The 110,655-nt window shown below is 69.4% G+C and carries 107 protein-coding genes and 1 pseudogene (2 of these 108 cut by a window edge); 57 read left to right on the top strand and 51 right to left on the bottom strand.

The annotated features are described in order from the left end of the window. On the bottom strand, window positions 1-45 hold the start of the coding sequence (locus ACUN0C_RS11050) for a DUF2380 domain-containing protein (RefSeq protein ID WP_445466406.1). 504 nt of this gene lie to the left of the window's left edge; 45 of the gene's 549 nt are visible here — the first part of the coding sequence; it begins with the start codon at window positions 43-45; its stop codon lies off the left edge, out of view. Between the two features lie 171 nt (window positions 46-216). Then, complete coding sequence (locus tag ACUN0C_RS11045) at window positions 217-684, bottom strand: DsrE family protein (RefSeq protein ID WP_445466405.1); 468 nt, start codon at window positions 682-684, stop codon at window positions 217-219. A 740-nt stretch (window positions 685-1,424) separates the two neighbouring features. Here ACUN0C_RS11045 and ACUN0C_RS11040 point away from each other — a divergent pair. Both ACUN0C_RS11040 and ACUN0C_RS11035 read left to right on the top strand, forming a co-directional pair. After that, window positions 1,425-1,616: a hypothetical protein gene (locus tag ACUN0C_RS11040; RefSeq protein WP_445466404.1), complete on the top strand. Its 192-nt coding sequence runs from the start codon at window positions 1,425-1,427 to the stop codon at window positions 1,614-1,616. After that, a complete protein-coding gene (locus ACUN0C_RS11035; RefSeq protein ID WP_445466403.1) occupies window positions 1,603-2,853 on the top strand; it encodes a DNA-packaging protein in 1,251 nt (416 codons plus the stop codon). Before ACUN0C_RS11040 ends, ACUN0C_RS11035 begins: the two co-directional genes overlap by 14 nt. Window positions 2,854-2,872: 19 nt before the next feature. Here ACUN0C_RS11035 and ACUN0C_RS11030 read toward each other — a convergent pair whose 3' ends face one another. Then, a complete protein-coding gene (locus ACUN0C_RS11030; RefSeq protein WP_445466402.1) occupies window positions 2,873-3,106 on the bottom strand; it encodes a hypothetical protein in 234 nt (77 codons plus the stop codon). An 83-nt stretch (window positions 3,107-3,189) separates the two neighbouring features. Next, window positions 3,190-3,393, bottom strand: coding sequence for a YgaP-like transmembrane domain (locus tag ACUN0C_RS11025; protein ID WP_445466401.1), 204 nt, complete (start codon window positions 3,391-3,393; stop codon window positions 3,190-3,192). A 262-nt stretch (window positions 3,394-3,655) separates the two neighbouring features. Between ACUN0C_RS11025 and ACUN0C_RS11020 the strand changes: the two genes are divergently transcribed. The 11 genes from ACUN0C_RS11020 (at window position 3,656) to ACUN0C_RS10970 (ending at window position 9,579) form a co-directional block, all read left to right on the top strand. Then, the gene (locus ACUN0C_RS11020) at window positions 3,656-4,849 is read left to right on the top strand and encodes a phage portal protein (RefSeq protein ID WP_445466400.1); all 1,194 of its coding nucleotides are present in this window, start codon (window positions 3,656-3,658) and stop codon (window positions 4,847-4,849) included. Between the two features lie 66 nt (window positions 4,850-4,915). Beyond that, the gene (locus ACUN0C_RS11015) at window positions 4,916-5,104 is read left to right on the top strand and encodes a hypothetical protein (RefSeq protein WP_445466399.1); all 189 of its coding nucleotides are present in this window, start codon (window positions 4,916-4,918) and stop codon (window positions 5,102-5,104) included. 17 nt (window positions 5,105-5,121) lie between these two features. After that, window positions 5,122-5,265: a hypothetical protein gene (locus ACUN0C_RS11010; RefSeq protein WP_445466398.1), complete on the top strand. Its 144-nt coding sequence runs from the start codon at window positions 5,122-5,124 to the stop codon at window positions 5,263-5,265. After that, entirely contained in the window at window positions 5,265-5,807 is a 543-nt protein-coding gene (locus ACUN0C_RS11005; RefSeq protein WP_445466397.1) for an HK97 family phage prohead protease, read from the top strand. The genes ACUN0C_RS11010 and ACUN0C_RS11005 overlap by 1 nt, the downstream gene beginning before the upstream one ends. 121 nt (window positions 5,808-5,928) lie before the next feature. Further along, window positions 5,929-7,188 (top strand): phage major capsid protein, encoded by a 1,260-nt coding sequence (locus ACUN0C_RS11000; RefSeq protein ID WP_445466396.1) that lies wholly within the window; start codon window positions 5,929-5,931, stop codon window positions 7,186-7,188. An 85-nt stretch (window positions 7,189-7,273) separates the two neighbouring features. Then, window positions 7,274-7,831: a head-tail connector protein gene (locus ACUN0C_RS10995; RefSeq protein WP_445466395.1), complete on the top strand. Its 558-nt coding sequence runs from the start codon at window positions 7,274-7,276 to the stop codon at window positions 7,829-7,831. Next, on the top strand, window positions 7,828-8,169 hold the full coding sequence (locus ACUN0C_RS10990) for a phage head closure protein (protein ID WP_445466394.1): 342 nt from the start codon (window positions 7,828-7,830) through the stop codon (window positions 8,167-8,169). The genes ACUN0C_RS10995 and ACUN0C_RS10990 overlap by 4 nt, the downstream gene beginning before the upstream one ends. Continuing rightward, on the top strand, window positions 8,166-8,579 hold the full coding sequence (locus tag ACUN0C_RS10985; protein ID WP_445466393.1) for a DUF3168 domain-containing protein: 414 nt from the start codon (window positions 8,166-8,168) through the stop codon (window positions 8,577-8,579). Before ACUN0C_RS10990 ends, ACUN0C_RS10985 begins: the two co-directional genes overlap by 4 nt. 12 nt (window positions 8,580-8,591) lie before the next feature. Beyond that, the gene (locus ACUN0C_RS10980) at window positions 8,592-9,005 is read left to right on the top strand and encodes a phage major tail protein, TP901-1 family (protein WP_445466392.1); all 414 of its coding nucleotides are present in this window, start codon (window positions 8,592-8,594) and stop codon (window positions 9,003-9,005) included. After that, window positions 9,005-9,379 carry a gene transfer agent family protein gene (locus ACUN0C_RS10975; protein WP_445466391.1) on the top strand — a complete coding sequence of 125 codons (375 nt, stop codon included), beginning with the start codon at window positions 9,005-9,007 and terminating at the stop codon, window positions 9,377-9,379. Before ACUN0C_RS10980 ends, ACUN0C_RS10975 begins: the two co-directional genes overlap by 1 nt. Continuing rightward, on the top strand, window positions 9,376-9,579 hold the full coding sequence (locus ACUN0C_RS10970) for a rcc01693 family protein (RefSeq protein WP_445466390.1): 204 nt from the start codon (window positions 9,376-9,378) through the stop codon (window positions 9,577-9,579). Before ACUN0C_RS10975 ends, ACUN0C_RS10970 begins: the two co-directional genes overlap by 4 nt. A gap of 39 nt (window positions 9,580-9,618) precedes the next feature. Here the strand turns inward: ACUN0C_RS10970 and ACUN0C_RS10965 are convergent, their stop codons facing one another. Then, window positions 9,619-10,008 (bottom strand): DUF1236 domain-containing protein, encoded by a 390-nt coding sequence (locus tag ACUN0C_RS10965; RefSeq protein ID WP_445466533.1) that lies wholly within the window; start codon window positions 10,006-10,008, stop codon window positions 9,619-9,621. A gap of 155 nt (window positions 10,009-10,163) precedes the next feature. Here ACUN0C_RS10965 and ACUN0C_RS10960 point away from each other — a divergent pair, with 155 nt between their 5' ends. From ACUN0C_RS10960 to ACUN0C_RS10880, 17 genes are all read left to right on the top strand, one after another. Then, on the top strand, window positions 10,164-10,742 hold the full coding sequence (locus tag ACUN0C_RS10960) for a phage tail tape measure protein (protein ID WP_445466389.1): 579 nt from the start codon (window positions 10,164-10,166) through the stop codon (window positions 10,740-10,742). Window position 10,743: 1 nt separating this feature from the next. Beyond that, window positions 10,744-11,382, top strand: a complete 639-nt coding sequence (locus tag ACUN0C_RS10955) for a phage distal tail protein, Rcc01695 family (protein ID WP_445466388.1) — start codon at window positions 10,744-10,746, stop codon at window positions 11,380-11,382. After that, window positions 11,379-12,239 (top strand): DUF2163 domain-containing protein, encoded by an 861-nt coding sequence (locus ACUN0C_RS10950; protein WP_445466387.1) that lies wholly within the window; start codon window positions 11,379-11,381, stop codon window positions 12,237-12,239. Before ACUN0C_RS10955 ends, ACUN0C_RS10950 begins: the two co-directional genes overlap by 4 nt. A 3-nt stretch (window positions 12,240-12,242) precedes the next feature. Further along, a complete protein-coding gene (locus tag ACUN0C_RS10945) occupies window positions 12,243-12,674 on the top strand; it encodes a DUF6950 family protein (protein ID WP_445466386.1) in 432 nt (143 codons plus the stop codon). Further along, complete coding sequence (locus ACUN0C_RS10940) at window positions 12,674-16,570, top strand: baseplate multidomain protein megatron (RefSeq protein WP_445466385.1); 3,897 nt, start codon at window positions 12,674-12,676, stop codon at window positions 16,568-16,570. Before ACUN0C_RS10945 ends, ACUN0C_RS10940 begins: the two co-directional genes overlap by 1 nt. Next, the gene (locus ACUN0C_RS10935; protein ID WP_445466384.1) at window positions 16,563-18,086 is read left to right on the top strand and encodes a DUF2793 domain-containing protein; all 1,524 of its coding nucleotides are present in this window, start codon (window positions 16,563-16,565) and stop codon (window positions 18,084-18,086) included. The genes ACUN0C_RS10940 and ACUN0C_RS10935 overlap by 8 nt, the downstream gene beginning before the upstream one ends. Before the next feature lie 5 nt (window positions 18,087-18,091). Beyond that, on the top strand, window positions 18,092-18,283 hold the full coding sequence (locus tag ACUN0C_RS10930; RefSeq protein ID WP_445466383.1) for a hypothetical protein: 192 nt from the start codon (window positions 18,092-18,094) through the stop codon (window positions 18,281-18,283). A 71-nt stretch (window positions 18,284-18,354) separates the two neighbouring features. Next, window positions 18,355-19,044: an NlpC/P60 family protein gene (locus ACUN0C_RS10925; RefSeq protein WP_445466382.1), complete on the top strand. Its 690-nt coding sequence runs from the start codon at window positions 18,355-18,357 to the stop codon at window positions 19,042-19,044. A gap of 1 nt (window position 19,045) precedes the next feature. Next, entirely contained in the window at window positions 19,046-19,246 is a 201-nt protein-coding gene (locus tag ACUN0C_RS10920; protein ID WP_445466381.1) for a hypothetical protein, read from the top strand. 123 nt (window positions 19,247-19,369) lie between these two features. After that, window positions 19,370-19,822, top strand: a complete 453-nt coding sequence (locus ACUN0C_RS10915; protein ID WP_445466380.1) for a PepSY domain-containing protein — start codon at window positions 19,370-19,372, stop codon at window positions 19,820-19,822. Window positions 19,823-19,843: 21 nt separating this feature from the next. Continuing rightward, window positions 19,844-20,509 (top strand): response regulator transcription factor, encoded by a 666-nt coding sequence (locus tag ACUN0C_RS10910; protein ID WP_445466379.1) that lies wholly within the window; start codon window positions 19,844-19,846, stop codon window positions 20,507-20,509. After that, window positions 20,499-21,869, top strand: coding sequence for an ATP-binding protein (locus ACUN0C_RS10905; RefSeq protein WP_445466378.1), 1,371 nt, complete (start codon window positions 20,499-20,501; stop codon window positions 21,867-21,869). The genes ACUN0C_RS10910 and ACUN0C_RS10905 overlap by 11 nt, the downstream gene beginning before the upstream one ends. A 97-nt stretch (window positions 21,870-21,966) precedes the next feature. Beyond that, window positions 21,967-22,443 (top strand): RT0821/Lpp0805 family surface protein, encoded by a 477-nt coding sequence (locus ACUN0C_RS10900; protein WP_445466377.1) that lies wholly within the window; start codon window positions 21,967-21,969, stop codon window positions 22,441-22,443. 111 nt (window positions 22,444-22,554) lie between these two features. Continuing rightward, on the top strand, window positions 22,555-23,706 hold the full coding sequence (gene ccmI, locus ACUN0C_RS10895) for a c-type cytochrome biogenesis protein CcmI (protein ID WP_445466376.1): 1,152 nt from the start codon (window positions 22,555-22,557) through the stop codon (window positions 23,704-23,706). Further along, a complete protein-coding gene (gene ccmE, locus ACUN0C_RS10890; RefSeq protein ID WP_445466375.1) occupies window positions 23,703-24,149 on the top strand; it encodes a cytochrome c maturation protein CcmE in 447 nt (148 codons plus the stop codon). Before ccmI ends, ccmE begins: the two co-directional genes overlap by 4 nt. Continuing rightward, window positions 24,146-26,140, top strand: a complete 1,995-nt coding sequence (locus ACUN0C_RS10885; RefSeq protein ID WP_445466374.1) for a heme lyase CcmF/NrfE family subunit — start codon at window positions 24,146-24,148, stop codon at window positions 26,138-26,140. The genes ccmE and ACUN0C_RS10885 overlap by 4 nt, the downstream gene beginning before the upstream one ends. Further along, window positions 26,137-26,598, top strand: coding sequence for a cytochrome c-type biogenesis protein (locus ACUN0C_RS10880; protein ID WP_445466373.1), 462 nt, complete (start codon window positions 26,137-26,139; stop codon window positions 26,596-26,598). The genes ACUN0C_RS10885 and ACUN0C_RS10880 overlap by 4 nt, the downstream gene beginning before the upstream one ends. A 143-nt stretch (window positions 26,599-26,741) precedes the next feature. Here ACUN0C_RS10880 and ACUN0C_RS10875 read toward each other — a convergent pair whose 3' ends face one another. The 10 genes from ACUN0C_RS10875 to ACUN0C_RS10830 form a co-directional block, all read right to left on the bottom strand. Next, window positions 26,742-28,187, bottom strand: coding sequence for a PRC-barrel domain-containing protein (locus ACUN0C_RS10875; RefSeq protein WP_445466372.1), 1,446 nt, complete (start codon window positions 28,185-28,187; stop codon window positions 26,742-26,744). Window positions 28,188-28,353: 166 nt separating this feature from the next. Next, window positions 28,354-28,866: a DUF421 domain-containing protein gene (locus ACUN0C_RS10870; protein ID WP_445466371.1), complete on the bottom strand. Its 513-nt coding sequence runs from the start codon at window positions 28,864-28,866 to the stop codon at window positions 28,354-28,356. Between the two features lie 197 nt (window positions 28,867-29,063). Then, a complete protein-coding gene (nadE, locus tag ACUN0C_RS10865; RefSeq protein ID WP_445466532.1) occupies window positions 29,064-30,095 on the bottom strand; it encodes an NAD(+) synthase in 1,032 nt (343 codons plus the stop codon). Window positions 30,096-30,100: 5 nt separating this feature from the next. Then, the gene (locus tag ACUN0C_RS10860; protein ID WP_445466370.1) at window positions 30,101-31,666 is read right to left on the bottom strand and encodes a class I adenylate-forming enzyme family protein; all 1,566 of its coding nucleotides are present in this window, start codon (window positions 31,664-31,666) and stop codon (window positions 30,101-30,103) included. Window positions 31,667-31,696: 30 nt separating this feature from the next. Beyond that, entirely contained in the window at window positions 31,697-31,963 is a 267-nt protein-coding gene (locus tag ACUN0C_RS10855; protein ID WP_445466369.1) for an acyl carrier protein, read from the bottom strand. A gap of 26 nt (window positions 31,964-31,989) precedes the next feature. Continuing rightward, the gene (gene asnB, locus ACUN0C_RS10850) at window positions 31,990-33,957 is read right to left on the bottom strand and encodes an asparagine synthase (glutamine-hydrolyzing) (protein WP_445466368.1); all 1,968 of its coding nucleotides are present in this window, start codon (window positions 33,955-33,957) and stop codon (window positions 31,990-31,992) included. Between the two features lie 130 nt (window positions 33,958-34,087). Continuing rightward, complete coding sequence (locus tag ACUN0C_RS10845) at window positions 34,088-35,188, bottom strand: hypothetical protein (protein WP_445466367.1); 1,101 nt, start codon at window positions 35,186-35,188, stop codon at window positions 34,088-34,090. Window positions 35,189-35,390: 202 nt separating this feature from the next. Continuing rightward, on the bottom strand, window positions 35,391-36,386 hold the full coding sequence (locus tag ACUN0C_RS10840; protein ID WP_445466366.1) for a D-2-hydroxyacid dehydrogenase family protein: 996 nt from the start codon (window positions 36,384-36,386) through the stop codon (window positions 35,391-35,393). After that, window positions 36,379-37,503, bottom strand: a complete 1,125-nt coding sequence (locus ACUN0C_RS10835; RefSeq protein ID WP_445466365.1) for an isocitrate/isopropylmalate dehydrogenase family protein — start codon at window positions 37,501-37,503, stop codon at window positions 36,379-36,381. The genes ACUN0C_RS10840 and ACUN0C_RS10835 overlap by 8 nt, the downstream gene beginning before the upstream one ends. A gap of 164 nt (window positions 37,504-37,667) precedes the next feature. Next, the gene (locus ACUN0C_RS10830) at window positions 37,668-38,498 is read right to left on the bottom strand and encodes a universal stress protein (protein WP_445466364.1); all 831 of its coding nucleotides are present in this window, start codon (window positions 38,496-38,498) and stop codon (window positions 37,668-37,670) included. 192 nt (window positions 38,499-38,690) lie between these two features. Between ACUN0C_RS10830 and ACUN0C_RS10825 the strand changes: the two genes are divergently transcribed. Further along, entirely contained in the window at window positions 38,691-40,094 is a 1,404-nt protein-coding gene (locus tag ACUN0C_RS10825; RefSeq protein ID WP_445466363.1) for an MFS transporter, read from the top strand. A 21-nt stretch (window positions 40,095-40,115) separates the two neighbouring features. Beyond that, a complete protein-coding gene (locus ACUN0C_RS10820; RefSeq protein WP_445466362.1) occupies window positions 40,116-40,700 on the top strand; it encodes a carboxymuconolactone decarboxylase family protein in 585 nt (194 codons plus the stop codon). 27 nt (window positions 40,701-40,727) lie between these two features. Here ACUN0C_RS10820 and ACUN0C_RS10815 read toward each other — a convergent pair whose 3' ends face one another. Both ACUN0C_RS10815 and ACUN0C_RS10810 read right to left on the bottom strand, forming a co-directional pair. Continuing rightward, on the bottom strand, window positions 40,728-41,393 hold the full coding sequence (locus ACUN0C_RS10815; RefSeq protein WP_445466361.1) for a 3-oxoacid CoA-transferase subunit B: 666 nt from the start codon (window positions 41,391-41,393) through the stop codon (window positions 40,728-40,730). Further along, window positions 41,383-42,078 carry a 3-oxoacid CoA-transferase subunit A gene (locus ACUN0C_RS10810; protein ID WP_445466531.1) on the bottom strand — a complete coding sequence of 232 codons (696 nt, stop codon included), beginning with the start codon at window positions 42,076-42,078 and terminating at the stop codon, window positions 41,383-41,385. The genes ACUN0C_RS10815 and ACUN0C_RS10810 overlap by 11 nt, the downstream gene beginning before the upstream one ends. 217 nt (window positions 42,079-42,295) lie before the next feature. On the opposite strand from ACUN0C_RS10810, the gene ACUN0C_RS10805 reads away from it, so the two are divergent. Beyond that, window positions 42,296-43,582 (top strand): cytochrome P450, encoded by a 1,287-nt coding sequence (locus ACUN0C_RS10805; protein ID WP_445466360.1) that lies wholly within the window; start codon window positions 42,296-42,298, stop codon window positions 43,580-43,582. Here ACUN0C_RS10805 and ACUN0C_RS10800 read toward each other — a convergent pair. From ACUN0C_RS10800 to ACUN0C_RS10785, 4 genes are all read right to left on the bottom strand, one after another. After that, window positions 43,552-44,433, bottom strand: coding sequence for an ABC transporter ATP-binding protein (locus tag ACUN0C_RS10800; RefSeq protein WP_445466359.1), 882 nt, complete (start codon window positions 44,431-44,433; stop codon window positions 43,552-43,554). The two genes, ACUN0C_RS10805 and ACUN0C_RS10800, sit on opposite strands and share 31 nt — an antisense overlap. After that, entirely contained in the window at window positions 44,430-45,452 is a 1,023-nt protein-coding gene (locus ACUN0C_RS10795; protein WP_445466358.1) for an ABC transporter substrate-binding protein, read from the bottom strand. The genes ACUN0C_RS10800 and ACUN0C_RS10795 overlap by 4 nt, the downstream gene beginning before the upstream one ends. A gap of 78 nt (window positions 45,453-45,530) precedes the next feature. Then, entirely contained in the window at window positions 45,531-46,271 is a 741-nt protein-coding gene (locus ACUN0C_RS10790; protein ID WP_445466357.1) for an ABC transporter permease, read from the bottom strand. Between the two features lie 150 nt (window positions 46,272-46,421). Beyond that, complete coding sequence (locus tag ACUN0C_RS10785; RefSeq protein WP_445466356.1) at window positions 46,422-48,053, bottom strand: alpha-D-glucose phosphate-specific phosphoglucomutase; 1,632 nt, start codon at window positions 48,051-48,053, stop codon at window positions 46,422-46,424. 322 nt (window positions 48,054-48,375) lie between these two features. Here ACUN0C_RS10785 and ACUN0C_RS10780 point away from each other — a divergent pair, with 322 nt between their 5' ends. Both ACUN0C_RS10780 and ACUN0C_RS10775 read left to right on the top strand, forming a co-directional pair. Beyond that, a complete protein-coding gene (locus tag ACUN0C_RS10780) occupies window positions 48,376-51,693 on the top strand; it encodes a type ISP restriction/modification enzyme (RefSeq protein WP_445466355.1) in 3,318 nt (1,105 codons plus the stop codon). 80 nt (window positions 51,694-51,773) lie between these two features. After that, window positions 51,774-52,067, top strand: a complete 294-nt coding sequence (locus ACUN0C_RS10775; RefSeq protein WP_445466354.1) for a hypothetical protein — start codon at window positions 51,774-51,776, stop codon at window positions 52,065-52,067. 72 nt (window positions 52,068-52,139) lie between these two features. On the opposite strand, the gene typA is transcribed toward ACUN0C_RS10775, so the two are convergent. Beyond that, window positions 52,140-53,966 carry a translational GTPase TypA gene (gene typA / locus ACUN0C_RS10770; RefSeq protein ID WP_445466353.1) on the bottom strand — a complete coding sequence of 609 codons (1,827 nt, stop codon included), beginning with the start codon at window positions 53,964-53,966 and terminating at the stop codon, window positions 52,140-52,142. 130 nt (window positions 53,967-54,096) lie between these two features. Continuing rightward, the gene (locus ACUN0C_RS10765) at window positions 54,097-55,218 is read right to left on the bottom strand and encodes a site-2 protease family protein (RefSeq protein WP_445466352.1); all 1,122 of its coding nucleotides are present in this window, start codon (window positions 55,216-55,218) and stop codon (window positions 54,097-54,099) included. Window positions 55,219-55,498: 280 nt separating this feature from the next. Between ACUN0C_RS10765 and ACUN0C_RS10760 the strand changes: the two genes are divergently transcribed. Next, entirely contained in the window at window positions 55,499-55,954 is a 456-nt protein-coding gene (locus ACUN0C_RS10760; protein WP_445466351.1) for a MarR family winged helix-turn-helix transcriptional regulator, read from the top strand. Next, complete coding sequence (locus tag ACUN0C_RS10755) at window positions 55,951-57,195, top strand: multidrug effflux MFS transporter (RefSeq protein WP_445466350.1); 1,245 nt, start codon at window positions 55,951-55,953, stop codon at window positions 57,193-57,195. The genes ACUN0C_RS10760 and ACUN0C_RS10755 overlap by 4 nt, the downstream gene beginning before the upstream one ends. 5 nt (window positions 57,196-57,200) lie before the next feature. Here ACUN0C_RS10755 and ACUN0C_RS10750 read toward each other — a convergent pair whose 3' ends face one another. Beyond that, window positions 57,201-58,025, bottom strand: coding sequence for a helix-turn-helix domain-containing protein (locus ACUN0C_RS10750; RefSeq protein WP_445466349.1), 825 nt, complete (start codon window positions 58,023-58,025; stop codon window positions 57,201-57,203). Window positions 58,026-58,150: 125 nt separating this feature from the next. On the opposite strand from ACUN0C_RS10750, the gene ACUN0C_RS10745 reads away from it, so the two are divergent. Both ACUN0C_RS10745 and ACUN0C_RS10740 read left to right on the top strand, forming a co-directional pair. Then, complete coding sequence (locus ACUN0C_RS10745; protein ID WP_445466348.1) at window positions 58,151-58,561, top strand: hypothetical protein; 411 nt, start codon at window positions 58,151-58,153, stop codon at window positions 58,559-58,561. Between the two features lie 7 nt (window positions 58,562-58,568). Further along, window positions 58,569-58,871 (top strand): annotated as a pseudogene (locus ACUN0C_RS10740) (DUF1330 domain-containing protein); the annotation flags it as partial. Window positions 58,872-58,982: 111 nt separating this feature from the next. On the opposite strand, the gene ACUN0C_RS10735 reads toward ACUN0C_RS10740, so the two are convergent. The 3 genes from ACUN0C_RS10735 to ACUN0C_RS10725 form a co-directional block, all read right to left on the bottom strand. After that, complete coding sequence (locus ACUN0C_RS10735) at window positions 58,983-60,554, bottom strand: alkaline phosphatase D family protein (RefSeq protein WP_445466347.1); 1,572 nt, start codon at window positions 60,552-60,554, stop codon at window positions 58,983-58,985. A gap of 120 nt (window positions 60,555-60,674) precedes the next feature. After that, window positions 60,675-61,241 (bottom strand): hypothetical protein, encoded by a 567-nt coding sequence (locus ACUN0C_RS10730; protein ID WP_445466346.1) that lies wholly within the window; start codon window positions 61,239-61,241, stop codon window positions 60,675-60,677. Between the two features lie 55 nt (window positions 61,242-61,296). Then, on the bottom strand, window positions 61,297-63,015 hold the full coding sequence (locus tag ACUN0C_RS10725; RefSeq protein ID WP_445466530.1) for a SulP family inorganic anion transporter: 1,719 nt from the start codon (window positions 63,013-63,015) through the stop codon (window positions 61,297-61,299). A gap of 232 nt (window positions 63,016-63,247) precedes the next feature. On the opposite strand from ACUN0C_RS10725, the gene ACUN0C_RS10720 reads away from it, so the two are divergent. Continuing rightward, window positions 63,248-64,681 carry an esterase/lipase family protein gene (locus tag ACUN0C_RS10720; protein WP_445466345.1) on the top strand — a complete coding sequence of 478 codons (1,434 nt, stop codon included), beginning with the start codon at window positions 63,248-63,250 and terminating at the stop codon, window positions 64,679-64,681. A gap of 46 nt (window positions 64,682-64,727) precedes the next feature. On the opposite strand, the gene ACUN0C_RS10715 is transcribed toward ACUN0C_RS10720, so the two are convergent. After that, on the bottom strand, window positions 64,728-65,762 hold the full coding sequence (locus ACUN0C_RS10715; protein WP_445466344.1) for a GlxA family transcriptional regulator: 1,035 nt from the start codon (window positions 65,760-65,762) through the stop codon (window positions 64,728-64,730). A 153-nt stretch (window positions 65,763-65,915) separates the two neighbouring features. On the opposite strand from ACUN0C_RS10715, the gene ACUN0C_RS10710 reads away from it, so the two are divergent. The 4 genes from ACUN0C_RS10710 to ACUN0C_RS10695 are packed head-to-tail and all read left to right on the top strand — an operon-like array spanning window position 65,916 to window position 71,224. After that, window positions 65,916-67,166, top strand: coding sequence for a sarcosine oxidase subunit beta family protein (locus tag ACUN0C_RS10710; protein WP_445466343.1), 1,251 nt, complete (start codon window positions 65,916-65,918; stop codon window positions 67,164-67,166). A 31-nt stretch (window positions 67,167-67,197) separates the two neighbouring features. Next, a complete protein-coding gene (locus ACUN0C_RS10705) occupies window positions 67,198-67,569 on the top strand; it encodes a sarcosine oxidase subunit delta (protein WP_445466342.1) in 372 nt (123 codons plus the stop codon). Next, entirely contained in the window at window positions 67,566-70,589 is a 3,024-nt protein-coding gene (locus ACUN0C_RS10700; RefSeq protein ID WP_445466341.1) for a sarcosine oxidase subunit alpha family protein, read from the top strand. Before ACUN0C_RS10705 ends, ACUN0C_RS10700 begins: the two co-directional genes overlap by 4 nt. Beyond that, a complete protein-coding gene (locus ACUN0C_RS10695) occupies window positions 70,586-71,224 on the top strand; it encodes a sarcosine oxidase subunit gamma (RefSeq protein WP_445466340.1) in 639 nt (212 codons plus the stop codon). Before ACUN0C_RS10700 ends, ACUN0C_RS10695 begins: the two co-directional genes overlap by 4 nt. A gap of 10 nt (window positions 71,225-71,234) precedes the next feature. On the opposite strand, the gene ACUN0C_RS10690 is transcribed toward ACUN0C_RS10695, so the two are convergent. From ACUN0C_RS10690 to ACUN0C_RS10665, 6 genes are all read right to left on the bottom strand, one after another. Continuing rightward, window positions 71,235-73,292, bottom strand: coding sequence for an ASKHA domain-containing protein (locus tag ACUN0C_RS10690; protein ID WP_445466339.1), 2,058 nt, complete (start codon window positions 73,290-73,292; stop codon window positions 71,235-71,237). 75 nt (window positions 73,293-73,367) lie between these two features. Then, window positions 73,368-73,826, bottom strand: coding sequence for an endonuclease domain-containing protein (locus ACUN0C_RS10685; protein WP_445466338.1), 459 nt, complete (start codon window positions 73,824-73,826; stop codon window positions 73,368-73,370). Window positions 73,827-73,933: 107 nt separating this feature from the next. Continuing rightward, window positions 73,934-74,902: a methyltetrahydrofolate cobalamin methyltransferase gene (locus ACUN0C_RS10680; protein ID WP_445466337.1), complete on the bottom strand. Its 969-nt coding sequence runs from the start codon at window positions 74,900-74,902 to the stop codon at window positions 73,934-73,936. Window positions 74,903-74,994: 92 nt separating this feature from the next. Then, a complete protein-coding gene (locus tag ACUN0C_RS10675; RefSeq protein ID WP_445466336.1) occupies window positions 74,995-76,053 on the bottom strand; it encodes a methylenetetrahydrofolate reductase in 1,059 nt (352 codons plus the stop codon). Continuing rightward, window positions 76,050-76,631, bottom strand: a complete 582-nt coding sequence (locus ACUN0C_RS10670) for a methylenetetrahydrofolate reductase C-terminal domain-containing protein (protein WP_445466335.1) — start codon at window positions 76,629-76,631, stop codon at window positions 76,050-76,052. The genes ACUN0C_RS10675 and ACUN0C_RS10670 overlap by 4 nt, the downstream gene beginning before the upstream one ends. Then, window positions 76,576-76,878: a virulence factor gene (locus tag ACUN0C_RS10665; protein WP_445466334.1), complete on the bottom strand. Its 303-nt coding sequence runs from the start codon at window positions 76,876-76,878 to the stop codon at window positions 76,576-76,578. The genes ACUN0C_RS10670 and ACUN0C_RS10665 overlap by 56 nt, the downstream gene beginning before the upstream one ends. A gap of 80 nt (window positions 76,879-76,958) precedes the next feature. On the opposite strand from ACUN0C_RS10665, the gene ACUN0C_RS10660 reads away from it, so the two are divergent. Genes ACUN0C_RS10660 through ACUN0C_RS10650 form a run of 3 tightly spaced genes read left to right on the top strand, consistent with a single transcriptional unit; the run spans window position 76,959 to window position 79,980 of the window. Further along, on the top strand, window positions 76,959-78,500 hold the full coding sequence (locus ACUN0C_RS10660) for a sensor histidine kinase (RefSeq protein WP_445466333.1): 1,542 nt from the start codon (window positions 76,959-76,961) through the stop codon (window positions 78,498-78,500). Further along, on the top strand, window positions 78,500-78,943 hold the full coding sequence (locus ACUN0C_RS10655; RefSeq protein WP_445466332.1) for a response regulator: 444 nt from the start codon (window positions 78,500-78,502) through the stop codon (window positions 78,941-78,943). Before ACUN0C_RS10660 ends, ACUN0C_RS10655 begins: the two co-directional genes overlap by 1 nt. Next, entirely contained in the window at window positions 78,943-79,980 is a 1,038-nt protein-coding gene (locus tag ACUN0C_RS10650) for a response regulator (RefSeq protein ID WP_445466331.1), read from the top strand. Before ACUN0C_RS10655 ends, ACUN0C_RS10650 begins: the two co-directional genes overlap by 1 nt. A gap of 63 nt (window positions 79,981-80,043) precedes the next feature. Here the strand turns inward: ACUN0C_RS10650 and ACUN0C_RS10645 are convergent, their stop codons facing one another. Both ACUN0C_RS10645 and ACUN0C_RS10640 read right to left on the bottom strand, forming a co-directional pair. Beyond that, window positions 80,044-81,285 carry an acyl-CoA dehydrogenase family protein gene (locus ACUN0C_RS10645; protein ID WP_445466330.1) on the bottom strand — a complete coding sequence of 414 codons (1,242 nt, stop codon included), beginning with the start codon at window positions 81,283-81,285 and terminating at the stop codon, window positions 80,044-80,046. An 82-nt stretch (window positions 81,286-81,367) separates the two neighbouring features. Next, complete coding sequence (locus ACUN0C_RS10640; RefSeq protein ID WP_445466329.1) at window positions 81,368-81,982, bottom strand: DUF1638 domain-containing protein; 615 nt, start codon at window positions 81,980-81,982, stop codon at window positions 81,368-81,370. Window positions 81,983-82,053: 71 nt separating this feature from the next. Here ACUN0C_RS10640 and ACUN0C_RS10635 point away from each other — a divergent pair, with 71 nt between their 5' ends. Then, complete coding sequence (locus tag ACUN0C_RS10635; protein WP_445466328.1) at window positions 82,054-82,197, top strand: EncA/B family entericidin; 144 nt, start codon at window positions 82,054-82,056, stop codon at window positions 82,195-82,197. A gap of 52 nt (window positions 82,198-82,249) precedes the next feature. On the opposite strand, the gene ACUN0C_RS10630 is transcribed toward ACUN0C_RS10635, so the two are convergent. After that, window positions 82,250-82,948, bottom strand: a complete 699-nt coding sequence (locus tag ACUN0C_RS10630) for a corrinoid protein (protein ID WP_445466327.1) — start codon at window positions 82,946-82,948, stop codon at window positions 82,250-82,252. A gap of 220 nt (window positions 82,949-83,168) precedes the next feature. Here ACUN0C_RS10630 and ACUN0C_RS10625 point away from each other — a divergent pair, with 220 nt between their 5' ends. From ACUN0C_RS10625 to ACUN0C_RS10615, 3 genes are all read left to right on the top strand, one after another. Continuing rightward, complete coding sequence (locus ACUN0C_RS10625; protein WP_445466326.1) at window positions 83,169-84,707, top strand: trimethylamine methyltransferase family protein; 1,539 nt, start codon at window positions 83,169-83,171, stop codon at window positions 84,705-84,707. Window positions 84,708-84,873: 166 nt separating this feature from the next. After that, window positions 84,874-86,463 carry a catalase gene (locus ACUN0C_RS10620; protein WP_445466325.1) on the top strand — a complete coding sequence of 530 codons (1,590 nt, stop codon included), beginning with the start codon at window positions 84,874-84,876 and terminating at the stop codon, window positions 86,461-86,463. Window positions 86,464-86,608: 145 nt separating this feature from the next. Beyond that, window positions 86,609-88,798 (top strand): ATP-binding protein, encoded by a 2,190-nt coding sequence (locus tag ACUN0C_RS10615; RefSeq protein ID WP_445466324.1) that lies wholly within the window; start codon window positions 86,609-86,611, stop codon window positions 88,796-88,798. Here ACUN0C_RS10615 and ACUN0C_RS10610 read toward each other — a convergent pair. Then, entirely contained in the window at window positions 88,787-90,895 is a 2,109-nt protein-coding gene (locus ACUN0C_RS10610; RefSeq protein ID WP_445466323.1) for a CHASE domain-containing protein, read from the bottom strand. The two genes, ACUN0C_RS10615 and ACUN0C_RS10610, sit on opposite strands and share 12 nt — an antisense overlap. Before the next feature lie 57 nt (window positions 90,896-90,952). After that, on the bottom strand, window positions 90,953-91,945 hold the full coding sequence (gene bmt, locus ACUN0C_RS10605) for a betaine--homocysteine S-methyltransferase (protein ID WP_445466322.1): 993 nt from the start codon (window positions 91,943-91,945) through the stop codon (window positions 90,953-90,955). Between the two features lie 265 nt (window positions 91,946-92,210). Between bmt and ACUN0C_RS10600 the strand changes: the two genes are divergently transcribed. From ACUN0C_RS10600 to ACUN0C_RS10585, 4 genes are all read left to right on the top strand, one after another. Next, the gene (locus ACUN0C_RS10600) at window positions 92,211-92,360 is read left to right on the top strand and encodes a hypothetical protein (RefSeq protein WP_445466321.1); all 150 of its coding nucleotides are present in this window, start codon (window positions 92,211-92,213) and stop codon (window positions 92,358-92,360) included. Between the two features lie 122 nt (window positions 92,361-92,482). Beyond that, window positions 92,483-93,631, top strand: a complete 1,149-nt coding sequence (locus ACUN0C_RS10595) for a PepSY-associated TM helix domain-containing protein (RefSeq protein WP_445466320.1) — start codon at window positions 92,483-92,485, stop codon at window positions 93,629-93,631. Window positions 93,632-93,872: 241 nt separating this feature from the next. Next, on the top strand, window positions 93,873-96,140 hold the full coding sequence (locus ACUN0C_RS10590) for a TonB-dependent receptor (RefSeq protein ID WP_445466319.1): 2,268 nt from the start codon (window positions 93,873-93,875) through the stop codon (window positions 96,138-96,140). Between the two features lie 65 nt (window positions 96,141-96,205). After that, a complete protein-coding gene (locus tag ACUN0C_RS10585) occupies window positions 96,206-96,889 on the top strand; it encodes a Fe2+-dependent dioxygenase (protein ID WP_445466318.1) in 684 nt (227 codons plus the stop codon). A 26-nt stretch (window positions 96,890-96,915) separates the two neighbouring features. Here ACUN0C_RS10585 and ACUN0C_RS10580 read toward each other — a convergent pair whose 3' ends face one another. From ACUN0C_RS10580 to ACUN0C_RS10530, 11 genes are all read right to left on the bottom strand, one after another. Next, window positions 96,916-98,130: an acyl-CoA dehydrogenase gene (locus tag ACUN0C_RS10580; RefSeq protein WP_445466317.1), complete on the bottom strand. Its 1,215-nt coding sequence runs from the start codon at window positions 98,128-98,130 to the stop codon at window positions 96,916-96,918. A 68-nt stretch (window positions 98,131-98,198) separates the two neighbouring features. Next, complete coding sequence (locus ACUN0C_RS10575; protein ID WP_445466529.1) at window positions 98,199-98,900, bottom strand: ABC transporter ATP-binding protein; 702 nt, start codon at window positions 98,898-98,900, stop codon at window positions 98,199-98,201. Between the two features lie 8 nt (window positions 98,901-98,908). Then, window positions 98,909-99,658 (bottom strand): ABC transporter ATP-binding protein, encoded by a 750-nt coding sequence (locus tag ACUN0C_RS10570; RefSeq protein WP_445466316.1) that lies wholly within the window; start codon window positions 99,656-99,658, stop codon window positions 98,909-98,911. Further along, window positions 99,651-100,664, bottom strand: a complete 1,014-nt coding sequence (locus ACUN0C_RS10565; protein ID WP_445466315.1) for a branched-chain amino acid ABC transporter permease — start codon at window positions 100,662-100,664, stop codon at window positions 99,651-99,653. Before ACUN0C_RS10565 ends, ACUN0C_RS10570 begins: the two co-directional genes overlap by 8 nt. Next, window positions 100,661-101,584 (bottom strand): branched-chain amino acid ABC transporter permease, encoded by a 924-nt coding sequence (locus ACUN0C_RS10560; protein WP_445466314.1) that lies wholly within the window; start codon window positions 101,582-101,584, stop codon window positions 100,661-100,663. The genes ACUN0C_RS10565 and ACUN0C_RS10560 overlap by 4 nt, the downstream gene beginning before the upstream one ends. 98 nt (window positions 101,585-101,682) lie before the next feature. Continuing rightward, on the bottom strand, window positions 101,683-102,855 hold the full coding sequence (locus tag ACUN0C_RS10555) for an ABC transporter substrate-binding protein (protein WP_445466313.1): 1,173 nt from the start codon (window positions 102,853-102,855) through the stop codon (window positions 101,683-101,685). Between the two features lie 157 nt (window positions 102,856-103,012). After that, entirely contained in the window at window positions 103,013-103,258 is a 246-nt protein-coding gene (locus ACUN0C_RS10550) for a hypothetical protein (RefSeq protein ID WP_445466312.1), read from the bottom strand. Beyond that, window positions 103,255-103,989 carry a Crp/Fnr family transcriptional regulator gene (locus tag ACUN0C_RS10545; protein WP_445466311.1) on the bottom strand — a complete coding sequence of 245 codons (735 nt, stop codon included), beginning with the start codon at window positions 103,987-103,989 and terminating at the stop codon, window positions 103,255-103,257. The genes ACUN0C_RS10550 and ACUN0C_RS10545 overlap by 4 nt, the downstream gene beginning before the upstream one ends. A gap of 557 nt (window positions 103,990-104,546) precedes the next feature. Beyond that, the gene (locus ACUN0C_RS10540) at window positions 104,547-104,888 is read right to left on the bottom strand and encodes a hypothetical protein (RefSeq protein WP_445466310.1); all 342 of its coding nucleotides are present in this window, start codon (window positions 104,886-104,888) and stop codon (window positions 104,547-104,549) included. A 164-nt stretch (window positions 104,889-105,052) separates the two neighbouring features. Continuing rightward, window positions 105,053-105,445, bottom strand: coding sequence for a hypothetical protein (locus tag ACUN0C_RS10535; RefSeq protein WP_445466309.1), 393 nt, complete (start codon window positions 105,443-105,445; stop codon window positions 105,053-105,055). Window positions 105,446-105,560: 115 nt separating this feature from the next. Continuing rightward, window positions 105,561-105,770 carry a cold-shock protein gene (locus ACUN0C_RS10530; protein WP_445466308.1) on the bottom strand — a complete coding sequence of 70 codons (210 nt, stop codon included), beginning with the start codon at window positions 105,768-105,770 and terminating at the stop codon, window positions 105,561-105,563. Between the two features lie 364 nt (window positions 105,771-106,134). Here ACUN0C_RS10530 and ppc point away from each other — a divergent pair, with 364 nt between their 5' ends. Next, a complete protein-coding gene (ppc, locus tag ACUN0C_RS10525; protein ID WP_445466307.1) occupies window positions 106,135-108,909 on the top strand; it encodes a phosphoenolpyruvate carboxylase in 2,775 nt (924 codons plus the stop codon). A gap of 145 nt (window positions 108,910-109,054) precedes the next feature. Next, on the top strand, window positions 109,055-109,969 hold the full coding sequence (locus ACUN0C_RS10520; protein ID WP_445466306.1) for a DUF2865 domain-containing protein: 915 nt from the start codon (window positions 109,055-109,057) through the stop codon (window positions 109,967-109,969). 3 nt (window positions 109,970-109,972) lie between these two features. Here the strand turns inward: ACUN0C_RS10520 and ACUN0C_RS10515 are convergent, their stop codons facing one another. Further along, a protein-coding gene (locus tag ACUN0C_RS10515; RefSeq protein WP_445466305.1) for a 3-keto-5-aminohexanoate cleavage protein crosses the window boundary here: on the bottom strand, window positions 109,973-110,655 show its 3' portion. It continues 157 nt past the right edge of the window; the window shows 683 of its 840 coding nt (coding positions 158-840); its start codon lies beyond the right edge, outside the window — the gene reads right to left on this strand; the stop codon is at window positions 109,973-109,975.

The raw sequence follows: 110,655 nt of genomic DNA, 5'->3' as shown, positions 1-110,655 counted from the left end.
CATGATCGAGGCGGTGCGCGCATTCTTGCCGACGGTCGAAGCCATGATCTCCCCCCCAAAGGCGGAGACCATCGCGCGGCGGAGCGCCCTCGTCCAGAAAAAGGCGACCCGGCCTCCGCAAGAAGACCCGCCGGGGGTGCACCCCCGGCCCAATTCAGGCAGCGCCGGGGGGCCGCGCGCGCTTCCGCTTCAGCCGGCGACCCGGAGCCATGCCGGTCACGGCTTTATGTAGGTGTAGCCCATCTGCTGCAGGCGGGAGAGCTCGGCCACGCCGCTCGGGACGATGTCCTGCTCGAACACCTCGAAGAGATCCTTCTCGTAGCTGATGTTGCGGCCCTTCAGCGTGTTGTTGCAGACGACGAACTGCACCTTCTGGGTCTTCAGGCTGGTGACGTCCATCTGCAGCTTCTCGTTGCCGACGGCGTCCTTGACGAGGTCGACGCCATTGCCGTGCATGACGACCTTGACCTCGATGTTGTCGCTGCCGACGGCGTCGATGTGGTTCTGGATGTTGCGCAAGGCGGCCCGGTAGGCCTTGTCCTCTTCGCCCCCGGGCCCATTCACGTGATAGACAACCTTCTGCTTGGCGTAGCGCTCGCCGGCCGAGGCATCCGTGGAACCGGCGATGCCGGCGGCAAGCCCTGCGCTCGCCACGAGCAGGCAGACTGCGAAGAACCCCTTCATCGTATTCTTCCTCCTGATCTTCATGAGCAGGCCCGTCGCGACCGCGTCGGCATCGGAGCGGCCGGCGGACCTGCGACGAAAGGCTACATCACCTTCTCATATTCGAATAGATCGATCTGTGGATGGCTGGATAGGTCAGGGAGAATGCCAGGTGCCTGGTCGGACGGTACCGGACGAAGGCCGATGCCGGCGAGCCGGACCGTGGGCGCGGAGCCTCGCGGCCGAACGACATCCCGGGCTTAGGAAAAAAATCATATTCCTGTTGACCGGCGTACGCTGTTCTAATAGGGTTCAGGCATGGTCGGACGATTGGGTCCGGCGCTTCCCCAGACAATGAATCGCATGTCGGCTGCCGACGGGCCCGGGCCTTGGTGCAGGCTCGTGCCGCGTCCCGTTCCGGAATTTTCGTGCGCCTGCCGCTTCGGGCATGGGGCAGACCGGAAGGCGGCCGGCGTTTCTGCGCCTCTTCATCATTCCTTCGAAGTGCCCGGGCCTGTCCACAGCATCAGCGCCGCACCGCGTCGGGCGCGCCGTCCTGGATCGCCGGGTCGAGCCCGGCGATGACGACAGAGAGTGCGGCGGGGCCGAGCGAGCCTGGAGCGGGAGAGCGCGGCGGAGCGGGAGAGCGCGGCGGAGCGGGAGTGTGTGCCAGAAAGCGGAACGGCCGATCCGGGAGCGCGCGCCGGCGACGGGGGGCGGCGGATGCCGGTCGCGACGAAGGGATGGAGCGGCGGATGCGGATGAAACGGCTTGCGGCGAAGAGCCGGACGGGCGGCGGCACGAGCGCGTCCGTCCGGCCCGGAGGAGAGGCGGAAGAGGGAAACCGGGATGCCGACATCGCCTGGCTGCGGCGGGAGCTCAAGGCGAGGCGCGACCGGCTCGCCCGCGAGGCCGCCGGAGCCGGACGACCTGGAAAGGATGGGCTTCGCTGAACTGCTCGCGGCGCTGCCCGGCTGGCCGGACGGCGCGCGGCCGGACCAGCGGCCGCCGGCCGGCGACTGGACGACCTGGCTGATGCTCGGCGGGCGCGGGGCGGGCAAGACGCGCGCCGGCGCCGAATGGGTGCGCGGGCTCGCGCTCGGCCTGCCCTTCGCGGGGCCGCGCGCCGAACGGATCGCGCTCGTCGGCGAAACGCTCGCAGACGTGCGCGACGTCATGATCGAGGGGCCGTCGGGCCTGCTCGACCGGCACATGCCGACGGAGCGGCCGTCCTGGACGGCCTCGAAGCGCCGGCTCGAATGGCCGAACGGCGCGATGGCGCTCGCCTTCTCGTCCGAGGACCCGGAGAGCCTGCGCGGGCCGCAATTCGACGCCGCCTGGTGCGACGAGCTCGCCAAATGGGCCTATCCGGAGGCGACTTTCGACATGCTGCAGTTCGGGCTCCGGCTCGGACGCCGCCCGCGCCAGATGGTGACGACCACGCCGCGGCCGATCGCGCTCCTGAAGCGGCTCCTCGCCGAGGGGGCCACGGCGGTGACGCGGGCGCGCACCGAGGACAATGCCGACAATCTCGCGGCCGCGTTCATGGAGAAGGTCGTGAGCCGCTATGCCGGCACGCGGCTCGGCCGGCAGGAGCTCGACGGCGAGCTCGTGGAGGATCGCGAAGGCGCGCTCTGGACGAGGGCGCTGCTGGAGGCGGCGCGGGTGAAGGCGGCGCCGGGGCTGGTCCGCGTGGTGGTGGCGGTCGACCCGCCAGCCTCGAGCCGCGCCGGGGCGGACGCCTGCGGCATCGTCGCCGCCGGGCGCGGCGAGGACGGGCTCGCCTACGTGCTCGCGGACCTCTCGGCGGCGGGGCTCTCGCCGGCTGGCTGGGCGCGCCGCGCCGTCGAGCTCTACCATCGGCTCGACGCCGACCGGATCGTCGCCGAAGTGAACCAGGGCGGCGAGATGGTGGCGGCCGTGATCCGCCAGGCGGACGAGAGCGTGCCGGTCGAGCAGGTGCGCGCGACGCGCGGCAAGTGGCTGCGCGCCGAGCCGGTCGCCGCCCTCTACGAGGCGGGGCGGGCGCGCCATGTCGGCGCATTCCCGGCGCTCGAGGACGAGATGTGCGACTTCGCCGGCGGCGGGCTCTCGACGGGACGCTCGCCCGACCGCCTGGACGCGCTGGTCTGGGCGCTGACGGCGCTCATGCTTGCGCCGGGCGGCGAGGCGCGCGTGCGGACGCTGTGAGCGGTCCGAGGCGGGGCGCTCAAGGCCCGCGCGGCGCCTTCACGTAGGCGGCGGCCGCCATCAGGCGCTTGGCCTCCTTGACCGCGGCCTCGCGGATTTCGAGCTCGTTAGCCTCGTCGTCGGGGTCGAAGGGAATGCGGCGGGCGACGAGCTGGTACTTCGCCTCGCCGCGCGTGCCGAGGATGGTCACGGTGGCGTGCTTGGAGACGAACTCCACGCTGACGCTCTGCACTTCGAAGGAATCGTCGGTCATGTCGGCTCCGGCCGCGCTGCGGATCTGCCGCGCGGTTGGTGAGGGAGCGTCGAGAACCCGGACGGGCCGTGCCGGGTTCCGCCTCAGGCGAAGCCGGGCCGGCTCGGCAGGCCGAGGCGCTTCAGCGCCATGACCACCGGGCACATGCCAGTGAAGGATGCCTGGATGAGATGGACGGACAGCAGCCCGGCGAGCCAGAGCCAGGCGAGGTTCACATAGACGGCGAGAAGGACGCTTGCGAGCACCAGAACGCCGACGGTGAGGAGGATTCCCCGCTCCACGGTCATTTCACGACTCCTTCCAGGAGACGTCTGCATTCTCGCGCCGCCCGGCCCCTGCACGGCGAGGCGCGTGCGGATGCGCAAAAAAAAAAGGACCGCGCGGCGTGCCGGCGGCCCGAAGTCTAGGGAGGAAACGCCCCGTGGGGCGCGAGTGGGGAATAGGTCGTCAGCCGAGCCCCGGCAAGGCGCTGGGCGCAAGGGTGCCATGCGCCCGGCGCGGGGCTTGCGAAAACCTTTCTCGCGGACGGGGCGAGAGCCAGGAGGGACGATGCTGGGCTGGATCGGAAAGCGCCGGAAATCGAGGCGGCCGGAGCAATCCCGGCCGGCGCCGGCGGAAACCAAGGCCTCGCGCACGGCGCCGCTCGTGGCGCTTCACGGCGCCGGGCGGCCGGTCTGGACGGCGCGACATTACGGCGCGCTGGCGCGGGCCGGCTACATGCACAACGCCATCGTCTACCGCGCCGTCCGCATGGTGGCGGAGGCGGCCGCGTCGCTCCCCTGGCTCGTCTACGAGGCGGGCGCGGAACGGAGCGAGCATCCGCTGCTGTCGCTGCTTTCCCGGCCTAACCCCGCGGAGAGCGGGCCGGCGCTGATGGAGCGGGTCCATTCGCACCTGCTCCTTTCGGGAAACGCCTACCTCGAAGCGGTGAGCGTCGACGGCGCAGTGCGCGAACTCCACGCGCTCCGACCCGACCGCATGGCGGTGGTGCCGGACCGCGACGGCTGGCCCGCCGCCTACGATTACGCGGCGAACGGGCGGACCGTGCGCTTCGAGCAGGAGGCGGGCGGGGGCGTGCCGCCGATCCTGCACATCGCCCAGTTCCACCCGCTCGACGACCATTACGGCTTCGCCGCGATCGAGGCGGCACAGGCGGCGATCGACCTGCACAACCAGGCGGGCGCCTGGAACAAGGCGCTGCTGGACAATGCGGCGCGGCCCTCCGGCGCCCTCGTCTACGAGGCGAAGGACGGCGGCAACCTCTCCGAGGCGCAGTTCGAGCGGCTGAAGGTAGAGCTCGAGACGAGCTTCCAGGGCGCGGCCAATGCCGGCAGGCCGCTGCTGCTGGAGGGCGGGCTCGCGTGGCAGGCGATGAGCCATTCGCCGCACGAGATGGACTACCTCGAGGCGAAGAACAGCGCCGCACGGGAGATCGCGCTCGCCTTCGGCGTGCCGCCGATGCTGCTCGGCATTCCCGGCGACAACACCTATTCGAACTACCGCGAGGCGAACCTCGCCTTCTGGCGCCAGACGGTGCTGCCGCTCGCCGGGCGCACCGCGCAGGCGCTCGGCGCATGGCTCGCGCCGGCCTTCGGCGGCGACCTGCGCCTCTGGTACGACGTCGACGAGGTCGACGCGCTCGCCGCCGAGCGCGAGGCGGTCTGGCGGCGGGTGCGCGGGGCGGACTTCCTGACCGAGGACGAGAAGCGGGCGGCCGTGGGTTACGGGCCGCGGGACGGGTGAACGCCCAGCCGAGCGGCCGGAGCCGGACCTCCCGGCGCCCCGAGAATTCTTCACGGGAGGGCCGCGATGCCCGACGTCACCAGCCAGTTCGCCGAACGGGGAGATCTCGCGCATCTCGCGCTCTTCCTGTGGGCGTCGACGGCGTCGGGGCTGCTCGTCTGGACGCTGCGCGAGCTCGCCCTCTCCAACAAGCGCTTCAACGACTTCGTCAACGAGATCGCGCGGCTGAACCAGCTCTTCCGCGACCATTCCTGACAATCCGGAGGCCTCACATGACCAGGTTCCTGCCGTTCGGCGGGCGCGCCCGCGCGGACCATCGTGCCGTGTTCGCCGAATTCGCGATGCAGATCATGGGCGTGCTGCTGGAGCGGCGGATGGGGCGGCGGACCGCGCCGCGCTTCCGCGTGGTGCGCTGATGGGCGCGCTCGGAGCGTTCGAGGCGGTCCGGCGCGAGACGAAATTCGCGCCGGCCGACCTCACGACCGTCGACGCCGACGGCACCTTCTCCGGCTATGCCAGCCTGTTCGGCGCCGCCGACCTCGCCCGCGACGTCGTGGTGCCCGGCGCCTTCGCCGCATCGCTCAGGAAGCGCGGCGTCCGCGGCATCCGCATGCTCTTCCAGCACGACCCGGCGCTGCCGATCGGGGTCTGGTCGACGGTCCGGGAGGACCGGCGCGGGCTCTTCGTGGAGGGCAGGCTGACGCCCGAGGTGGCCAAGGCCCGGGAGGTGCTGGCGCTGATGCGCGCCGGCGCCATCGACGGGCTGTCGATCGGCTTCCGCACGGTGCGCGGCCGGACCGACGCCCGCTCGGGCGTGCGCCGGCTCCACGAAATCGACCTCTGGGAGATCTCTGTCGTGACCTTTCCGATGCTGCCGGACGCGCGGGTGACGAGCGTCAAGACGGACAGCGGCCTGGCGGCGCGGCTGCGCGCGGCGGCCCGGGCGATCCGGCGATAGCCGCCGGGACAAGCACGCAAAACGAGCCGCCCGGCAGGACCGGGCAGGGACCGCCGGCCACGGCGCGCGAGCGGGCGGCCGGAGGGACATTCGCGCGCACACCGAAGAGCAGGAGAACGGGATGACGGACGGACTGGAGACTGCGCCCGAGCGGAAATCGGCCGGCGAGGGAGCAGGCGGGCCCGAGACGGCGCGCGCTTTCGAGGAGTTCATGAACGCCTTCGAGGCGTTCCGCGAGGCGAACGACGCGCGGCTGGAGGCGCTCGAGCGGCGCTCGGCCGACATGCTCGCCGAGGAGAAGGTGGATCGCATCAGCCGCGCCCTCGACGAGCAGAAGCGGGCGCTCGACCGGCTGACGCTGAAGAGCCGGCGGCCCGAACTCGGCCTGGAGGGCCGTGCGCCCGAGATCTCGGAGCACAAGACGGCGTTCGAGGCCTATGTCCGGCACGGCGAGGCCTCGGGCCTGAAGCGGATCGAGACGAAGGCGATGTCGGCCGGCTCCGATCCCGACGGCGGCTATCTCGTGCCGGACGAGACGGAGCGGGAGATCGGAAGGCGGCTCGCGGTGCTCTCCCCGATCCGCAGCATCGCGGCGGTGCGGCAGGTGTCGTCCGGGGTCTACCGCAAGCCCTTCGCCGTCAGCGGGCCGGCCGTCGGCTGGGTGGGGGAGACGGCGGCGCGGCCTCAGACCGCCTCGCCGACCCTCGTCGAGCTGCAGTACCCGGTGATGGAGCTCTATGCCATGCCGGCGGCGACCGCCTCGCTCCTCGACGATGCGGCGGTCGACCTCGACCAGTGGATCGCAGGCGAGGTGGAGGCTGCCTTCGCCGAGCAGGAGAGCGCGGCCTTCGTCGCCGGCGACGGCGACAGCAAGCCGCGCGGCTTCCTCGACTACACGATGGTCGCGGAGAGCGCCTGGGCGTGGGACAAGATCGGCTACCTGGCGACCGGCGCCTCCGGCGCGTTCGCGGCGGAAGATGCCTCCGACGTCCTCATCGACGCGATCTACGCGCTGAAGGCCGGCTACCGGCAGAATGCGCACTGGGTGATGAACCGACGCACGCAGGCCGCGATCCGCAAGCTCAAGGACGCCGACGGCAACTATCTGTGGCAGCCGCCGGCGAACGCCGCCGGCCGGGCGACGATCATGAACTTCCCCGTCGCGGAGGCCGAGGACATGCCCGACATTGCGGCGAACGCCTTCGCCATCGCCTTCGGCGACTTCGCGCGGGGCTACCTGATCGTCGACCGGATCGGCGTCCGCGTCCTGCGCGATCCCTACAGCCAGAAGCCGTACGTGCTCTTCTACACGACCAAGCGCGTCGGCGGCGGCGTGCAGGATTTCGACGCGATCAAGCTCGTCAGGTTCGGCACGGCCTGACCCCCCGCTCCTCCCAAGGGGCCGTGCCGACGGCTCCGCCGCGAGCGCCCTGCTTGCGGCGGAGCCACTTCCTTCGAGGGACATCATGCGACGCGAATACCTTGCCGGCCCGGCAGTCGAGCCCGTGCTCCTCGCCGAGGCCAAGGCGCATCTGCGGCTCGACACAGACGACGAGGACGAGCTCGTCGGCGCGCTCATCGTGGCGGCGCGCGTGGCGGTCGAGACCGAGATGCGGGCGGTCACGGTCGCACAGGACTGGCGGATCGGGATCGAGGACTGGCGAACCGGCTATGCCGTGGCGATCCCTGTGCTGCCGCTCCTCGCGGTGACGGAGATCCGCGCGATCGACACGGGGACCGTGAGCGTGATCCCGGCGGAGGACTATCTGGTTCACCCCGCGGAAGGCGCCGTGCGGCTCCTTCGCGAGCAGCATCCGCCCCCCAAGGGCTGGGAGATCGACTTCACCGCCGGATGGGGGACGTCCGGCGTGGACGTGCCCCAGCCGATCCGGCTAGCGATCCGAATGCTGGTCGCGCACTGGTACGAGAACCGCTCGCCGGCGATGTCGAGTGATCGTCCGCTCGAGGGGCCCGCCGGCTGGCGGGCGCTGATCGCTCCCTACCGGCGGATGCGGCTGTGGTGACGCCAAGCGCGCCGCCGGCCGGGCGGCTGAGGCACCGGCTCGCACTGGAGAAGGCGGATAGGGTACCGGACGGGGCCGGCGGGACGACGCTCGCCTGGTCGGAGACGGCTCGCTTCTTCGCGGAAGTGGCGCCGCTCCGGGCGGAGGAGCGCGCGGAAGGCGAAGGCCTTTCGGACCGGGTCACGCACAAGGTGACCGTCAGGCATCGCGCGGACGTTGCGGCGGGCGACCGGCTGCGCCTCGGCGCGCGCACGCTCGTCATCCGCAGCGTGCATGATCCTCACGAGGACAGGCGGTTCCTGGTCTGCATGGCAACCGAGGAAGGGAGCGCGTCATGAGCGGCTCTCCGGTGCTCGCGCTGCAGAAGGCCGTGTTCGAGGCGCTGTCGGGCGATGCCTCCCTCGGCGCCCTGCTCGGCGGGCCGCGCATTCACGACGCGGTGCCCCGCAACCCGGCCGCGCCTTACGTCCATCTCGGCGAGACGGTCTGGCGCGACTGGTCGACGGCGACGGAAGGCGGCGCGGAGATCCGGCTCGCCGTCACGGCGGTGACGAAGGGCGAGGGACGGTCGGAGGCCCTCGCCATTGCGGAGCGGGTGCGCGTGCTTCTGCACGAGGCGCCGCTCGCGCCCGCCGGGCACCGGCTCGTCAATCTCCGGCATCTGGCGACGACGACCCGCACGAGCCGAGACCGGGCCGAGCGGCGTGCCGAGCTGACATTCAGGGCCGTGATGGAGCCCGCAAGCTGAACGAGGTGAGACATGGGTGCGCAGAGGGGGAAGGATCTCCTGCTGAAGCTCGATTTCGACCAGAACGGCGCCTTCGAGACGGTGGCGGGGCTGCGGACGCGGCGGCTCGCGTTCAACGCGGAGACGGTCGACGTCACGAACGCCGACAGCGCGGGGCGCTGGCGCGAGCTGCTCGAAGGGGCCGGCGTGCGGCGCGCGGCGCTGACCGGCTCCGGCATCTTCAAGGATGCCGGCTCGGACGCGAGCGTGCGCGAGCTGTTCTTCGAAGGCGGCGTCAGGACCTGGCAGGTGGTGGTGCCCGATTTCGGGACCGTGAGCGGCCCGTTCCAGGTGAGCGCGCTCGAATATGCCGGCGAGCACGACGGCGAGGTGACGTTCGAGATCGCGCTGGAATCGGCCGGCGCACTCAGCTTCGCGGCGGCGTGATGGCGAACCTGCACAGGGGCGAGGTCGATGCCGTCCTCGACGGTCGGCGGCGGACCCTCTGCCTGACGCTCGGCGCGCTGGCCGAGCTGGAGGCGAGTTTCGGCGCGGACGACCTGGTGGCGCTCGCGCGCCGGTTCGACGGCGGCAGGCTGTCGGCGCGCGACCTCATCCGCGTGGTGGGCGCCGGGCTGCGCGGCGCCGGAGAGGCGATCGGCGACGACGAGGTGGCGGCGATGCGCGCGGAGGGCGGCGCTGCCGGCTTTGCGGCGCTCGCGGCGGAGCTGATCAGGGCGACGTTCGGAGGGAATGGCGGCGGGAGCGGCGGCGGGGCCGGCGACGGGGAGGGGGAGGCGCCGGACGAGGCCCGCCCTTGATTGCCGCAGCGGGCCGGCCGGCGCCGTTCCCCTGGCGGGAAGCGATGGCTGCCGGCTTCGGCGTGCTGCGGCTCTCCCCGGACGCCTTCTGGGCGATGACACCGCGCGAACTGGCGGCGGTGCTCGCGCCCCTTCAGACGAAAAACGCGCCGATCGGCCGCGGCGATTTCGCCCGGCTGATGGCGCGCTATCCGGACTGACGGAGCCGCCGGGGAAGCTCCCCGGCGGCTCGTCCGACCTTACTGGACGACGTAGACGATCTTGCGGCTGCCCGGGTCAACCAGCACGCGCTGGTTGTTCACGACCGCGTAGTGGTACTCGTAGTTCGGGACCGGCTGCAGGACGACCTGCTGCGGCAGCGGCTCGCCGACCGCAACCGTGCCCTGGATCTCGACCGCGGGAGCGTCGTGCTGGACGACGTACTGGCGGACTTCCTCGGGCGGCGGATCGATCGCCGTCCCGATGGCAGCGCCGGCGACGCCGCCGATCACCGCACCGACAGGGCCGCCCAGGACCGCACCGGTCGCCGCACCACCGGCGACGCCGGCGGCAGTGCCTTCCTGCGCAAATGCCGACGGCGACGCGAGAAGCGCGGTCGCAGCGGCAGCAATCAGAATCTTGCGCATCATGTTCTCCATTTCATTGCCCTCTCCCGGCAACGAACGCCCCTTCCCGGCAACGGTTCCGAACGAATGCTCCCGTCCGCAAGCCCCGCCGGCATCACGGTTTCCCGTCGCGGCGCGCATTTGGGAGACCGCTCCTTTCACGCATTCAGGAGAGTTCGATGGCCGATCTCAGCGCCGCCGACGGCGGCTTCGACACGGCGGAAATGGCGGACGCGCTGCGGGACCTGGAAGGACTTGCCGACGGCTTCGGCCGGGCGATGACGACCGCCTTCCGCCGATCGGCGCTGGAAGGCAAGCGGCTCGAGGACGTCCTGAAGGGGCTGGCGCTCGGGCTCTCCACGCGCGCGCTCAACCAGGCGCTGGCGCCGATCGGGAACGGCATCGCGGCTGCGGTCCAGAGCGCGTTCGGCGGGCTGCTCGGGGCGGGCTTCGCGCAGGGCGGGGTGATCGCCTCCGGCAGGGTCCGGGCGTTCGCGCAGGGCGGGGTGGTCGCCGCGCCGACTTATTTTCCGATGCGCTCCGGCGTCGGGCTGATGGGGGAGGCGGGAGCGGAGGCGATCCTGCCGCTCGCGCGCGGCACGGACGGCCGGCTCGGCGTGCGTGCCGGCACCGCGGGCGGCGGCGTGAGCGTGACATTCAACGTGACCACGCGCGACGCCGAGAGCTTCCGGAACGCGGAAGCCGAACTGACGGCGCTGCTGGCGCGGGCGGTGGCGCGCGGCCAGAGGGGGATCTGAGATGGCCTTCCACGAGGTGCTGTTCCCGATCGCGATCGGCTTCGGCGCGACCGGCGGGCCGGAGCGCCGGACGGACATCGTCCAGCTCGCCTCCGGTCACGAGCAGCGCAACGCGCGCTGGGCCGATTCGCGGCGGCGCTACAATGCCGGGACCGGCGTGCGCTCGCTCCCCGATCTCCACGCGCTCATCGCCTTCTTCGAGGAGCGGCGCGGGCGGTTTCACGGGTTCCGATGGCGCGACCGGGCCGACCGGAGTTCGGCCGTTCCGCCGGCCGCCGTGACGCCGGCGGACCAGACGCTCGGGGCCGGCGACGGCACCACGGCCGCATTCCAGCTCGTCAAGGGCTACGGGATCGGCTTCTCGCCATACCGGCGGCCGATCGCCAAGCCGGTCGCGGGCAGCGTTCGGGTGGCGGTCGCAGGCGTGGAGCGGAGCGAAGGGGCCGACTTCACGCTCGATCCGACAACCGGCGTCGTGACGTTCCTGCCGGATGCTCTGCCGGGCGCGGGCGAGACCGTGACGGCGGGCTTCACTTTCGACGTGCCTGTGCGGTTCGACACGGATCGCCTCGACATCAATCTCGCAGCCTTCGAGGCCGGCGAGATCCCGAATATCCCGATCGTGGAGATCCGGCCGTGAAGAGCTTCTCGCCCGCGCTCGCGGCGCATCTTGCCTCGGGCGCGACCACGCTCTGCCAGTGCTGGCGGATCGTCCGGGGGGACGGCATCGTGCTCGGCTTCACCGATCACGACCGGCCCGTCGCTTTCGACGGGGTGGAGCACGAGCCGGCGAGCGGGCTCGACGCGAGCGAGGCCGTCGCGCATGCCGGGCTGCAGGTCGGCGGTCTCGAGGTGGCGGGCGCGCTGACCTCCGACCGCATCAGCGCGGCCGATCTGGAGGCCGGGCTCTACGACAACGCCCGCGTCGAAACCTGGCTCGTGAACTGGGCGGCGCCGGCTGAGCGGCACCTGATGCGGGTGGGCTCGATCGGCGAGGTGCGACGCGAGGACGGCGCGTTCACGGCCGAGATCCGGAGCCTCGCGCACCAGCTCGACCAGCCGCAGGGGCGGCTCTTCCGCTTCACCTGCGACGCCGATCTCGGCGATGCGCGCTGCGGCGTCTCGCTGTCCGACCCCGCCTTCGCCGCGTCCGCAACGGTAACCGGCACGGACGGACGCGGCTGGATCCGGTCGGCGGCGCTTGCCGGACGGCCGGACGGACTGTTCACGGGCGGCCTCGTGACCTTCAGCTCCGGCGCGAATGCAGGGCGGAGGGTCGAGGTCGACCGGCATTCGGCGGAGGGCGCGGCGGGCCTGCTCTCGCTCTGGCTCCCGGCTCCCGCCGCGATCGCGCCCGGCGACGGGTTCACCGTGACGGCCGGCTGCGACAAAAGGTTCGAGACATGCCGGGACCGGTTCGCCAACGGCGCGAACTTCCGCGGCTTCCCGCATATGCCCGGCAACGACGTCGTGCTTTCCTACGCCGGTCGAGACTGAACCATGCGGCGCACGGAGATCGTGAGCGCGGCGCGGGGCTGGCTCGGCACCCCCTACCGGCATCAGGCGTCGCTCAAGGGCGTCGGCTGCGACTGCCTGGGCCTCGTGCGCGGCGTCTGGCGCGAGCTGAAGGGCTATGAGGCGGAGACGCCGCCGCCCTACACGCCCGACTGGGCGGAAGCGCGCGGGCGGGAGACGCTCGCCGAGGCCGCCAGGCGGCACATGAGCGAGATCGCAGCGGCAGAGGCACAGGCGGGCGACCTCGTGCTCTTCCGCTGGCGGGCGGGCCTGCCGGCGAAGCACGCGGCGATCCTCGCGGGCCCGGCGCGGATGATCCACGCCCAGGAGGGCGCCGCCGTCGCCGAAGTGCCGCTCTCGGACTGGTGGCGGCGCCGGATCGCCTATGCGTTCCGCTTTCCCGATCTGGAGGACTGATGGCGACACTCGTGCTCGGCGCCGCGGGCGCCGCGCTCGGCTCCGTCTTCGGCGGCGTCGGGCTGATCCTCGGCCGCGCGGCCGGTGCTGTCGCCGGTTTTGCGCTCGACCAGGCGCTGTTCGGCTCATCCAAGCGGGTGGAGGGCGCGCGGCTTTCCGACCTGCAGGTGCAGAGCTCGACGGAGGGCGCCGTCCTGCCGCGCCTCTACGGCAAGGCGCGGCTCGCCGGCCAGGTGATCTGGGCAACGGACTTCGAGGAGGAGAGCCGGACCGAGACGCAGGGCGGCAAGGGCGGCGGGCCCACCGTCACCACGACGGAGTACAGCTACTTCGCGAGCTTCGCGGTCGCGCTCTGCGAAGGGCCGATCACGCGCATCGGGCGGATCTGGGCCGACGGCAAGCTGCTCGACATGTCGGGGCTCGTCTGGCGCAGCTATCCCGGCAGCGAGGCGCAGGAAGCGGATGCGCTGATACTCGCGCGCGAGGGATCCGCTCCCGCCTATCGCGGCACCGCCTACGTCGTGTTCGAGCGGATGCCGCTCGCCCCCTTCGGCAACCGCATCCCGCAGCTCTCCTTCGAGGTGCAGCGGCGGCTGCCGGGGTTCGAGGATCACGTGCGCGCGGTCTGCGTCATCCCGGGCTCGACCGAATTCGGGTACGAGCCGCTGCCGGTCACGCGGGTGCTCGGGGAAGGACGCTACGCGGCGGAGAACACGAACGCCGAGCGCGCCCGCTCCGACTGGGCGGTGTCGCTCGACGAGCTGCAGGCGCTCTGTCCGAACCTCGAATGGGTGAGCCTGGTCGTCGCCTGGTTCGGCAACGATCTGCGCGCGCCGCATTGCACGATCAAGCCGAAGGTGGACGATCCCGACAAGGCGACGCTCGGCGCGACCTGGAGCGTCGCGGGCCTGAGCCGGGCGAGCGCCGAGCGGGTCAGCCTCGTGGAGGGGCGTCCGGCCTATGGGGGCTCGCCGAGCGATGCGAGCGTGATCCGCGCCATCCAGGACCTGAAGGCGCGCGGGCTGAAGGTCGCGCTCGTCCCGTTCATCCTGATGGACGTGCCGGCCGGGAACACGCGGCCGGACCCCTACACCGGGGCGGCGGGGCAGCCGGCCCATCCCTGGCGGGGGCTCATCACGTGCGACCCTGCGCCGGGCGCGCCGGGCACGGCCGACGGCAACCCGTGGACCGCCGACCAGGTGGCCGACTTCCTCGGCGCGGCCGAGCCGGGGCATTTCTCCCTCGCAGGCGACGGGGTGGCGTATTCGGGCGCGGCCGACTGGCGCTACCGGCGCATGATCCTGCACTACGCGCATGTCGCCAAGGCGGCCGGGGGCGTCGAGGCGTTCCTGATCGGCTCTGAAATGCGCGGGCTGACGACGGCGCGCTCGGGGCCGGGGCTCTATCCCTTCGTGGAGGGGCTCAGGCTCCTTGCGGGCGACGTCCGCACCGTCCTCGGGGCCGGCCCCGTGCTGACCTACGGCGCGGACTGGAGCGAATATTTCGGCCACAGGCCCGAGGACGGCAGCGGCGACTTCTTCTTCCATCTCGACCCGCTCTGGGCGGATGCGGAGATCGGCGCGGTCGGCATCGACTGCTACCATCCGCTCACCGACTGGCGGGACGAGGCCGGGCACCGCGACGAGATCCCGGGGCGCTCGCCTTACGACCCGGACCATCTCGCCGGCAACGTGCGGGGCGGAGAAGGCTTCGACTGGCACTATGCGAGCGCGGCAGACCGGCGGGCGCAGCTGCGCACGCTCATCACCGACGGCGGGTACGGCAAGCCCTGGACCTTCCGCTACAAGGACCTTGAGGGCTGGTGGTCTAACCAGCACCGCGACAGGCAGGGCGGAATCGAGGCGGCGAGCCCGACGGACTGGCAGCCGCAGTCTAAGCCGATCTGGCTGACCGAGCTCGGCTGCCCGGCGGTTGACAAGGGGGCGAACCAGCCGAACGTCTTCCACGATCCGAAATCGGCGCAGTCGGCGCTTCCCCACTTCTCGTCGGGCGCGCGCGACGACATGGCCCAGCGCGCCTATCTCGACGCGTTCCAGCGCGTGTTCGATCCGGCGCACCCGGACTATCGCGGCGGCAATCCGGTCTCGTCCGTCTATGGCGGGCGCATGGTCGATCCGGCGCACATCCATCTCTGGGCGTGGGATGCGAGGCCCTATCCGGCCTTTCCGAGCCTCGCCGAGGTCTGGTCGGACGGGGGCAACTGGCTCGTCGGGCACTGGCTGAACGGGAGACTGGGCTCGGTGACGCTCGCCGGGCTGATCGCCGCGATCCTGCACGACCACGGCTTCACCGCGTTCCGCATCGCCGATCTGCACGGGGTTCTCGGGGGAGCGGTGGTGAACGAGATCGTCTCCGCACGCGGCGCGCTCGACCCGCTGCTCTCGGTTTTCGGGATCGACGCGGCGGATTGCGGCGACGCCATCCTCTTCCGCGGGCGGCAGCGACCCGCCGATGCGCCGCTCGACCTGCAGCATTTCGTGGAAAGGCCGGACGAGCCGGTGCTCGGGCGGAGCCGCGGCCAGGAGACGGAACTGCCGGCCGAGATCGTGTTGCGGGCGACCGACCCGGACCGCGACTACCATGTCGCTGCGGCGGCTTCCCGGCGGCTCGCCGGCGGCAGCCGACGCACGCTGACGCTGGATCTCAGCGCCGTGCTCCACCTGTCGCAGGCCGAGGCCCTCACGAACGCGATGCTCCGCGACATCTGGGCTGGCCGGGATCGTCTCGCCTTCTCGCTCCCGCCTGACCGTATGGCGCTCGAGCCGGGCGATCTCGTCGGCCTGCCCGGCGAGCGGGGGACGGTGCCGCAAGTCATCGAGCGGATCGGCGACGGCGTCGCCCGGCGGGTCGAGGCGCGGGCAGTGGAAAATCGCGCGCGGGCCGGACGCGCGTCGGCGCCTCGCCCGACAGACGCGGAGCCCGCGACGGCCTTCGGGCCGCCGGCCGTGCGCCTCCTCGACATCGGGCCGCCGCCGGACGGCGCCGACGCCCATGCCCCGCGCATCGCCGTGTTCGCCGATCCCTGGCCCGGCATGGTGGCGATCCATGCCGGCGTAGACGGCGGCGGGTTCCGGCTCCTGAAGACGCTTGCGCGGCCATCCGTGATGGGCCGGCTCGAAACCCCGCTGGGGCCGGGCCCGGTCGGAACGTACGATCGCGCCAGCCGGCCGGAGGTGACGGTCTTCGGCGGCACGCTCGCCAGCCTGCCGGAGATCGACGTGCTCGGCGGCGGGAATCTCGCCGCAATCCGCGCGGCCAACGGAGAGTGGGAGGTCCTGCAGTTCGTCGAGGCCGAGCTCATCGGCGAACGACGCTACCGCCTGCGGCGCCTCATCCGGGCACAGGGCGACAGCGGACCGGCGATGGCCGCCGGCGCGCCGGCGGGGTCGCACTTCGTATTTCTCGATGCGGGCATTGCGGTGCTGCCGGTGCGGCCGGACCAGATCGGGCGGCCGCTGCGGCTGCGTGTTGGCCCGGCGCAGGACAGCCACGCAGCATCGAGCTTTGCGACTGCCGACCTGACGCCGCAGGGACGAGGGCTCAGGCCGTTCAGCCCGGCGCATCTGCGGGCGCAGCGCGAGCCTGCAACGGGCGAAGTCGCGATCGGCTGGATGCGGCGGACGCGATTCGGCGGCGACGCTTGGGAGCCGGCGGACGTGCCGCTCAACGAGGCGGTCGAGGCGTATCGGATCGAGATCCTCGACGGCACCGACGTGGTGCGAACGGTCGAGACTACTTCGCCGGCCTGGCTCTACGCGGCGGCCGACCAGATCGCCGACTGGGGCGCGCTGCCGGCGACGCTGGCCATCCGGGTGGCGCAGCTGAGCGACGTTTGCGGCCCGGGACTCGCGACGGAGGAGACGATCCATGTCTGAGACGATGCGGCTGAAGCTGCCCCTCATCCTCGCCGAACAGGCGCAGAAGCACGTCACCCACAACGAGGCGCTCGGCGCGCTCGACGCAATCGTGCAGCTCGCCGTCGTGACGCGCGCGCTGGACGTGCCGCCCGGCGCCCCGGCGGACGGCGCGCGCTACATCGTCGCCTCGGGCGCGAGCGACGCCTGGGCCGGCAAGGACTTGCAGGTCGCCGCATGGCAGGACGGGGCCTGGGCCTTCCACCCGCCGGGGCCGGGCTGGCTCGCGTGGGCGATCGACGAGGCGGCGCTGCTCTTCTGGGACGGGGCGGCCTGGCAGAGCGTCACCGGAGCGATCGCCGCGTTGCAGAACCTCGCGCTCCTCGGCATCGGCACGGCGGCGGACGCCACGAACCCGTTCTCGGCCAAGCTCAACAAGGCGCTGTGGACGGCGAAGACGGCGGCCGAGGGCGGCAACGGCGATCTCCGCTACACGATGAACAAGGAGGGCGCGGCGGACGTCCTCTCGCTGCTCCTGCAATCGAACTGGTCGGGGCGGGCGGAGCTCGGGCTGATCGGCGACGACGATTTCTCGCTGAAGGTCTCGGCCGACGGCACGAGCTGGACCGAGGCGCTGCGGATCGACCGCTCGACGGGCGCCGCGGACTTCCCGCTCGGCGCCGCCCAGGTCCAGGTGGACAAGTTCACCGCCTCGGGCACATGGACTAGGCCGGCCTGGGCGAAGCTCGTCCGCGTGATCTGCATTGCCGGCGGCGACGGCGGGGCTTCGGGCGCAACGCGCGGCGCCGGCGTCGCAGTCTCCGGCGGCGGCGGCGGCGGGTGCGGCGCGATGACGGAGGCCAATTTCGCGGCGTCGGACCTCGCGGCGACGGTCGCGGTGACGATCGGGGCGGGCGGCGCGGGTGGCGCGGCGGTCTCCGCCAGCAGCACGAACGGCAATGCCGGGTCGACCGGCGGCTCCACCAGCTTCGGCAGCCATCTGCAGGCGACCGGCAACAACAACACGGCCGCGACCGGCGGCTCGACGGCGGCCTCGCCCGCAGGCGGCGTGCTGCCCTGGTACCGGTTCACGCCCACGACGGGCGCCAACCAGGTGGGGGGTGCCGGATCGGCGGGAGCGGGATCGAACACGAGCCCGACCTTTGCCTCCAATCTCCTGCCCGGATGCGGCGGCGGCGGCGGCGGCGTATCGGCCGCGGAGGCGTTTGGCGCCGGCGGATCGGGGGCGCGCACCGGCCTTGCGGTTCTCAACAGCGGGACCGGACTGGCGGCATCCGGCGGAAGCAGCGAGGGCCAGGCCGGCTCCACCGGGGTCAGCCCCGCCGGAGCCGTCCTGATCGGCGGCGGTGGCGGCGGCGGCGGTGCAGGCGGAGTGGCGGCATCGGGCGGCGCGGGTGGGAACGGGGGTGCGCCCGGCGGAGGCGGCGGGGGCGGCGGCGCTGCCAGGAACGGCTTCACGTCGGGCAAGGGCGGCGACGGCGCGCGCGGCGAGTGCTGGGTGGTTTCGACAGGGTGAGGGCGATGGGCGAGGCAAGCAGATATGCCGTCGTGGAGGACGGCGTGGTGACGAACGTCGTGCTCTGGGATAGCGAGACGCCGTGGGCGCCAGAGGCAGGCGAGGCGATCGCCTGCCCGATCGACGTCGGCATCGGCTGGGCGTGCGACGGGGAGGGCTTCCGACCTCCGCCGGATCGGCCGGCTGCGGTGCCGTGAGCCGACGTTTTCCATCGACGTCGATCCAGCCCGCCCTTCCGGCGGGTTTTTTCATGCCTTGGAGAAACACCATGAGGACGTTGGAGATCCAGCGGCGGCTCGCCGCGCTCGGCTACGGGCCGGGGCCGCTCGACGGCATCCGCGGCGCGCTGACGATCGCGGCGATCAAGCGCTTCCAGACCGAGAACGGCCTCACGGCGGACGGCATCGTCGGGCCGAGAACAACGGCCAGGCTCTTCCCGGCTGTGCAGGACGCCTCGTCGCCGGCGCAGCTCATGCCCTGGTTCGCAGAGGCGGAGCGACTCAAAGGCGTCCGCGAGATTTCCGGCAGCCGCCATGAGCCCGCCATCATGGGTTGGGCGAAGCGGCTCGGGCTCTGGTACCCGGACGACGAGACGCCCTGGTGCGGCCTCTTCGTGGCGCACTGCGTTGCCGCGACGCTGCCCGACGAGCCGCTGCCCGGCAACCCGCTCGGCGCGCGAAACTGGCTCAAGTTCGGCATCGCCTGCCCGCCGCAGCGCGGCGCGCTGCTCGTGTTCTCGCGGCCGGGCGCATCCTGGTCCGGCCATGTCGGCTTTCATGCCGCCGAGGATGCCGGCGCCTTCCACGTGCTCGGGGGCAACCAGTCGAATGCGGTCAACGTGAGCCGCATCGCCCGCGCGCGCCTGCTCGGCGCGCGCTGGCCGAGCACCGTCGCCTTCGCCGCCACCGGAACGCCGGCCGGCGACCGCGCAATCCCACTCTCGGTACAGGAACTCTGAGATGAACGAGACGAAATCGGCGCTTGCCTCCAAGATCAACTGGACCCAGATCGTCGCAGTGGCCGCAATGGCGCTGTCGCTGTGGGGTTTCGACCTTTCGGCCGAAGAGCAGGCGGAGATTGCGGCGGCGATCGTCGCGCTGCAGGGTGCGGCGACGGTCGTGTTCCGCACCTTCTTCACCCGCAAGCGGGTGGATCTCTGAGGCGTGCGTCCGGTCCGCTGCCAACATGCCGCACGCAGGCCGGGCGGCGGGAGCGCTCATTCAGCGCGGGTTCAGGCGTTCGCACTAGACTGGGGGTCGATGAGGATTGTCCGCACTGCCCTGATGGCCCTGCTCGTCGCCGCGCTTGCGGCGGCGCCTGCCCTTGCGCAGGGCAATCCGGGCAAGGGGCGCGGCGGCGGCCCGCCAATCATCCAAGGCCCGCCGGGCCTAGGCGGCGGCGGCCCGCCGGGCCAGCTGAAGCGGCGGGCCCCCGACCGCGGGCCGGCCATTCCGCTTGGCCAGATTGCACCTTCGATCGCGCCGCAAGGACCTCCGGCCAGGCAGAGCGCGCCGGCCGCGCGGCAGCTGCCGTCCGGCTGCCTTTCGCAGCAACAGACGAGCGGGTACGTCCGCTCGCAACAGGTGATGTCGCTCTCGACGGCGTTGCAGCGGGCGGGCGTGAACGGGCAGCCGGTACGCGCCGCCCTCTGTTCACGCGGGGGCGGTTTCGTCTACGAAGTCGGGGTTCTGGGACCGGGCGGGCAGCTGCGCACGCTGACGATCCCGGCCAACTGATTCGGGCGCGCGGAGGGGCGGATGCGGGTGCTCGTGATCGAGGACGACAGGAGTCTGAACGACCAGGTGGCCGGCGCGCTGCGCGAGGCCGGCTACGTCGTGGACGTGGCGTTCGACGGCCAGGAAGGGCACTTCCTCGGCGACACCGAGCCCTACGACCTCGCGATCCTCGACATCGGCCTGCCGCAGATGGACGGGCTCTCGGTGCTCGAGCAATGGCGGCGGGGCGGGCGCTCCATGCCCGTGCTGCTGCTCACCGCGCGCGACCGCTGGTCCGACAAGGTCCAGGGGATCGACGCGGGCGCGGACGATTACGTTGCGAAGCCGTTCCACATCGAGGAGGTGCTGGCTCGGGTCCGCGCGCTCGTCCGCCGCGCCGCGGGACACGCGTCGAACGAACTCGTCGCCGGGCCGCTCCGGCTCGACCTGAAGACCGGCCGGGTGACGGTCGACGGCTGCCCGGTCAAGCTCACGGCGCACGAATACAAGGTGCTCGAGTACCTGATGCATCATTCCGCCAAGGTGATCTCGCGGACCGAGCTCACCGAGCATCTCTACGACCAGGATTTCGACCGCGATTCCAACACGATCGAGGTGTTCGTCGGCCGCCTTCGCAAGAAGCTCGGCATCGAGGTGATCGAGACGGTGCGCGGGCTCGGATATCGCATCGCGACGGATGATCGCTAAATCCCTCTCGGTACGGCTGGCGCTCGTCGGCGCGGCCGGATGCGCCCTTGCCCTCCTGATCGCCGCAGTCGTCTTCGTCTCGCTGTTCCGCCAGTCGGTGGAGCGCACCTTCGACGACCGGCTCCACTCGCTCCTCAGCGCGTTGGTCGGCGCGACCGTTTCCGAGGATGGGCTCGACACGAGCACGGCGGAGCTGATCGGCGAACCCCGCTTCTCGCTTCCCCAGTCGGGCTGGTACTGGCAGATCCGGGACGGCGGCTCCGGCGACGTGCTCGCGGCGTCCTTCTCCCTCTTCGGCGACCGCCTTCCCGAGCTCGACGTGCCGCCGGAGGAAGCGGACGAGCCGCGGGTGCTGGAGCTGAGGGGGCCGAACGACACGCGGCTGCGCGCGCTGGAGCGCCGGATCAGCCTCGCCGACGGCCGCAGCTATGCGGTGCTCGTGGCGGGCAACGCGGACGACCTCGCCCAGGACGTCGCGCGCTTCGGCACGATCGTCGGCCTGACGCTCGGCGCGCTCGCCATCCTGCTGGCGCTCGGCATGGCGCTCCTGATCCGCTTCGGCCTCAGTCCGCTCCGCGACGTGCGGCGCGCGCTGCGGCGGGTCCGCCAGGGCGAGGCCGCGCAACTTCAAGGCACCTTTCCTGCCGAGATCGCCCCGCTGGTGGCGGACCTCAACGCGCTTCTCACGTCCAACCGGGAAATCGTGGAGCGAGCGCGCACGCATGTCGGCAACCTGGCGCACGCGCTGAAGACGCCGCTCGCGGTCCTGCAGAACGAGGCGCGCGACGTGACGCACCCGCTCTCCGCCAAGGTCGCCGAGCAGGTCGCGCTGATGCGGGACCAGGTCGGCCATCATCTCGACCGCGCCCGCATGGCGGCTCAAGCCAACGTGATCGGTGCGGTGACGCCGGTTGCGCCGGTGGTCGAGAGCCTCGTCCGTGTCATGCGCAAGATCCACCAGGACCGGGCGATCGATATCGCGGTCGACCTGCAGCCGGGCCTGCGCTTTCGGGGCGAGCGCCACGACCTCGAGGAGATGCTCGGGAACCTTCTCGACAATGCCTACAAATGGGGCGAGGGAAGCGTGCGGGTGACGGTGGCGGCCAAGCCGGACAGGCGCCGGCCGATGCTCGTGGCGAAGGTCGACGACGACGGCGCCGGGCTCGACGATCTCGGCATCGAGGCGGCGCTTGCCCGCGGCGGCCGCCTCGACGAATCGAAGCCCGGCTCCGGGCTCGGGCTGTCCATCGTCATGGAGCTCGCGAGCGTCTATGGCGGCGTGCTGTCCCTCCGGAAGAGCCCGCTCGGCGGGTTGTCCGCGGAACTCGTGCTGCCGAGCGCGGTGGACGAGGATCTGTGACCCAATTTCGCCATCCTGTGCTGGAACCACGCACCGGCGGCGACGATTGTCCGAGGATGAGGAATTCTGCCGCAGGCGGGACGGAAGGGGAACTGAGATGCGGAAGACTGTGATTGCGGCGGCAACGGCCTCCATGCTCGTCGCCGGTTGCAGCACCGGGCCGGGCGGCGGTCCGCCGAGCGAAGGCGTCGGCGCCGTCGCCGGAGCGCTGGCGGGCGGCGTCATCGGAAGCCGGTTCGGTTCGGGTGCAGGGCGTGTCGTCGCGACGACGGTGGGCGCGGCGGCCGGCGGCCTGATCGGCGCCTCCATCGGCAGGTCGCTCGACGAGCGCGACCATCAATATGCGATGGATGCCGAGTACCGGGCACTGGAATACGGTCGGGCCGGGCGGCCGGAGAACTGGCGGAACGAGCAGACCGGCACCTACGGCGAAGTCGTGGTCGGGCCGGGCTACACCGTGAACGCCCTCGACTGCCGCGACTACACGCACAGCGTCTATATCGACGGCCAGCCGAGGGTCGCCCGCGGAACCGCCTGCCGCCAGCCGGACGGCACCTGGCGCATCGTCAGCTAGGCTTCGCTCGTCAGGCGGAGCGAAGCGGGCGCGGCGGCGGGCGCTCGGTCGCATTGTGGCCCGCTTCACGACCGATTACATGCGGCGGCAACCAGAGGATGGCGTGCCGCCGTGTTGTTGTGGGTCCTATTAGCCGTTCTGACCGGCGCCGCCGTCCTGGCGGTGCTCCTTCCGCTCGGGCGTACGCCGCGCGAGCCCGCCGCGGACCACGGCCATGACAGCCTGGTCTACCGCGACCAGCTGGAGGAACTCGAGCGCGAACGCGATGCCGGGCTGATCGGCGCCGAAGAGGCGGCGGCGGCGCGCACCGAAATCGCGCGGCGGCTGATCGAGGCGGAGAGCGCGCCGTCGAAGGCCGCGAAGACCGCCGACCCGGCCTGGCGAAGACGCGCGGTCGCCCTGATCGGGCTGATCGGCGTTCCCCTGCTCGCCGGCGGCCTTTATCTCTCGAACGGGGCGCCCGATCTTCCCGGCCAGCCGCTCGCGGCCCGGATGCAGGCGCCGCAGGGCGGCGAAATCGAAACCCTGGTGGCGCGGGTCGAGGACCATCTCGGCCGCAACCCCGAGGACGGGCAGGGCTGGCAGGTCCTGGCACCCATCTATGTCCGGCTCGGGCGGCCGGAGGATGCCGCGCAGGCCTACCGGAACGTCATCCGGCTCCTGGGCTCCTCGGCGGACCGGCAGGCCGGGCTCGGCGAGGCGATCTATCTCGCCGAGGGTGGCATCGTGACAGCCGAGGCGCGGCAGGCCTTCGAAGCGGCAAAGGCGGCGGACGCGAGGGCGCCGAAGCCCCGCTTCTTCCTGGCGCTCGCCTACGAGCAGGCCGGGGAGGGCGAGAAGGCGGCGGCGGAGCTGAAGGCGCTGCTCGCGGACTCGCCGCCCGACGCACCGTGGCGGCCGGCGATCGAGCAGGCGATCGCGCGCGTCTCCGGACAGCCCGCTCCAGACCAGCGGGCACCGACCGCCGAAGCGGGCCCGTCCCGCGAGCAGGTGGCGGCGGCGGCCGACATGAGCGGCGAGGAGCGCGACGCCATGATCGAGGGCATGGTCGCGCGGCTCGCCGAGCGGCTCGCCGCCGATCCATCCGATACGGAAGGCTGGTTGCGATTGATCAAGGCGTATGCCGTGCTCGGCAGGCAGGAGGAGGCGTCGGGCGCGGCGCAAGACGCGCTCGCATCGGCGCCCGACGGCGAGGCGCGTCAGCGCATCGTGTCCGCGGCGCGGCAGCTCGGGCTGGCGATCGAGGAGACGGCGAACCCATGACACGGAAGCAGAGGCGGCTGGTCGTCATCGGCGGGGCAGGCGGCGTGCTCGCCTTCGCGGTCGGGCTCGTCCTTTTCGCGATGAGCGACCAGATCGTCTTCTTCTATACGCCGACCGACATCTCGCAGAAGGGCATCGAGGCCGGCACCCGCATCCGGCTCGGCGGGCTCGTCGCCGAAGGCTCCGTCGCGCGTGGCGAGAACGGCAATGTCAGCTTCGACGTGACCGATACGGCGAACGCCATCAAGGTGACCTATACCGGGATCCTGCCCGATCTCTTCCGCGAGGGGCAGGGCGTGGTCGCGGAGGGGCAGGTCGGGGCGGATGGCGGCTTCGCGGCCGACAGCGTGCTCGCCAAGCACGACGAGGCCTACATGCCGCGCGAGGTCGCCGACGCGCTGAAGGCGCAGGGTCACTGGATGGAGGTGGAAGCGGCGCAATGAGCGGTCCATTCTCCATCGCCGAGATCGGGCACTATGCCCTGCTGCTCGCGCTCGTGCTGTCGATCGTGCAGTCGACGGTGCCGCTGTGGGGCGCGCGCGCGGGCGACAGCCGGCTCATGGCGGTCGCTCCGGCGACCACGACCGCGGCCTTTCTCTACGTGCTGCTCGCCTTCTCGGCGCTGACGATCGCCTATCTGCGCTCCGACTTCTCCGTCCAGAACGTCTGGGAGAACTCCCACTCGGCGAAGCCGCTCGTCTACAAGGTGAGCGGCGTCTGGGGCAACCACGAGGGCTCGATGCTCCTGTGGATCCTGATCCTCACGCTGTTCGGCGGGATGGTCGCCTGGTTCGGGCGGAACCTGCCGGACACCCTGCGTGCGACGGTGCTCGCCGTGCAGGGCTGGATCGCGACCGCCTTCCTGCTCTTCATCCTCTTCACCTCGAACCCGTTCGCGCGGATCGACCCCGCGCCGCTGGAGGGGCGCGACCTCAACCCGCTCCTGCAGGACATCGGGCTCGCTGTGCATCCGCCACTGCTCTATCTCGGCTATGTCGGCTTCTCGATCGCCTTCTCCTTCGCGCTCGCCGCGCTGATAGACGGGAGGGTCGACGCCGCGTGGGCGCGCTGGGTGCGGCCTTGGACGCTCGCGGCCTGGATGTTCCTCACGCTCGGCATCGCGATGGGCTCCTACTGGGCCTATTACGAGCTCGGCTGGGGCGGCTACTGGTTCTGGGACCCGGTCGAGAACGCCTCCTTCATGCCCTGGCTCTCCGGCACCGCGCTCCTCCATTCCGCGCTGGTGATGGAGAAGCGGGGGGCGCTCAAGATCTGGACCATCCTGCTTGCGATCCTCACCTTCTCGCTGTCGCTGATCGGGACCTTCCTGGTGCGCTCCGGTGTGCTCACCTCGGTGCACGCCTTCGCCACCGATCCGAGCCGCGGCGTCTTCATCCTCGCCATCCTGATCGTGTTCATAGGCGGCGCGCTGGCGCTCTTCGCGTGGCGGGCACCCGGCCTCAAGCAGGGCGGGCTGTTCGCGCCGATCAGCCGCGAGGGCGCGCTCGTCTTCAACAACCTGTTCCTGGTGGCGGCGACGGCGGCGGTGTTCATCGGCACGCTCTATCCGCTCGCGCTGGAGGGCCTGACCGGCAAGAAGATCTCGGTCGGTGCGCCGTTCTTCGACCTCACCTTCGGGCCGCTGATGGTCCCGCTCCTCATCGCGATGCCGTTCGGTCCGCTGCTCGCATGGAAGCGCGGCGACCTCGCCGGCGCTGCGCAGCGGCTCGGGGTGGCGATGGCGTCGTCCGTCGTGGCGGTCGTCGCGATCCTGATCCTGTCCGGCGCCGACTCGGTGCTGGCGGCGCTCGGCATCGGGCTCGGCATCTGGCTGATCGTCGGCAGCCTCGTCGATCTGGCCGAGCGCGCGAAGCTCGGCCGCACCGCGCTTTCGGTGAGCCTGTCACGGCTCGCAGGGCTGCCGCGCTCCGCCTTCGGGACCGCCTTCGCGCATGCCGGGATGGGCGCAACGGTCATCGGCATCGTTGCCGTGACGGCGTTCCAGACCGAGCTCATCACCGAGGTGAGGCCGGGCGACCGGGTGGAACTCGCCGGCTACGGGCTGACCTACGAGGGGACGGCGCCCGTCACCGGGCCGAACTATCGCGAGGAAGTGTCGCGCTTCCGTGTCGACAAGGGCGGGGAAGCGCTCTACACGGTCGCGCCCTCCAAGCGGATGTACACCGCGCGCCAGATGCCGACCACGGAGGCGGCGATCCGGACGAGCGGCTTCTCGCAGCTTTACGTGTCGCTCGGCGACCGCTCGGAACGCGGCCTGGTTCTACGGGCCTATCACAAGCCGTTCGTCACGCTGATCTGGCTCGGCGCCGTGCTCATGTCGATCGGCGGCATCGTCTCGCTGACCGACCGCCGGTTGAGGATCGGCGCGCCGAAACGGGCGCAGAAGCGGACCGGGGAGGCGGTGCCGGCGTGAGGAGGGCCGTCCTCGCGCTCGCCATCGTCCTCTTCGGCGGGACCGCGCTCGCCGTCCAGCCTGACGAGCGTCTCGCCGATCCGGCGCTCGAGGCGCGGGCGCGGGCGATCTCGGGGGAGCTGCGCTGCCTCGTCTGCCAGAACCAGTCGATCGACGATTCCGATGCACCGCTCGCCCGGGACCTCCGGGTCCTCGTGCGCGAACGGCTCGAGGCGGGCGACAGCGACGCCGGCGTGAAGCAGTATCTGGTCGACCGCTACGGCGAGTTCGTGCTGCTGAAACCGAGCCTTTCGGCCTCCAACCTTCTCCTGTGGGCAGCGCCTTTCGTCGCGCTGCTGGCCGGCCTTCTGCTCGTCTTCCGTTTCTACGGCGGGCGGAAGCCCGTATCCGAGCCCCGGCTGTCGGAAGAGGAAGAGAGGGCGCTGGCACGGGCACTGCGGAAGAACGATCGGGGCTGAGGGCCCCGACGGTCCGCCGCTGCTGGGGCTTTGCCGGCGGGTTCATCGGCCCGCGGGGCACTCGACACCTGAGACAGGCAACGCGGAAAAAAGGGGCCGGCGGCTTCGGCCGGCCGACCCCTCACTGCGGGACTTGCGAAGGATTACCGCTGCGCCAGCGTCAGGCTCGCGGTCTGCTCGTCGTCGAGTTCCCGGAACCGCGCATCATCCATTCGCCACGCCTCCATCTGCCGGATCTCGTCGTCGCTCACGCCCGGGAGGACGAGCTTGTCGTCCTGAAGCGCAAGGCTGTCCAGCGGGAGGGCGATCTCCTTCTCGCCGAGGCCGAGGAAGCCGCCGTGACCGATCACCACGTAGACCTCGCCCTCGGTGGAGGCGACGACCTCCTTCACGTCTCCGAGCTGCTCGCCACGGGCGTTGACCACGTCCATGTCCTTGAGGTCGCCGACCGGGAACTCGCGTTCCGAACCGGCGTTCTGAGCCGCTGCCGTTGACCCGGTCGCCCCGGCCGCCTGCTGGTCCGACGCCGTGGAGGACTGCACGGCCGCCTGGCGGTTCGCTTCGGCCTGCTGGTCAGCCGTCGGCCTCTGCTGCTGCGCCTGCGTCTGAGGCTGGGTCTGCTGCCGAGCCTCTGCCTGCTGCTGCTGCTGGGCGGCAGCCTGCTGCTGCTGGGCCGCGGCCTGAGTCCGCTGCTGCTCGGCGGCAGCCTCGGTCTGCTGGCCGCCCTGCTGCGCGCCCTGAGCACGGTCGGCGGTCTGGCCTCGTGCGGCAGCATCGTCCTGCTGACGTGCCGCGCTCTGCCCCTCCATCTGCTCGAACCGGACAGCGGGCTCGCCTTCGGCCTGGTTCACGGTGATCTGCGGTTCGGCGCGCTCGTACCGGACCTGCGGCTGCCCGGCCTGCTCGACCTGGACATTGGCCTGCTGCTCGCTCTGCTGCATCTCGACGCGGGGCTGCTGGTTGTCCTGGGCGACGCGAACCTGAGGCTGCTCGTTCTGCTCGACCCGGACCTGCGGCTGGGCCTGCTGGACTTCCACCTGCGGCTGGTTCTGGGAGACCTGCACCTCCGGCTGCGGCATGCGCACGATAATCTCGGGCTGCGGAATGTCGACCGTGATCTGAGGCGCCGGCTGGCGGACGAGGATCTCCGGCGTCGGCTGCCGGACGCTGACGTTGGGCTGCGCCTGCTGCACGCGGATCTGGGGATCGGGCTGGTCGACGGTGATCGTCGGCGCAGGCTGCTCGACGACTATGTTGCCCGCACCGGCCTGCTGGTTTTCCCCGGCCTGCTGGTTAGGACGCTCGCCGCCGCCGGGCTGGTTCGCGGCCTGCGCATTACCGGCGGTCCGGATGCTGGCGTAGAGATCGACGCACTGCCGGTCGTCACCGCTTTCGATGGCCTGGGTGCCGCGCTCGATCGCCTCCGGCGAGAGCCTGTTCCTGTTCTCCTGAACATAACGCTGGAACGCGTTGCAGTCGCGGATCTCCTGCGCCTGTGCTCCGGGCTGCTGACCTGCCTGTTGCCCCGCCTGTGGTTGCTGCGCCAGCGCGGTGCCCGTGAGTGCAGTGCCAGCCAGGAGCGCGAGCACGGCTGGAATTGTTCGTCCGGTCATAGGGTTTCTCCCATTGCTTGGTTGGAGGCCCACTCGCCCCTTCGCGTACCCCTAACCTGACGAATCCCCGGTTGTTCCGATATAAACCGCCCAATCTCGCTACTGAGGCGACGAATAAACCTAGAGATACATCCGCGTATAGCTAAAGGTGCAGAGGATCATCTGCCGAGAGGCGTCGGAAATCCGCCCTTTTGGATGAAACAATACTCAATGTGCCGTCAGTTTCGAGGACGACGGCCTGGACGTCGTCATCGCCGGTGTAGCCGGCGGAACGCATCGCGGCGCGGACCTCGTCCCGTGTGACCCTTTCACGCGCGAGGGCGCCGTCCAGGAACGCACCTCCGTGCATGAGGAGCGCGGGCTCCGACTTGATGATCCGCTGAAACGGCGCGGAGCGGACGGAGGTCCAGGCAACCGCGTACTGAAGGCCGCAGAGCAGCGCGAAGGCGAGCAGGCCCTCCGACAGCGAGACGTCCTTGCTGAGGAGAACCGTGGCGAGGGTCGAGCCGAGCGCCACCGTCACGACGAAGTCGAACGCGTTCATCTTGGAGAGCGTCCGCTTGCCGGAGACGCGGAGGAAGCCGACCAGGCCGATATAGGCCAGCGTACCGACGACCAGGATCCGGAGAAGGTCGAACCAGCTGTCGAAGAACATCGGGAAGATCCGGCGGTTGGGAGCAGCGCAGGGTGAAGCCTCCCAACGGCACCGGGTTCCGCGGAGGCGTCCTCGTGAGGCGCCGCATGCCGCCCTGGAAGGTGAGTGCCGGCCTTCGCCCGCCAGCCCGTTGACTGTGCACGCGCGCTGCAAACGGCACCAATGTGCGGAGCGCCGGGGAGCAGCCCGGGCCCGGATCAGCCGATCGGGACGGGGTCGACGAGGAGCGGCGGCTCGTGGAGGTAGCGGGTGGCGCGGCGCTTGGCGGCGATGTCGTGCCAGACGCGTTCCACCTGCGCGGCCGTGAGCCCGGCCGCGCGTGCGGCCTCCTCGGCGGAGATGCCATTCTCCAGCGCGTAGAGGCAGAGATCCATGCCGCGGTAGGGCAGCGGGAAATAGAACTCCTCCTGCGTCTGCTCGAGCGACCAGGTGTCGGTCGTGGGCGGGCGGCGGCGGATCTCCTCGGGAACCCCGAGATGCTCGGCGAGCTGATAGACTTGGGACTTGTAGAGGTGGGCGATCGGCTTCACGTCGGCGGCACCGTCGCCGTTCTTCACGAAGAAGCCCTGGTCGTACTCCAGGCGGTTCGGCGTCCCGGCCACCACGTAGTTGAGCCGATCGGCGTGATAGTACTCGATCTGCTTGCGCGTGCGCTGCTTCATGTTGGTGGCCGCGACCACGCCAAGATAGACCTCGAGCGGCATCCGGATCTGGCGACGCTCGCCGTCGGGCGACTGCACCACCAGCGTCGAGAGATTGTAGGCGTTGTCGCCGAGCGCGTTGGGCAGCACGACCTTGCAGCCCCAGCCAGGACCGAACTCCGGGACGACCCGGCGGATGAATTCGTCGCGCCGCGCGTAGCAGCCGGCTGCCGTGAGCATCGGCTCGATGTCCTCGGTGACGGAGCGGATACCGAGCGTGTCGGCCACCAGGCGGCCGAGGCGCAGGCTGTCGTCCTCGGAATCCTTCTCCGGCATGAAGAGGGCGAGGACCCGGTCGGCCCCAAGCGCCTCGACCAGCAGGCACGCCGTGACGCTGCTGTCGACGCCGCCGGAGAGACCGACGACGGCGCCGCGCCGCCGCAGCGTCCTTCCGATCTGCTCGCGGAGCGCAGCGGCGATCCTCGCCCGCTCCTTGCGGGCGTCGATCCGGAGCGTGCCCAAGGAGAAGCCCTCGCCGGCGACTGGGTCCGTCTCCGCGGCGGGTGCGAAAATGTCCGGATGGGTGATGTCGTTCACTCCGCAGCCTCCATGGCGCCGGCGCCGGTCATGCTTTCGGCAACGGCACGCCGGCTGATCTTGCCCGTTGTGGTCTTCGGCAGTTCGACCCGGAAGCTGACGCGCTTCGGCACCATGAAGTCCTCGAGGTTCCTGGCGCAGTGACGAATGACGTCGCCTGCGCCGAGATCGACGCCGGGTTGCAGCACGATAACCGCCTCCAGCGCCTGGCCGAGCACGGGATCGGGAACCCCGATGACGGCTGCCTCGCGAACGCCCGGAAGTGCGTAGAGGACGTTCTCGATCTCCTTCGGGCTGACCTTTTCGCCGCGCGTCTTGATGATGTCGTCCCTGCGGCCGACGAAATAGAGGAAGCCCTCCGCGTCGGTGCGGAAGAGGTCGCCGGTATAAAGGACCTTCTCCCACGGGTAGGGGCCGGGGCGGAGCGCCCGGCCGGTCGCGGCCTCGTCCTCCCAATAGCCCTTCATTACGTGCGGACCGCGGATGACGAGTTCGCCGGTTTCGCCCGCAGCAAGCGGGCGGCCGGCCTCGTCGACGACGAAAGCCTCCGTGCCGGGGATGGCGATTCCGACGGAGCCCGGCCTGACCTTCAGCTGTTCGGGCGGCAGATAGGTGCAGCGCTTGCACTCGGTGAGGCCGTACATCGAGTAGAGCCGCGCCGCGGGGAAGAGGGCCTGCAGCCGCTCGATATGGGCGGGGGGCAAGGCTGCCGCGGTGTTCGTGATGTAGCGCAGGCTCGGCAGGGCGCCCGCGGCGAGATCGCGCATCTGAAGGAGGATCGCGGCCATCGTCGGCACGAGCGGAAAGCCGGTCACGTTCTCCTCTGCGATCCGGTTGAGGATCGCCTGCGGAAAGGCGAACGACTTCTCGAGCACGAGCGTCATGCCGACCCTGGCGCACATCAGCACCTGGTAGAGCCCGTAGTCGAACGAGATCGGCAGGACGTTGAGGACGATGTCGTCGGGCCGGTTCTCCAGGTAGGACGTGATGGACGTCGCGGCGGCGTCGACGTTCTGGTGGGTCATCATCACGCCCTTCGGGAAGCCGGTGGAGCCCGAGGTGTAGATGAGCATGGCGAGGTCGAGCTCGATGCCGGCCGGCTTCGCCGCGTCGATCGGCGCGGACATGCGGATCGCATCCTCGAACGCGATCGCCTGCGCTCCCTCCGGTGCGTCCGCCGTCGCGAAGAGCAGCGCGCCGGATTTCGCCTCGGCGAGCGCGCTTCGGGCAAGCCCTGCGAGCCGCCCCTGCGCGAGGATTGCGGCCGGACGGCAGTTCCCGACGATGTAGGCGAGCTTGTCCGCCTTGGTGGACGAATTGATCGGGGAGAAGACCGCACCCGCCTTGAGCGCGGCGAAGAGGCCGATCACCGCCTCCGTGCAATTGTCCATGAAGACGAGGACGCGATCGCCCCGGACGACTCCGCGCTCCCGAAGCGCCGCGGCGAGGCGGTCCGAAGCCTCATCGACGTCGGCGAAGGTCAGGCGGAGGCCGCCGGCGACGAGGGCGGTCTTGCCCGGATGGCGGCCGGCGCTTGCTCTCAAATAGTCTTCGATGCGCATCTCATTCCCCGAACCTGCGGTTGCCGAGATTCAGGCGGCGATGGAGCTTTCGCGCTTCCGCTCGACATAGGCGGCGATCGAGCGGATGGAATCGAGGTTTTCCGGGACGATCTCGGCGTCCGCCATGCGGATCCCGAACTCGGTTTCCAGAAAAGCGACGAGCTCCAGGATCCCGGTGGAGTCGATCAGGCCCGCTTCGAGGAGCGATTCGTCCTCGCCGAGCCCGGCGCCCTCCTCCCGGAAGAGGAAGTTCTCCTCGATGAAGGCCCGGATGCGTCTGCTGAGTTCGGTCTGCATATGGTTCGTCCTATACGAGAAAGGAATCACGCCAGAGCGTGGACGGGTTCGTGGCATGCGCGGTGCGATGCCGCCGTGAAGGCCTCCTGCCACAGCGCCGTCGACATGATGCCGACGAGCGCCATGCTCTCGCGGGTGCCGAGCGATCCGCGCTCGTGGAGTTTGGCGGCGAGCTTGCCCACGGCTTTCGGATCGAACACCCCGCCGGCCTCGACCGCCGGCGGCCTGAGCAGGTCCCGGGCGTAGGCGGGTGCGCCGGGGGCCGCGAAGGCGTCGGCATCGGGGGCGCGATAGGGCTGCTTGGTCCGCTCCAGGATCGATGGCGGCAGGCGGCCCTTCATGCTTTCCCGCAGGAGGTGCTTCTCGCGCAGCCCCTTGAGCTTGAGGTTCGGGGGAATCCGTGCCCCGAATTCCACGACGCGATGGTCGAGGAAGGGGAATCGGCCCTCCACGGCGTTGGCCATCGCGACGCGGTCGCCCTGCGCGGAAAGGATGTAGCCGGGCAGGAGATGGGCCGTCTCCAGATACTGCGCCTGATTGAGCGGATGCCAGCGCGCGAACTCGGGCGGCAGCCCATCGCGGAGCTCGGCGAGCGCGTCGTAGCCGCGCAGTTCGGCGCGCAATTCGGCGCAGAAGAAGGCCTTTCCGCCAGCGGTCGTGCGGAAGCGCGGCAGGTGCGAGAAGAGCGGGTCGTCAATGTCGTCGGCACGGAAGCCGAAGAAAGCCTCCAGATAGCGCTGCGACTGGCCCTGGATGCGGGGCATGTACGGGTAGAGCCGCTTCAGGAGGAGCGGGCGGAACTTCGAGTCGGGCTGGCGCGCGCAGAAGCGGCGGATCTTCGCTTCCTTGAAGATGTCGTAGCCGCCGAAGGCCTCGTCGGCGCCCTCGCCGGTGAGCACGACCTTCAACCCGTCGTCGTGAACGAGCCGGGAGAGGGCAAGAAGGGGCGCGGGAGCGGTGCGCAGGATCGGCCGCTCGGCGTGCCGCACGACGGCGGGGAAGAGGGCCGCCACGTCCGCTGCGCCGACCCGGATGCTGCGGTGCCGCGTTCCGAGCGCGCGGACCATCTCGTCCTGGAACGGCGCCTCGTCGAACTCGCCGTTCTCGAAGGAGACGGAGTAGGTGCGCAGCTGTTCCGGCGCGAGCTCGTTCATGATCGCCGTGACGACGGAGGAATCGAGGCCGCCGCTCAGATAGGCGCCGACCGGCACGTCGGCCCGCAGCCTGATCCGTGTGGCGTCGACCAGCAGCTCGGCGAGCGCGTCCCGGAGGCGCCGTTCCTCGCCCGCGGTCACGGCCCGCTCGTCGCTCGCGTCGGGGTAGTCGAGCCTCCAGTAGCGGCGGACCGAAACGCCGTCGGGACCGGCGAGGAGGAGGTGCGCCGGCGGCAGTTCGCTCACGCCGCGGAACGCCGTGCGCGGCGCGAGCGGCGACCAGAAGGTGAAGATCTGGTCCAGCGCGACCGCGTCGAGTTCCGCGGGGATCCCAGCGGCGAGGAGCGCCTTCACCTCCGAGCCGAAGAAGAGGCTGCCGCCCCGTTCCGAATAGAAGAGCGGACGCACGCCCATCCGGTCACGCGCAAGCATCAGCCGGCGCCGGCGCGTGTCCCAGATGGCGAAGGCGAAGTCGCCGTTCAGCGCCTCGACGCAGCCGGGGCCCTTCTCCTCGTAGAGATGGACGATGACTTCCGTGTCGGAGTGCGTGCGAAAGACGTGGCCGCGCGCGATCAGGTCGGCCCGCAGCTCGACATAGTTGAAGATCTCGCCGTTGAAGGCGATCCACACCGTCCCGTCCTCGTTCGACATCGGCTGATCGCCGCAGGCGAGATCGATGATGCTGAGGCGCGCATGGCCGAGCCCCGCGCCTATATCGTCGAGATGGAAGCCCTGATCGTCCGGTCCGCGGTGGGCGATCGCGGCCACCATGCGCCGGAGCAGCGGAAGCCTCTCGGCGCGTGGCACCGAGGTGCCGAGGAAGCCGGCAATGCCGCACATGCTCGATGTCCCTTTCGCCGCAGGCGGGGATAAGGCGGTCTGGACCGCTTTGAAGCTCTCAAGTAATTCCGTCGTTAAGCGGCAACAACAAACACCGCTGAAATTAGTTAAAATTCACAGCCTCGATGATTTACGATTCAGTAACGCTGTCGCCGATCAGCCGCGACCAGGTTTCCCCGGCAATGCCTGTCAGCAAGGCGTCGCCTTTCTGAGCTGCATGCAGAAGTTGCGCGTCTCGGCTGTGGACGATCAGGGAGGCGCGGTGGACGAAGATTGCGTCATGCCGCACCAGCGCGTCGATAAGACGCGGATCGCTGCGACCGCGGATGCCCGCCAGCCCGTCCGTCTTCGACTGGCGGATCAAGCATGCGACCACCGCAAGCTCCGAGCCGGGCCGCGCCAGGACGTTGAGGACCCGCGCAATCCCGCCCGGGCGCGTGTAGCAGATGTAGGCGCCGATGGTTGTGCCGCGAGCATCGGTCACGATGCGGCAGAGCCGGTGCCCGTAGCGATCCTTGCGCTCGGCGTGCCGCAGGAGCCAGGCGACGATGTCCGCCGTCCAGGACGGCCGGAGCGCGACCGAATCCGCGAGCGCGATCAGCGTTTCCGCGAACGCCTCGTCGCTCGCCGGCGCGCGTGCCGTGGCGGACTGCCGTGCGTTCTTCTCGGGCCGGGCACTCCCGCCGAGCAGCGCGCGCAGGGGAGGGTCGAGGACCCGTGCAGGAAGGCCCAGTGGACGGAGCCACGGCTTCAGTTCGGCGGCGAGCGCGGCGGCGAAGGCGGCAGATCGGAACGGAAGCAGCCAGTCGAGGCTTCCGGCCGGCACGACTGCGGCGCGCAGCTGGTCCCACAAGCCGCGGGAGAGGTCGTTTGCCGTCTCGGTGATCGAGATGTCCTGGGGGCCGTTCGCGAACGTGCGCACGAGCCGGGCTCCCGCCATCGGATCGGAAGCGGGCGCATCGACCATCAGCGAGCCGGCGATCGCAGCCCTCACCCGCCGTCCCTCGAACTCCATCCGCGCCGGCAAGGCGCCGATGAAGCCGGAAACGCCGTTCTGGCCGACATAGACGCGGGAGACGATGTCCGGATCCTGCCACGGGTGATGCAGGAAGATCTCGGCGAGATGCGCTTCGAGCCCCGCCGCCGGCGTGTCGCTCTTCCGGAAGGTTCTCTGAAAGAGGCGGGCGACGGATGGAATGTCATCCGCTGTGAGCGCTCGGATCTCGGACACGCATGCTCCGGAAGGCCGGCGAGCCCGGCCGCAATGTTCTAGCGGCGGGGTCCTTTCGAAAGATTTAGCGGGGTCCCGCGCGACGGCGGCAGATGGTCGAACGCCACGACGCCGGTGTCGCTCGCAGGCCTTCGATGATCGCCGGGCCGTCGCGGGAGAAGCTGCGCCGCGGTTCGTCAGCCGGATGCGTTGGCCGAGGCGCTCAGGCGGCGGATTTCGGCGCTGCCAGGACGCGGATCGGTGTCCCGGCCCGCCACGCGAGGATGCCCTCCACCATGTCGGGGTAGAACTCCGCATAGGCGTCGGCGGTCACATAGCCGAGATGGGGCGAGAGAACGACGTTCGGCGCCGAGCGCAGCGGATGGTCCACCGGGAGCGGCTCGACGTCGTAGACGTCGAGCGCAGCGCGTATATTGCCCGCCTGAAGCGCCTCCAGGAGTGCCGCCTCGTCCACGATCGGGCCGCGCGACGTGTTCACGAGAAGCGCGTCCTGCCTCATCAGCCCGATCTCGTGGGCACCGACCAAGCCGCGCGAGCGCTCGCTCAGCACCACGTGCACGCTCACGACGTCGGCTTCGCGGAACAGCTCGTCCTTGTCGACGCGTACCGCGCCGAGCTCCGCCGCGCGCTCCGCCGTCAGGTTCCGGCTCCAGGCGATCACCTTCATCCCGAACGCCTTCGCGACGGGGACCATGCGGGCGCCGAGTTTTCCAAGGCCCACCAGGCCCAGCGTGCGGCCCTCGAGCGTCGTGCCGAGCGTGCGCTGCCATCCGCCCGCACGCATGTTCGCGTGCTCGTCGGGAAGGTGCCTCAGGGCGGCGAGGATGAGCGCCCACGCGAGCTCGGGCGTGGCGGCATGCGATTCGCCCGGGCGGGTGTGGCAGACGGTGATGCCGCGCGCGACCGCGGCGTCCATATCGATGGTGCGGACCCGGGCGCCGGAGACGATCACGAGCTTGAGGTTGGGCAGTCGCGCGATCAGCGAAGCCGGGAGCGGCATGCGCTCCCGCATCATGCAGATGACGTCATGCCCGGCGAGCGCGGCGACGGCCATGTCCTCCGTGGCGAGGTTGTGGTCGAACACGTCGACCGTGGCGCCCGGACCGAGGCTGTCCCAGTCGGCGAGATCGCGCGCGACCCCCTGGTAATCGTCAAGAACGGCAATGCGCAGCACCGAGTGTCCTCCCGTCTCAGCCATTCCGGTTGGTCGCTTCCCTGGCGGCTTCGCCGATCATGGCGATGACCTTGTCGGTGAAGGCCGCCGTCCCGAGAGGGCCGCCGAGGTCGCCGGTCCGCCATTCGGGCACCGCGATGGCGCGGCTCAGGGCCTCGTCGATCAGCGCCGACCCCCGGGTGAGGCGCGCGTCGCCGCGCCGTTCCGAAAGCCAGGCCAGCAGCATTGCCACCGAGCCGATAAGGGACGATGGATTGGCCTTGTCCTGCCCGGCGATGTCGGGCGCGGAGCCGTGCTGCGCCTGGGCAAGCGCGTAGTCGGTGCCGGCATTGATCGAGGCGGCGAGGCCGATGCTGCCGGAAATCTCCGTCGCCTGGTCGGACAGGATGTCGCCATACATGTTGGTGGCGAGAACCACGTCGAAGACGCTCGCATCGCGCACCAGCAGCGCGGCCATCGCGTCGATGATCTTCTCCTCGTATTCCACCTGGGGGTGGCGGGCGGCGACGGAGCGCACGCATTCGAGGAAGAGCCCGTCGCTCACCCGCAACACGTTCGCCTTGTGGACCGCCGTCACCTTGCGTCGCCGCTGCATGGCGATCCTGAAGGCCTCTTCGGCGATCCGCAGGCTGCCCTTGCGCGTGACCTTGCGGATCGCGAGGGCGACGTCCTCCGTCGGCATGAACTCGCCGGGGCCGAGATGCATGGAGCGGTCGGCGTAGAAGCCTTCGGTGTTCTCGCGGCAGACCACGAGGTCGACCGGCTTCCCGCAGCGCGGCGGGAAGCCCGGATGCGATTTCGCCGGCCGGATGTTGGCGAAGAGGTCGAGCCGCTTGCGGAGCTGGCCGGACGGGTTGAGGCCGCCCTCCGCGACCGGGGGATAGTCGTTGTGCGAAACGGGGCCGAGGACGACGGCGTCCACCGCCTTCGCCCGCTGCACGACCTCGTCGGTGATCGTCGTGCCGTGCCGGGCTAGCGACGCGAAGCCGATCAGGGCCGTCTCGCAAGCGAAGCCGATTCCAAGCGCGGCATCCACGGCGTCGAGGACACGCCTCGTCGCCGCCACGATCTCCGGACCGATGCCGTCGCCTTCCAGCACGAGGAGCCGCACTGGTCCGGACCGTTCGGGCGAGGCGGACATGAGAGGGCTCCGGCTGTTCAAGACGCGGCCGCGGGATGGCGGCCTCGTTCAGGTAGCCGCCTTTTCCTCCCTTTGACAATGCGCCTGCGCTCGTTTGCATGCAGATGTGGACAGGACGCCTTGCCACCCCCGCGATGCCGGCTCCCGACAAGGGCGGGAGTCGATCAGTGCGCCATGAAGACGGGCATCCCGGTCTCGTAGATGATGTGCCGCGTGGAGCCGCCGAAGATGATCTGGCGCAGGCGGCTCTGCGTATAGGCGCCCTTGATGAGGAGGTCGGCTCCCTGCCGCGCCGCCTCCGAAAGGATCATCTCGCCGACGCTCTGCGTCCGCCGGACTTCCACCACCTCGGCCGGAATACCGTTGCGGGTGAGATAGAGCGTGAGCTGTTCGCCGGAGGGACCGGGCACGCTGCCGCCTTCGATCGCCATCACGAACACCCGCTTCGCCTGTTTCAGGACCGGCATCGCGAACGCCACGACGCGCGCGGTCTCGGGGCTGCGGTTCCAGGCGATGCCGATGGTCTCCCCGATCCGCGACGGCGGGTGGTGCGGCGCGATCAGGATCGGCCGGCCGCTGTCGAAGAGCGCGGCCTCCAGCGTCGCCATCCGAGCGTCGTTGACGTTCGTGCCGGGACGCCCGACGACGGTGATGTCGAAAACCCTCGCCTGGGATCCGACGAAGGTGTCGCCGACCGGCCCTTCGTCGATCCACTGGAAATGCGGTTCTTGACCGGCGACTGCATCCGCGCCGTAGCGGTCCCGCATCACGCGTTCGAAGCGGCTCCGGTAGCGGGCCTTCGTCTCAGCGTCGAGCTTGGCGGCCTCGTAGACCATCGGCGCGCCGACTGTGTCGGCCGCGAGGAAGGGGCTCAGGGGCGGACTGAGCGGGAACGCCTCGATGTAGCTCCCGAACAGACGCCCGAAGACGCATGCCGTCTCGAGCGTGGCATCGATGCGGTCATGCGCCTCGTATGGAACGAGAATTGTCTTCATGCGTCGGAACACGTATTCCCGTACGACACTCTCATAGCACGGTCGTCCTGTGAGATCACCGATCATCCTCCCACGCTTGCCTTGCCGGCCGGACCATTGAAGCCACCCAGCCCGCCGCCGGATGCCGAGGCGCCTCAATCCCCCTCGGGGCGCTCGCTCTTCTTCTCGATCTTCCCCTCGATCATGCTGCCGATGTTTCTGGCAGTTGTCGACCAGACGATCGTCGCCACGGCGCTGCCGGCCATCGCGGGCGACCTCGGCCAGGTCGAGCGGGTCTCCTGGATCGTGGTCGCGTATCTGGTGGCGGCCACGATCATCGCGCCGGTCTATGGCCGGCTCGGCGACGTGTTCGGCCGGCGCCGGATGATGCTCGTGGCGCTCGTGATCACGATGATCGGGTCGGTGCTGTGCGCCATCTCGTGGAGCATGGAGATGCTGACCGTGGCGCGCGTCGTGCAGGGCCTCGGCGGCGGCGGGCTGATGACGACGTCGCAGGCGCTCATCGGCGATACCATTCCGCCGCGCGACCGCGCCCGGTATCAGGGTTATCTCTCCGGCGTCATGGTGACTTCCAGCACCTTCGGCCCGGTGGTCGGGGGGCTGCTGACGGAGGCGTTCGGCTGGCAATCGGTCTTCCTGGTGAACATCCCGGTGGCTCTCCTCGCGATGACGCTCGCGATCCGCCTGCCCGCGACGATCGGATCGGACACGCCGTTCCGCTTCGACTTCCTCGGCGTGCTGCTTTTCGCCCTCTTCATCGCCTCCGCGCTCGCGCTCTTGGAGCAGGTGCAGGCGCTCGACGCCGCGGCCCTGCCGCTCGCCGGCCTGCTGCTCGTGGTCACGATCGTCGCCTGCGTGCTGCTGTTCTGGCGGGAGAAGCGCGCGCCCGATCCGCTGCTGCCGATCCCGATCCTGCGCGAGCCCTCGGTCTGGCGCAGCGACGTGCTCGCCGCACTGCATGGCGGGATGCTGGTGTCGCTGATGACGTTCTCGCCGATCTATTACCGCCTCATCCACGACCTCGCTCCGGCGAAGACCGGCGTGCTCATGCTGCCGCTGGCGGCCGGCATCGGGATCAGCTCGATGGTGACGGGCCGCATCATGAGCCGGACCGGCTACACCGCGGTGTTCCCGTCCTGGGGGCTGCTGATCGTGGCGCTGCTTCTGGTCGTGCTCGCGGTGTTCTCGCCGCGGATGTCGGCGGTGGAGGTATCCGCGCTGCTCGGCTTCACGGCACTCTTCATGGGAACGACGATGGGGGTCGTGCAGGTCACGGTGCAAAGCGCGGTCGGGCGCGGCCGGCTCGGCGTCGGGGCGGCGACGGTGCAGTTCTCCCGCTCGCTCGGAGCGGCTCTCGGAACGGCGGGCGTCGCCACCGTCCTCTTCGCCTCGATGACGCTGATCGACCCCGAGACGGCCGGCATGCTCGGCCCCATCCTACAGGACCCGGGCCTGCTGGCGAGCCTGCCGCCGGCGCGGCAGGACCTGATCATCGCCGAGATGGGCGACGCCTTCCGCGCCGGATTCCTGACGATCGCGCTTTTCTCGGCCGTCGCCGGGGTGGTCGCCTGGACGCTTCCGATGCGGCGCATCTGAGCGCGTCCCGAGGAGCCGGTCATGCCGCGCATTCCGCCGGTCGATCCCGCCGCACTCACGCCGGAGCAGGCGGCCGCCCATGCCGGCATCGCGGCCGGCGCGCGCGGGGAGGTGAGCGGACCTTTCCCGATGCTCCTCCACAGCCCCCGCGCGGCCGCCGCCGTGGAGCAGCTCGGCGTCCACATTCGCTACCGATCCGCCCTTCCGGATCGCATCCGCGCCCTCGCCGTCGCCATCGTCGGGCGCCACTGGTATGCCGACTACCAATGGCACATCCAGGCGACGCGTGCGGAGGAGCTCGGCGTTCCGCGCCCGGTTCTCGATGCGATCGCCGAGGGCCGCGTTCCGGACTTCGATGAGGAAGAGGACAGGATTGCTTACGCCTTCCTGTCGGAGGTGCTGAAGTCCTCCGGCCTGACGCCAGTGCCGGAGGGCGTCTTCGCGGCAGCGAGATCCGCCTTCGGGGACGAAGGCCTCGTCGACCTGACGGTGCTCGCCGGCTACTATTCTCTGCTTGCGATGGTGCTCAACACCTTCGAGATCCGGCCGGAAGGCGGCGACGTGCCCTGGCGGAGGCCATCGGAAGACGAAGGCGGGCAAGCGTAGGCCGTCGCTGCGGCCCCGGAGCGAGGTTCAGTCCGGCCGTCGGAGCGGCGCGTCGGTCTTCGCCTGCAGCTCCTCGAAGGTCAGCCCCGGCACCATCTCCGACACCAGAAAGCCGTCCGCCGTCACCTCGATCACGGCGAGGTTCGTGTAGATCCGCGTGACGCAGCCGAGCGCGGTGAGCGGATAGGTGCAGCGCCGGACGAGCTTGCTTTCGCCGGCCCTGGTGGTGTGCTCCATGACCACCCAGAGGTTCCGGGCGCCGGCGCAGAGATCCATCGCGCCGCCGACCGCCGGAGCGCTTTCCGCGTCGGAGGTTGCCCAGTTCGCGATGTCGCCGTTCTCCGCGACCTGGAAGGCGCCGAGCACGCAGAGGTCGATATGCCCGCCTCGGATCATTGCGAAGCTGTCGGCGTGGTGGAAGTACGACCCGCCCGGTTGCAGCGTCACGTGCTGCTTGCCGGCATTGATGAGCCACGGATCGGTCCGGCCCGGCGCGGGCTCCGGCCCCATGCCGAGAATGCCGTTCTCGGAATGGAAGATGATCTCCCTCCCGCTCGGCAGGTGGTTCGCGACCAGCGTCGGGATCCCGATCCCGAGATTGACGTACCAGCCCTCCGGGATGTCGCGGGCGACGCGCGCCGCCATGTCCGGGCGCCTGAGCGGCGTCCAGGCGGTTTCGGGTTCAAGAGACATTCCGGCCTCCTTCGGAGGGATCACCGCAAGGATCGTGCAGAACACGGTCGACGAAGATGCCGGGCGTCACGATCGCTTCCGGATCGAGCTCGCCGAGTTCGGCGACGTGCTGCGACTGCACGATGGTCAGCTTCGCCGCGGTCGCCATCACAGGATTGAAGTTCCGACCGGATTCCCGGTAGGTGAGATTGCCCCAACGGTCGGCCTTCCAGCACTCGATGAGGGCAACGTCGCCCGGGAGCGCCTTCTCCATGACGTAGTGCCGGCCGCCGAATTCGCGGGTCTCCTTCCCTTCGGCGAGCTTCGTGCCGTAGGCGGTTGCGGTGTAGAAGGCCGGGATGCCGGCGCCGGCCGCCCTGATCCGCTCGGCGAGCGTACCCTGCGGCACGATCTCTAGCTCGATCCGGCCCGCCTGGTAGAGCTCGTCGAAGACGACGGAATTGGAGCTCCTCGGGAAGCTGCACACGATCTTCCGCGCGCGCCCGAGCTCCAGCAGCCGTGCCAGCCCGATCCGGCCGACGCCGGCGTTGTTCGAGACGATCGTGAGATCCTTCGCGCCCTGTTCGATCAGCGCGTCGATCAGCGTGGTGGGCTGGCCGACGGCGCCGAACCCGCCGATCAGGACGGTGGCGCCATCCCGGACGCCCTCGAGCGCGTCGGCAGCGCTCTTCACGAACTTGTCGATCATTCGTCATCCCGTTGCGAAGGAAGCGTGGCGATCGCGGATCGGCCGGCCCGCCGAGGCGTGTGCGGACGCCCGCTTGTCACGTCGGTCGGGCATCGTCAACGCTGCAGGGCGGAATTCGGGCGCCGGCGCGGAATGCGGGCGCGCGCCGCGCCGGAACCTCGGGTGCGCGAGCGGCCTTGAGGAGGGGTCCGACCGCTAACGACATGAGCAATCGATGCCCCCATTCCCGCGGGAAGCAGGATTCGACTCCACGCTCGCCCTGATGCGCGAAGGCTATCGGTTCATCCCGAACCGGTGCCGGCGGCTCGGGAGCGACGCCTTCGAGACGCGGCTGATGCTCCGGAAGGCGGTCTGCATCAGCGGGCCGGAGGCGGCCGAGATGTTCTACGGCGGGGAGCGGTTCACGCGGGTGGGCGCGATGCCCAACCGGGTGCTCGCGCTGCTGCAGGACCGCGGCAGCGTGCAGACCCTCGACGGCAACGCGCACCGGCACCGGAAGGCGATGTTCCTGGCGATGATGGAGCCGGATGCCCGCCGGCGGCTCTGCGCGGTCGTCGAGCGCCGGTGGCGGGAGCGTGTCGCGGCAGCCGGACCGCAGGAGATCATGCTCTTCGCGATGGTGCGGGAGGTGCTGACGGGCGCCGTCTGCGAATGGGCTGGGGTTCGGGTCGCCGAGGATGAGGTGCCGGCTGCGACCGCCCGCTTCGGCGCGATGATCGACAACGTGTCGACCTTCGGGCCGAAGCACTGGCGGGCGCGCCTGCTGCGGATCCGGACGGAGCGCTGGATCCGGCGCGAGATCGAGCGGATCAGGAGCCGCGGCCCGTCCGGCAAGGACGACGCGGCGCATCGGATCGCTTGGCACCGCGGCCCGGACGGCAATCTGCTCGACACCGCCACGGCGGCCGTGGAGCTCATCAATGTGCTCCGCCCGACCGTTGCGAACGCGCGGTTCATCGTGTGGTCGGCGCTCGCGCTCCACCAGCACCCCGAGTGGCGCGACCGCTTCGCAAGCGGCGACGAAACCGATCTCGACGGCTTCGTCCAGGAGGTGCGGCGGCTGTCTCCGTTCTTTCCCTTCGTCGGCGGCCGGGTGCGCGAGCCGTTCGACTGGCGCGGCCGCCGCTTCGCGAAGGGCGAGTGGGTGCTGCTCGATCTCTACGGGACGAACCGGGACGGGCGCAGCTTCTCAGATCCGGACCAGTTCGATCCGGCTCGCTTCCGGCAGAGCCAGCCGACAGCCTTCGATCTCGTCCCGCAGGGCGGCGGGCACCACGAGACGAGCCACCGCTGCCCCGGCGAATGGCTGACGATCGATCTCATGAAGACGGCGATCCGGCTGCTAACACGGCAGATGCACTACACCGTTCCGCCACAGGACCTTTCGGTCGCCCTCGACCGCGTCCCGGCGCTGCCGAAGAGCGGCTTCGTGATGGCGAATGTGCGGCTCCGGCCCGATGCCGGGCCGGATCAGGCGGCCGGTCCGAGGTCGCGCCCGTAGAAATCCGACGCCTCGTCGGTGAGGACGAGCTCGCGGATCCGGTTCCAGAGATAGGCGCGCAGCTCGATGTAGCGCGGTTCCGCGCGCGCGTCGTACTGCCAGCGCGGCCGCGGCAGGTCGACGTCGATCACCTCGAGGATGCGGCCCGGCCGCGGCCCCATGAGCGCGATCCTGTCGGCGAGCAGGATGGCCTCGTCGACGCTGTGCGTGACGAAGAGCACGAGCGAATGCCGCATCGCCCAGAGCCGCATCAGCTCTATCTGCATCAGCTCGCGCGTCTGCGCGTCGATGCTCGCGAACGGCTCGTCCATCAGCAGGATTTCGGGCTCGCTGGCGAGCGCGCGGGCGAGGGCGACGCGCTGCTTCATGCCCCCCGAGAGCTCGCCCGGATAGGCGTCGGCGAAGCGGCTGAGGCCGACCAGGGCGAGGTAGCGGTCGATCCGCTCCCGCCGCTCCGACCGGCTCATGCCGGTCCCTTCCAACACGAAATCGATGTTCCCCCGCACCGTCGACCACGGGATCAGGCGGAACGACTGGAAGACGAACCCCATCTCCGGCCCGGGCTCGGGCGGGCGCCCGCGCACCAGCACCGTGCCGGAGTCCGGCGCCGTCAGCCCGTTGACGATCCGCAGCAGCGTGGTCTTGCCGCAGCCCGACGGGCCGAGCAGGACAAGGAAGGTGCCGGGATCGACGGCGAGGTCGATGTCCCGGAGCGCCTCGGTTGCCTTGCCCTTCCGGCGCGGCCTGAACACCTTCGAGACCCGCTCGAGCCGGATGCCGGGCGCTGCTTCATTGCCTTTCGGCGAGGCCAGCGGAACGGACGCTTCCGGAGGCGCCTCGCGCAGGTTCATCGCCCGGGTTCGTCCATGCCGGGCTCGGTGCCGAGCTCGGCGAGAACCGCATCCACGGCGGAGAAATCCGTCCACGCCTCGATCGGGACCGGCGTCAGGCCTTCGAAATCGGGCCCCTCGAAGATCCACTCGGCAGTCGCCTCCAGTTCCTGCCGGTTCATGCCGCCGTTCACGCTCCAGCTCTTCGCGAAGCTCTCCGCCAGCATGGCGAGCGTCTCCTTCGAGACGTCCGGCCGTTCGGCGGCCATCGCCTCGACCCATTTCTCCGGATTGGCCGCGAAATCGCGCGAGGCGCGCGTCAGCGCCGTGATGACCGCCCTGACGTCGTCGCCGCGCTTCTCCATCGTTTCCGTCGTGACGATGTTGACCTTGTTCACCACCGGCGCGGCGGCGAAATAGGCATCCTGATCGATGAGGACGTGCAGCCCTGTCTTCTCGGGCATGGATGTCCAGACCCCGATCGACATGGTGGTCGCGTCGATCTGGCCGGCGGCGAGCGCCTGGCCGCGGACATTCGGCTGGCCGAGCGTGACGAAATCGATCCGGTCGGTCGCGACGCCTTCGCTCGCCAGGACCTTCGTGCTCAGCGAATGGTCGAGGCTGCCGATGCGGCCGACGCCGAAGCTGCGGCCGGGGAGATCGGCGGGGGTCCTGATGTCGTCCTTCGCGGCGATCAGGAACGGCAGCGCCTTGTTGGGCGAGGTGACGGCGCGCATGTTCGTCGTGCCCCGCGCCACGAGCTGCAGCACGGAATCGACCGCCACATTGGCCATCTCGCCCTCTCCGGCCTGGAGCGCGCCGAGCGCGGAGGGCGTCTGCTGGACCCTGATGAGCTCCACGTCGACGCCGGCCTCGTCGAAATAGCCGAGCTTCTCGGCGAGGTGCATGACGGCGTTCGGCACGAGCGGCACTTCCAGCTCGGTCACGATCAGCCGGAACGGCTCGGCCGCCGCCGGCGCCGCTGTCGCGGCGAGAAGCGCAAGGCCAGCGAAGACGGATCGTCTCACGGATGCTTTCATCGTTTCCTCCCGGAGTGCCGCAGCGGGCACGTCTCGACGTTTCCCCGGATTTTATGCGTTTGACAGTCGGGAATGCAATCAGCGGCTCTGGCGCCAGCGCGCGAAACGCTGCTCCAGCATGCGGAGCCCCTCGGTGACCGTCACCCCGACTGCAGCCAGCGTGAGCACCACGACGAAATACTCGGCCATGCGGAACGTGTTGCCGTAGACGGCAAGCAGGCCGCCGAGCCCCCTGACCGCCGTGTAGAGTTCCGCCACGACGGTGTTGATCAGGCCGATAGTCGCGCCGAGGCGGAGGCCCGCGATGACGAAGGGGAGGGCGCCCGGAAGCACGATCTTGAGGAAGATGCGCAGCCGCCCCGCGCCGGCCGAGCGCGCCATCTCGATCAGGTCGTCGTCGGCCGCGAGCACACCGGCATAGGTGTTGATCAGGATCGGCATGACGGCGCCGAGGAAGACGATGAACACCTTCGCCTCGACGCCCAGGCCGAGCAGCACGATGACGAGCGGGATGAAGGCGACGCGCGGCGTGGCCGAGAGCGCGTAGACGTAGACCTCGAGCGCCTTGCCGAGCCGCCCGAAGGCGCCCATGCCGAGGCCGACGGGAATCGCGACCAGCGCGGCGAGGCTGTAGCCGCTGAGGTAGACGGTGGCGCTGTCAGCGAGGGCCTGGACGAGCCGTCCGTCGGCGAAGAGCCGCTGCGCGGCCTCGGCCGTGGCGGTCGGCGTGGGGATAACGTTCGGCCCGAGCCGCGCCGCGGCGGCCCACCAGATCGCGAGCAGGCCGAAAAGGATGGCGAAGCGATAGGCGACGATCATCGGGCGCGCTCCGGTCCGCCGTCCGACGGCCTGGCGCAATCCGGGAATCTGCTCGCCCTCACCCTCGCCCTCCTTCGGCCCCGCCGACAATAGCCGCGCCGGAATGGGGGCGCCATCAGCGGTTGCGCCGCCGCCGGGTGCGACGTTCCGTCACGTCACCGTGGTCGGGCCGGAGACGCCGAGGCGCTCGCGGATGCCGGCAATCGCGTCGGCCGCCGCGATGAGCGAGGCGAGCGCGCCCTGCGTCTCCTCGTCGTGGCGGGCGGGGTCGGCCTCGTAGCGTTCGATGTAGACGCGCAGCGTCGCGCCCGCCGTTCCCGTTCCCGAGAGCCGGAAGACGATGCGCCCGCCGCCGGAGAGGAGGAGGCGCACGCCCTGGCGCTCGGCGACCGAGCCGTCGACCGGATCGACGTAGCGGAAGTCGTCGGCGCTCTCGACCGCGTGGCCGGCGAAGGTGCGGCCGGGAAGCGCGGGGAGGCAATCGCGCAGGTGTTGCATCAGCCCCTCGGCGCGCGCGGCGTCGACCTCCTCGTAATCGTGGCGCGTGTAGTAGTCGCGGCCGCAGGTCTTCCAGTGTTCGCGCACGATCGCTTCGACGCTCTCGCCGCGCGCGGCGAGCACGTTCAGCCAGAACAGCACGGCCCACAGGCCGTCCTTCTCGCGGATGTGGTCGGACCCGGTGCCGAAGCTCTCCTCGCCGCAGAGCGTGATGCGGCCGGCATCGAGGAGGTTGCCGAAGAACTTCCAGCCGGTCGGGGTCTCGTACGCGTCGACGCCGAGGCGGGCGGCCACGCGGTCGAGCGCGCGGCTGGTCGGCAGCGAGCGTGCGACGCCTTTCAGGCCGGCGCGATAGCCCGGCACGCGATGCGCGTTGGCGGCCATGATTGCGACGCTGTCGCTCGGCGTCACGAAGAAGCGGCGCCCGACGATCATGTTGCGGTCGCCGTCGCCGTCGGACGCGGCGCCGAAATCGGGGCCGTCGGCGCGGTTCAGCTCGGCGACGAGCTCGGCCGCGTGGGCGAGGTTCGGGTCGGGGTGGTGGCCGCCGAAATCGGGCAGCGGCTCGCCGTTGATCACCGTGCCGGCCGGCGCGCCGAGCCGCCGTTCCAGGATCTCCCGCGCATAGGGGCCGGTGACGGCGTGCATCGCGTCGAAGCGGATGCGGAAGCCGCCGGCCAAGAGCGCCCGGATCGCCTCGAAATCGAACAGCTCCTCCATCAGCGCGGCATAGTCGGCGACGGGGTCGATGACCTCGACCGTCATCGCGCCCAGCTGGACCGTACCCTCGCGGTCGAGGTTCGCCTCCGGGGCGGCGGCGATGCGGTAGGCGCGGATCTCCTTCGTGCGCGCATAGACCGCCTCCGTCACCTCGGCCGGCGCTGGGCCGCCGTTCGCGACGTTGTACTTGATGCCGAAATCGCCGTCCGGCCCGCCCGGATTGTGGCTCGCGGAGAGCACGATGGCGCCCGAGGCGCCGCGCCGGCGGACGATGCAGGAGACGGCGGGGGTCGACAGGATGCCGCCGAGCCCGACGACGACGCGCCCGTAGCCGGCTGCCGCCGCCATGCGCAGGATGGTCTGGACGGCGGCGCGGTTGTGAAAGCGCCCGTCGCCGCCGACGACGAGGAGGGCCCCGGGCTCCGGCGCGACCGTGTCGAACAGCGCCTGGACGAAGTTCTCCAGGTAATGCGGCTGCTGGAAGACCGTGACCTTCTTGCGCAGGCCGGACGTGCCCGGCCGCTGGTCCTGGAACGGGCTCGTCGGGACCTCGGTCACATCCATCTTGCAGGCTCCTCAAGCGCTCGGCGGGACCGCGGTGCCACGGCGCCCGCTCGGTAGCACGGCGAGGCCGGACGCGGAACCGGGCGGCGCGTCATGAGGGCCGTTCGCTGCTCGACGGCTCGGCGCCCGTTGCGCATGCTCTGGGAGCCTGATTCGAAAAGCTGACCATACGGAGTCTCTGACCTGAGCCCCGTGCTCTGCCCGAACCGCGACGCTAGACCCCGTTGCGGTCTGGTCGAACTGCTTCCGAAGGTTGAACTTGGGGCGTCAGTACTGCAACAAGAGCTGAGCTCGTCGGGGTAAGGGGATGACGGCCAGATCATTGACCGACATCGTCTCAATTTTCGGTCAGACCGCCAAGGCAAAGCTGTCGAACCCAGCGGCGACCGGGGCACCGGAAGACCAGCTCCGCGCCCCGCTGGAATCTCTGTTCCGCAGGCTCGCCGAAATCGCCTACCCCGGAGTGTCCGTCACGCTCGTCGGCGAGACGACGCTCGCGCACCTCCAGACCCGCCCCGACTATGCGGTCACGGTCGACAATGCGCTGGTCGGCTTCATCGAAGTGAAGGCGCCCGGCAAGGGTGCCGATCCCCGCAAGTTCACCGATCCCCACGAACGGGAACAATGGGGCAAGCTCAGATCGCTGCCGAACCTCATCTACACGGACGGGAACGCGTTCAGCCTCTGGCAGGACGGCGAGATGGCGGGCAAGGTCGTCCACTTCGACGGCGACGTGGAAAGTTCAGGGGCCAAGCTCGCGGCACCTCCTACTCTGCTGCCCCTCGTCGGCAGCTTCCTCGGCTGGAGGCCGATATCGCCGGCAAATGCGAGGAAACTCGCCGAGGTCACGGCTCGCCTCTGCCGGCTCCTGCGCGACGAAGTCGTCGAGCAGATGGCGCTCGGCAGCCCGGGGCTCACGGGGCTTGCCGAAGACTGGCGGAAGCTCCTCTTTCCCGAGGCGGACGATGCCCAGTTCGCCGATGGGTACGCGCAGGCCGTGACCTTCGGGCTCCTCGTCGCGAGGGCGCGCGACATCCCGCTCGACGAAGGCATCGATCACGCGGCGCAGGAGCTGCGGAAAACGAACTCCCTCATCGGCACCGCGCTCCGGCTGCTGACTGACGACGTCGCCAATCAGCACGCGCTCAAGACCTCCCTCGGTACGCTGACGCGCGTCCTGGACGCCGTGAACTGGCACACGATCAGCAAGGACAAGCCCGAGGCCTGGCTGTACTTCTACGAGGAGTTCCTCGAAGTCTACGACAACCGGCTGCGCAGGCGCACCGGCTCCTACTACACGCCGCCGGAAGTCGTCGCCGCCATGGTGCGCCTTGTCGACGAGGCGCTGCGCGGGCCGCTGTTCGAGCGTCCGACCGGCCTCGCCTCCGCCGACGTGACCCTGGTGGACCCGGCGGTCGGGACGGGTACGTTCCTGCTCGGCGTGTTGCGGCGGATCGCCGGAACCGTTGCCGAGGACCAGGGCCCGGGCGCGGTTCGCGGCGCGATCGAGGCGGCGGCGAAGCGCGTGATCGGCTTCGAGCTCCAGTTCGGGCCCTTCGCCGTCGCGCAGCTGCGGATCATTGCCGAGATGCAGGCGCTGCTTCGAACCCCGGCCGATGCTTCGCCCGCCGTCCCGGAACTCAGGCTGTTCATCACGGACACGCTCGGAAATCCGTTCGTCGACGAGGAATGGCTGCCCTCGGTCATGCAGCCGGTCGCGAAGTCGCGGCGCGAAGCGAATGCGGTGAAGCGGAATGAGCGCATCACCGTGGTGATCGGAAATCCGCCCTACAAGGAAAAGGCGGAAGGCCGGGGCGGCTGGATCGAGTCCGGGTCCGGAGGGCGACACCAGGCCCCGCTGGATCGCTGGAGGCCGCCAGCCGCATGGGGCGTGGGAGCGCACGCCAAACACCTGAAGAACCTCTACGTCTATTTTTGGCGCTGGGCGACGTGGAAGGTCTTCGGCGCGGGCGTGGCGGCCTCCACCGACCTGCCGGAGCACGACCGGGAGGGGATCGTCTGCTTCATCACGGTGGCCGGGTTTCTCAATGGGCCGGGCTTCGAGAGGATGCGCGACGACCTCCGCCGCACCTGTTCGGACATCTGGGTCATCGACTGCTCGCCCGAGGGGCACCAGCCGGACGTGCCGACGCGCATCTTCCAAGGCGTCCAGCAGCCGGTCTGCATCGTGCTCGCCGCCCGCAAGCTCGGCAAGGAAGCCGATCGGCCCGGGCGTGTGCGGTTCCGCGCGCTGCCGCGAGGCAGGCGCGAACGGAAGTTCGAGGCGCTGGCCGGCTCCTCGCTCGCCGACGCGGACTGGGCGGACTGCCCGTCCGACTGGCGCGCTCCGTTCCTGCCGGCCTCCGCCGGATTGTGGGGCGCGTTCCCGGCGCTTATGGACCTGTTCCTCTACAACGGGTCCGGCGTCATGCCGGGGCGCACCTGGGTCATCGCGCCAGATGCAGGCTCGCTGGAAGCGCGCTGGGTTCGCTTAGCGGCCGAGAAGGATCCGGATCGGAAGGAGCTGCTTTTTCATCCTCATGAAGGCGGCGATCGTACCCTCAAGAAGAAGGTCGCAAAGGGTTTGCCTGGGCACGAGCACCGGCTGGAAGCGGTGAACAGCGACACCAAGCCAGCGATTTCTCCGACGCGCTATGCGTTCCGTACCTTGGACCGCCAGTGGATCATTCCGGACGCTCGGCTGATCAATCGTCCCAACCCGACGCTTTGGAAGGCCTATTCCCAGCGGCAGGTGCATCTGACTGCGCCTGAGGATCGGACGCCGACGGCCGGACCTGCCTTGTCTTTCTCCGCACTGATACCCGATTTGCACCACTACCACGGCCGCGGCGGGCGCGTTTATCCGCTGTGGCGGGACCGGGCGGCGAGCGAGCCGAACGTGCGGCCCGAGCTATTGGCCTATCTGGCCGAAACCTATGCCCGGCCCGTGTCGGCCGAGGACGTGATGGCCTATGTCGCCGCCTTGCTGGCGCATCCGGCCTTCACGGCGCGATTCGCCGGCGATCTCGTCCGCCCCGGGCTGCGCGTGCCGCTGACCGCCGAGGCCTCGCTGTTCAAGGAGGCCGTCGGGCTTGGTCGGAAGATCGTGTGGCTCCACTGCTACGGCGAGCGCTTCGTCGATCCCGCCGCGGGCCGGCCGAAGGGGCCGCCGCGCCTGCCCAGGGGCGAAGCGCCCTCCATACCGGCTGAGGGCGCGATCCCCGGGCCGCCCGAGCCGTTGCCCGACACGATGGCTTACGACGCGGCCACCCGGCGGCTCAGGATCGGCAAGGGCTTCGTCGAGAACGTCACGCCCGCGATGTGGGGCTACGAAGTCTCAGGGAAGCAGGTGCTCTGGCACTGGTTCAGCTATCGCCGCCGCGACCGCTCGCGGCCGATCATCGGCGACCGCCGCCCGCCCTCTCCGCTCGATTCGATCCAGCCGGAGAGCTGGCTCGCGGAATACACGACCGACCTGCTCGACCTGCTCCATGTGCTCGGGCGGCTCGTTGCGCTGGAGCCGGCGCAGGCGGACCTCTTGGACCGGGTCTGCGCGGGCGCGCTCCTCGACCTGGACGATCTCCGCGCCGCCGGCGTGGTGCCGGACGAGGGCGCCCAAGCTGCGACGAGCGGGGGATAAGCTGCGTCCGGGCTCGCCCAGGGCGGCCGCCTTTGCCAAGATGGACGGCGATTCCATTCGCGGCGGCAGCTCAGGATCCGATGCGCCACAGCCACCAACCCGATCTCTTCGCGCCGGAGGCGGAGCCCGATCTCTTCGGGGAGGGCTATTCCCCCCCGGTCTACCGACCCGATCCGGACCGCGTTCGAGCCCGCCTGCAGGGTATGCTGGCCGAGGTGCGTGCCGTCGGCCCGCACGGGCTCGGCAGCAGGCGCGCCGGGCTCTACCAGCTGATCTTCCCGCAGATGACGCAGTGCCTGCCGGATGCGGAAGCGGCCCAGCTCCGCCTCGAATTCGAGGCGGAGCTGGCGAGGTCCCGGAAACTGGAAGGCTGACGGCGCGAACCGGACGTGTCCGGACGCCGGGCACGCACCGCCCGGCTGCCCGCCTCCTCGACGGCTGACGCCTTAAGCCGCGCTGGCCTTGGCGCGTTCGGCGCGCTTGCGCTCGTGAGGGTCGAGGATGGCCTTCCTGAGCCGGATCGTCTTCGGCGTGACCTCGACCAGCTCGTCGTCCTCGATGTAGGAGAGCGCGCGCTCGAGGCTGAGCTTCATCGGTGGCGTCAGGATCGTGTTCTCGTCCTTGCCGGCGGCGCGGATGTTGGTGAGCTGCTTGCCCTTCAGCACGTTCACCTCGAGGTCGTTGCCGCGGCTGTGCTCGCCGACGATCATGCCGGCATAGACCCGGGCGCCGGGCTCGATCATCATCGGGCCGCGGTCCTGCAGGTTGAACAGCGCGTAGGCGACGGCCTCGCCCTGCGCGTTGGAGAGGAGCACGCCGGTGCGCCGGCCCGCGATCTCGCCGCGATAGGGCTCGTAGGCGTGGAACACGCGGTTCAGCACGGCCGTGCCGCGCGTGTCGGAGAGGAGCTCGGGCTGGTAGCCGATGAGCCCGCGCGTCGGCACGTAGAAGACGAGCCGGGTGCGCCCGCCGCCGGACGGCCGCATCTCGATCATCTCGCCCTTGCGCTGCGACAGCTTCTCGATGACCGCGCCGGTATGCTCCTCGTCGACGTCGACGATGACCTCCTCGATCGGCTCGAGCTTCTCGCCGTCCGGGCCGTAGCGGTAGACCACCTGCGGCTTGCCGATGGTGAGCTCGAAGCCCTCGCGGCGCATGGTCTCGATCAGGATGCCGAGCTGGAGCTCGCCGCGCCCGGCGACCTCGTAGGCGTCCTTGTCGTCGCCCTCGGTGATGCGGAGCGCCACGTTGCCCTCCGCCTCGCGCAGGAGCCGGTCGCGGATGACGCGGCTCTGCACCTTGTCGCCCTCGGTGCCGGCGAGCGGGCCGTCATTGATGCGGAAGGTCATGGAGAGCGTCGGCGGGTCGATCGGATGCGCCGGGATCGGCTCCGTCACGGACGGGTCGCACAGCGTGTTAGAGACGGTCGCCTCGGAGAGGCCCGCGAGCGCGACGATGTCGCCAGCCTCGCCGAGCTCGATCGGCTGGCGCTCCAGCCCGCGGAAGGCGAGGACCTTGGAGACGCGGAACGTCTCGACCGTGTCGCCGTCGCGCGACAGCGCCTTCACCGTCTGGCCGGCCTTGACGGCGCCGGAGCGGATGCGGCCCGTCAGGATGCGGCCGAGGAAGGGGTCCGCCTCGAGCGTGGTGGCGAGCATGCGGAACGGGCCGGGCTCGGTGCCGGGCGGGGGAACGTGGTCGAGCACCAGGTCGAGGAGGGGCCCGACGGTCTCGCGCGGGCCGCTCGGGTCCTCCGCCATCCAGGCCTGCTTGGCCGAGCCGTAGAGAACGGGGAAATCGAGCTGTTCGTCGGTCGCGTCGAGCGCTGCGAAGAGGTCGAAGACCGCGTTCAGCACGAAATCCGGGCGGGCGTCCGGCTTGTCGACCTTGTTCACGACGACGATCGGCTTCAGCCCGATCGCGAGCGCCTTGGAGAGCACGAACTTCGTCTGCGGCATCGGGCCTTCGGATGCGTCCACGAGCAGGATCGCGCCGTCGACCATGTTGAGGATGCGCTCGACCTCGCCGCCGAAATCGGCGTGGCCGGGGGTGTCGACGATGTTGATGCGGGTGTCGCCCCAGTCGAGCGACGTCACCTTGGCGAGGATGGTGATGCCGCGCTCCTTCTCGAGCGCGTTCGAATCCATGGCGCGCTCGGCGACCTGCTGGCCGGTGCGAAAGGCGCCCGAGGCGCGGAGCAGCACGTCGATGAGGGTCGTCTTGCCATGATCGACATGCGCGATGATGGCGACGTTGCGGAGTGTCGCAGTCATGAATTCTCTGCCGGGGCGGAAGTTGCGGCCGCTATAGCCGATTGTTGCGCTGCAAGATAGGGAGCGGGGCGGCTTTCCGCCAGTCGAACACGAATCTCGCTGACGCGAGCGGGACCGAACGACCGAAGCCCTATTGCGGCAAGAGCGGCCCGGTCGCGCGGCGCACGCGCTTCTTCAGGCCGCCGGCCGCCTGGATCATCATCAGCTCGCCGATGTTCTCGGGCGTCAGGTAGCCGGCGAGGCGGCCCTCCGCATCGACCACGGCCACGGCCGGGGCGGCGCCGCCCTGGAGGCGCTCGATCGCCCCGTCGAGCCGCGAATGGAGCGGGACCGAGGGCACCTCCACCATCGCCTCCAGCGCGGGCGTGCCGGGGCCGGTCTTGTTGAGCGCGTGGATCATCGCGGTGCGCGTGAGCAGGCCGCGGATCCGCCCGGCGCCGTCGACGATCGGGAATTCGTGCTGCGTGGTGTGGAGGAGCTGCTCGGCCGCGTCGCCGATCGTCGCACCGGGACCGAGCGGCTGGAACTGCGTGATCATGGCGTCGGCGACGCCGAGGCTGCGGGATACGTCGACGAGGCTCGTCGTCTGCGCTTCGGCGGTCGCCGCGAGGTAGACGAAGATCGCGATGAAGATGAGCAGCGGGTTGCCGGCGATGAGCCCGACAAAGCCGAACACGAAGGCGAGAGCCTGCCCGACGCGGGCCGCCATGTTCGTTGCCTCCGTCCTCGAATAGCGGAGCGCCAGCAGCGCGCGGAGCACCCGCCCGCCGTCCATCGGGAAGGCCGGGATCAGGTTGAAGAGCGCGATGAAGATGTTCACCGCGGCGAGCCGCGCCATGAAGTCGACCGAGGGGCTTTCGATCTGCTCCATCGCGGCGAGGTCGACGCGTGCGCCGAGGATGAGGATCAGCACGACGGCGATGGCGACGTTCACCGCCGGGCCGGCGAGCGCGACGACGATCTCCTGCCCCGGCCGCTCAGGCATGCGCTCCAGCCGCGCGACGCCGCCGATCGGCAGGAGCGTGATGTCGGGCGTGCGGATGCCGTAGCGGCGGGCGGTGAGGACGTGGCCGAACTCGTGCGCCACCACGCAGGCGAAGAGGGCGAGGATGAAGAGGATCCCTTCCACCGCCGCCGGCGCCCCGCCCTGCTGGTAATAGGCGATGCCGATCCAGGCGAGGAGGAGCAGGAACGTCACGTGGATGCGGATTTCGCTGCCGAAGATCCGCGCGATCGGAAAGGACCAGCTCATGACATCGCACTCCTGCCGCGGAACCTCGCGTGCCCCTTGAGATCGTCCGCACGGCCCCTGCGTCAATGCGGCATGGCGCCGAGAGCATAGCGAGAGCAGGCGACGGCGACATCATACGCTCGCATTGGCCGGGTCGAGGCACAAATGCATTGGGGCCGCTGCGGCCGCTCCGTGGTCCGGCGGACCGCGCGGGTGGCCTGCGCTGGGTGCATGGCTCCGCCATTGCACCGGGCAGTGATCCCCCTAATTAATAAGGAAGCCATAATATAAGGTTTCGGTAATGGATCAGGGCCCGGCGGCCGATACGACGGCCAATCTCGTCTTCGAGCTCGCCCGGCTGTTCCGGCGTCGGATGGACGAGGTGCTTTCCGCCGAGCGCATCGAGGTGACCCCTGCGGAAGGGCGGGCGCTGCTGCGGATCGCGCGCGCGGAGCCCATCCGCCAGAGCGCGCTCGCGGAGCAGATGGGTGTGGAGCCCATGACGCTGTCCGGACTGCTCGACCGGCTCGAACGGGCGGGGCTGATCGTGCGTGCAACCGACCCGGCGGATCGGAGGGCGAAACTCGTCCGGACGCGACCGGAGGCGTCTGCGCTCATCGACCGTATCGAGGCCGTGGCCGGCAGGCTGCGCGAGCAGGCGGCGCACGGCCTTGGCCCGGCTGAGCGCGAGACGGCGCGTCGCGTCCTTGCCCGCATGCGGAAGAATCTCTCCGCCGAGATTCTGGAGCCTGCATGACCGCTGCAGCCCCCGTCATGACGGAGCGGAAGGCGGCAATGATCGGCGCGCTGCTGGTGGCGCTCGGGCCGATCTCGATGGCGCTCTACACGCCGGCCCTGCCGATGCTCGTCGAGGTGTTCGGCACCACCGTGTCGGCCGTCAAGCTGACGCTCACCGTCTACTTCGCCGGATTTGCCGCGGCCCAGCTCGTGTGCGGGCCGCTCTCCGACGGGTTCGGCCGCAGGCCGGTGGTGATCGGCTTCACGGCGATCTATCTTCTCTCCAGCCTGGTGGCCATGTTCGCGCCGAGCGTGGAGTGGCTGATGGCGGCCCGGCTCCTGCAGGGGATCGGTGCCGCCGCCGGCATCGCGATCTCCCGCGCGATGGTGCGCGACCTCTTCACGGGGCAGGATTCCGCCCGTGTCATGAACACGATCGGCATGATGCTCGCGGTCGGGCCGGCACTGTCGCCGACGCTCGGGGGCGTGACGCTCGAACTTTTCGGCTGGCAGGCGATCTTCGGCTTCATGGCGCTCTACGGCGCGGCGATCCTGATCGTCGTCCTGACGGTGGTCCCCGAAACGCTGGCGCAGCGCGACCCCGCGCAGCTGCGGGGTGGCCGGCTCTTCACAAGCTACGGCCTGCTGCTGCGCGACGCCCGCTTTCTCCGGCCGAGCATCATCCTCGGCTGCACCATCGGCGCGCTCTATGCGCTCGCCACCATTCTCCCCTTCATCATGATCGAGGTGGTCGGCCTTACGCCCACCGAGTTCGGCATCGGCATGCTGGTCCAGTCCGGCTCCTTCTTCGCCGGCTCGCTGATGATGCGGAGGCTCCTGACGCGGACCGGCGCGCACCGGCTGGTGCCGGTCGGCCTTGCGATGATCGGGGCGGGCGGGCTCCTTCTCGCGGTGCTGATGCATGCCATCGAACCGACCTTCCTCGCCGTCATGGGGCCGATCGGCCTCTATGCGTTCGGGATCGCCTTCACGATGCCGGCGCTGATGACGGATTCGCTCGCGCCGTTCGGGCGCATCGCCGGGGCGGCGTCGGCGCTGACCGGCTTCTTCCAGATCGGAGGCGGCTTGCTCGGCTCGGGCGCGGCGGCGCTGATGGGCGAGCCCGTGCTGGCGCTCGGGACCATCATTCCCGGCATGGCGGCCGTCGCGATCGCGACGCAGCTGCTCCTGGGGCACACCGCCGGCCGGCGAGACGAACGGACGGACGAGGAGCTGGCGAACCGCACGCCGGCGGAGTAGCGGCGTCAAAGGGTGGCGCCGGCTGCCGCCTGGCCGTCTGCAAGCGTCCGCAAGACCGCTGCGGATTCCTCGTCGGCGGGGAAGAAGGCTTCGATCGCGAGATCCGAAAGCGCGATGTCGAGCGCCGTCCCGAACACGGTCGTCGTGCCGATCAGCCGCAGCCGTCCGGGTTCCGTCTCGATCTCGAGCGGGACGGCGATCCCCGGGTCGTGCGCGTCGCGGTTCGAGTGGGGCCTCGCGCCGGGCGGCACGGGATAGGATTTCAGCTCCTCGAAGAGGCCGGTCAGGACTGCGTCGCCCGAGTTCTCGATCTGGAGGGAAAGCCTGGCGAGCACGTGCGCCCGCCATGCACGGTAGTTCAGGATCCGCGGCGCGAGCCCCACCGGGTGGAGGCTCGCCCGGAGCACGTTCACGGGCGACGCGAGCAAGTCCGGATCGATTCCCCTCAACAGGGCTGATGCGGCGCCGTTCGCGGCCAGCAGCGTCCAGTGCCGATCGACGGCGAGCGCGGGATGCGGCTCGTACCCTTTCAGGATCTGCTCGACGGAGCTGCGCACCGCCTCGAGCGCGCCTTCATCGAGGCTGCCTTCGCGGTAGGCCGGCGCGAACCCCGCCGCCGCGAGCAATGCGTTGCGATCCCGGAGCGGGATCGACAGGTGCTCCGACAGCCGAAGCACCATGCTGCGGCTCGGTTTCGCACGCCCGGATTCGATGAAGCTGAGATGGCGCTGCGAGACCTCCGCTTCGGCGGCGAGATCGAGCTGGCTGAAGCGCCTGCGGCGGCGCCAGTTCCTGATGAGGCTGCCGACATCGGACGGAGGGGTTTCCATGCCCGGAAGGATACGGGGTGTCGCGCCGCGGAGCTATTACCCCGGAGGTAATCGCCCCGGGGTGCAGCATCCCCGATGGTGCCGTGACCCCGCCGTGACCGGCGGTGAACGGAACGGAGACCATCATGTGGAAACCCAGCAAGTCCCTGCAGGCGATCCTCCTCCTCGACGCAGCGAGCTGCGCTGCCATGGGGCTCGCGCTCGTCGTGCTCGCCTCGCCCCTCGGCGCCTTCGCCGCCATCCCGGAGCGCCTCCTCTTCTGGTCGGGTTGCGTGCTCCTGCCCGTCGCCGGCGTGATCGCGATCGTTGCGCTTCGGCCCGGGGCAGGTGCGGGCGCCCGGGTCGTGATCCTCGCCAACGCGGCGTGGGTGATCGCCAGCATGGCGCTCCTTGTCGGCGACTGGTTCGTGCCGAACGGGTTCGGCGTCGCCCTCATCCTCGGCCAGGCCGGCTTCGTCGCGGTTCTGACGGCGCTCGAATGGGCGGCCCTGCCGGTCGAGGCGGGCAGGGCGCAGGGCCGGGGAGCGGCTGCATGAGGAGACGATGCCCCGCCCGCGAACGAAAGGAAACGAAATGACCGCCTATGCCGTGGCGCACCTCCGGGCCGTGTCGATGGGCCCGGAGATCGTGGATTATCTTTCCCGGATCGACGCCACGCTCGCGCCGTTCGGCGGCCGGTTCGTCGTGCATGGCGGGCGCAAGACCGTGCTCGAGGGCTGCTGGGACGGCGATCTCATCGTGATCGGCTTTCCGGACCGGGCGAGCGCGGCGGCCTGGTACGTCTCGCCGGAATACCAGGCGATCCTGCCGCTTCGGACCGCAAACAGCGAGGGCGACGTGATCCTCGTCGACGGCGTTCCGGCGGATCATCGTGCGACGGACATCCTGCAGGGATGCGCCGCCGCGCGGGGTGGCCTGCGCGCCGATAGCGACGCCGCGCAGGCCGGCTTTCCCGCTTCAGCCGAACTTCGGCTCGATGTCGACCGACCAGAGCGCCGCGTCGGAAGTGTCGCGGAGGGTGACGGTCATAACCCGCGTGTCCGCGGCGATCCTGACATGGCCGAAGAACTGCAGGCCGGCCGACGGTGGCAGGTTCGACTGCCCCTCCGGGGGCGCCTTCACGTAGCGGAGCTCCGGCCCGAAGGTGGAGTCGAGCTCGCCAGGCCCGAACGTACCGGCATGGATCGGACCCGACACGAACTCCCAGAACGGCTCGAAATCCTGGAACTCGGCCTTGTCGGGATTGTAGTAATGGGCGGCCGTGTAGTGCACGTCCGCCGTCAGCCAGACGACGTTCTGCACCCGGGCGTGCTTGATGAAGGAGAGCAGGCCCGCGATTTCCAGCTCGCGGCCGAGCGGCTTGCCGTTGCCTTGGGCGATCGCCTCGGAGCCGGCCGCGCCGCTCGCCAGCTTGTCGTTGACGATAAGGCCGATCGGCATGTCGGCCGCGATCACCTTCCAGGTTGCGCGCGACGCGGTGAGCTCGCGCTTCAGCCAGGCGAGCTGCTCGGCGCCAAGGAAGACGGTCTCCGGGCCTTCGGCCTCCTGGCGGTTCTCCGTGTTCGGGCCCCGATAGGTCCGCATGTCGAGGAAGAAGACGTCGAGGAGCGGCCCGTAGGCCACCTTGCGGTAGACGCGCTGCGGCTCGGCGAGCGTCGTCGCGATCGGCATGTATTCGTGGAACGCGCGGGCGGCGCGCGCCGCGAGCAGGCCAATCGACTTCTCCGTGTAGCGCTCGTCGGCCATGAGGCTTTTCGACGACGACCAGTTGTTGGTGACCTCGTGGTCGTCCCACTGCGTCAGGACCGGCACGGCGGCGCAGAGGGCGCGGACGTTCTCGTCCATGAGGTTGTACTTGTACTGGCCGCGGAACTCGTCGAGCGTCTCGGCGACCTTGGTCTTCTCCGGGATGAGGAGGTTCTTCCACGTCGTGCCGTCGGGCAGCGCGACCTCGTCCTTGACGGGTCCGTCGGCGTAGATGTTGTCGCCGGAATGCAGGAAGAAGTCGGGCTGGTGCTTCAGCATGGCGGCATAGCCGATCATGCCGCCGCGCGCCGTGTCGATGCCCCAGCCCTGACCGGCGGTGTCGCCCGACCAGGTGAAGGAGACGTCGCGCAGGCCGCCCGGGGCGGTTCTGAGCCGCCCGACGACGGGTTCGCTCACCGCATTGACGTCGTTGAGATCCTCGAACCGCACCCGGTAGAACACGTCCTGGCCGGCCGGCAGGTCCTCGGCCATCAGCTTGGCCGTGAAATCCGTCTCCGGAAGGGCGTCAAGCGCCGGCAGGCGCACGCTGTCCCTGAAGCTCTCCGTGGTCGACCATTCGAACCAGGCCTTCGCGGGCCTGTCGGCGCGGGCCCAGAGCACCGCCCGGTCGAACCCGATGTCGCCGGATTGCAGTCCGTGCGTGACGAGCGGACGCTGGCCGGCGCGCACGATCGCCGGGAAGGAGAGCGACGATGCGGCGGCGGACGCTCCGGTGGCGGCGGAGGCGAGCAGGAATTTTCGGCGGGAGATCGTAATCGGCATTGCGGCCCTCCATTGCTGAGGGCCGCACTCACACCACCGGCAAATGTCGGGCGCGTCACGACCGGATGACAATTCCCCGACGGATGACCGGGCGCGGGGACGGGACGAGCCGTCCCGGTTTCACCCGCTCGGCGGCTGCGCGCGAAAGCTGTCCTCGATGCGCTCGATGATCGGCGCGTAGCGCGGCTTCGACGCGGCCGGGAACTCCATCCCGAAGCCGTGGATCGTTTCCCCCCGGAAGAAGTACTTCTCGTAGAAGATGTGATCCCCGCGGTGGCCGGAAAGGACGAGCCAGCTCTCGCCGGAGGGGCTGTAGGTCACGTCCTGATAGCCTTCCGAGCCGATCAGCCGGGTCTTCAGCGAAGATGCGTCCTCGCGCTCCGCATTCGTCCAGGCATAGATCTCGAGTGTTGCGTCCTGGGCGAGGAACCGGCGGCCGTCGCCGTTCTCCGGCGGAGGAGAGGGCGTGAACACGTCCGCCGGAAAGGCGAAGCTCGTGCCGTAGCGGGCGTTCACGTAGACCTGCCAGCCCTGGTCGGCCGGCAGGAAGAGGTCCCGGTCGAGGACGGCCGGCGCGCCGGGCGCGACGGCCTGGGCGGCCGCCGGCGGGATGGCGATCGCGGGAAGGGTGGCGAGAGCCAGGGCGGCTGCGAGGAGCCGTCGGCATCGCCGGGCGCTTGCAATCATGTCGGGCTCGCCTCGGCTGCGCGTCGGCCGGTAAACGGCCGAGGCCCCGGAGGGTTCAACGGCCCGCGACGAGCGGCCGTGCCGCCTCGATCGCGGCGTGGAGATCGGCGGCGAAGATCAGCCCGTCGGGCCCGGCGCCGTAACCCATCTGCGCGAGCATCTGGCGCGGCTGCTCCTGCACCCCCGTAAGGATCACGGTGGTCCCGTGCGACCGGCAGCGCCGCACGAAATCGCGCAGTGCGCCGACCCCGGAGGCATCGATGAGCGGCACCTCGCGCATCCGGACGATGAAGACGCGCGGGTGCTGCCAGCCGCGGTCGAGCACCTCCATCAGCGTGCTCGCCGCGCCGAAGAAGAGCGGCCCGCGGAGCTGGAAAACCTCGACGCCTTCGGGCAGATCGGCGCGCTGGTCGGCGCGGGCGGCCGGCCGGGAGAAGTCATCCACCTCTCCCTCGATCGGGCTGAACCCGTGCTGCACCGTCACCACCTCGGCCATGCGGTGCATGAAGAGGATGGCGGCGAGCACCACGCCGACCTCGATCGCCACGGTGAGGTCGACGAGGACGGTGAGCGCGAAGGTGACGAGGAGCACCACCCGGTCGCCGATCGGCGCGGACATGAGGTGCCTGAACTTGTCGATCTCGCTCATGTTCCAGGCGACGACGACGAGCACGGCTGCGAGGCTCGCGAGCGGCACGTAGGCGGCGAGCGGCGCCGCCACCAGCATGAAGGCGAGCACGAAGACGGCGTGCATGATGCCGGCCACGGGCGAGCGCGCGCCGGAGCGGACGTTGGTCGCCGTCCGTGCGATCGCGCCGGTCGCCGGCAAGCCCCCGAACAGCGCGGAGGCCGTGTTCGCGACGCCCTCGGCGACGAGCTCGCAGTTCGAGCGGTGGCGACCGCCCGTCATGCCGTCCGCGACTACGGCGGAGAGCAGGCTTTCCACGCCGGCGAGGAAGGCGATGGTGAACGCGCTCGGCAGCAGTGTCGCGACGCGCTCCAGGCTCACCTCCGGGAATTGCGGGGCGGGCAGCGTCGACGGGATGCCGCCGAACACCGAGCCGATCGTGTCGAGCGGCAGGGCGAACAGCCAGACCGCGACCGAGGACAGGGTGACGGCGAGGAGGAAGGCCGGCCATTTCGGGGCGTAGCGCCTGAGGGCGAGGATCAGCGCCAGCGCGCCGAAGGAGACGACGAGCGCCGCCGGCGAGACCGTGCCGCGCGCCTCCCAGAAGGCCGGCCATTTCTCGAGGAACTCGGCCGGCACCTGCGCCATGTCGAGGCCGAAGAGATCCTTGATCTGGCTGGTGAAGATGATGACGGCGATGCCGGCGGTGAAGCCGGTCACCACCGGCTCGGGGATGTACTTGATCCAGGTGCCGAGCCGGGCGAAGCCGGCGACGAGCAGCATGATGCCGGCCATCAACGTGGCGAGCACCAGGCCGTCGTAGCCGTGCGTCTGGATGACGTTGAAGACGACCACCACGAAGGCGCCGGTCGGGCCGCCGATCTGGACGCGGCTGCCGCCAAGCGCGGAAATCAGCAGTCCGGCCACCACGACCGTGATCAGGCCCTTGTCCGGCGTCGCGCCGGAGGCGATGGCGAGCGCCATTGCAAGCGGCAGCGCGACGATCGCGACGGTCAGGCCTGCGATCGAATCCGCACGGAAATCGGCGGCGCTATAGCCCTGCCTCAGGATCGTGACGAGCTTCGGGATGAACAAGTGCCAGGTGGGAGGACGAGTCTCCGCACCGAAAACGTCGCGCATCGCCATGTCGACCTGCCCCGCACCGGCCTGCATGGGCTCGGTCCATTTCCGCTTTCTGGAACAAGCGTGGCGCAGAATTCAAGGGTCGCCGCTGCAACAGACACTGTGCCGCGCCGGCCGGAAGGGGAATTCGGGCATTCGAGTGTCGTGCCATCTTCGCAAGAATGCATCACATGATTGCAAATGTCGAGAATTCACGTAAAAGGTGTAATGGAACAAGTCATTCTGGGCGGAGAAGATGGCGCAGCAGGTCGCGATCGTTCACGGCTGGAGCGACAGCTCGGCGTCGTTTCACGGGCTGCGTGCCTTTCTCAACGAGAATGGCTTCGAAGTGACCTCGATCTGGCTCGGCGACTACATCTCGATGGACGACGACGTTCGGATTTCGGACGTCGCGAAGCGCATGAACGCCGTGATTTCAGGGCGGATTGAGAGCGGGGATCTGCGACCGCCTTTCGACCTGATCGTGCACAGCACTGGTGGACTGGTCGCTCGCGAATGGCTCGCCCGATACTACCCGACCGGCGAGAACTGCCCGGTCAAGCGGCTGTTGATGCTCGCACCCGCGAATTTCGGATCGAGGCTCGCGGCCGCGGGCAAGTCGCTCGTCGGGCGCGTGCTCTATGGTTGGGACAGATGGTTTCAGACCGGCGCCGAAATCCTGCGCGGCCTGGAGCTCGCTTCACCCTACCAGTGGGACCTCGCCTGCCGCGATCTGCTGGACCCCGCCGGAGCGGGAACCGGACCCTATGGCGGCGACAAGGTCTGGCCGTTCGTGATTGTAGGCTCCCGGGGCTATTCGTCCGGGCTGCGCCGCGCCGTGAACGAGGACGGCTCCGACGGCACGGTGAGAGCATGTGCGGCAAATCTCAATTGCGTCGGTCTCACCATCGACTTCACAGCCGGCATGACCCCCGACGTGAGGCCCTGGCACCCGCGGAACGGCGACACGGTCTTTCCGTTCGTCGTCCTGCCGGACCGGGATCATTCCACCATCGTCAGGCCCTTGCACCTGACCGACGCACCGAACGCCTCGCCGGCACTCGGTAACCATATAATCCGGGCCCTCCGGTGCGCCTCACCGGCCGAATACCACCAGATCGGCAGGGACTGGGCCGTGGACACGGAGGCGATCGCCGCGCTGGGTGGCCCGGACGGAGAAGTGAGCCGAAGGCTGGCGTTCCTGGGCGATCCGCCGCCGGCCAGCGCGTTTCACCAGTATCTTCAAACGGTGGTGGCGGTCGCGGATGATCAGGGGCTGCCGATCGACGACTATTTCCTGGAGTTCTTCGCGCCGGAAGACCAGGACGATGCTGAAGCGGTCTATTTCCAGCGCGAGGTGCTGGAGCATGTGCACGTCAATACGAGCCGGCGTGACATGCGGTGCCTGTTCATCGACCGGTCCGACCTGATGAGCGGCTATTATCCGCGCGTCCAGGACGGGCAGGAGCGCGTCGTCGCGATGAGCATATCGGCTGCGCCGGTCGGGAACAATGTGCGCCACTTCGACAGCAGCGAGGAAGGCGCACCCGGCCATCTCATCGTGCACCGCGAAGACGACGAACAGCGCGAAACGATCGGAGCGGCGAGGCTGATGCGGAATATGACCCACCTCGTCAAGATTATCGTTCCGAGGGTGCCCCAGGCGGAAGTGTTCAAGCTGACGCAATGACGGCTCGCCCGATCCTCGGCCGGGGCGTGCTGCAGGAGGCTGGGGCTCAGGCCGGCGCCGGCTCGCGGCCGAGACGCTCCTGCTGGGGCGAGCGGCCGTAGAGCTCCCGATAGCACTTCGAGAAATGCGAGGCGGAGACGAAGCCGCAGGCCACCGCGATCTCCACGATCGGCGCATCGGACTGGACGAGCAGGCTCTGCGCCCGGTCGAGCCGCACCTCGAGGTAGTAGCGCGCCGGCGAGCGGCCGAGATTGCGGCGGAACAGGCGCTCGATCTGCCGGCGGGACAGCCGGGCGAAGCGGGCGATCTCGATGAGAGAGAGCGGTTCGGCGATGTTCGCCTCCATCAGCTCGATGATGGCGAGGAGCCGCGTGTTCTGGAGCCCGAGCCGCGCCCTGAGCGGCAGGCGCTGGCGGTCGGTCGCCGATCGCATCCGGTCGGTGAGCGCCTGCTCGCAGACCCGCGCCACGACCGTGTCGTCGAGATGTTCGCCGATGATGTGGAGCATCATGTCGAGCGAGGCGGTTCCGCCGGCGCAGGTGTAGCAGTTGCCGTCGACCTCGAAGAGGTCGGCATAGACCCGCACCTCCGGGAAACGTTCGGCAAAGCCGGGCAGCGCTTCCCAGTGGATGGCGCAGCGGCGGCCGTCCAGCACGCCGGCATCCGCCAGGACCCAGGCGCCGGTGTCGAGCGCGCCGATCGCGATGCGCTGGCGGTCGAGCGCCTGCAGCCAGGCATTGAGGCTGCGGTCGCGGAAGCGTTCGACCCCCAGCGAGCCGCAGACGAAGACATGCTCCGACCGGTCGCCCGCACGCACTTGGTCGCGCGCCTCCTTCAGCGCCATGTCGACCATGATCCGGATGCCGTTCGAGGCGCGCGCCGGCTCGCCGTCGAGCGAGACGAGGCTCCAGCGATAGACGTCGCGGCCGATCATGCGGTTGGCGATCCGCAGCGGCTCGACCGCGGTCGCGAAGGCGATCATCGTAAAATTCGGGATCAGCACGAAATAGAAGTGCTTTTCCCTCGCGGCTGTCGCTTTCGCGGTTGGCGGTCCAGGCGCCTCGGTCGCTTTCAAGCCCATGTCGCCACAGGAGAATGTCGTGTCCGGGCGACGCTAGTGCGTCGGCAGGAGAGACACAATCGGTGCCGTGGCGCGGCCTGTCGGGCGCGCTTGCGACACGGCCGCGCCGCTTCCGCGATTGCCCGGAACGGCGCGCGACCGTAAACCCGGCGGATGCAGCGCTACAATATCGTCTCGCTCGTCCGCGAGGGGCTCCGCGGCCATACCGGATGGCAGCCCGCCTGGCGCTTTCCCGACCCCAAGCCGTCCTACGACGCGGTCATCATCGGCGGCGGCGGGCATGGACTGGCGACCGCGTACTACCTCGCCAAGCTGCACGGCATGTCGAGCATCGCCGTCATCGAGAAGGGCTGGATCGGCGGCGGCAATTCCGGGCGCAACACGACGATCATCCGCTCCAACTATCTCAACGACGAGAGCGCGGCGATCTATCAGCACGCGCTCGACCTCTGGGTCGGGCTCGGGCGGGAGCTCGACTACAACATCATGATGAGCCATCGCGGCGTGCTAAACCTCGCGCACGACGAAGGCGAGGCGCGGCAGCTCCGCCGGCGCGTTGAGGCGAACCGGCTGAACGGCGTCGATGCGGAGTGGCTCGAGCCGCAGGACGTGAAGGCGTTCTGCCCCCCGATCAGCATCGCGCCGACGCTGCGCTACCCGGTGATTGGGGCGACGCTCCAGCGCTCCGGCGGCGTCAACCGGCACGACGCGGTGGTCTGGGGCTTCGCGCGCGCCGCAGACGCGATGGGCGTGGACATCATCCAGCAATGCGAGGTCACCGCGATCCTGACGGAGAACGGCGCCGTGTCGGGCGTCGAGACGACGCGCGGCACGATCCGGACGCCGAGGGTCGCCTCGGTCGCGGCCGGACATACGAGCGTCATCGCCGCAATGCTCGGCATCCGCCTGCCGATCGAGAGCCACCCGCTCCAGGCGCTCGTGTCCGAGCCGGTCAAGCCGGTGATCCCCTGCGTCGTCATGTCGAACGCGGTGCACGTCTATGTGAGCCAATCCGACAAGGGCGAGCTCGTGATCGGCGCCGGCATCGACCCGTATCTGTCCTACACCCAGCGCGGCTCATTCGACATCATCGAGCACCAGATGGCGGCGCTCATCGAGCTCTTTCCCTTCGTGTCGCGGCTCAGGATGATGCGGCAGTGGGGCGGCATCGTCGACGTCTGCCCGGATGCGAGCCCGATCATCTCCAGGACGCGCGTGAAGGGTTTCTACGTCAATGCCGGCTGGGGCACCGGAGGCTGGAAGGCGACGCCCGCCTCCGGCCATGCCTTCGCCGATCTCGTCGCCCGCGACGAGCCGAACCGGATCGCTGCGCCGTTCGCGCTGGAGCGGTTCGAGAGCGGCGCGCTGGTCGCCGAGCACGGCGCGGCCGCGGTGGCGCATTGAGGCGGGAGGCGCGTTTGTCCGCGAGGCGTTCATGTTCCTGATCCGGTGCCCCTATTGCGGCGAGCGCGACCTCTCCGACTTCGCCTATGGCGGGGAGGCGCACATCGCGCGGCCGTCGGAGCCGGAGGGCCTCTCGGACGCCGAATGGGCCGGCTACGTCTTCATGCGGTCCAACCCGAAGGGCGTGCTCGCCGAGCGCTGGAACCACCAGGCCGGGTGCCGGCGCTGGTTCAACATGCTCCGGAACACCGCGACGGACGACATCCTCGCCGTCTACAGGGTCGGGGAGAGGCCGCCCGAAGTCTCGGCCGAGCTGCCGCGCACGCCCTCCGGCGAGGCCGCGATCGGCTCCGGCAACGATGCCGCGAAGCTGGTGGCGCCCGACGAAGGCGGGCGCGCATGACCCGGCAGCCGAACCGCCTACCCGCCGGCGGGCTGATCGACCGCAGCCGCACCATCCGCTTCACCTTCGACGGACGCTCCTATGCCGGCCATCCGGGCGACACGCTCGCCTCGGCGCTGCTGGCGAACGGCGAGGCGATGGTCGCGCGGTCGTTCAAGTATCACCGCCCGCGCGGGATCCTCGGGGCGGGCTCTGAGGATCCGGCCGCGCTCGTGGAGATCGTGGACGGGCTCGGCCGGGCCGATCCCAACACGCGCGCGACCGAGCAGGAGATCTATGACGGCCTCGTTGTGCGCGCGCAGAATTGCTGGCCGTCGCTCAGGCACGACCTGAACGCCTTGAACGACCTGCTCGCGCCGTTCCTGCCGGCAGGGTTCTACTACAAGACCTTCAAGGGGCCGCCGGCGGGCTGGATGCTCTTCGAGCCGCTGATCCGCCGAGCCGCAGGCCTCGGGCACGCGCCGGAGGATCCGGACCCGGATGCCTACGAGAGCGTGAACCGGCACTGCGACGTGCTCGTGGTCGGCGGCGGGCCGGCCGGGCTGATGGCGGCGCTCGCCGCCGGCCGCACCGGGGCGCGGGTCATCCTCGCCGAGGAGACTGCCGCGCTCGGGGGAAGCCTGCTCTCGGCCCCTCCGGCCGCCGTGAAGGTCGCGGATGCCGCTCCGGCCGCCTGGGCGGACGAAATGCACGCCGCGCTCGCGGCTCTTCCCGACGTCGCCGTGCTCTCGCGAACGACCGCCTTCGGATACTACGCGAACAACTTCGTCGGCCTGTGGGAGAACGTCTCAGATCACCTCCCGCCGCCGAAGCGGCCGCTCCGCCTGCCGCGCCACCGTCTTTGGCGGGTCCGCGCGAGGGAGGTGGTGCTCGCGACCGGGGCGATCGAGCGCCCGCTCGTCTTCCACGAGAACGACCGGCCCGGCATCATGCTCGCCGGCGCGGTTCGGACATACGTCCACCGCTACGGCGTCCTGCCTGGCCGCAACGTCGCGGTCTTCGCCAACAACGATACGGGCTGGCGCGCCGCTTTCGACATCGCGCAGCGCGGGGCGTCGATTGCGGCCATCGTGGACGTTCGCACGGAGGTGCCCGGCGACCTCCTTGCGGAGGCGGCGCGGCGCGGCATCCCGATCCATGCCGGTTCGACCGTCGTCGGCACCGCGGGCCGGCGCCGCATCCGCAGCATCGACGTCGCGCCGCTCGCCGCCGCGGAGGCGTCGCGCGCCGCACCGGTTCGGATCGCCTGCGATCTCCTCGCGGTCGCCGGAGGCTACGCGCCGAACGTCTCGCTGTTCTCGCAATCGCGCGGCAAGCTCGCCTACGACCCCTCCATCGAAGCATTCCGGCCGGGCCGCTCCTGGCAGCGCGAGCGCTCGGCAGGAGCGGCGAACGGCACCTTCGACCTTGCGGACGCGGTGGCGGAGGGTGCCAGGGCAGGGGCGGCGGCGGCAGAGCGCGCCGGCTTCCCCGCCGCGAGCCTCGACGTGCCGAAGGTCGATGGCTGCAGCTGGGATCAGGGAGCGATACGGGTGCTTCCCGAGCTGCCGTCCAACGTGCCGAAGCACAAGCGGCGGGCCTGGATCGACCTGCAGGACGACGTGACTGCGAAGGACCTCCGTCTCGCGGTCCAGGAAGGCTACCGTTCGGTGGAGCACGCCAAGCGCTACACCACCACCGGCATGGGCACGGACCAGGGCAAGGTCGCCAACCTCAATGCCTTCGCCTTCCTCGCTGCCGAGCGCGGCGAGTCGATCGCCGCCGTCGGCACCACGACCTACCGCCAGCCCTACAAGCCGGTCGCCTTCGGCGCGCTCGCCGGCCAGCATGTCGGCGATCATTTCGCGCCGCGCCGGGCCACGCCGATGCACGAATGGCATCGCAGGCAGGGCGCGGTGTTCGAGCCGGTCGGTGACTGGCTGCGCGCCCGCGCCTATCCGCGGCCGGGGGAGAGCTTCCACACCGCCGTCCAGCGCGAGGCGCGGGCGGCCAGACAGGCCATCGGCGTTCTCGACGCGTCGACCCTCGGCAAGATCGACGTCCGGGGCAGGGACGCCCGCACCTTCCTCAACCGGGTCTACACGAACGCCTGGACGAAGCTCGCGCCCGGGCGCTGCCGCTACGGGCTGATGCTCGGCGAGGACGGCATGGTAACGGACGACGGCGTGACCGCCTGCCTCGCCGACGACCATTTCCACATGACGACCACGACGGGCGGCGCGGCTCGGGTTCTCGGCAAGCTGGAGGACTACCTCCAGACGGAATGGCCGGACTTGGAGGTCCATCTCACCTCCGTCACCGAGCAATGGGCCGTCGCGTCGATCTGCGGGCCGGGCTCGGACCGGCTCGTGACGGATCTCTGCGACGACCTCGACGCCGATCCCGCGGGTTTCGAGTTCATGACGTGGCGGGACGCCCGTATTTGCGGCGTGCCCGTGCGGGTGTTCCGGATCTCCTTCACCGGGGAGCTCTCCTACGAGGTCAACATCCCGGCCACTTACGGCCTGTGGCTCTGGGAGGAGATCATGGCCAGGGGGGCGGCCTACGGCGTCACACCCTACGGCACCGAGGCGATGCACCTGCTGCGGGCGGAGAAGGGCTTCATCATCGTCGGGCAGGAGACAGACGGCACGGTGACGCCGCATGACCTGCGCATGGACTGGATCGTGAAGAAGAGCGGGGACTTCATCGGCCGGCGCTCGCTCTCGCGCGCCGATACCGCGGCATCCGGCCGGCGCCAGCTGGTCGGGCTGCTCACCGAGGATCCTCGGACCGTGCTCATGGAGGGCGCGCAGGTGATCGGCAGCGCGCGCGAGCCTGCGCCGCCGGTGCCGATGCTGGGGCATGTGACCTCCGCCTATTTCAGCCCGACTCTCGGCCGCTCGATCACGCTGGCGCTCGTGAAGGATGGCGGGCGCCGCATGGGCGAACGGCTCTGGGTTTCGCGTTCCGGCGCCGCCCCGGTTCCGGTGACGGTGGGCGAGACGGATTTCCTCAAAGGCGGCGAGGAGACTCCATGACGAAGGGCAGGCCGATCCCGGTGCGGCGCTCGCCGCTCCATCACCGCCGGGCCATCGAGGCCACGGCGGGCGCGGTGCGGATGTGCGAGCGGCGCTTTCTCGGCAAGTACATCCTGCGGGCGGACGGCGGCACAGCGGGGCCCCTTCTTCATACGGCGCTCGGCCTCGACCTGCCGCTGGAGCCGCTCGCCAGCTCCGTTGCCGGCGACACCGCATGGTTATGGATGGGCCCGGACGAATGGATGCTCGTCACCGCCCCGGGCGACGGATTCGAGCGGGCTGAGGCGGCGCGGGCTGCCCTCGACGGCGAGCGCCACCAGCTGACCGACGTCGGCGACTACTACACCGCGATCGAGGTCGCCGGCCCCCGTTCCCGCGATCTCCTGATGAAGCTCACCACGCTCGACCTCCACCCGCGCACTTTTGCGGCCGGCATGGTGGCCGGCTCCATGTTCGGCCGGGTCAATGCGCTGCTGTGGCTGAAGGGCGACGGGCTTGCGGCCGGGCCGGTATTCCAGCTCTTCATCCGCTGGTCGCATGCCGACTACCTGTGGTGCGTGCTCGCGGCCTGCGGCCGCGAATGGGGCATGCCGCAGGAAGTGCCGGTGAAGGGCGAGACGCTCGTCGTCGGCTGAGCGGGACGCCTCATTCCACCGTGCGGCGGATGCGGCCGCGTCGGCGGCGGCCCCCCTCCGTGCCGTCCCCGCCATCGCTCTTCCGCGCCGGCAGCGGCACCGCGGCGGCGAGGTTGGGAAACGCGTGGACCTTGTTCGGGAACGCCATCGCCGCCACGAAATGCTCCTGGAAGCGCGGCTCGAGCGCCGTCTCGATCTTCTCGATGCGGCGGACGAGCGCCTCGATCTCGCGCCGGTAGCCGCGGTTGAGGAGCGCCATGCGGGCGCCGGTGCCGGCGGCGTTCCCGACGCCGGACACCTTGTCGAGCGCGCAGTCTGGCACGAGCCCGATCACCATCGCGTATTTCGGGTCGATGTAGTTGCCGAACGCGCCGGCGAGCTTGATCCGGTCGACGGTCTCGATGCCGATCTTGTCCATCAGGAGCCGGACGCCGGCGTAGAGCGCGGCCTTGGCGAGCTGGATGGCGCGGACGTCGGTCTGCAGGATGCGGAGCTCCCGCGTCCCGCGCGCGGGGTCGGCCTTCCAGAGCACGTAGGACCAGGTGCGGCCGTGCTGGACGATGCGGTCGCTGCGCGCCGCGAGCGCGCCGTCAATGACGCCGTCCTCGTCGATGATGCCGGCCAGGTACATCTCGCCGATTACCTCGATGATGCCCGAGCCGCAAATGCCCGTGACGCCGAGATCCTCCACGACCCGTGCGAAATCCGGTTCGTCTGACCAGGTATCGTCGCCGATCACCTTCACCTTCGGCTCGAGCGTCGCGGGATCGATGCGGACACGTTCGATCGCGCCCGGCGCGGCGCGCTGCCCGCTCGAGATCTCGGCGCCCTCGAAGGCCGGCCCGGTCGGCGAGCTCGCCGCGAGAAGCCGGTCGCGGTTGCCGAGCACGATCTCGGCATTCGTGCCGACGTCGACGAGCAGCGTGATCTCGTCCGACTTCTGCGGCCCTTCCGCGAGCGTGGCGGCGGCGGCGTCGGCGCCGACATGGCCGGCGATGCAGGGCAGCGTATAGATGCGCGCGCCCGGGTTGACCGGCAGGCCGAGCTCGGTCGCGGGAAAATCGAGCGCGCCGGAGATTGCGAGCGCGAAGGGCGCGCCGCCGAGTTCGGTCGGGTCGATGCCGAGAAAGAGGTGGTGCATGATCGGGTTGCCGACGAACACCGCCTCCACGATGTCGTCCGCCTCGATGTCCGCCTCGGCGGCGACCTTGGCGATCAGGACCGCGATCGCCTCGCGCACGGTCTTCGTCAGCGCCTCGCGGCCGTCCGGGTTCATCATCACGTAGGAGACCCGGCTCATCAGGTCCTCGCCGAACCGGATCTGCGGGTTCGGCGCCCCGGCGGAAGCCAGCACGCGGCCGGAGAGGATAGACGTCAGGTGGCAGGCGATCGTCGTCGAGCCGATATCGACGGCGAGGCCGCACGCGACGTTGTGGAGGCCCGGCCAGAGCGCCACCACCTGCGGTCCGCGACCGTCGTCATGGACCGCGGCCGTGACCTTCCACTCACCGGCCCGCAGCACCTTCTGAACCTTCGGCAGCAGGCGGAAGTCGATCCTCGGCGCGTCGAGGCGCCATTCGCCGGCGAGTGCAGCGAGCAGCCGGTCGGCATCCCCGAGCGGCTTGTGCATGTCGGGCTCGTCGAGCTCGACGTAGCAGAGCCGGGTCGCGGGATCGCGCTCGATCGCGCGTGTCTCGGCCCGCTTGCGGACGAGCTGCCGGTTGATCTGCACGTCCTGCGGCACGTCGACCACGAGATCGCCGAGTACGAGCGCCTGGCAGGAGAGCCGTCGCTCCGGCTGCAGGGCCCCCCGCTTCGTCACGTAACGCGCTTCGGTATCCGAGAATGCGGAGAGGTGATCGTTGGACGACGTGATGCCGTGCTTCGGGAACTGGCCCTCGGCGACCTGGATCTGGCAGCGCCCGCAGATTCCCCGGCCGCCGCACACCGATTCGATGTAGACGCCGAGCGAGCGCGCGGCATCGAGCACCGGCGTGCCCACCGGGAATCGGCCCCGCCGCCCCGAGGGCATGAAGAGAACCAGCGCGTCCTTCGGATGTGCGGTCATGCGATGCAGCCCGGCTGGCGCACCTGAGAGGCACGGCGCAAGCCAGAGTCGAATGCGGGGGCCCGTCGGAGGAGTTCAGGAAACATCAGGACCGTTCTCCTGCAGCCGGTTCCGGCGGCGACGTTCGCGTCCCCCTCCCCCTCGTGGGGAGGGGTTAGGGGAGGGGCTTTTCAGATAAGGCCGAAGCGCGTCCTCGATCGTGGCGAAGGCGGCCGCAGATCCGGCGAGCACCTCCGAATCCCGGACTCGGATCACGTGGAATCCTTCCGCGCTCAGGAACCGGTCCCTGACTGCGTCCCGTTCCGCTCGGCCAGCCAGATCGTGCGACGCTCCGTCGATCTCGATCACGATCCGTGCAGAGAGCCAGGCAAAATCGACGACGTAGGGGCCGTTCGGTGCCTCGCGACGGAAGTGCGCGCCGTACTGTCGAAAGCCGCGGAGATGGGCCTGCGTCGCCTTCTCTCCGAGAGTGCTACCCTTCCGCAGCGTCCTCGCTCGTCCGCGGACCTGCGGGTCGATATCGGTGCGGGGCATTGCTTCCTCTCATGGTGGGGCTGGTCGCCCTCAGGCTCTTCACCCCTCCCCCAGCCCCTCCCCACGAGGGGGAGGGGAGTGGTGCCGATGGGTAGGCGCCACCTTCCTCATCCAGCGACCCGTCCGCGGCGGGCCTCGCGGCCGCCGCGGCGCCGGCCGCCGCCCGCCTCGGCCGGTGCGGGCACGGCCTCGCCGCCGCCCGCGGAGGAAGCCGACGGCGCGTGATCGCGATAGGTGCGGATCCAGGTCATGCAGTCGCGGTCGGTGCCCATCAGGACGTTGGCGCCGCGCACGGCTTCCATCTCCTGCGCGCGGAGCGGGTTCATGATTGCCGAGGTCATGCCGGAGGCGATCGCCATCGGCAGGAAGGCGGCGTTGATGCCATGCCGGTGCGGCAGCCCGAATGAGATGTTGGAGGCGCCGCAGCTCGTGTTGACCTTCAGCTCCTCGCGGAGGCGCCGGACGAGGGCGAAGACCTGCAGGCCGGCCGTGCCCATCGCACCGATCGGCATGACGAGCGGGTCGACCACGATGTCGTGCGGCTTGATTCCGTAGTCCGCGGCGCGCTCCACGATCTTCTTGGCGACGGCGAAGCGGACGTCCGGGTCCTCGGAGATCCCGGTCTCGTCGTTCGAGATCGCGATCACCGGAACGTCGTACTTCTTGATGAGCGGGAGGATTGTCTCGAGGCGGTCCTCCTCGCCGGTCACCGAGTTGACCAGCGGCCGGCCGATCGCGACTTCCAGCCCCGCTTTCAGCGCCTCCGGGACCGAGGAATCGATGCACAGCGGCACCTCGACGAGGCTCTGGACGAGCTCCACGGTCTCGCGGAGGAGCGGCGGCTCCGTCTCGTTCGGGTTGACCGCGGTGACGCCGGCATTGACGTCGAGCACCATCGCCCCCGCCGCGACCTGGTCGAGCGCGTCCTTCGCGACCGTCTCGAAATTGCCGGCGATCACTTCGGCCGCCAGCTTCTTGCGCCCGGTCGGATTGATGCGCTCGCCGATCACGCAGAAGGGCTGGTCGAAGCCGATGACGACCTCGCGGGTCGCGGAAGCGAGAACGGTTCGGGTCATGGATTTGCCTGTCGACGTGCTAACATAAAGATGTCTTTATATGCAAATATCCTGCGCTTCAAGCCGTCGCAGTCTTGGCCGGGCCGGGCGGGTCACGGCGGGTCCGTCGCAGGGGATCGCAGCTGCCTCAGCCGTTCCGACACGCGCGCCTCGTCGGGCGCCGGCTCGCGGCGCCACGGGCGGCGGCCACGGAGCACGCCGGATTCGTGGACGATCTCCGCGACCAGTTCCTCCTGCCGGTAGGCCATGACGTGGACGCCGGAGACGCCGGGGATTTCCTTCACTTCCTCCATGATCTCGATGCAGATCCGCTTTCCCTCCTTCTTCTGATCTGCCGAGCTCTCGAGCCTGCGGACGACCGGATCCGGGATGTGGGTGCCCGGCACGTTGGCGCGGATCCACCGTGCCGCGCGCGCGGAGGCGAGGGGTCCGACCCCGACGAGGATGAAGCTGGATCGGTCGAGCCCGAGATCGCGGACGCGGTCCATGAACTGCCGAAGCATGGGGACGTCGAAGCAGTACTGCGTCTGCACGAACTGGGCGCCCGCCGCGATCTTCTTGGCGAGCCGCAGCGGCCGGAACGCGAAGGGCGGGGCAAACGGGTTCTCAGCCGCGCCGAGGAAGAGATGAGGCGGCGAGGTGATGGGGCGCCCGGACAGGAAGCGGGCTTCGTCCCGCATGGTGCGGACGGTCTGGAGCAGCGAGATCGAATCGAGATCGAACACCGGCAGCGCGCCCGGCTGATCGCCAACCTGAACGCCGTCTCCCGTCAGGCAGAGGACGTTCGCCACGCCCATTGCCGCGGCGCCGAGCACGTCGCCCTGGATGGCGATGCGGTTGCGGTCGCGGCAGGCCACCTGGAGGACGGGGGCGTAGCCCATCCGCGTCAGCAGGGCGCTGATGCCCACGGACGACATGTGGCAGTTGGCCCCCGACGCATCGACGGCGTTGATCGCGTCGGTCCAGCCCTCGAAGATCGCCGCGCGGTCGTAGACATCCTGCGGATCGGCCGAATCGGGCGGGTTGAGCTCGGCCGTCACCGCGAACTCGCCGCGTCTCAGAACGCGTTCCAGGCGACCGCGCGAGCTGTGGCCCGGCAGCGGGTCGAGCGGCAGACCGGGATCGCGCGGGTTCACGTCGGGGTCGTTCATGCGCCCTCCGCGCGCCGCTCCGCCGCTTCGGCGGTCGTGCGCAGCCATGCGGAGGTCTCGCGCAGGCTGTGGTCGACCGGCTTCTGGAGCGCGAGAATGGCGTCGCCACCCGCCATCCGGCGGCTGCCCTCCCACGCCTGGACCCAGACGCACGGCATGTCGGGCTCCACCTCGCAGCGCCCGTCCGCCCGCACGCCCCCGCATGGCCCGTTCCGCAGGCGTTTCGGGCAGTTCATCGGGCACGACATCCCGGTCGCGGACAGGATGCACTGCCCGCACATCCGGCAGTCGAAGAGAAAGCCCTTCACCCGGCGCTCGACCGCCTTTACCGGCGCTTCGGCCCGGTCATATCCGATCCGGAGCCAGAGCGGATGAAGCTTCAGGAAGAGGGCGGCGAAGCGCTCGTAGACCTTCTCCAGGACGTCCGCATGGCGGATGGACCAGAGGCGGACGGTGAAGCGCGAGCGCAGCCGCCGGGTAACCGTGACGTGGGACGGACGGTAAGGCTCCGTCGTCCCCCGGCTAGCGGCTTTCCCAGCCGCCGTTCTCGACCAGTTCCCGAAGCCGATCCGGGCCATACGCGCTCTCCAGCCGGGCAAGAGCTTCGGTCGCTTCCTGCTCCAGGTCGTCGCCGCAAGGGTCGGGGGCGCCCCGGCGCCACTCGGCGAGGTAGGAATCCGTGTCGCGAGCGCCGCTCTTCATCGCGCAGCGGTCGACCGCCTGGATGAAACGTTCGGGCAACTCCCGCTTGGCCGATTTCCGACCGGCCTTGACGATGACCTGGGTCGGGATATCGCGCCAGTAGAGGATGATCCGATCCGCCATTCCGCTGCTTCCCTCATGCTAACAAGCGCCTATCGCGCCGGAAGCGCTTCACCGCGACGTGCCGCATCCGAACCGCGACCATGGCGCGAGAATACGGTTGCGCTGCGGCGTCGGGTACTTACCTTGCGCGCATGCCGCTCACCAGCACCACCGTCGTCCGCGCCACGGCCGGTCTCCTCCTCCTTGCGCTTCTCGTGCTTCTGGCGATCGTCGGGACGGCGCTCTGGCTGGTGGACCGGACCGACACGCTCGCCGACGAGCTCGTCCACTGGCAGGAATTCCGGCGCGCGGCACGGAACGTCTCGGTCACGGTGCTTGAGGCGGAGAGCAGCGAGCGCGGCTACCTGCTCACGCACGAGGAGAGATACCTGCAGCCGTACACCGCGGCCATCGAACGCGTGCGCGGCGAGATCGCAATTCTCCGCGACCGCGCGCGCAACGTCCCGCAGTACCAGGAGCGGATCGAAGTCCTCGCCGACACCGTCAGGCAAAGGTTCGAGGCGATGGCCGAGATCGTGGCGCTGATGGAGCAGGGGCGCGGCGAAGAGGCGATGGCGCTGCTGCGCACCGACCGCGGCAAGGCGCTGATGGAATCGATCCGCGGCATGTCGAGCGAACTCATCGCGGAGGTCGACGAGCGCCTGCGGGTCAATTCCGTGGCGATGCTGGCGAGCGCCAGCCGGCTGACCTGGGTGCTCGTGATCGGCGCGGGGATGATCGTCGCGGTCGTCGGCGGCTCGGTCCTGATCGCGCTCGGCTACACCCGCGATCTCGAGCGGAGCCGCCGCGAGGTGGAGGCTCTCAACGCCTCGCTGGAAGAACGGGTCAGGGAGCGCACGAGCGACCTGGCGCGCGCCAACGAGGAGGTCCAGCGCTTCGCCTATATCGTGAGCCACGACCTGCGCGCCCCGCTCGTGAACATCATGGGCTTCACGAGCGAGATGGAGACCGGCATCGCGGCGATTCGCGACTATCTCGCACAGGCCGAGCTCGACGAGGAGGATATGGCGGCGCGCGACGCCAAGCTCGCGATCGAGACCGAGCTTCCCGAGGCGATCGCCTTCATCCGCTCCTCGACCGGCAAGATGGACGGCCTGATCAGCGCCATCCTGAAACTCTCAAGGGAGGGCAGGCGCGTCCTCACGCCGGAGCGGGTCGACGTCGAGGCGATCGTCGGTACGGCTGCGGACAGCGTGCAGCACCAGCTTGTCGAAACCGACAGCGAGATCGAGGTCGAACGCCCGCTTCCCGGCATCGTCACCGACCGCATGGCGCTGGAGCAGGTTTTCGGGAACCTCATCGACAATGCGGTCAAGTATTTGGCGCCCGGCCGCCCGGGGCGCATCGTGATCCGCGGCCGCGAAACCCGCTTCGGCGTGGTCTATGAAGTCGAGGACAACGGGCGCGGGATCGCCGAGACGGACCGGGAACGGGTGTTCGAGCTCTTTCGCCGCGCCGGTGCGCAGGACAAGCCCGGGGAGGGCATCGGCCTGCCGCATGTCCGCACGATGGTGCGCCGCCTCGGCGGCGAAATCGACTTCGAATCCGAGCTTGGACGGGGGACGACCTTTCGGGTAAGCCTCCCCAGGGTCCTCGCCCAGCCGACCAAGGAAGCAGCCTGATGAACAATGCCAAGCCCGTAACGATCGTGATGGTCGAGGACGACGAGGGCCATGCGCGGCTGATCGAGCGCAATATCAGGCGTGCCGGCGTCAACAACGAGATCAAGGCCTTCTCGGACGGGACCTCGGCGCTGGAGTTCCTGCTGGGCCCCGACGGCAGCGGCGAGGTCAGCCGGCACCGGGCCATGCTGGTCCTGCTCGATCTCAACCTTCCCGACATGACCGGGATCGACATCCTGGCCAAGGTCAAGTCGAACGAGCACACCCGCGTCGCTCCCGTCGTGGTGCTCACGACGACCGACGACCAGCGCGAGATCCAGCGCTGCTACGATCTCGGCGCCAACGTCTACATCACCAAGCCGGTGAATTACGAAGGCTTCGCCAACGCGATCCGGCAACTCGGGCTGTTCTTCGCCGTCATGCAGGTGCCGGAGACCGTCTGATGCAGCAAAGGGGCGTTCGCGTCCTCTACGTCGACGACGACGCCGGGATCGCCCGGCTCGTGCAAAAGTCGCTCGAGCGACGCGGCTATCTGGTGGAGACCGCGCCGGACGGGCTGCAGGCCATGGCGCGCGTTCGCGAGGGCGGCGTCGACGTGATCGGGCTCGACCACCACATGCCTCGCCTGAGCGGGCTCGATTTCCTGAAGGAGCTCCAGGCGATCGCCGATCCCCCGCCGGTGGTGTACGTGACGGGATCGGGGGACACCCGGGTCGCGGTCGCCGCTCTGAAGGCCGGCGCCGCGGATTACGTCATCAAGGACGTTCAGGGCGATTTTCTCGAGCTTCTCGGAGCCGCCATCGACGGCGCCCTGCACCAGGCGCAGCTCCGCCGCGAGCGCGATGCCGCGGAACGCGCGGTGCGCGAGGCGCGCGACCGCGCCGAGATGCTGCTTCGCGAGGTGAACCATCGGGTGGGCAACAGCCTGGCGCTCGTGGCGGCCCTCGTCCGCATGCAGAGCTCCGCCGTGCGCGACCCGGCCGCGGCCGAGGCGCTCAAGGAGACGCAGGCGCGGATCTCCGCGATCGCCGGGATTCACCGTCGTCTCTATACGTCCGACGACGTGCGCTTTGTCGACGCCGGCTCCTATCTCCGCCATCTCGTGGAGGAGCTGGAGGCGGCGATGCGCGATTCCGGCCGGCCGCACGCGATCCGGACGGAGATCGAGAACGTGCCGGTGCCGACCGACAAAGCCGTCTCGATGGGCGTCGTGGTCACCGAACTCGTCACCAACGCCTACAAGTACGCCTATCCGGAAGGGGAGGCAGGCGAGATTCGGGTACGCCTCACGAGGCCGGATCCGGACAGCGTGTGCCTCGTCGTCGAGGATGACGGCGTCGGGCTGAACGGCTCCGCGCAGCCGCGCGGCACGGGTCTCGGCTCACGCATCGTGGACGCCATGGCGGTCAATTTGCGGTCGCAGGTCGAGGTCGACCCGGCCCATTCCGGCACGCGGGTGATGATAACCTTCGGCCTCTGAATCGCTGCCGCCCGGCTCCCCGGGCGGCAGTCGGCTTCGGTTCCGGCGGGCGTCGGGATGGCGTCAGGATTCTGGGCCGGCATAGGCGCCGGCGGTCTGCGGGAACATCGCCTTCACGATCTTCATGCGCGAGATGTCGGTCGTGGCGTCCATGTGCAGGAAGATCGAGGCGTCGCGGAAGAGCTTCTCGATCCCGAATTCCAGCATGGCGCCGTTGCCGCCGTGAAGCTCCATGGCATGCTGGCAGACGCGCATGATCTCCTCGCTGGCGAACACCTTCGCCATGTTGCAGAGCGGCTCGCCGTCCGGGTCGCCGCGGTCGACGGCCTGGGCGGCCTGCATCAGCAGGCTGCGGACCGCGGCGATGCGCATGGCCATGTCCGCGAGGCGGATCGCGACCGCCTGGTGTTTGATGAGGATCCGTCCGCCCTGGACGTAGGTCTGGACGTAGTCCGACGTCCTCTCGAAGGCCGCGACGCCGACGCCGAGATTCTTCGCCGCCTGGATGATCTTGCCCGGCCGGAAATAGAGGCCGGCCTTGGCGAGCGCATCTCCGGCGACGAGCAGGTGGTCGTCGGGGACGAAGCAGTCCTCGAAGACGATCTCGCCGTTGTTCATGAAGCGGCAGCCGATCGTCTCGTTGCACTTGGTGACCGTGAGCCCCGGCGTCTCGCGCGGCACGAGGAAGCTCGACGTGCCCTGCATCATCCCGACCGTCGGATCGGTGTTGGCGTAGACGACGAAAAGCGAGGCGTCGTAGCCGTTCGAGATGAACTGCTTGCGGCCATTGATGACCCAGCCGCCGTCGCCGCGGACCGCGCGCGTCTGCATGGCGGCTTCGGGCACGTTGTAGGGCAGCCAGCGGTCGGATGCGCCACGCGGCTCGGTAAGGCAGTGAGCGAGCAGGAACTGCGGGTCGGCAACGAGGCGCGGAAACCACTTCTCCTGCAGGTGCCGCGGCGCGAACTTCCTGAGGAGCACCGAGACCTTCCAGTTCTGGACGAGCTTGTCGGCCAGCCCGGAATCGCCGCGCGCGATCTCTTCGGAGATGAGGGCGAAGGTCTGGACCTCGGTCTCGGCCTCGAGCTGAACGCCGCCGAATTCCTCAGGCACCGCGAGCGTCCGAATGCCGATGCGGTCGGCGCCTTCGAGGATCTCGGGCGGCAGGCGCGCGTCGGCATCCATCAGCCATTCGCGCTTCCACTGCCCGCGTATGAAGGGCTGGACGACCTCGTCGATGAAGCTGCGGCAGGTCTGCCGCATCATCCGCTGCTCGTCCGACAGGTGATGCTCTTCCCAGTTCACGTCACGTCCCTCCCAAAGCCGGCCGCAGCCGCTATGCGAACGTTTGCACGATTTTGCGGAGGAGAGCTACCGGCATTGCTCGTCAGATGCGGGAAAGGAATGCGGGCAAGTCGCCGAGGCCGGTGCGGCGCATCTCGAAGGCGAGCCCGAGGCGTTCTGCTGCGGCGCGAGCTCTTGCCTCAAGGTCCGCATCATCGGTCTGGGCGAGGTAGATGAGCCGGCGATAGTGCGCGAAATACATGTCGCGCAGCTCGGGATGGCGATCGAGGCCGAGGCCCTCGATCACCAGCGTATCGAACTGGCGGGCCAGGAAGTCCGTCAGGTAGAATGCGTCCATGTCGGCGTCGCCGCGCGCCAGAAACGCCGCCGTGCCGGAGAAGAACGCATAGCAGTGGGGGCCTTCGATCCGCTCGATGCCCTCTTCCGCGCACACCGTGTCGAGCGCGCCGCCCGTGCCGCAATCGGCGTAGGCGACCGCGATCTTGCGGAACCGGCCCCTGTTCTCCCGGATCGCCGCCCGGACGGCGTCCGGTATCCGTTCTGGCCTGTTGTGCAGCAGGGCCGGCAGGCAGGTCAGCGTGACGTGGCCGAGACCGCTCGCGTCGAGAGCCGAGCGGATCTCGCGGGCGAGCGCGCCGCAGGCGATCACCAGGACGCCGGCATCGGGCGGCGGTGTCTCGGGGTGCGGGCTAGTCACGGGAACATCTCCTCCGCTCCACCGTTGGCGAAGCACCGGGTTCCACCAGAACCTTGTTAGGAGATCGGTTCATGTCAACGCCTGCAAGGCTTGTCTCGGCCTCCGCGCTGCTCGTCGCCGCGATCGTCGTCGCGGGCTGCGAGAACACCATCCGCGGCGCGGGCCAGGACGTGCGCGAGACGGCCCAGGCCGTCGAGGGCGCGGTCGCGCAATAAGTCATCGACGGCAGGCGGGTAGCCCCGCCTGCTCGGGGCGAGCGGCCCAGGATCAGCCGGCCGGGGGCCGATTGTGCTTGCGCAGCACGAGGTCCTTGGCCGTCTCCACCGCCACCGCCGCATCCCGGCAGTAGGCGTCGGCGCCGACGGCCCTGCCGAACTCCTCGTTGAGCGGCGCTCCGCCCACGAGCACGATGTAATCGTCCCGGATTCCCTTTTCCTTCAGCGTGTCGATCACGACCTTCATGTACGGCATGGTGGTCGTGAGCAGGGCCGACATGCCGATGATGTCCGGCTTGTGCTCCTCGATCGCGGCCAGGAACTTGTCGACGTCGTTGTTGATGCCGAGGTTTATGACTTCGAAGCCGGCGCCCTCCAGCATCATCGCGACGAGGTTCTTGCCGATGTCGTGGATGTCGCCCTTGACGGTGCCGATGACCATCTTGCCGATCTTCGGCGCGCCGGTTTCCACCAGGAGCGGGCGGAGGATGGCCATGCCGGCCTTCATGGCGTTGGCCGAGAGAAGCACTTCCGGCACGAACAGGATGCCGTCGCGGAAGTCGTCGCCGACGATCCGCATGCCCTCCACCAGTGCCTTCGTCAACACGTCGTAGGGCGTCCAGCCGCGCCCCAGCAGGATGTTTACGCCTTCCTCGATCTCTTCCTTGAGACCGTCATAGAGATCGTCGTGCATCTGCTCGACGAGCTCGTCGTCGGAAAGTGCACTGAGATCCACGTCGTCATCGGCCATGCTTGACGCTCCGGCAAAGAAAAGCGCCGCAAAGCGGCGTGCGGCTGTCAATATACGGGTCTGGCTGCGTTGGAAACCGCAGGAGCGGCAACCATCGGCCGGCCGGCGCCGCGACGGCGCTCCAGACGCGTCATGCCGCGCCGCTTCCGGAGCGGCGGGCCCGCGCCGGCTTGCTAGCAAGGGCTCCCGGCCGCGGGGCCGCGAACGAGGTTCCCAGGTGATGTCGGACGCTGGCGAGGGTCGCAGACGGGGCGGCGCGGGGGCTCGGCGCGCGCGCCGGCAGGCCGGCGACGGTGTGCAGATGCCCTTCATCCGCAGGCGCCTTTCGAACTTCGAGGTGCTGGACGAGGAGGGGCTTTCGCTGATCGAGCGGAACGCCGATACCGTCCTCGAGGAGATCGGGATCGAATTCCGGGAAGATCCGGAAAGCCTGCAGCTCTGGCGCGAGGCCGGCGCCGATGTGAAGGGTACGCGCGTTCACTTCCCGCCCGGCCTGTGCCGCAGCCTGCTCACGACCGCGCCGGCCGTCTTCACCCAGCATGCGCGCAACCCGGAACGCTCGGTGACGATCGGCGGCGACGCCACCGTCTTCGCGCCGGTCTATGGGCCGCCCTTCGTGCGCGACTTCGACGGCGGGCGGCGCTACGGCACGATCGAGGACTTCCGCAGCTTCGTGAAGCTCGCTTATGTCGCGCCGGCGATCCACCATTCCGGCGGGACGGTTTGCGAGCCCGTCGACATCCCGGTCAACAAGCGCCACCTCGACATGGTCTACAGCCATGTCCGCTATTCCGACAAACCGTTCATGGGTTCGGTCACGCACCCGGAACGGGCCGCGGATTCGGTGAGAATGGCGGAACTGGTCTTCGGCGAGGACTTCGTCGCGCGGAACTGCGTGATGATCTCGCTCATCAACGCCAACTCGCCGATGGTCTTCGACGGCACCATGCTCGGCGCACTGAAGACCTATGCGCGGGCCGGGCAGGGGACGATCGTGACCCCCTTCATCCTCGCCGGCGCCATGTCGCCCGTGACCGTCGCGGGCACGCTCACGCAGGTGCTGGCGGAGGTCCTCGCCGGCGCGGCGCTGACCCAGCTCTGCCGGCCGGGCGTCCCGGTCGTGTTCGGCTGCTTCGCGTCGTCCATCTCCATGCAGTCCGGCGCGCCGACCTTCGGCACGCCGGAGCCGACGCTCGTCTCGTACGGCGCGGCGCAGCTTGCCCGTCGGCTCGGCCTGCCCTTCCGAACCGGCGGCGCGCTCTGCGCATCCAAGGTGGCGGACGCGCAAGCGGCATACGAAAGCGCGAACACCCTGAACGGGACGGTGCTGGCCGGCACGAACTTCGTGCTGCACGCCGCCGGCTGGCTGGAGGGCGGGCTCGTATCGGGTTACGAAAAGTTCGTGCTGGATTGCGACCAGCTCGCCATGCAGCAGCGCTTCTGCGACGGCATCGACCTGACGGAAAATGGCCAGGCGCTCTCCGCGATCCGGGAAGTCGGGCCGGGCAGCCATTATCTCGGCTGCGCCCACACCCAGGCGAATTTCGAGTCGGCCTTCTGGCGCTCGGTCGTCGCCGACAACAATTCCTACGAGCAATGGCTCGCAGAGGGCGAGAGCACGGCCGAGCGGCGCGCGAACGCCATCTGGAAGAAGTGGCTCGCGGATTACGAGGCGCCGGCGCTCGACCCGGCGGTGGACGAGGCGCTCCTCGACTTCATGGCGCGCCGGAAGGCCGCCATGCCGGATGCGTTCGCGTGATCCGCGGCGCGTCGGCTCCTTCCGAAACGCTTGAGCCTGCGCCCCAGCCGATAGGCGTTTCCTATCGGCCCTACAGGTTCTCTGTATTTGCCGATATGGCCAGCCTGGCTTAGGTTCGAGTCAGACTTCAATCCCGGTTTTCGGGATGTCGACAGCGAGGCACCCCATGAACGACAGGATTCTCACGACCCGCCAGGGTCGGCCGGTTTCCGACAACCAAAGCTTGCGTTCCGTCGGCGAACGCGGCCCGGCGACGCTCGAGAACTACCAGTTCATCGAGAAGATCACCCATTTCGACCGCGAGCGTATTCCCGAGCGCGTCGTCCATGCGCGCGGCACCGGCGCCCACGGCTGGTTCGAGGCCTACGGCAAGATCGGCGACGAGCCGGCGAGCCGGTACACCCGCGCCAAGGTCCTGACGCAGACCGGCGTGAAGACCCCCGTCTTCGTCCGCTTCTCCACCGTTGCCGGCGCCAAGGAATCGCCGGAGACGGCGCGCGATCCGCGCGGCTTCGCCGTGAAGCTGAAGACGGTCGACGGCAATTGGGACCTGGTGGGCAACAACCTCAAGGTCTTCTTCATCCGCGACGCGATCAAGTTCCCGGACATGATCCATGCCTTCAAGCCCGATCCGGTCAGCAACCGGCAGGAGACGTGGCGCTTCTACGACTTCGTCATGCACCATCCGGAGAGTCTCCACATGGTGACCTGGCTGAAGAGCCCGTGGGGCGTTCCGGCCAACTACCGCGAAATGGAAGGCTCCGGCGTCAATACCTACAAGCTGGTGAACGACGAAGGCGTGGCGCACCTCGTGAAGTTCCACTGGCAGCCGAAGCAGGGCGTTCGGAACCTCACCTCGCCCGAAGCCGAAGCGATCCAGGCCAAGGACGTCGGCCACGCGACGCGCGACCTCTACGACGCGATCGAGCGGGGCGACTATCCGGAGTGGGAGTTCTGCGTCCAGATCATGGCGGACGACGATCACCCCGAGCTCGATTTCGATCCGCTCGACGACACCAAGCGCTGGCCCGAGGACCAGTTCCCGCTCCTGCCGGTGGGGCGCATGGTGCTGGACCGGAACCCCGACAACTTCTTCGCCGAAGTGGAGCAGGCGGCGTTCGGAACCGGCGTGCTCGTCGACGGCATCGACTTCTCCGACGACAAGATGCTGCAGGGCCGGACGCTCTCCTACTCGGACACCCAGCGCTATCGCGTCGGCCCGAACTACCTCCAGCTGCCGATCAACGCGCCGCAGCAGGGCCTCCGCACCCATACGAACCAGCGGGACGGCCAGATGGCCTACTACGTGGACGGCGGCGGCGAGAACAAGCACGTGAACTACGAGCCGAGCTCGATGGGCGGGCTGGCGGAGGCGCCGAAGCCCGCCAAGGGCTACCATCAGTGGGTAGAGGGCCACCTCGGCCGCTACCAGACCTCGCGCACGCAGGACGACTACAAGCAGGCGGGTGTGCGCTACCGGACGTTCGACGATCGGGAGCGCGAGGATCTGATCAACAACCTCGTCTCCGACATGATGGAATGCCCGGAGCACATCGCGCTCAGGATGGTCTGGCACTTCTGGCATTGCGACGAGGATTACGGACGCCGCGTGGCCGCAGGCGCCGGAATCGATCTGCAGAAGGCGATCGCTCTCCCGCCGCTTCCCGGCAAGCCCGCCCCGGGCGACCGGCTCGCCGCGCCGACCTACACGAGCGGCAAGGCCGAAGAGCCGGTCCGCGCCGACGCCGCGGAATAGGGGGGCGTTGCATGTCCGCCGCCCGGTGACACGGTGGCGGACGTACGCACACGGGAAAAGCACCGATAGGCCGAGGCGTTAGGCTCTCGTCAGGCGGTCGCGGTGCATATAACGTCCCGGGCTGACAGAACGGCCGGGAGGGGCGGTGCGGACCGCGCGCAACGCAGCGCTCAGGCTGCTGAGGCTGATGATGGTGGCGTCGCTGGCTCTGCCGGCGGCGCTGTTCGTCTATCTCGGCTGGGCAAGCCACCGGGAGGCCTGGCGCAATGCAGACGAGCGCATCGCCGGGTCGCTCGCGGTTCTTCAGGAGCACGCCTCGAAGAACTTCCAGACCTCCGATCTCATCATGCACGAGATCGTCGAGCTCACCGAAGGCCTTTCGGATTCCCAGATACAAGCCGATGAAGAGCGGCTGCACCGCCGGTTCGCCGCTATGGCGCAACCGATCTCGAGCATCCAGTCGCTCTGGCTGATCGATGCGGACGGCTTGGCGCTCGTCTCCGATTTCATCTATCCGGCGCCGCGCACCCGGCACCTCACCGACAGGGACTACTTCTCCGCCCAGATCGAGGCGGACGTCGGGACCTTCATCGGGGAGGTCTATCTGCCGCGCTTTTCGGACGCGCAGCCGTTCTTCAGCCTGAGCCGGCGACGCCCGTCGGCGGACGGCGGGTTCAACGGTGTCATCACCGTTTCGCTCAGGCCCGAGGATTTCGAGACCTTCTACGCCCAGCTCGCCAAGGCGCCCGGCACCTACTTTTCGATGACCCGCGCGGATGGCGCGGTGCTCGCCCGCTTCCCCCCTCCGCCCAGCCCGGCCGAGCGCATCGGGCTCGTCGCCAGACGGTTGGCGCAAGAGGTCGCGGCCGGGCGGAGGGCAGGGTTCTACACGGCGGTCGCGCAACTGGACGGGGTCGAGCGGCGGTTCGGTTTCCGCAGGATCGCCGGCATGCCGGTCTACCTCGTGGCAGGGCTCGAAACAGCGGCCGTCAGGTCGGAATGGCTGGCCGGAATGGCCTGGCACCTGCTGTTCGGCCTGCCCGCCTCGCTGCTGCTGTTCGCGACCCTTTGGATGGCGATGCGCCGGACGAGGCGGCTCTATGAGGAGGCCGAGCGGCGCGAGGCTGCAGAGGCGGCCCTCCGGCACGCGCAGCGGCTCGAGGCCATCGGCCAACTGACGGGCGGGATCGCGCACGATTTCAACAATCTCCTGATGGTCATCTCCGGCGGCGTGGAGCGGCTGCGCCGCCGCGCTGCCGACCCCCAGACCGCGCGGACGCTCGAAATGATCGCGACCGCTGCCGATCGCGGCGAGAAGCTGACGCGCCAGCTCCTCACCTTCGCGCGGCGGCAGACGCTGGCGCCCGAGCTCGTGGACCTCGGCCAGCGTCTGCCGGAACTGCGCGAGATCCTGCAGCGCTCGCTCCGCGGCGACATCACGGTCGGGATCGAGGTGCCGAGCGCTGCCTGCGTCGCGCGGATCGATCCGGCCGAGTTCGAGATCGCCCTCATCAATCTCGCCGTCAACGCCCGCGACGCGATGCCGAACGGCGGGCAGCTGACGATCCGCCTGGGGCAGCGGACGCTTGCGGGCGGGCCGGAGGCCGACGGCCTCGCCGGCGCATTCCTGACGATCGAGGTGATGGACAGCGGCTCGGGCATTCCGCCCGAGATCCTGCAACGCGTGTTCGACCCGTTCTTCACGACGAAGGAGATCGACAAGGGGACGGGCCTCGGGCTCAGCCAGGTCTATGGCTTCGCGCGCCAGTCCGGCGGGGCGGTGAAGATCGACAGCACACCCGGCGAAGGGACGACGGTCACCCTGTACCTGCCACAGGCCCGCGGCAAGCTGGAGTCCGCACGTCCCGCTCGGGCATCGCCCGGCCAGGTTGTTGCAGGCCTGCGCGTGCTGCTCGTGGAGGACAATTCCGCCGTCGCGGACGTAACCTCGGCCTATTTCGAGCAGCTCGGGGCCTCCGCCGTGGTCGTACCAAGCCCGCACGACGCCCTGGACCGCCTCGCGGCAGGCGAGCCGTACGACCTCCTCTTCTCGGATATCGTCATGCCAGGCGGCATGTCGGGTCTCGACCTTGCGCGCCAGGTTCGGCGGACGCGGCCCGAACTCCCGATCGTTCTCGCGACCGGCTACAGCACCAGCGCGAACCAGGCCCTAAAGGAGGGGCTGCTCGTCCTCAGGAAGCCCTACAGCCTCGATCGGCTGCGGGAAGCGCTGGTGGAAGTGTTCGCGCCGGGTGCCGAAGGAAAGGCGGCTGCGGCGACACGGCCGGAGGCAGGCGCCGCCGCAGAGGTCCCCTCTGCGGAATCACGCGCCTGAGACGAGGCGGTTCTCCGCGACCGGATCCGGTTCGACGAGCGCTTCCGGAGGCACCTTGATCGTGCAGATCAGTCCTTCCGGCCGCCAGGACAGCTCGACCTCACCGCGATGGCGGCCGCGGATCAGTGCATCGAGGAGCGTTGAGCCGAACCCGGTATTCTCCGGAACGGTGACCGGCGGCCCGCCGGATTCACGCCATTCTAGGCGGAGCCCGTCCGGGCCGACGGACCCCTCGATCGCGACTTCGCCCCGCTCGCGCGAGAGCGCGCCGTATTTCTGCGCGTTGGTCCCGAGCTCGTGCAGCACCAGAACGAGATCCTGCGCCAGTTCGGGGGGCAGCATGATGTCGGGCACCGAGAGGCGCAGCTGATCCTCCTCGCGCGCCATGTGGGCCCGTACGGCGAGGCGCACGATGCCCTCCAGCTGGGCCGTGCGCCAGCCCGAGGCGATCAGCAGGTCGTTGGCGGCGGCGAGCGCGGTGATCCGGCCCTGCAACGAGGCCTGGAACTCGGGGACCGACCGCGCGCGCGCACCGGTCTGGCGGGCGAGGGACTGGATCACGGCCAGCGTGTTCTTGACCCGATGGCTGAGTTCCCGGAGCAGGGTCTGGCGATGCTGCTCCGAGCGTTTCCGCTCCGTGATGTCGACGGCGAACGGGACGATGAAGCGGACCTCGCCGCTGTCGTCCTTCACCGGCGCGATCTGCATGTCGAGGACGACGGAGCCCTCTTCGAGCGGAATCTCGATGTCCTCGCGCACGATCCTGCCTGCCGCCGCATCCGCGACGGCCGCCTGCAGGCGCCTCCGCGTCTCCGGAGCGTCCTTCCACCAGGGCAGGTCCCAGAGGGCACGTCCGATCACGTCCTCGCGCGAAAGGTCGAGCGATTCGAGCGGCGCGCGGTTGACCTCGAGGGCGCGGCCGGCGGGGTCGAGGACGACGACCAGCGCGTAGATGTTGTCGAGGATCCGGCGCAGGCGCTTTTCCCGCTCCAGGACCGCCGCTTCGGCGCGCCGGCGTTCCTTCGCCTCGTTCAGGGCCGCGCGCCGCGCCCGGACCTGGGCGAATGCGATCGCCGCGAAGAGCGCGCTGAGGGTGCCGCCCGCGAGCGGAACCGCCTGAACGAGGTCGGTGGTCGAGGTGGCGCCGAATGCCGGACGCGAGTGGTAGTCGATTGTCCAGGTGGTCCCGGCGAAGGTGAGGGCACGCGCCTCCGTCCGGTCGTGCGGGTCGCTCGCCGGCTCCGCGCCCGGACGGTGGGAATCGTAAAGGAGATTCTGGGGAACGGGCGCGCCTTGGTAGACGTGGAAGGCCACCTGCGACCTCAGCCCGGCCGTCAGGGTGCTCTCCAGCAGGTCCCCGGCGCGGAAGGGTGCGTAGACGAAGCCTGCCAGCAGCCCGCGCCGCCCGTCCACGTCCGCCGGCGCGTTACCGCCGCGGTAGACGGGTGCATAGATCAGGAAGCCCGGCTGCGGATCGCCGGCGATCTCCTGGACAAGCCGCACGATACCGGTCGCGGCCGGTTCGCCGGTGTCGCGCGCGCGCTCCATGGCCGCGCGCCGGGTGGTTTCGCTGCGCATGTCGAAACCGAGCGCGGCGGTGTTCCGCTCGTCCTCCGGCTCCAGGTACTTTATGACGTATCGGTCATCCGCCGTCTGTTGATCCGGCCAGACGCGGAAACCGGAGGACAGCCCGCCCTCGGCCTGCCGGGACGCGAGGAAGGCAGGCATGTCGGCAGGGGCGACGCGTTCGGCGAAGCCGTAGCCCTGGACGCCGCGGTAGACCGAGGCGAGGGAGAGTTCCCGGGCGAAGCGGCCGAATTCGGACCTGGTCACCTCCTCGGAGGCATTGTAGAGGCCGACGCCCGCCCGCAGCATCGCGACGACCGCCTCCATCTTGGCCTCGATCGTCGTGTGGGTGATGCCGACGACTTCCTTGAAGCGCTGCACGTCGCGCGCCGCGACGACCGCCCGCAGCGTCTCCGTCACGAAGAAGGTGAAGAGCAGCCCGAGTACGAAGACGGACACCGGGACGAACACGTCCGCGCGCACCAGGCGCAGGAAGGCCGGCCGGATCGGCACCATCCTACGGCTCGCCACCGGCATCTCGGCGCCGCATCCTCGTGCCCAGAGCCATCGGTTCTTGTCTGGGTGGGCCTATCCGCGCCGGCCGCGGCGGCGTGGCACGGCGTCCTTCTTGGGTGGCGAGGCGAGCAGCCCTGTCACGGCCTCGATGTCCTCCTGGGTCGGGCGAGGCCCCGCCTGGTACCGGTCGAGCGCCTCGCGCATGGCGAGCAGGTGCGTCGCCGTGGTGCCGCAGCAGCCGCCGATGATCCTGGCCCCGGCGTTCGCGGCGAGGCGGACGTACTCGGCCATCAGCTCCGGCGTGCCGGAATAGTGGATGTGCTCGCCGTGAAACTGCGGAACGCCGCAATTGGCCTTCGCCACGATCGGGATCGCGGAGCCGCCTTCGCCCATCGAGAGCACCGAAACCAGCAGGTCGGAGGCGCCGACGCCGCAATTGGCGCCGACCGCCAGGGGAGGGACCGGCAGCCCGGCGAAGATGGCAGGCATGTCGGCGGGCTGCAGGCCCATCATCGTCCGCCCCGCCGTGTCGAAGCTCGCCGTGACCACATAGGGGAGGCCGGCCGCGATCGCTCCGCGCGCCGCCGCCAGCATCTCTTCCGTGGCGGACATCGTCTCGATCCAGGCGACGTCCGCGCCTCCCGCCTTCAGGCCTTCCGCCTGTTCGGCGAAGCTCTCGATGGCATCGGCCTCAGTCAGCTCCCCGAGCGGCTGGAAGAGCTCGCCGGTGGGGCCCATCGAGCCCGCGACGATGACGTCCCGGCCCGCTTCCTCGGCGGCCTCCCGCGCGAGCTCGGCCGCCCGCTTGTTGAGCTCGAAGACCCGCGACTGGGCGTTGTGGAGCTTCAGCCTGTGGCGGTTCGATCCGAAGCTGTTCGTCAGGATGATGTCGGCGCCGGCCTGCAGGAAGCCCGCGTGCAGCCCCTTGACCCGATCCGGATGTTCCGTGTTCCAGAACTCGGGCGGGTCGCCGGCGGTGAGCCCCATGTCGAACAGGTTCGTGCCCGTCGCGCCATCGGCGAGAAGGATCCTACCTTCGGCGAGAAGCCGCTCGAGAGATGCCATCTGTCCCCAATCCAGTCGCAATGCGTTGCGCGTACCTATGCACCGGCGCGGCAAGTCTGTGCCAGCACCGAATTTGTCGCGACCGTCCTCGGGCGGCTCAGCGGACCGCTCCGGCGGGGGCGGCGCCTCAGGACGTCGGGCGATCGAGCTCTCTCCAGGGTGCCTCCTGCCTGTGCGCCATTGACACAGCACGTCGGCCGAATGGCCCGTTCTCAAGCCCCGATAAAAGATGCATAGTACCTGCATCTTTCAGGAGGAGCGGACGATGACGAAGCTGTTGCTGTGGCCGGGCGAACTGGTGGTGACGCGCTCCCGGATAGAGGGCGAGGACCATCAGGCGATGGTGCGGATGCTGGTGAACGGCCTCTTCTGGCTCCTCCTCCTGCTCGTCGGCCCGATCGCCTTCCTCACCTGACGCTAGGGTCGGACGCACCGAAGCTGTCGATTCGGTTGCGAGGCGCCAAACGAGCGTCTTGACGCCTCCGCTCCTCATGCGTACGAAATCATGACGAAAAAAGTCATGATTGTGTTTGGCGTATGAAGACAGTCCGGCGGGTCCTCGGCTTCGTTCATCTTTGGACAGGCCTTCTCCTCTCGATACCGCTCGTTCTCATCGGGCTCACGGGAAGCTTGCTCGTGTTCGAGCACGAGATCGATGCCGTCCTGAATCCGCTGCCCCGTGCAACAGTCGGCCCGGCACGCGATCCGGCGGCCATTCTGGACGCTGCGAGGGCAGCCGCCGGGGCCGGGCTGATCCCGACGATGCTGACGATGCCCGAGGAAGAGGGCGATTTCGCCTCGGTGCGCTTTGCCCGCGCGGATGCTCCGGGCTTCCGCGGCGGCGAGGTCGTACTCGTCGATCCCGTCACGCTTTCCGCGGAGCCGGTGGCGCAGGCCGGGCGTGGCGTGCTCCGACCAGTGTTCATGCTGCACGCGAACTTGATGGTCTCCGGACAGACGGGGCGTCAGATCGTCGGCTGGTTCGGCGTGGCCATGCTCGTGCTCGCCTTGACCGGGCTGGTCATGTGGTGGCCTCGAGGCGGGCGGTGGAAGGCGGCCTTTCTCGTTAAGCCGAAGGCCGGTGCACTGAGGCTCAACCGCGACCTCCACGGTGCGGTGGCTATCTGGTCGCTCGCCGTCTTCCTCGCCGTCACGCTGAGCGGCATCTACCTTTCCTTCCCTCAGCAATCTGCGGCTGCGATCCGGAGCGTGCTGCCAGCGCGCGACTTTCGCGGTTCTGCAGGGGAGGTGAAGGTGGAGCCGCTCGCGGAGGCGGAACGGATCGGCATCGAAGCGGCGATGGGACTCGCCGAAGCGGCGGTGCCCAGCGCCACGCCGGGTGCCGTCAGGCTGCCGGTCAGGCCCCAGGATCCCTACCGGGTTCTTCTTCGCCGAGGCACCCACGGCCACGGCGTGCCGGGAATAACGGTGTTCGTCGATCCTTGGCGGGCGGCGGTCATGGAGATCCGCGATCCCCGCAATTACACGGCCGGGGAGTTCATCATGGCTTGGCAGCATGCGCTCCACGGCGGCGCCGGCCTTGGCTGGGCGTGGAAGCTCGCCGTGTTCCTGTCCGGCCTCCTCCCACTCCTCTTCGTCGTGACGGGCTTCTCCATGTGGCTGATCAAGCGCGGCAATCGCCGGCGCGCATCGATCCCCCGTCCCGTTCCGGTGCCGGGGGAGTGAACCGCTCCGGCCAAGCCGCACAACTTTCCGACATTCTCGATGGGGGCATCCGAATGAAACGCGAAGCAGGCATCAGCAGGTCGCTCTCCGGGGGCCGGCCCGGGCGAAAACGTCGGTTCGGCACGTGAAGCGGGGCGCCTGAGCGCCTCCTCTACCTCCAGCAGTCCAATCAGACGAACGCTGCTCCGCCCACGCTTTGCGTGTGGCGTCGGGCGGGCTTTGCCCCGGAAAGGGTCACTTCATGAGCAAGAATCCGAACCTGCAGACACTGCGCTCCAGCGCGCCCGTCGCCATGTCGGCCGGCCTTGCCTTCGCTTTCGCCACTGCCGCTCCCTTCGAGAGCTTTGCCCAGGAGCCGGCGGCCCCGAGCCAGTCCGGCAGCGGCGTCGATCTTCCCACCATCGAGGTCGAGGCGGGCGCGTCCGCAAACACGCTGCAGTCGGGAACCGGCCTCGGACGTCTTCCCGGCACCGTCAGGGACGTGCCGCAGATCGTCGATGTCGTCAGCGAAGAGAAGATGGAGCAGCAGGGCGTCACCACGCTCGACCAGGCCCTCAGGAACGTCCCCGGCGTGACGCTCGCGATCGGCGAGGGGAACGGCGGGATGAACGGCGACCAGTTCAAGATCCGCGGCTTCGAGGCGAAGGGCGACATCTACAGCGACGGCCTGCGCGATTTCGGCGTCTACACCCGCGACAGCTTCAACTACGAGGAAGTTCAGGTCCTGAAGGGGCCTTCGTCCGAGAGTTTCGGGATGGGCACGACCGGCGGGGTGATCAACACCGTCACGAAGACCCCGCATCTCGGCGATAAGTTCGAGGGCGAGCTGACAGGCGGTACGGGCCCGCTCGGCCGCGCGACGATCGATCTCAACAAGCAGATCAACGAGTCGACCGCGATCCGTCTCAACGCGATGGGCCACCTCTCCCAGAACCCCGACCGCGACCATGTCGAGGCGGACCGATGGGGGATAGCGCCGTCGATCGCATTCGGGCTTGGGGGGGACACGACGTGGACGCTGAGCTATCTGCATCAGCACACCGACCGGACGCCTGACTATGGCGTCCCCATGGTGACCGAACCTGGCGCCGAGTTCGGCAAGCCGGTCACCGAGTTCGGCGTCCCCCGTTCGACCTTCTACGGGAAGGAGACGGACCGCGACATCTCGGACGTGGACATCCTCACCTCGCGCTTCACGGCGGAGGCGACCGAGTGGCTGACCGTACACAACGATACTCGCCTCGCCCATTACAGCCGGGAGTTCGCGACGAGCGTTCCGAGTTGCAGCGCCACCTGCTCGGCGGACTTCTTCGCCGGCCTCGATCCCACCATCGCCTTCGGCGGCGGCAATCCCGGATACTTCCAGACCTCATGGGGGGTGCAGAATATCACCACCCTGGTCGGCGAGTTCGAAACCGGCTGGCTCCGCCACCAGATGATCGTGGGAATCGACCTCTTCTTTCAGCACGAGGAGCGAGAGAAGCTCGCCGTCTATCCGGCGGGCGGGACCGCCCCGGACAATTCCGCAAAGGGCCCGTCCTCGACGCTCTGGAATCCCGTGTACACCGCAAGCGGCTACTATCTCGCCCGCGACCCGTTGAACCGGCAGGATGGCTATTCGACCAATGTCGGCCTCTTCGCCAGCGACCGCATTTGGCTGACGGAGCAGGTCTCGGTCCTCGCAGGCATCCGCTGGGACGACTATTTCGCGCACTGGCGATCCACCGACACGGCGACCGGGCGATGGCAGAAGCCGCTCGAGGAAAGCTCCTCGCTGGTCAGCCCCAAGGCGAGCGTAATTTTCGAGCCGAACCGCGACCAGACCTACTACGCGACCTGGGCGGTTTCGAACTCGCCGCCCGGCCAGTTCATCACGAACGCAGTGCGGCCTCTGGTGGACACCCAGCCGAACCTCGAGCCCGAGGAGAACGAGCTGCTCGAGGCCGGCGCGAAGGTCAACCTGCTCGGGGGCCGTATCGGCCTCTCGGGAGCGCTCTTCCAGATACACAAGAGCAATGCCCATTACACCGATCCCGTCACCGGGGATCTCGTCGAGACCGGCGAAAAGCATCGGGTCCAGGGCTTCGAGATCGGCATCAACGGACGGATCACCGAGGCGTGGACGGTCAGCGTTGCCTATGCGCATCTCGAGAGCGAGGTGCGCAGCGGCAGCTATGTCGGGAACCGGGTGGCGAATGTCCCGGGCAATTCCGGCTCCGTCTGGACCACCTACGATCTTTCCGAGCACTGGGAGTCGCTGCCGGGGCGGCTTCTCGTCGGCGGCGGGGTGGTATTCCGCGACGCGGTCTTCACGAACAGCCAGAACACGTACCAATTGCCGGCGACGTTCTCCCTGGACGCCATGCTTTCCTATGAAACCGATCGGATCCGGGTCGCCGTCAACGGCTACAATCTCACCGACGAACTGAACTACGACGCGGGGTTCAACAACCGCGCCGTCCCGGCTGCCGGGCGCACCGTCACGCTGAAGCTCGGCGCGAAATTCTGATCCGCTCCTGGCTCGGAGCCTTGCCTCGGTTACTCGATTCCAATCAACGCATTGAAAGGTCCGACATGCTCGTCCGCATCCCCAACGTGCTCACTCCGGAGGAGGTGGCGCAGGTCCGCCAGATCGTCGAGGCGGCAGCATGGGTCGACGGCCGCGTCACCGCGGGCGAGCAGGCTGGCAAGGCGAAGCTGAACCTCCAGATCCCTGAGAACTCGCCGGCCGCGCGCCAGGCCGGCGAGATCATCCTGCGGGGGCTCGGGCGCAATCCGGTCTTCAACTCGGCGACCTTGCCCTTCCGGGTCTTGCCGCCGATGTTCAACCGCTACGACGCGGGCATGACCTTCGGCGCGCATGTCGATGGGGCGATCCGCGCCATCCCGGGGACCTCCATCCGAATGCGTGCCGACATTTCATGCACGCTCTTCCTCACCCCGCCGGAGGACTATGACGGCGGGGAACTGGTCATCGACGACGTCTATGGAAGCCATTCGGCCAAGCTTCCGGCAGGCGACATGATCGTCTATCCGGCGACGAGCCTTCATCACGTCACGCCGATCACCCGGGGCTGCCGCTGGTCGTCGTTCTTCTGGACACAGTCGATGGTCAAGGACGACGGCCGGCGCACGCTCCTCTACGACCTCGACGCCGCAATCATCCGGACGCGCCAGTCTCTTCCCGACGACCATCCCGGCGTGCTGGGGCTGACGGCGACCTATCACAACCTTCTGCGGCACTGGGCGGAGATCTAGGTGTCGCAGATGGACGGGTACCGATCTCAGAAGAAGGCCTGAATTCCCGTCTGGGCGCGCCCGAGGATGAGCGCGTGGATGTCGTGCGTGCCCTCGTAGGTGTTCACGGTCTCCAGGTTCGCCAGATGGCGCATGACGTGGAATTCCTCGGAGATGCCGTTGCCGCCGTGCATGTCGCGGGCAGCGCGGGCGATCTCGAGCGCCTTGCCGCAATTGTTGCGCTTGACCAGGCTGATCGCCTCCGGCGCGGCCGTGCCCTCGTCGAAGAGGCGGCCGACGCGGAGCGAGGCCTGCAGGCCGAGCGCGATCTCGGTCTGCATGTCGGCGAGCTTCTTCTGGATCAGCTGGTTGGCGGCGAGCGGCCGGCCGAACTGCTGGCGGGCGAGCACGTAGTCGCGCGCGGCGTGCCAGCAGAATTCGGCCGCTCCCATCGCGCCCCACGAAATGCCGTAGCGGGCGCGGTTGAGGCACCCGAACGGACCGGCGAGCCCGGAGCCGTTCGGCAGCAGGTTCTCCTCCGGAACCACCACGCCGTCCATCACCACCTCGCCGGTGATGGAGGCGCGCAGCGACAGCTTGCCCTCGATCTTGGGTGCGGAGAGGCCCGCCATCCCCTTCTCCAGGACGAAGCCGCGGATCTCGTTGTCGTGCGCGGCGGACTTCGCCCAGACGACGAAGACGTCGGCCACCGGCGCGTTGGAGATCCACGTCTTCGATCCCGTGAGGCGGTAGCCGTCCGAAACCTTCTCCGCGCGCGTCTTCATGCCGCCGGGATCCGAGCCGTGGTCGGGCTCGGTCAGGCCGAAGCAGCCGATCCACTCGCCGGTCGCGAGCTTCGGCAGGTACTTCCGGCGCTGGGCCTCGCTGCCATAGGCGTGGATCGGGTGCATGACGAGCGAAGACTGCACGCTCATGGCGGAGCGGTAGCCGGAATCGACGCGCTCCACCTCGCGCGCGACGAGGCCGTAGACGACATAGCTCGCCTCCGCACCGCCGTAATCCGCCGGGATGGTGGGGCCGAGGAAGCCGAGCGCCCCCATCTCGACCATGATCTCGCGGTCGAACCGCTCCTCGCGATAGGCCGAGACGACGCGGGGTAGGAGCCTGTCCTGCGCGTAGACGCGGGCCGCCTCCATGATGAGCCGCTCCTCCTCGGAGAGCTGCTCCTCGATCAGGAAGGGATCGTCCCAGCGGAATTCGGCGCGGCTCGACTTCGGCTTCATCCTCTTGATTTCGGCCATGGCTTCCTCGCTGAAGGGCTGCCCCTCCATATTACCGGGCGAAGCATTTCGGCAATGCGCCGAAACGCTCAGACATGGAGGAACCGGTCCTTCAGTTCGGGCTGCGCGAGGAGGGCCTCGGTGTCGCCGGTCCAGACCACCTCGCCCTTCTCGATGATGACGTGCCGGTCGGCGAAGCGGGCGAGCTGGTCGACGTTCTTGTCGACGATGAGGATCGCTTGGCCGTCAGCCTTCAGCGCTTCGAGCCGCTGCCAGATCTCGCGCCGCACGAGGGGGGCGAGCCCTTCCGTCGCCTCGTCCAGAACGAGCAGCCGGGGATTGGTCATGAGCGCGCGGCCGATCGCGAGCATCTGCTGCTCGCCGCCGGAGAGCTGGTTGCCGAGATTCTCCCGCCGCTGCTCGAGCTTCGGGAACAGCTCGTAGACCCGCTTCAGCGTCCAGCGGGGAGCGCCGCCGGCGCGATTCGCGGCGGTGGCGACGAGGTTTTCCTCCACCGTGAGGGTGGGGAACACCTGACGGCCCTCCGGCACGAGCCCGAGCCCGGCACGCGCGACACGGTGGGGCGGCGCGCCGTCGAAACGGGCGCCCGCGATCCGGACGGAGCCGCCGCTCGGGCGCACGAGCCCCATCACGGCGGAGATCGTGGTGGTCTTGCCCATGCCGTTGCGGCCGAGGAGGGTGACCGCTTCGCCCTCGCGCACGTCGAGGGAGATGCCGAACAGCACCTGGCTGCCGTCATAGCCGGCGCGGAGATCTTCGACCTGGAGCAGCGGCGCACTCACTCGCCGTCTCCGAGATAGGCTTCTCGCACGGCCGGATCGGAGCGGATCTCTGCCGGCGTGCCGCAGGCGATGACGCGGCCATAGACGAGCACGCTGATCCGGTCGGCGAGCGCGAACACGGCCTCCATGTCATGCTCGACGAGCAGGATCGCGTGGCGGCCGCGCAGGCGCTCGAGCATCCGGGTGAGCGAAGCGGTTTCCTCACGCCCGGTGCCCGCCATCGGCTCGTCGAGCAGGAGCAGTTTGGGGTCTTGTACCAAGGCCATTGCGAGCTCCAGCGCCCGCCGCTCGCCGTGAGAGAGCGCGCTCGCCTTCACTTGTGCGCGTAGCGCGAGGCCGACGTCGTCGAGCGCCGCCTCGGCCCGCGTGTTGATCGTCTGGTCGCGCGCGACCGGACGGAAGAAGCGGAAGCTCGATCCCGCGCGCGCCTGGGCGGCAAGCGCCACGTTCTCGAGCGCGGTGAAGTCGGGGAGAAGGTTTGTGATCTGGAAGGAGCGAGCGAGGCCGCGCCGGGCGCGCGCATGCGCGGGAAGGGCGCCGATGTCCTCGCCTGCGAACCGGATGCGCCCGGAATCGGGGCGGATCTGGCCGGCGATCTGGCCGATCAGCGTGGTCTTGCCGGCGCCGTTCGGCCCGATCAAAGCGTGGAACTCGCCGACGCGGACGTCGAGGTCCACGCCGTCCGTGACCCTCAGCGCGCCGTAGTTCTTCTGCAGCGCGTCGAGCTTCAGCAGGGTCTCAGCCATTCCGGTAGCGGCCCGGGAGGAAGGAGAGGAGGCCACCCCGCGCGAACAGCACGACCGCCACGAGGAACGGGCCGAAGACGAGGCGCCAGTGCTCCGTCACGTGGGAGAGGGCTTCCTCCAGCCCGAGATAGACGATCGCGCCGAGAATGGCGCCGTGGAGCGACCCCATGCCGCCGAGGATCACCATGACGATGAGGTCGCCGGACCTGTGCCACGACATGTAGGCCGGGCTCACGAACTCGGTCTGGTTGGCGAGGAGCGCGCCTGCGAGCCCGGCGAGCCCGCCGGCGATTACATAGGCGACGAGCTGGTAGGCGTAGGGATTGAACCCGAGCGCCGCGACGCGGCTGGGGCTCTGCCGCGCGGCCTGCAGGACGCGCCCGAACCGCGACGCGACGATCGCGCGGCAGACGAGGTAGGACGCCGCGAGCAGCCCGAGGACGAAGAAGTAGAAGGAACGGTTCGAGCGCAGCCACCGCGCGCCGAAGATCTCGCTTCGGCCCCAGATGGTGAGCCCGTCGTCGCCGCCGTAGGCGGACAGGCTCATCGCCGTGAAGAAGGCCATCTGCCCAAAGGCGAGCGTGATCATGATGAAGTAGACGCCGCGGGTGCGCAGCGACACCGCGCCGGTGACGAGCGCGAAGAGGGAGGCCGCGCCGACCGCGAGCGGGAAGGCGAGAAGCCCTTCGCCGAGGCCTTCGTCGCTTGCGATGCCGATCGCATAGGCGCCGATCCCGATGAAGGCAGCATGCCCGAAGCTCACCATCGCGCCGTAGCCGAGAATGAGGTCGAGGCTCATGGCGGCGAGCGCGTAGATCATCACCCGCGTGGCGAAGGAGACGAGGAAGCTCTGCCCGAGCGCCGAGGCGAGCCATGGCAGGACGAGCAGCCCCGCGAAGAGGAGGAGCGGGACGAGGTTGCGCGCGAGGAACGGACGCGCCGCTCCTCGGTCGGCTTGCGCGGCTGCCGGCCGCGCCGCTCCGGCCCCCTCCGCCGGCCGGCTCACGTCGGACGTGTCCCGAAGAGCCCTGCGGGCCGGAAGAAGAGCACACCGGCCATCAGGATGTAGATGAGCATCGAGGCGAGCGCAGGCCCGACCTCGTTGGCGGCCGCGGGCGCCAGGAACAGCTTGAAGAGATCGCTGGCGAACGACCGGCCGAGCGTATCGACGAGTCCCACCAGGAGCGCCGCGACGAAGGCGCCGCGGATCGAGCCGATGCCGCCGATCACGATGATGACGAAGGCCAGCACCAGCACGTTGTCACCCATCCCCGCCTGGACGCCGACGATCGGCGCGGCCATCGCCGCCGCGAAGCCGGCGAGCATGGCGCCGAGGCCGACGACGCCGAGGAACAGACGGTCGATGTCGACGCCGAGCGCAGAGACCATGCGCGGGCTCGACGCGCCGGCGCGGACCAGCATGCCGGCGCGGCTGTGGCGCACGAGAAGATAGAGAAGCCCCGCCACGAAGAGCCCGGCTGCGAGGATCGCGAGCCGGTAGACGGGGTAGAGCAGCCCGTCCATCAGGCGGATGGAGCCGGACAGGAACGCCGGCTCCGGCAGGGAAAGCGGCGTCGGGCCCCAGATTGCACGTGCCGCCTCGTTCAGGAACAGGATGATGCCGAAGGTGGCGAGCACCTGGTCGAGATGGGAGCGCCGGTAGAGCCGGCGGAAGACGACGAACTCGAGCGCCAGCCCGAGCGCGAGCGATCCGGAGACCGCGACGAGCACGGCAAGGAGGAAACTCCCCGTAAAGGCATAGCCCGCGACGGCGAAATAGGCGCCCATCATGTACTGCACGCCGTGCGCCAGGTTGATGAAGTCCATCACGCCGAAGACGAGCGTCAGGCCCGCGGCCACCAGGAACAGCAGCACGCCGAGCTGCAGGCCGTTCAGGGTCTGCACCGCGAGGAGGGTGAGGCTCATCGATTGTCCAGGGGCGACGGCGTCGGCTGCGCCGTTCTAGCCGGCCCGGCGAGGAGATCAACCGGGCCGGCGGATCCGGGTGCGGGTCTCGCCCCGGGTCAGTTCATCTGGCACTCGGCGGCATAGACGTCGCCGTAATCGTCGAAGACCTTCTCCACGATCTGCACGTCGTGCTTGCCGTCGTCACGCTTCACCGCCTCGACCAGATAGAAGTCCTGGACGGGGAAGTGGTTGGTGTTCATCTTGAAGTCGCCGCGGATCGACTGGAAGTCGGCCGCCTCCATGCCCTTGCGGATCGCATCCTTGTTCGAGAGGTCGCCGCCCGCGGCCTTCACGCCGGCGGCGATCAGCTGCGCCGCGTCGTAGCCCTGCGCCGCGTAGAGCGACGGGACGTAGCCGTACTCCTGCTCGAAATCGGCGACGAAACGCTTGTTCGCCTCGTTGTCGATGCCGCTCGTCCACTGCGAGGACGAGAACAGGCCGACCGCATCGTCCTTCATGGCCGGAAGCGTCGTGCCGTCGACCGTGAAGGCGGAGAGGAAGGGGGTCGAGTCGGCCAGTCCCGCCTGGCGGTACTGCTTGACGAGGTTGATTCCCATGCCGCCCGGCATGAAGGTGAAGACGGCGTCGGGCTTGGCCGAGGCGATCCGCGCCATCTCCGCGGAGAAGTCGAGCTGGCCGAGCTGCGTGTAGACCTCGTCGACCACCTCGCCCTTGTAGTGGCGCTTGAAGCCCGCGAGCGAATCCTTGCCGGCCTGATAGTTCGGCGCGACCAGGAACATGCGCTGGTAGCCCTTGTCCTGGGCGTACTTCCCCATGACCTCGTGCATCTGGTCGTTCTGGTAGGAGGCGGAGAAGAAGTAGGGGTTGCAGCCCTTGCCGGCGAGCACGGAGGGGCCCGCATTGCCGCTCACCAGGAACACCTCCTTCTCCGTCACCGGGCGCGCGATGGCCGCCATGACGTTGGAGAAGACGACCCCGGCGACGACCTGAACGCCGTCGCGCTCGATGAGGGCGTTCGCCTTCTCGACGGCGAGGTCCGGCTTCAGCTCGTCGTCGACGGTGATGATTTCGGTGTCGACGCCGCCGAGCCTGCCGTCGGCATGCTTCACGCCGAGCATGAAGCCGTCGCGCATGTGCTCGCCGAGCGCGGCCGACGGACCCGAAAGCGTCGCCATCAGCCCGATCTTCAGTGTCTCGGCGGAGGCCGCGCCGCAGGCGCCCGCACCGAGCGCCGCAGCGGCCACCGCCGCCAGAAGCGTTCTCCTCATCGTCCCTCTCCCTAGCAGCGGAAATCCGCAATCCCCTTGGTGCGACGGGACACTAGCGGGTGGAGGGCCGAAGCGGCAATGGGCTGGAAAGTGGCTCTGCCGCACTTCTGGAGAAAGCGGTACGTTCGGTCGGCCTTGCCCGCGCCGCTAGGGCGCGTCAGCGGATGGCAGGATCGAAGCGCGCCGCGAGCCACGTCGACGCGGCATCGAGATCGGCGAAGACCGGGTGATCGCCGGTTTCGGCGGGTCCGAAGGCGGCCTCGAGGAACCACTTTCCGGCCGCCTCGTGTTGGTCGGAGAGCCGCACGAGAATGGCGACGAGGCGATCGTCGGCGAAGACGAGCCTGCCATCCTCGTCGGGACTTCCAGTTTCGATCCGGACCGGCTTGAGCGTGATCTTCACCGCGGCTGAACCTCTTCCCGCAGGTGGAGATAACCCGGGTCGAATTCGGCCATCTGCCGCAATCCTTCCCAGTCGAGCACGGTCACCGTTCCGGTTCGCATCACGGCGAGATCGGCCTCGCGTAGCTCCCGGAGCACCCGGTTTACGTGCACCGTGGAAAGGCCCAGCGCGTCGCCGAGTTCCGTCTGTGTCACCGGCAGTACGAAACTGCGCTCGTCGGCGAGCCCGACGGCCCGGCAGCGCATCGCCATTTCGCAGATCACGTGGGCGACGCGCTGGATTGCCGTCTGTCGACCGAGGCCGACCATCCACTCCCTGAAGATGGCCGCGTCGATCAGGGTCTCGCGCCAGAACAGGGCGCCGAGTCTCGGATGGCGATCGATCAGGTTCGCCATTGCGCTGTGCGCTATGAACCCGGCCCGCGTCGGAGTGAGTGCCCCGAGGCTGTGGTCCATCGTCTTCAGGTGGAGGCTCTGCAGGTCCGGAATGTCCCCGGGCGGATGAAAGGACAGGATCTGGCGCTTGCCCTCTGCGAGGATCTTGTAGCGGCAGACGAAGCCTTCGAGGACGAGACAGCATTCGCTCGGCCGGTCGCCTTCGCGCACGATGTCGGCTCCCTTCTGAACGTCGCGGACCGTCATCGGCAGCTCGATCAGCGCCTGCCGTTCCACCTCCGAGATCTCGGCTATGCTCTCGAGGCGTCTGACGAGGCGCTGCTTTTCCGTTCCCATGCTGCGCAACAGGGCGGCTCCTCGCCATTCGGGTGTGGTCCAGCGACCGACAGGAGGGACCTCGCGGAGCCGATTTGTGCGGCGGCGCCGACCTTTGCGCAAGCACAATTCCCATGCGCCGACGGCGACGGCGCCACGCCCTACGGCGATCCGAGAAGAGTCTCGACAGGGCTGGCAACCAGCACGCCTGCAGCCCGTTATCCCGTATCGGACGGTCCATGGAGGCGCGCGTTACAAGGCAAGATGCAGAGGCGCTGCTCGCCCTGATGCGGCAGCAACTCGCCCACGAGCCGCCTCGTATTGAGGAGGAAAGGCTCGTCCGTGCCTATCTGACCCTGCGAACCGGAGCGCGCGATCCCGACAGTGGCCGAGTCCCCGGGGGGCGTGTCCGGGCGCCGGCGGAAATCCCGCGCAGCCTCTTCGACTGCGAAGACTGACTGCGACGCCGACCGGGGCGTGCTCGGCGGGCCAGCATCGCGAATGCGACGGCCTCGCCACGAATTGGGATCAGCCCTGCACCGCCGCGGACGGCGGTGCAGATGCGGCGTCGCGCACGATCAGGTGAGCGATCGATCGCAGGCCGACGCGACCCTGGTGGCCAGAGCTTCCGGCACCTTGATGTCGGCGAGGGTCGCCTTCACGAGGTCGCCGCGCATAGCCCGGTTGCCGTAGCCCTTGATGGTGGTGAGGTCGAGGCTCTGGGTCGCTGCCAGGCGAACTGCGTTCTCGGAGCAGAAGCTGACCAGGGTCTCGACGCGGGCATTCTCGACGGCCTCGTCGCGTGCGCTGGTGGTCGTGATCCAACCGGCGCTGAAGGCGACGATCGGAGCAGCGATGATGCCGAGCACGAAGCCCGTGATGTAGGGCTTGCTCTCTTCGATCCGCTCGCTGAGATTCATAGGATTTCCCTTCCCCTGCTCTGTGTTGGCCGGACGATTTCCGGCATGCGCTCGCTCTGGCGTGAACAGAGAAAGAGGCAGCCCGCGAAGGGTGCGCCTTCGGGCTGGGGAAAGCAAATTTTATCGATTCGGGAGACTTCGGCCGGCTGGAATTGCCCCGATGGCTACTTGCGTGACGCGGCGGGAAGGCCCGGCGCCGCAGGGTTCTTCCTGGATGGCTTGCGGCGCGAAGCGGCGGGGGCTGCGGTTTCGGGTGCGCCCTCGGGCTCGGCGAGGAGCCTCTCGAAATCCTCCAGCAGCTTCTGGATCAGCTTCTGCCGGCGCGGGTCCTGCCCCTCGGAGGTTGCCCCGAAAAGCGCAAGGAGATAGCGCGCCTTCTCGACGGCTTCGGCCCAGGTCTCCGCCGGCGCCGCGGCGAGCGCATTCTCGAGTTCGTCCTGCCTCTGCTGGAGCTTGGCGCGCTCGGCCGCAACCTCGCTGACCAGGCGGCGCAATTCGGTGGCCTTCTGCGCGGCCATGCCGCGGTGCTCGTCGAGCTGGATCGGGTCGTCACTCATCTGGCCGTCCATTGGCAGGCGTGAAGGCGGCGACGCTGAAGCGGCGGGAACGGAATTCCGGGCCGCCGGATACAGGAGAGGCGCGGTTTCCCGCGCCTCCCGAAGGCACCGCCGGTCAGGCGTGCTGCAGGTTCGTCGCCGCCGGCTTGCCGGAGCGGCGGTCGTTCTCAACGTCGAAGCTGATCTTCTGGCCTTCGACCAGGCCGCGCATGCCGGCGGCTTCGAGGGCGGTCGCATGGACGAAGACATCCTTGCTGCCGTCGTCGGGCTGAATGAAACCATAGCCCTTCTGCGAATTGTAGAACTTCACGGTTCCCGTGGTCATGTCGTGTCCTTTCGTGACGCGCGTTCGGCCGAGCGCATTTGCACTCGTTCCAGGAAGTCGAGTTTTGGAGAGAAGGTCTGAACGTGCGCCCGGCATGCCAGGCAGTACGGCCAAGTCGTCCGGCCAAAGTCGATGGCTCCAATCTAGAGCCCGATCGCTTTTCTTACAAGCGGGCGGGCTTCACTTTCCGGTCCGGCGCCTGTCGCGGCTTCCCTGTACGGTTTCCGCCCGGTGTTTCGGTGGCCTTCCGGCGCGGCCTTCGCATGTGCTGGCATGGCCGATGCATCGGGATCGGAGCGGCACCGGGCCGGGTTGCGTGGCCGTCGCTCCGGCCGCATTACGAATGCGAGACGATGAGGGACGGATGACGGCTTTGATGGACATGCCGGCGCACGAGGGCCGGGCCGAGGACAAGGACCGCCACCTCTACGAGGACGTGCGCTTCCTCGGCCAGATCCTCGGCGACATCGTGCGCGAGCAGGACGGGGAGGCCGCGTTCGAGCTCGTGGAGGCGATCCGCAGGCTTTCGGTCGCCTATCAGCGCAAGGACGACGCCGAGGCGGGGCGGAACCTCGACACGCTCCTGAAGCGGCTCAGCCCCGCGGAGACCGTCTCCGTCATCCGCGCCTTCAGCTATTTCTCGCATCTCGCCAACCTCGCCGAGGACCGCCATCACCTCCGCCGCCGCGCCGTCCACGAGGCGCGCGAGGAGCACCAGGACGGCAGCCTTGCGCGTGCGTTCGAGCGTTTCGCGGCAGCCGGCATCTCGGCGGACACGATCGCGCGCACGCTGTCGCGCAGCTTCGTGTCGCCGGTGCTGACGGCGCATCCCACCGAGGTGCAGCGCCAGACCACGCTCGACGCCGAGCGGGCGATCGCGGATCTCCTCGCTGCGCGCGACCACCTCGACACGCCGCGGGAGCGAAAGGCCAACGAGGCCCTGCTGAGGGCGCGGGTGGTCCAGCTCTGGCAGACCCGGATGCTGCGCACGGTGAAGCTCACGGTGGACGACGAGATCAAGAACGTCCTCGGCTACTACCGCACCACGTTCCTTCGCGAGATCCCGGATCTCTACGCCGAGCTGGAGGAGCGGCTGGGCCGCCCGGTCGCCCCGTTCTTCCGGATGGGCAACTGGATCGGCGGCGATCGCGACGGCAATCCCAACGTGACCGCCGGGACGCTGCGGACGGCCCTCGCCCAGCAGGCCGAAACCGTTCTGCGGCACTATCTCGAAGAGGTCGACGCCCTCTTCGCGGAACTCTCGATGTCACGGGCTCTGGTCACGTTCAGCGCCGACCTGCTGGCGCTCGCCGATCGCTCGGCGAACCGCGATCCGCGCCTCGAGGACGAGCCGTACCGGCGCGCCCTGATCGGCATGCGGGGCCGCCTCGCGTCCAGCCTCGTGGCGCTCGCGGGCTCGGGCGCCCCCGCCGTGGAAGCCGATCCCGGCGAAGCCTATGGCAGCGCGGCGGACTTTCTCTGCGACCTCCGGAGGATCGAGGACTCGCTCCGGCGCAACCACGGGCAGGCGCTGGTCGCCACGCGGCTGAAGCCCCTCATTCGCGCCGCCGAGGTGTTCGGGTTTCATCTCGCCACGACCGACCTGCGGCAATCGTCCGACCGGCACGAGGCGGTGGTGGCGGAACTCCTCGCCGCCGCCCGCATCGAGCCGGCTTACGCCCGGCTCGCCGAGGGCGACAAGCGCGACCTCCTTCTGAAGATGCTGCGGGATCCCCGTCCGCTGCGGGTGCCCACGGTCGCGTATTCGCAGGCAACGGAGGCGGAGCTCGCCATCTTCGAGACCGCCTTCGATCTCCGGAGCCGCTTCGGGCGCGAGGCGATCCGCCATTACATCATCAGCCATACCGAGGCCGTGAGCGACCTCCTGGAGGTGCTCCTCCTCCAGAAGGAGTGCGGCCTGATGCGGGGGACCCTCGCCCCGGACGAGGCGGCCAACGCGAAGCTCGCCCTCATCGTCGTCCCGCTCTTCGAGACGATCGAGGACCTCCGTGCCGCCGAATCGATCGTGCGCGGCTTCTACGACCTGCCCGGCATCGAGCCCATGATGCGGAATTCCGGCGCCGAGCAGGACGTGATGCTCGGCTATTCGGACAGCAACAAGGACGGCGGCTACTTCACCTCGAACTGGGAGCTCTATTGCGCCTCCACCGCGCTCGCGCGGCTCTTCGAAGAGAAGCCGGGCCTGACGCTCAGGCTGTTTCACGGCCGCGGCGGCGCGGTCGGCCGCGGCGGTGGGCCGAGCTACGACGCCATCCTCGCCCAGCCGCCGGCGACCGTGAAAGGCCAGATCAGGCTGACCGAGCAGGGCGAGGTCATCAACGCGAAATACGCGAACCCGGAGATCGGCCGGCGCAATCTCGAGACGCTCATGGCCGCCACGCTGGAGGCGACGCTGCTCGCGCGCGAGGAGACGGCCGCTCCGGAATTCCTGAAGGCGGCGGCGGAACTCTCCACCGAAAGCATGCGGGCCTACCGTGAACTCGTCTACGGCACGCCCGAGTTCACCGACTATTTCTATGCTGCCACGCCGATCTCGGAGATCGCGCAGCTCAACATCGGCTCGCGCCCTGCCTCCCGGAAGGCGACGCGGAGCATCGAGGACCTGCGCGCGATCCCCTGGTCCTTCTCCTGGGGGCAGAGCCGGGTGGCCCTGCCGGGCTGGTACGGCTTCGGGTCGGCGGTCGAGGCGTTCCTGGCGCGCGACCCGGAGGAGCGGCTGGCGCTGCTCGCCCGCATGAACGCGGAATGGCCGTTCTTCCGCGCGCTGCTCTCGAACATGGACATGGTGCTCGCCAAGGCCGATCCCGGCATGGCGGCGCGCTATGCCGATCTGGTGCCCGATCCGGCCCTCGCGGAAAGGGTGTTCGGCGCGATCGAAGCCGAGTGGCAGCGCACGATACGGTATCTCGGCGAGATCACCGGGCGGCTGGAGCGGCTTTCGGACAATCCGACGCTCGCGCGCTCGATCGCGCACCGCTTCGCCTACATCGCGCCGCTCAACCATCTGCAGGTGGAACTGCTTCGCCGATGGCGGGCCGGCCAGGTCGACGAGAAGGCCCAGCGCGGCATTCTCATCTCCATCAACGGCATCGCCGCCGGTCTGCGCAACACCGGATAGTCAGGATCGGGCGGGCCCGCCGCGCCTTATGCGGGTCGCCGGCCGGCCGCCCCCACCGTTCACCTTATCGCGGGCGGATCGTCATTGTGACGGAACCGATCCCGCCTCTGCCGCTTTTCGGTCTCATCTGCGGCAGGGGAGTGCGATGCGGAAAAGCCATGTGTTTGCAACTGCTTTCGCCGGCCTGGTGCTGGCGCTCGGCGGCCAGGCCGAAGCCTCGAACTGCTTCGCGCTCGAAAGCCAGGAGATGCGGATCATGGCGGGCGGCGTGACGGCAGGCGAGGCCGGTCGCCTCTCCATGATCCGCGACCGCCTCGTCGCGGAAGGCTGCCGGCGGCCGACCCGCTCGCAGGCGACGGCCGCGGTCGCGCCCCGGCAGGCCATCGAACGCCAGGCTGCAGCGAGGAAGAGCGCACCGGCGCCCCGCCGCACGGCGGAAGAGGTGATCCGCGAGCCGGGTCGGACGCTCGCGCGGAGCGGGACCTTCCGGACGATGTGCGTCCGGACCTGCGACGGCTATTACTTCCCGATTAGCTTCTCCACCTCGCGCGACCGCTTCGCAGCCGATGCCGACGCCTGCAGCGCGCGCTGCCCGGGCGCCCAGCTCTACGCCTACGACGCCGGCCGCGACGAGGCGGAGGACATGGTCTCCCTCCGCGGCGAACCGTATTCCAGGCTGCCGGCGGCGTTCCGCTACCGCCAGCAGCTGGTCGAGAGCTGCACGTGCGGACCGGCGGCCGCGCCGATGTCCACCGCTTACCTCTCTCTCGATGCAGCGCCCGCGGAGCCCGCTTTCGCGCTTCTGCCCCGGAGCCGTCCGGGGCAGCGGGAGGGCGAGGTGATCCAGGCGTCTTTCGCCTCGCCCGCGGTGGATGCGGTGGAGCAGAGCGGGGCTTCCGAGGCCGCTGCGGCCGCCAGAGAGATACGCCTCGTCGGGCCGGCGCCCTGGGGCCAGTCGAACCTCGACAAGCTCATGCTCCGCCCGATCGGCCCCTATGCGGAAACGAAGCCCGTCGAGGAGGCGGAGTTCGTGACGAGCCTCGCTTCCCCGACCGAGTAGGCGTCAGCGTTCGGCAGCCGGCGGCAGCGACAGGATCCGGCGCGCTTCCGCCGCCGAGGCGGGCCGGCGCCCGAATTCGGCGCAGAGGTCGGCGACGCGGGCGACGAGCTCCGCATTGCTCCTCGCCAGCCGGCTCCGGTCGAACCTGATGTTGTCCTCCAGCCCGGTGCGGCAATGGCCGCCGAGCTCCAGCGCCAGCCGGTTCATGTCGAGCTGGCTGCGGCCGATGCCGGCGGCCGTCCAGGTCGCCTCCGGCATGAGCCGCTTCAGTTCCGCGAGCTCGAATTCGAGGATCTGGCGGAGCGGCGGCAGCGCGTTCCTGAGGCCGAACACGAACTGGACGTGGGCCGGCCGCGCGATCTCGCCGGCCTCCACCATTCCGTGGGCCGCATAGAGCATGGCGAGGTCGAAGATCTCGATCTCGGGCTTTACGCCGTGCTCGGCCATGCGCGCGGCGAGCTCTGCCACGAGGTCGGGCGGGTTCTCGTAGACGGAATCGGGAAAGTTGACGGAGCCGGTCGCAAGCGAGGCCATGTCCGGCCGGAGGTGCAGCATCGAGCCCCGCGCCGCGGCGTCCCGGCCCCGCCCGCCGGTCGAGAACTGCACGATCATGCCGGGACAGTGCTTTCGCACGCCGTCGAGGAAGGCCGCGAAGAGGGCGGGGTCGGAAGACGGGCGCTCCGCCT

It is taken from the genome of Faunimonas sp. B44 (genome assembly GCF_052655945.1).
Note: the sequence above shows the minus strand (reverse complement) of the source record. Positions and strands in the feature narration are given on the sequence as shown.

Excerpts from the sequence above, each read along its gene's own strand:
- ACUN0C_RS11045 (WP_445466405.1), bottom strand. The coding sequence starts at position 684 with ATGAAGGGGTTCTTCGCAGTCTGCCTGCTCGTGGCGAGCGCAGGGCTT.
- asnB (WP_445466368.1), bottom strand. The coding sequence starts at position 33,957 with ATGTGCGGCATTGCCGGCTTCCTCGGCACCTCGGTGCCACGCGCCGAG.
- ACUN0C_RS11020 (WP_445466400.1), top strand. The coding sequence starts at position 3,656 with ATGCTGGGCTGGATCGGAAAGCGCCGGAAATCGAGGCGGCCGGAGCAA.
- ACUN0C_RS10680 (WP_445466337.1), bottom strand. The coding sequence starts at position 74,902 with ATGACCCGAACCGTTCTCGCTTCCGCGACCCGCGAGGTCGTCATCGGC.
- ACUN0C_RS10905 (WP_445466378.1), top strand. The coding sequence starts at position 20,499 with ATGATCGCTAAATCCCTCTCGGTACGGCTGGCGCTCGTCGGCGCGGCC.
- ACUN0C_RS10930 (WP_445466383.1), top strand. The coding sequence starts at position 18,092 with ATGGGCGAGGCAAGCAGATATGCCGTCGTGGAGGACGGCGTGGTGACG.
- ACUN0C_RS10965 (WP_445466533.1), bottom strand. The coding sequence starts at position 10,008 with ATGATGCGCAAGATTCTGATTGCTGCCGCTGCGACCGCGCTTCTCGCG.
- ACUN0C_RS11030 (WP_445466402.1), bottom strand. The coding sequence starts at position 3,106 with ATGACCGACGATTCCTTCGAAGTGCAGAGCGTCAGCGTGGAGTTCGTC.
- ACUN0C_RS10920 (WP_445466381.1), top strand. The coding sequence starts at position 19,046 with ATGAACGAGACGAAATCGGCGCTTGCCTCCAAGATCAACTGGACCCAG.
- ACUN0C_RS10730 (WP_445466346.1), bottom strand. The coding sequence starts at position 61,241 with ATGATTGCAAGCGCCCGGCGATGCCGACGGCTCCTCGCAGCCGCCCTG.
- ACUN0C_RS10980 (WP_445466392.1), top strand. The coding sequence starts at position 8,592 with ATGGGTGCGCAGAGGGGGAAGGATCTCCTGCTGAAGCTCGATTTCGAC.
- ACUN0C_RS10790 (WP_445466357.1), bottom strand. The coding sequence starts at position 46,271 with ATGATCGTCGCCTATCGCTTCGCCATCCTTTTCGGCCTGCTCGCGATC.
- ACUN0C_RS10760 (WP_445466351.1), top strand. The coding sequence starts at position 55,499 with ATGGATCAGGGCCCGGCGGCCGATACGACGGCCAATCTCGTCTTCGAG.
- ACUN0C_RS10660 (WP_445466333.1), top strand. The coding sequence starts at position 76,959 with ATGGCGCGAGAATACGGTTGCGCTGCGGCGTCGGGTACTTACCTTGCG.
- ACUN0C_RS10785 (WP_445466356.1), bottom strand. The coding sequence starts at position 48,053 with ATGGATGTGACCGAGGTCCCGACGAGCCCGTTCCAGGACCAGCGGCCG.
- typA (WP_445466353.1), bottom strand. The coding sequence starts at position 53,966 with ATGACTGCGACACTCCGCAACGTCGCCATCATCGCGCATGTCGATCAT.
- ACUN0C_RS10935 (WP_445466384.1), top strand. The coding sequence starts at position 16,563 with ATGTCTGAGACGATGCGGCTGAAGCTGCCCCTCATCCTCGCCGAACAG.
- ACUN0C_RS10915 (WP_445466380.1), top strand. The coding sequence starts at position 19,370 with ATGGCCCTGCTCGTCGCCGCGCTTGCGGCGGCGCCTGCCCTTGCGCAG.
- ACUN0C_RS10910 (WP_445466379.1), top strand. The coding sequence starts at position 19,844 with ATGCGGGTGCTCGTGATCGAGGACGACAGGAGTCTGAACGACCAGGTG.
- ACUN0C_RS11025 (WP_445466401.1), bottom strand. The coding sequence starts at position 3,393 with ATGACCGTGGAGCGGGGAATCCTCCTCACCGTCGGCGTTCTGGTGCTC.
- ACUN0C_RS10710 (WP_445466343.1), top strand. The coding sequence starts at position 65,916 with ATGCAGCGCTACAATATCGTCTCGCTCGTCCGCGAGGGGCTCCGCGGC.
- ACUN0C_RS11035 (WP_445466403.1), top strand. The coding sequence starts at position 1,603 with ATGGGCTTCGCTGAACTGCTCGCGGCGCTGCCCGGCTGGCCGGACGGC.
- ACUN0C_RS10520 (WP_445466306.1), top strand. The coding sequence starts at position 109,055 with ATGCGGAAAAGCCATGTGTTTGCAACTGCTTTCGCCGGCCTGGTGCTG.
- ACUN0C_RS11010 (WP_445466398.1), top strand. The coding sequence starts at position 5,122 with ATGACCAGGTTCCTGCCGTTCGGCGGGCGCGCCCGCGCGGACCATCGT.
- ACUN0C_RS10590 (WP_445466319.1), top strand. The coding sequence starts at position 93,873 with ATGAGCAAGAATCCGAACCTGCAGACACTGCGCTCCAGCGCGCCCGTC.
- ACUN0C_RS10795 (WP_445466358.1), bottom strand. The coding sequence starts at position 45,452 with ATGAAAGCATCCGTGAGACGATCCGTCTTCGCTGGCCTTGCGCTTCTC.
- ACUN0C_RS10695 (WP_445466340.1), top strand. The coding sequence starts at position 70,586 with ATGACGAAGGGCAGGCCGATCCCGGTGCGGCGCTCGCCGCTCCATCAC.
- ACUN0C_RS10815 (WP_445466361.1), bottom strand. The coding sequence starts at position 41,393 with ATGTCTCTTGAACCCGAAACCGCCTGGACGCCGCTCAGGCGCCCGGAC.
- ACUN0C_RS10560 (WP_445466314.1), bottom strand. The coding sequence starts at position 101,584 with ATGAGCCTCACCCTCCTCGCGGTGCAGACCCTGAACGGCCTGCAGCTC.
- ACUN0C_RS10570 (WP_445466316.1), bottom strand. The coding sequence starts at position 99,658 with ATGGCTGAGACCCTGCTGAAGCTCGACGCGCTGCAGAAGAACTACGGC.
- ACUN0C_RS10975 (WP_445466391.1), top strand. The coding sequence starts at position 9,005 with ATGGCGAACCTGCACAGGGGCGAGGTCGATGCCGTCCTCGACGGTCGG.
- ACUN0C_RS10805 (WP_445466360.1), top strand. The coding sequence starts at position 42,296 with ATGCCCCCATTCCCGCGGGAAGCAGGATTCGACTCCACGCTCGCCCTG.
- ACUN0C_RS10985 (WP_445466393.1), top strand. The coding sequence starts at position 8,166 with ATGAGCGGCTCTCCGGTGCTCGCGCTGCAGAAGGCCGTGTTCGAGGCG.
- ACUN0C_RS10940 (WP_445466385.1), top strand. The coding sequence starts at position 12,674 with ATGGCGACACTCGTGCTCGGCGCCGCGGGCGCCGCGCTCGGCTCCGTC.
- ACUN0C_RS10675 (WP_445466336.1), bottom strand. The coding sequence starts at position 76,053 with ATGAACGACCCCGACGTGAACCCGCGCGATCCCGGTCTGCCGCTCGAC.
- ACUN0C_RS10955 (WP_445466388.1), top strand. The coding sequence starts at position 10,744 with ATGGCCTTCCACGAGGTGCTGTTCCCGATCGCGATCGGCTTCGGCGCG.
- ACUN0C_RS10530 (WP_445466308.1), bottom strand. The coding sequence starts at position 105,770 with ATGACCACGGGAACCGTGAAGTTCTACAATTCGCAGAAGGGCTATGGT.
- ACUN0C_RS10870 (WP_445466371.1), bottom strand. The coding sequence starts at position 28,866 with ATGTTCTTCGACAGCTGGTTCGACCTTCTCCGGATCCTGGTCGTCGGT.
- ACUN0C_RS10535 (WP_445466309.1), bottom strand. The coding sequence starts at position 105,445 with ATGAGTGACGACCCGATCCAGCTCGACGAGCACCGCGGCATGGCCGCG.
- ACUN0C_RS10620 (WP_445466325.1), top strand. The coding sequence starts at position 84,874 with ATGAACGACAGGATTCTCACGACCCGCCAGGGTCGGCCGGTTTCCGAC.
- ACUN0C_RS10835 (WP_445466365.1), bottom strand. The coding sequence starts at position 37,503 with ATGTCCGCCTCGCCCGAACGGTCCGGACCAGTGCGGCTCCTCGTGCTG.
- ACUN0C_RS10580 (WP_445466317.1), bottom strand. The coding sequence starts at position 98,130 with ATGGCCGAAATCAAGAGGATGAAGCCGAAGTCGAGCCGCGCCGAATTC.
- ACUN0C_RS10720 (WP_445466345.1), top strand. The coding sequence starts at position 63,248 with ATGGCGCAGCAGGTCGCGATCGTTCACGGCTGGAGCGACAGCTCGGCG.
- ACUN0C_RS10715 (WP_445466344.1), bottom strand. The coding sequence starts at position 65,762 with ATGGGCTTGAAAGCGACCGAGGCGCCTGGACCGCCAACCGCGAAAGCG.
- ACUN0C_RS10540 (WP_445466310.1), bottom strand. The coding sequence starts at position 104,888 with ATGAATCTCAGCGAGCGGATCGAAGAGAGCAAGCCCTACATCACGGGC.
- ACUN0C_RS10885 (WP_445466374.1), top strand. The coding sequence starts at position 24,146 with ATGAGCGGTCCATTCTCCATCGCCGAGATCGGGCACTATGCCCTGCTG.
- ACUN0C_RS10650 (WP_445466331.1), top strand. The coding sequence starts at position 78,943 with ATGCAGCAAAGGGGCGTTCGCGTCCTCTACGTCGACGACGACGCCGGG.
- ACUN0C_RS10960 (WP_445466389.1), top strand. The coding sequence starts at position 10,164 with ATGGCCGATCTCAGCGCCGCCGACGGCGGCTTCGACACGGCGGAAATG.
- ACUN0C_RS10745 (WP_445466348.1), top strand. The coding sequence starts at position 58,151 with ATGTGGAAACCCAGCAAGTCCCTGCAGGCGATCCTCCTCCTCGACGCA.
- ACUN0C_RS11015 (WP_445466399.1), top strand. The coding sequence starts at position 4,916 with ATGCCCGACGTCACCAGCCAGTTCGCCGAACGGGGAGATCTCGCGCAT.
- ACUN0C_RS10655 (WP_445466332.1), top strand. The coding sequence starts at position 78,500 with ATGAACAATGCCAAGCCCGTAACGATCGTGATGGTCGAGGACGACGAG.
- ACUN0C_RS10555 (WP_445466313.1), bottom strand. The coding sequence starts at position 102,855 with ATGAGGAGAACGCTTCTGGCGGCGGTGGCCGCTGCGGCGCTCGGTGCG.
- ACUN0C_RS10820 (WP_445466362.1), top strand. The coding sequence starts at position 40,116 with ATGCCGCGCATTCCGCCGGTCGATCCCGCCGCACTCACGCCGGAGCAG.
- bmt (WP_445466322.1), bottom strand. The coding sequence starts at position 91,945 with ATGGCATCTCTCGAGCGGCTTCTCGCCGAAGGTAGGATCCTTCTCGCC.
- ACUN0C_RS10995 (WP_445466395.1), top strand. The coding sequence starts at position 7,274 with ATGCGACGCGAATACCTTGCCGGCCCGGCAGTCGAGCCCGTGCTCCTC.
- ccmE (WP_445466375.1), top strand. The coding sequence starts at position 23,703 with ATGACACGGAAGCAGAGGCGGCTGGTCGTCATCGGCGGGGCAGGCGGC.
- ACUN0C_RS11005 (WP_445466397.1), top strand. The coding sequence starts at position 5,265 with ATGGGCGCGCTCGGAGCGTTCGAGGCGGTCCGGCGCGAGACGAAATTC.
- ACUN0C_RS10900 (WP_445466377.1), top strand. The coding sequence starts at position 21,967 with ATGCGGAAGACTGTGATTGCGGCGGCAACGGCCTCCATGCTCGTCGCC.
- ACUN0C_RS10630 (WP_445466327.1), bottom strand. The coding sequence starts at position 82,948 with ATGGCCGATGACGACGTGGATCTCAGTGCACTTTCCGACGACGAGCTC.
- ACUN0C_RS10725 (WP_445466530.1), bottom strand. The coding sequence starts at position 63,015 with ATGGCGATGCGCGACGTTTTCGGTGCGGAGACTCGTCCTCCCACCTGG.
- ACUN0C_RS10705 (WP_445466342.1), top strand. The coding sequence starts at position 67,198 with ATGTTCCTGATCCGGTGCCCCTATTGCGGCGAGCGCGACCTCTCCGAC.
- ACUN0C_RS10925 (WP_445466382.1), top strand. The coding sequence starts at position 18,355 with ATGAGGACGTTGGAGATCCAGCGGCGGCTCGCCGCGCTCGGCTACGGG.
- ACUN0C_RS10600 (WP_445466321.1), top strand. The coding sequence starts at position 92,211 with ATGACGAAGCTGTTGCTGTGGCCGGGCGAACTGGTGGTGACGCGCTCC.
- ACUN0C_RS10700 (WP_445466341.1), top strand. The coding sequence starts at position 67,566 with ATGACCCGGCAGCCGAACCGCCTACCCGCCGGCGGGCTGATCGACCGC.
- ACUN0C_RS10840 (WP_445466366.1), bottom strand. The coding sequence starts at position 36,386 with ATGGCTGAGACGGGAGGACACTCGGTGCTGCGCATTGCCGTTCTTGAC.
- ACUN0C_RS10800 (WP_445466359.1), bottom strand. The coding sequence starts at position 44,433 with ATGAACCTGCGCGAGGCGCCTCCGGAAGCGTCCGTTCCGCTGGCCTCG.
- ACUN0C_RS10945 (WP_445466386.1), top strand. The coding sequence starts at position 12,243 with ATGCGGCGCACGGAGATCGTGAGCGCGGCGCGGGGCTGGCTCGGCACC.
- ACUN0C_RS11000 (WP_445466396.1), top strand. The coding sequence starts at position 5,929 with ATGACGGACGGACTGGAGACTGCGCCCGAGCGGAAATCGGCCGGCGAG.
- ACUN0C_RS10755 (WP_445466350.1), top strand. The coding sequence starts at position 55,951 with ATGACCGCTGCAGCCCCCGTCATGACGGAGCGGAAGGCGGCAATGATC.
- ACUN0C_RS10665 (WP_445466334.1), bottom strand. The coding sequence starts at position 76,878 with ATGGCGGATCGGATCATCCTCTACTGGCGCGATATCCCGACCCAGGTC.
- ACUN0C_RS10735 (WP_445466347.1), bottom strand. The coding sequence starts at position 60,554 with ATGCCGATTACGATCTCCCGCCGAAAATTCCTGCTCGCCTCCGCCGCC.
- ppc (WP_445466307.1), top strand. The coding sequence starts at position 106,135 with ATGACGGCTTTGATGGACATGCCGGCGCACGAGGGCCGGGCCGAGGAC.
- ACUN0C_RS10750 (WP_445466349.1), bottom strand. The coding sequence starts at position 58,025 with ATGGAAACCCCTCCGTCCGATGTCGGCAGCCTCATCAGGAACTGGCGC.
- ACUN0C_RS10545 (WP_445466311.1), bottom strand. The coding sequence starts at position 103,989 with ATGGGAACGGAAAAGCAGCGCCTCGTCAGACGCCTCGAGAGCATAGCC.
- ACUN0C_RS10635 (WP_445466328.1), top strand. The coding sequence starts at position 82,054 with ATGTCAACGCCTGCAAGGCTTGTCTCGGCCTCCGCGCTGCTCGTCGCC.
- ACUN0C_RS10825 (WP_445466363.1), top strand. The coding sequence starts at position 38,691 with ATGTTTCTGGCAGTTGTCGACCAGACGATCGTCGCCACGGCGCTGCCG.
- ACUN0C_RS10690 (WP_445466339.1), bottom strand. The coding sequence starts at position 73,292 with ATGACCGCACATCCGAAGGACGCGCTGGTTCTCTTCATGCCCTCGGGG.
- ACUN0C_RS10670 (WP_445466335.1), bottom strand. The coding sequence starts at position 76,631 with ATGGCCCGGATCGGCTTCGGGAACTGGTCGAGAACGGCGGCTGGGAAA.
- ACUN0C_RS10830 (WP_445466364.1), bottom strand. The coding sequence starts at position 38,498 with ATGAAGACAATTCTCGTTCCATACGAGGCGCATGACCGCATCGATGCC.
- ACUN0C_RS11040 (WP_445466404.1), top strand. The coding sequence starts at position 1,425 with ATGAAACGGCTTGCGGCGAAGAGCCGGACGGGCGGCGGCACGAGCGCG.
- ACUN0C_RS10860 (WP_445466370.1), bottom strand. The coding sequence starts at position 31,666 with ATGCGCATCGAAGACTATTTGAGAGCAAGCGCCGGCCGCCATCCGGGC.
- ACUN0C_RS10775 (WP_445466354.1), top strand. The coding sequence starts at position 51,774 with ATGCGCCACAGCCACCAACCCGATCTCTTCGCGCCGGAGGCGGAGCCC.
- ACUN0C_RS10765 (WP_445466352.1), bottom strand. The coding sequence starts at position 55,218 with ATGAGCTGGTCCTTTCCGATCGCGCGGATCTTCGGCAGCGAAATCCGC.
- ACUN0C_RS10595 (WP_445466320.1), top strand. The coding sequence starts at position 92,483 with ATGAAGACAGTCCGGCGGGTCCTCGGCTTCGTTCATCTTTGGACAGGC.
- ACUN0C_RS10585 (WP_445466318.1), top strand. The coding sequence starts at position 96,206 with ATGCTCGTCCGCATCCCCAACGTGCTCACTCCGGAGGAGGTGGCGCAG.
- ACUN0C_RS10855 (WP_445466369.1), bottom strand. The coding sequence starts at position 31,963 with ATGCAGACCGAACTCAGCAGACGCATCCGGGCCTTCATCGAGGAGAAC.
- ACUN0C_RS10625 (WP_445466326.1), top strand. The coding sequence starts at position 83,169 with ATGTCGGACGCTGGCGAGGGTCGCAGACGGGGCGGCGCGGGGGCTCGG.
- ACUN0C_RS10685 (WP_445466338.1), bottom strand. The coding sequence starts at position 73,826 with ATGCCCCGCACCGATATCGACCCGCAGGTCCGCGGACGAGCGAGGACG.